We start from the raw sequence: 112157 nt of genomic DNA on the forward strand, positions 1-112157 counted from the left end.
ACCCCAAACAGCATTGGCCGCAGTAAGCAAGTTATTTGCAAATGGTGAAGAACAAGCACTTGAAACTGTTTTAAACCAATTTAAGCATTGTGGTCTTTATTATTGCTCAACCCCTGAATATGAGGGTACTTTAACTGTCATTGCTTTTTTTAAACAAGAAGCATCGGTTAAAAAGATAGCGTCTTATGTTCAAGGTGAAAATCCATTTGCACTCGATATTGCCAGAAATCCACATTACTATATAGGATTTAATCCTGCTTTATTGGCGGCCTTATCGTCAGCCGTTAATGATAAAGAGCTTTATTGGCGCAGTGAGCTTCCTAGGTTTTCTGTTCGTGAGGATGTACATCCTGCTGATTTATCTATATATAAATTGCGAATTTTTAAAACTTTAAAAAATCTCGATTGATTTTTTGAATAATATCTAAGAAAAATAGGTTTGGTTAAGAAACAAATTTTATACCTAATCTTCATCCATGTTATAAAAACCATTAACGATAATGACGCCAATATTATGGGTTGGTTGGTAATTTTGGGCGCGCATTTCAAACTGCGTTGGGCTTATTTTCTTTACATTTTCACCGCAAAAGGTGACCAAAGCATCGGGTGACCCTTTATCAACAACCAAGCGGAAATCACCAATTGTACCACCTGCCCAATTTGCACCTGTGGTTAAGATATAACCAAGCGTATTGTAGTAAGCAAACCGATATTGTTCTTGTTTTCGTTGCAAGGCTTTTTTAAAGCCACCGTCAGGGCAATATAGCTCTTTATCATCAATAGCCATGGTATAAGCGTCTAGCGGGGAGTAAAAACCACTACCACCTACTATAGGAGAATAGGTGTGACGCACATGGATTTTTTTTCCTTTGGGGAAAGTTTGCTGCCAATAATAGGTGATATGATAATCATCACCTGAATAGCCATAATTTTCATCGCTTTGGATAACGCGCTTATCTTCTTTGACAGCAATCTCTTTACCTTCAACCCAAACCCTAAAATTTACTTCACGCCCATTAGGATTGGCATCAGGAATACTATTATTACCTATATCCATGTCCATTTCAACGGGCAATTCTGGAGTAGGAAAGGCGACAAGAGTGGTAATGTCGCGGTTAGTAAGATTTTCAAAAATATAATTTACTTCAATTTTACTTTGTGAAATATAAAGATCCTCAGACACCATGGCAATATCTTGCCGCTTCAAAAGCACAAGCCCACCGCCAATTGCTTCAGCGGAACTATCATTGGCGAAACTATATGAGGGACTGGCAATAAAAATAGTAAAAAACGACACCAGCAAACCTAAAATTGCCGAGAAACTTCGCTTGTCGTTAACCACCATTTTCATCTTTCCCCACTTTTAAATTCAATCAGTAAAGCATTTAAAAACCGCGCCACCAAGAAAGAGCATTTAACCCTTAAAGATAAATACTCTTTTTTAAATGTTAATCAAATTGTGGAGCGGCAACACCAACAGATAGGCAAGCAGCTTTAAGGGTATTGGCCATAAGCATGGCAATGGTCATCGGCCCTACTCCGCCTGGAACTGGCGTGATAGCACCTGCGACTTGGCTCGCACTATCAAACTCGACATCGCCGACTATGCGGGTTTTGCCTTCGCCTTTTTCCGGTGCATCAATGCGGTTAATGCCAACGTCAATCACTGTCGCACCCGGCTTAATCCAATCACCTTTAATAAGCTCTGGTCTGCCAACGGCAGCTACCACAATATCGCCGCTACGAACAACGTCTTGCAGGTCATGAGTGCGGCTATGGGCAATAGTAGTTGTAGCATTGGCAGCAAGTAATAGGCTAGCCATTGGTTTACCAACAATATTGGAGCGGCCGACAATCACCGCATCAAGATTAGAAAGATCATTGCCAAGGACGCGGCGGATCATAATCATTGCGCCTGCGGGTGTGCATGGTACGAAAGTATCATCAATTGCACCAATGGCCAATTTACCCGCATTGACATAATGAAAGCCATCAACATCTTTGCGTGGTGAAATAGTTTCGATTACTTTTTCAGCTGAAATATGGTTTGGCAGCGGTAATTGCACCAAAATACCATGAATGGCTGGATCGCCATTTAAATTAGTGATTAAACGCAATAGGTCTTTTTCGTTAATATCGCTATCAAGTTTGTGGGTTACCGATTTGAAGCCACATTCTTCTGCCTTGCGACTTTTTGAGGAAACATAGATTTCACTTGCTGGATCTTCCCCGACAATAACCACAGCAAGACCGGGACGGATATTATGGCTTGCCATTAATTGCCCAGTTTCATGTTTGATCTGTTCAATAATTTGTGCTGCCAACAGTTTTCCATCAATAATATCGGCCATCCGTAAAGCTCCAATTGTGTGTTTACTTAATGCCTATCACCACCATGAAGTTTCCCCTTCACTCAAGCAGCAATAGCCTGTTTTATTTGTGCAAATTGTTATAATCGTATTATAGGTCACTTTTCAAACTATAACTCTTATAAACCTATATAGAAATTGCTAGCAAAGTTAAACGATGATGGTACTCTTTTAAAAGAATTAATTTACCACAAATAAGGTTAGGACCTTGCTTTTATAAAATCTGTGACAAAATGGGCGCATTTTGGTTTTTATAAAAACAGTGTTTGAACTATTTCGGCTTCAAGCCTATGGTCGCTTTTAAGCATGATGCAAAATATCAAGATTTCTGTTTTAAAACAGGATCAAATAGAAAGATGATGAGATGAGCAATAATATTGTGTTGGTTGGTTGTGGTAATATGGGGCGTGCCATGGTTGAGGGCTGGCTTCATAAAAAAGTCGCTAAGCCCGACCAGATTCATGTTGTTGAACCAAATGAAGAGTTGCGCCAACGCGCTCAAGAGCTTGGCGTTCATGTTTATGACGATGCGCAGGGCATTGGCGAAAATGTCGCTGTTGATTATGTATTGTTTGCCGTAAAACCGCAGGTGTTTGACAAGATTGCCCCAGCCTATCAAAAATTTGCAAATAAAGCTGCCTTTGTCAGCATTATGGCTGGTGTAAAAATTGCAAAATTTACCGAGCTACTTGGTGAAAAAACAGCTGTAGTGCGCACAATGCCGAATACACCTGCCGCAATTGGTGAAGGCATGTTGGTCTATTGCATCAACGACCATGTTAATGCTGGCCAAGAAGAGTTTGTTCGCGCGCTTTTACATGCAAATGGTGAAGTTGCTAAGGTTGAAGAAGATCAAATGGATGCCGTCACCGGTCTTTCTGGTTCTGGTCCCGCTTATGTTTTCCATATGATTGAGTGTTTAGCGCGCGCTGGTATGGAGGTTGGTCTTGATGAAGATACCGCTTTGTTGCTTGCTCGCCAAACCGTAAAAGGCGCAGGTATTTTGGCCGCCAGTTCGCCTGAAATGCCATCGCTCTTGCGTGAGCGCGTCACCAGTCCTAATGGTACAACAGCTGCAGGTCTTGCCGTTTTAATGGGTGATAAGCGCATGGAAAATATGATTGTTGAATGCGTAAAAGCTGCTTGTGAACGCTCGAAAGAGCTTGGCAACTAAAATTTCATTGAAAGAAATAACAAGGGTGCATTGGAAACAAATGCACCCAATTTTGCAGATGCTTATTTGAAAGCTATATGGCAATAATAAAATTGAGCCGGTACTTTATTTCATATTAACAATTTACCATTTAATACGAATACAAAGCTTAAGGAGCATTCTATGACATCATCTGGTTTTGATAAGTCTAAAATGCCGCAGGGTGATGAAATTTTACCCGGTCGGTCTCATGCAATCGCCACTGCAGACAAGCATTTCGTTAATGGTGAGCCACTTAAAGGCGAATGGCAATCGCCGTTAAAAAGCATTTATCTTGGTATGGGGTGTTTTTGGGGCGCCGAGCGGCTGTTTTGGTCCTTGCCAGGAGTGATCGTGACAAGTGTTGGCTATGCAGGAGGCACAACGCCTAATCCCACTTATGAGGAAGTATGCTCCGGCCGCACAGGACACACTGAGGTGGTCGAGGTTGTTTATGATGAAAGCAAAATTGACCTTAAACAGATTTTAAAACTGTTTTGGGAAGAACATGATCCGACCCAATTTATGCGTCAAGGCAATGATATGGGTAATAATTATCGCTCTGCCATTTATGTAAATGATGATGATCAGCTTGCTATTGTTGAACAAAGTGCCAAAGATTATGGCAACGCCCTTCATCAACGTGGCTTAGGTGATATTGTTACCGAAATAAAAATGCATATTCCTTACTATTATGCCGAAGCTTATCATCAGCAATATCTTGCTAAAAACCCCAATGGTTATTGTGGTTTACAAGGCACGGGCGTATCTTGCCCTATTGGTCTTGGCGTCAAAGCTTAAAATGACTTAGTTACGCCCTTTATTGTGCCACAAAATTATAATAATTCTATTATAATTAGTTGTTCTTTAAGCACTTTGTAATGGCGATTTTAGCTATATATATTGACAATTTGGTTATTGCTTCTTATCTGTCAAGAAATTTCTATATTCTGTTTATATAGTAATTTCTTGAAAAATCGGGGTTGATGGCTTTATCCATCAAAGGCAAAGATTTGATTTAGTTTTTTTTAATGTTTCACGTGAAATAGCTATAATTGCTTTTTTAGTGAAATTATTAAAAGCTTAAGATTATTCAAGTCATTATTTGGTTTTTAAAGCAGGTTTTATAATGACATGCACTTTTGTGAGTTGCATTATAGTTGTTGCACTTATAAAAGCTGTTTAGGTTTAAAAGTGGTTTACTTGGATTAATACTTAATCCAAGTGGTTTTATTTAAGAATGGAAAGGACCAGTAATGGTCAGTTTAGGTGGTTTGGCTCGCAGACTTTTTGGCTCAGCGCATGAGCGCCGTGTTAAAAGTTTGCGCCCGCGTGTTGCGCAAATTAATGCGCTTGAACAGCAGGTTTCTGCCCTTAGTGATGACGAGTTGCGTGCAAAGACTGCCGAATTCAAACAACGTCTTGCTGATGGCGCCACACTGGACAGTTTGTTGAATGAAGCTTTTGCAACCATACGTGAAGCATCAAAACGTGTCATGGGTATGCGCCCTTTTGATGTGCAGCTTATAGGCGGCATGGTTTTGCATGAACGTGGTATTGCTGAAATGCGTACCGGTGAAGGTAAAACCCTAACGGCTACCTTGCCAATTTATCTTAATGCCCTTGAAGGTAAGGGTGTTCATGTTGTTACGGTGAATGATTATCTTGCTAGCCGCGATGCGCAAACCATGCGCCCACTTTTTGGCTTTTTAGGGCTAACCACTGGCGTTATCGTTCATGATCTTGACAATGATCAACGCCGTGCTGCTTATAATTGCGATATTACCTATGCCACCAATAATGAACTTGGCTTTGATTATCTGCGCGATAATATGGCTTTTGAGCGCGGCCAGATGGTTCAACGCGAACATAATTACGCGATTGTTGATGAGGTCGATTCTATTTTGATCGATGAGGCGCGTACGCCGCTTATTATTTCAGGACCGCTTGAAGATCGCTCTGATTTTTATACCCTTATTGACAAGTTTATTTTGCCGTTGGTGCCAGAAGATTATGAAATTGATGAAAAGCAAAAGACATCAACTTTCACCGAAGAAGGTACGGAAAAGCTAGAAAAGCTTTTGGCAGAAGCTGGTTATTTAAAAGCTGAAGGGCTTTATGACATTGAAAATGTCACCATTGTCCATCACCTTAATAATGCTTTGAAAGCCCATAAACTCTTCCAACGCGATAAAGACTACATCGTCCGCAATGATGAAATTGTCATTATTGATGAGTTTACTGGGCGTATGATGCCGGGTCGGCGTTATTCTGAAGGCTTGCATCAGGCTTTGGAAGCCAAAGAAAACGTCAAGATTCAGCCCGAAAACCAAACGCTTGCATCTATCACGTTCCAAAATTACTTCCGCATGTATAAAAAACTTGCTGGTATGACTGGTACGGGTGCAACGGAAGCTGAAGAATTTGCCAGCACCTATGGGCTTGATGTTATTGAAATTCCAACCAATGTTCCGGTTATCCGTATTGATGAAGATGATGTTATTTATCGCTCCATCGAGGATAAAACCAAGGCGATTGTTAAAGATATTCGCGAGGCGCATGCCAAGCATCAGCCAGTACTTGTTGGTACCACCTCGATTGAAAAATCGGAGCATCTTGCCGACCGTCTTCGCAAGGAAGGTATTACTGATCTAAAAGTGCTCAATGCTCGTTACCATGAGCAGGAAGCCTATATTGTTGCACAAGCAGGTGTACCAGGTGCGATCACTATTGCGACCAATATGGCAGGTCGCGGTACTGATATTCAGCTTGGCGGTAATGCCGATATGCGTATTAGCCAGGAATTGGCTGATATTCCTGAAGGACCAGAGCGCGATGAAATGGCAAAAGCCATTCGTGAAGATATTGCGCGCTTGAAGGAAGTTGCGCTAAAAGCTGGTGGTCTTTATGTTCTTGCAACCGAGCGTCATGAAAGCCGCCGTATTGATAACCAGTTGCGTGGTCGTTCTGGACGTCAGGGTGACCCTGGTCGTTCTAAGTTCTTCCTTTCAACCGAAGACGATCTTTTACGCATTTTCGGTTCTTCCAAACTTGGCGCTTTGGTGCAAAAATTTGGCTTTGAAGAAGGCGAACCAATTACCCATCCTTGGATGAATAAGGCGCTTGAAAAGGCGCAAAAAAAGGTTGAAGCTCGTAACTTCGAAATTCGTAAGAACCTGCTTAAATATGACGATGTGATGAATGACCAACGAAAAGTGGTCTTTGAGCAGCGTAATGAAGTATTAGACTCAACCGATCTTCATGAACTCATCGCTGAAATGCGTGAGGAAGTGATTGATAATATGGTTGATCATTATATTCCTGCAGGTACTTATTCTGAACAGTGGAAGCCGGCGGAACTTGCTGAAGATCTGCGCCAGACCTTGCATCTTGACTTACCAATTGAAGATTGGTCCCATGAAGAAGGTATTGGTGAAGAGCAAATCCTTGAGCGGGTTCGCGAAGCACTTGAGGCACGCGTAAAAGAACGTGACGAGCGTTTTGGTCCTGAGCTTATGCAATATTTCCAAAAAGCCATGTTGCTCGAAACAATTGATACTTTATGGCGCGAACATTTGGGCAATCTTGATCATCTTCGATCAGCTGTTGGTTTCCGTGGCTATGCGCAGCGTGATCCGCTTAATGAATATAAGACAGAATCCTTTGAGCTGTTCCAAAACATGCTAATTAATTTGCGCCGCGATGTGGTGTCGAAATTAATGCGCTTTGAAATTATTCAAGAAGCCCCTTCCCCACAATTGCCGCCGATGACTGAAAATCATCCTGAAGCTGACGAATTTGGTTCTTTTGAAGAAGCGGCGCTTGCGATACCTTTTGAAGAAGAAAGGATCGTTGATCCTGCTGATCGTGACGCAAATGATCCTGAAACTTGGGGCAAAGTTGGTCGTAATGAGCAATGTCCTTGCGGCTCTGGCAAGAAGTATAAGCATTGTCACGGCGTACTTCGCGCATAAAATATTTGCTTCGCATTGGTGACGCATATTATTATAAGTGAAGCTTTTTATATTGGAAAACATATCCATTTTTTGCAATGGATATGTTTTTTTATTTATATAATTGATCGCAGGTTTATAATAAAATAAATATATTGGCAAAGTGTAAGGCAAACTTTAATTTAGCATGGGAAAACGGTAAGCAGGTGATGACAAAGGCAGCTATGGATCAAAAATCACGCTATGAAATGGCATTGCGCGAAGCTGGTTTACGCATCACGCGTCAAAGGCGCATCATCCTTGATTTCCTATTAAGCACCGATGATCATCCTAATGCCTTTGAAATTTTTAATAAAATCAATGCTATTGATAATACAATTTCGCTATCCACCATCTATCGCACCATGAAGGTTTTGGAAGAATGCGGTGCTATCCATCGTCTTAGTTTTGAAGGTGGCCCATCACGTTTTGAGCAAGCAGGAGGTCAGCATCACGATCACCTTATTGATATTGACAGCAATGAGATTATCGAATTTCGCTCTGACTTAATTGAAAAATTGCAAGAGGAAATTGCTCGTGAACTTGGCTATGATATTATTCATCATCGTTTTGAACTTTATGGTCGCAAACGCAAATAATTTTAAAAAAATCATTTGCTGAAATGAACAATATTTTTAGTTATTATGAGGTTGACTTATAAGCTCTTAAATCGCGGGTTTTACTGGCCTTACGTACAATGAAGTCAAATAAAGTCAACGTTTTTTTATTTACCTCCCTCCCAATCATATTGAATATGATTGTAAAGATATTTTAGTGTTTAAAACAAGATGTGTTTGAAACCCTAACACAATGCAATAGACTTAATTGTTTCATTATGAGACTTGTTTATTATCTTGCTTGGCATATTTACCACATTTATAAATTTTTTGCTAAAATGCTGTTGAATGTAAAATGTCTTATTGCATTTTATCCTCAGAACGTTAAAACGCCTTTATTGGAATTATATTAAAAACAGTCATCAACAGCCATAGGACTATGCGATGGAATATGCGGTTTTGCATGTTGCGTGATATAGGGTTTGCTATACTAGCACTTTATTTGTAACATGTATGGTAAATGACTAATTTCACTCTTCATCACCTGAAAATAAGTTTTACCAAAATCGTTTTTACCATTAATTGGAAATAGGCATTATTTTTCGCAGTCGTTAGAAGAATAATGTAAAAAAATGGCATTACTTTTTAAAAAAAGCTCTTTAGGCAAAGCAACAGTGCCAGAGGATGGACAAATGAAACTTTTCTGCGGAAATGCAAATCCACGTTTAGCTGCGGATATTGCGAAATACCTCAATATCCCTTTAGGTTCTGCGACAGTGCGCCGTTTTGCCGATCAAGAAGTTTTCGTAGAAATTCATGAAAATGTTCGTGGTAAAGACGTATTTGTTTTGCAATCCACGTCTTACCCCGCAAATGACCATTTAATGGAACTGTTGATCATGATTGATGCGTTACGCCGGTCTTCAGCTCGGCGGATCACCGCAGTTATTCCTTATTTTGGCTATGCTCGCCAAGATAGAAAGCCTGGGCCGCGCACGCCTATTTCTGCAAAATTGGTTGCTAATCTCATTACTGAAGCAGGTGCGCACCGCGTTTTGACGTTGGATCTCCATGCGGGCCAAATTCAAGGCTTTTTTGATATTCCAACCGATAATCTTTATGCGGTTCCTGTTATAGCTCGTGATGTTAAAGCCAATTATACAACCGACAATGTAATGGTCGTATCGCCTGATGTTGGCGGTGTTGTACGCGCCCGTTCTCTTGCTAAACGCATTGATGCCCAGCTTGCTATTGTTGATAAACGCCGCGAACGTCCAGGCGAATCAGAAGTGATGAATGTTATTGGTGATGTTGCGGGTAAAAACTGCTTGATGCTTGATGATATTGTCGATTCTGGTGGTACACTTTGTAATGCAGCAGAGGCCTTGTTACAAAAAGGTGCAACTAGCGTTACTGCCTATATTACCCATGGTGTGCTTTCAAGTGGCGCAGCAGCTCGTATTGGTGCATCTAAGTTGAAAGAATTGGTGATTACTGATTCTATTCAGCCCACCACTGCTATTGAACAAACCGGCAATATTCGCGTCATTTCTATTGCTAGCCTATTGGGCGAAGCTATTTCACGCACCGCGGCCGAACAATCGGTTTCCAGTCTGTTTGACTAATATTATTTATATTCCCCGTTTTTTTGCATCTGCAACGGGGAATTTTACAAAAACAGCTTGAATTAAAAAATTCACATTTAGCTATCAAATTGCACTGGCATTTATAATGTCGAGCATCATAATCATGATTAAACCGCAATATCCATGATGGTTATTGCGGTTTTAACTTGTTTAAGCTTGTCCGTTTCACTTAACTTCAATAATCTTTCAGCCTTATTGGTCATTGCGCGGCGAACCATCGCCAAAGCCATTTCTACTATAATCACCAAAAGCACTAACTAATATGCCTTGAGCAGAAGAATGAGAGCGTGTTGTATAATGATTTTCAGGAGAGCCATCACCAAAGACAGTTCGCGCGCCATTATCGAAGGACAGATTGTTTTGGCTATGATCAGTTGTAGCGATATGCGCAACATAGTTATTTTCTAACGATCCATCGCTAAAGAATATACGGCCGTTTTAAGCAAATGATGCAGAGGTTGTTGCTAAAATTGTTACTAATGTGAAAATTGATAATTTCATGATAATAATCCTTGATTTTGATTTAAAATATTTTTTTCTTATAGCTAAGAATTTAGCCAATATATTTTAGATCAGAAGACAGATTAATATCGACATATTGTATCAATTTCGTTGGCAGTCCTCATTGGCAGATTATTGGTATCATGACTAAATTGTCTTTTTTCTTCTATGCCGTGCTTTAATTGTATAGCTCAAGCAAAAACCGCTGACGGACGAGCCATACAGCGGTTTTTCAAAGAGGCAAAAATTATGCTTTTAGAGCGTAAAGCTATTAGTTAAGTGGTGAGCCATCGCCAAAACCATTTCTTCCTTCATCATTGAATGAAAAATTTGATGGGGTGTTGGACCGGTTCTGGATATTGATTGTGTAGCCGTTTTCAGGCGAGCCATCTCCAAACGCATCACGTCCATTAAAGCTGGCTGGCAAATTGCTTTTATTATTGATATTTGCCGATGCACCTTGTCCAGAAATATAAGAATTTTCAGGTGAACCATCACCAAAAAAACTGCGATTATTCTCTGCCAATGCCACAGAGCTTGTTGCCAAAATTACGACTAATGTCAAAGCTGATAATTTCATGGTGCTATTCCTTATTTGTTGTTTTAATTTAATTTTTCTTTATCTGTCATAAGGAATATATCGGAAAGACTTAATGGGGAAGCCTATTAAAATACAACGGATTGTTTCTGTTTCATGAACATTAAGTGACATTTTAAAGAATGTTTGATGGCTATCAAAAATAGGTTATGACGTTTAAAGCTTATTAAAAATGGCATCCATGAATGTGATTGCCAAGGTAAAGTGCTCAAAACAACTATTTGCAACTTAATAGCCAAAAATGATTGCCCATCTAAAGATTATAGCCGCCGTCAACGGGTATTATAGCGCCTGTTGTAAAGGATGATTGCTCACTTGCAAGCCAAAGGGCAGCATTGGCAACGTCTTGAGGGTTAGATAGGCGGCCAAGTGGAATTGAGTTGATCAATTCCTGACGTTTTTTTTCGGCAAGGCTACCATAGAAAACGTCAAAAGTTGCGGTATCCGACTGGGCTGGACATACGCAATTGACACGAATATTGTCGTGTGCGAGCTCAAGTGCTAAAGCACGTGTTGCGCTCATTACCCAGCCCTTTGCGGCACCAAACCAGCTGAAGCCAGATTGTGGTCGTTCTGCCATGGTGGCACCTAGTGTAATGATGGAGCCGCCGCCATTTTCTTTCATATGCGGGACAAGAGCTTTTACAGCATAATAAAGGGATTTAATATTGACAGCGAGTATAAGATCAAAAGTAGGCTCGTCAACATCTGTTACATCGGCTTGCGGATGGGCAAAGCCGGCATTGGCAATGAAAATATCAATTTTTTTGAAATGCTGCAGCGCCTTTGTAACCATATGATCTATATCACCTTCACGGGTTACATCAGCTTGAACTGCAATGGCGGTATTTTCTTGCGTTTTGCCAATATCAGTCACAATATGCTTGGCGATAGTATCTGCTTTTTTCAAATTAATATCGGCAAGTACCACATTGGCACCCGCTAGCGCTAATTTTTGGGCTATTGCGGCACCAAAGCCGGCCCCTGCCCCAGTAATTAATGCCGTTTTGCCTTTTAACGATAATTGGTTGTTGATATCATAATCTTTTGACAAAGTTTTCCCCTTATAAAAGGTTGGAAACGCCAACCTATCCCATGCAAATTATGGTAAGAGTTTGCCGTAAATTGGTTAACGGAAAATGATATCCGTCAAAATAAGATGGACATTTAAATTAGTTTTAGGATATCGAATAATAATTGTATATCGCGTTAAACAGTTAGATAAACTATTTTCTTTATGGAGCAATGTGATTAATATACCAATAATTGCGAAGCAGTCATGTCATATAGTTTGACTTGTTTTTCTGCTTGTGTGTTACGGATTACGTTGAATAAATATACAAAAAAACCGCATTAAATATATGAACCTTTTTAACCATAAGGGGTTTATAGAATAAATATAGGATTTTCTATTTGTAATAAATAGAGCCACTTCAACAACTGGTTAACCAATCAGGATAAGGTATTCTTCATGGCCCATGATAGTATTTCAATTCCTCCGTTTGATTGTATTGTATTTGGCGGCGCTGGCGATCTTGCTGAGCGTAAACTAATTCCCGCACTTTATCACCGCCAACTTGTTGGCCAGTTATCAGAACCTGTGCGTATTATCGGTGCCTCGCGTAGCCCGATGAGCGATGAGGAATACCGGCAATTTGCGGCTATTGCCCTTCATAAGCATGTTGCAAAAGATGATATTAATGACGAAGAGATTGAAAAGTTTTTAAAACGCCTTTCCTATGTAGCCGTTGATGCAACGAGCGATAAAGGTTGGGGCGATTTGAAGAAAAAAATCGAGGAAGCACCGGTTGATGTCCGCGCCTTTTATTTGGCGGTTGGCCCTGCTCTATTTGGTGATATTGCAGTACGGCTTGGACAAAATGGCCTTGTTACCAAGGATACGCGCATCATTGTTGAAAAGCCAATTGGTAAAAATCTTGAAACAGCGCGCGAGCTTAATGATGCAATCGGTCAAGTTTTCCAAGAAAACCAAATTTTCAGAATAGATCATTATCTTGGCAAGGAAACCGTACAAAATTTGATGGCTTTGCGCTTTGCCAATGCACTTTATGAACCATTATGGAATTCTAACCATATTGACCATGTGCAAATCACCGTTGCGGAATCGGTCGGGCTTGAGGGACGGGCAGGCTATTATGATAAAGCTGGCGCTTTGCGTGATATGGTACAAAACCACATGCTACAATTATTATGCCTTGTTGCGATGGAGCCCCCCTTTATCAATAGTGCCGATGCTGTGCGCGATGAAAAGCTAAAGGTTTTGCGGGCACTACGTACAGTCAATGCCAATAATGTGCAAACAGCTACGGTGCGTGGTCAATATATGGCTGGTGCATCGGAAAGCGGACGTGCGGCGTCTTATTTTGAGGATCTTGGCAGTGATAAAAGCAATACCGAGACTTTCGTTGCTTTGCGGGTCGATATTGATAATTGGCGCTGGGCAGGCACACCTTTTTATTTGCGCACCGGCAAGCGCATGACCAAGCGGGTGTCTGAAATTGTTGTTACTTTTAAGCCTATTCCCTATTCTATTTTTGGCGAAGATGCAGGCCCTGTGATGGCTAATCGTTTGGTTATACGATTGCAGCCTGATGAAGGTGTCAAGCAATTTATGATGTTGAAAGACCCCGGCCCGGGCGGTATGCGTTTAAGACAAATTCCGCTTGATATGAGCTTTGCCAACTCCTTTGCAGGGCGTAATCCTGATGCCTATGAGCGGCTGTTGATGGATGTTATGCGCGGCAACCAAACTTTATTCATGCGCCGCGATGAAGTTGAAGCGGCATGGAAATGGGTTGACCCAATTCTTGATGGATGGAATGAAACAAAACAACCTGCCCAAGGTTATACAGCAGGTACGTGGGGGCCGTCTGGCTCGATCGCTTTGATCGAGCGCGATGGTCGCACGTGGAATGATATGGATTGAGGCCCTTTTTATGATTGCATTACATATAGATCGCCATACTTTTGATCGACCAGAAGATCTTGCCCGTTCGCTTGCCGACCGTGTTGCAACCGAGCTTAGTTTGGCGATTAATGAACGCAACCAAGCAACTCTTGCTGTTTCTGGCGGAGAAACACCAAAGTTGTTTTTCAACTATTTATCACAGATTGATATTGCTTGGGATAAGGTTACCATAACCTTGGTTGATGAGCGTTTTGTAGCGCCTGATCATCTTCGTTCCAATGAACGGCTTGTGCGCCAACATTTATTGAAAAATTATGCAGAAAGAGCGCGTTTTATCGGGCTTTATATGCGCTCAACTACCGCAGAACTGGCTGCTTTTTCTGCGGCAAGCCGCATTAATAATATTCCTCGCCCTTTTGATGTGGTTATTCTAGGCATGGGGCTTGATGGCCATACCGCGTCATTTTTCCCAGGCGGCGACCGCTTAAAGCAAGCAATCGATCCACAATCGCGCGCCCTCGTTGTGCCAATTCACGCAAGAGGGGCGGAAGAACCGCGCCTTACACTTACTTTACCGCTATTGATCGAGGCACATTTTATTGCCCTTCATATTGAGGGTGAAGCAAAGCTCGAAAAATTTGAACAAGCTTTAGAACTTGGTGAAGCAGCTGAAATACCAGTACGTGCAGTATTGCGCAATGCGGCAACGCCAGTGCAGCTTTTCTGGTCGCCATCGACAGAAAAGGGCGAGCGCAATCCCTATCTTGCTGCGGAAAGCTATTTTGAAATGATTGAAGTGCGTGAGCAAATCGGTGAAAGTGAAGTACAACTAGATATTGAGGACTTCCTTCCAGAATTGCCATTAGGCAATAGAGAAGACAATCAGCCACAATAAATCGCTTGAATAAAGATAAGCCGTTTTTTAAGGTGTAAAACGGCTTATCCTACATACTTAAATTAAAGGCTTTTTGTCGGTATAGTCCGCTCATTATTAGATATCGGCGCTGCCTGCTGCAATTTATTCTTTCTATAGGCCATAATAAAAGTGGCTAGGGTCAGGACTTGTTTATTGAAATGGAACAGGAAAATTTTATCGATAATTTTGTCGTTCCAAGTAAAAATTTTATATTTCTTGCGTTTAAGACCTATCTTCTCCACATATTGCATATGGTCGCTATAATTATTTTTCAATTTTATCAAAGTCTTATGATCAAAAAATGCTACTAGGTTTTACCCCTTGGACAAGAGCAACATTTTATCCAATTTATGATGATGTTTCATAAAATCGGTTAGGGGAGTAGATTTATTCTAAAAATCTATGAAAGCTCGCTGCTGTGTAAATTGTAATCATTACATAGTGAAAAAAAACGTGTTGGATGATTTGGTAAATTTTAAAAATATTTCCATATTCTGTTTGTAATTATTGTAAGAACCAAATGCTAAAGTTGCTGATTGCATCTCATTGTTAGGCACGTTAGTTTTTGTAGGCTTACAATAATTATATTATTGATTTTTAATATTTTTATAAGGGATAAAATCGATTGCCAAAATTGAAATTTGCAAATAATTCAGAATGGACAGGATAGAAGGTTCTATACAGAATTGGTTAAGCTAATTGGGCGTTTATGAAATATTATTCTTTGAATTGATAGGTTTTACAGCTATTATAACGAAGGCACTCCATGCGCTTTATTTTAGATTATAAAACAAACACAAGGGAGAGCGTAAGTTGGTTGAACGCAATTTTTTTACATCTTCACCATGTTGCAATGGCTATGTTTTTAATTGCAGTATTTGGTTTGCTGATAATGGTACTGATTAGTTAATAAGTGTTTTCTTAAAAAAATATAAACAATATGTTAGGTGTTTTTTCATTTTAAACTAAATGGAAAATACTTCAGAATATGTCTTTTGAGCACCGCAAATGGATAGGCGCTTGTAAAGGTTAAAAATACGGTCTTAATCGCCTTTTTGGGCATAAGGATAGTGATTTATGGTAAAAAACATTGTATCGGGCAATTGGTTTCATTTCGGACAAGATAATTGGCAAAGCCAAAAATTAGCAGCCCGCCCTATCCGTGCGGTTTATAAATCTGCTAGTCAATTGCGCGAGCTTGCCAATGAAATGGCAGGACATGAGCCTATTTCCTTGCCTGAATATGATCCTTTTGTGTTCGGTGGCCGCCTATCAGAAGATTCCAAAATCATTCTTTATGTCTTTCGCGCAACCGATGCAGCAGCACGTAATAATGAAACGGTAACACCGGCAGCGCAATGGCTGCTTGATAATCATTACACCATTGATAAAGCTATCCAGCAAACGCGGCGCGATTTTCCGCGCGGCTTTTTAAAGCAATTGCCAGCCTATGGTAATAATGACAAGATTGCCCGTATTTTCGCAATGGCTTGGCTTTATGTTGCCCATACCGATAGTAACTTTTCTCTAGAAACCTTGACTGAAATGGTCGAGGGCTATCAAGAAAAAGAGCCATTACGTATTGGTGAATTATGGGCTTTGCCATCAGCTATCCGCTTTTTACTCATCGATAATGCTCGCCGTCTTTGCTTGCGTATCGAAAAAGCCCGCCAAATGCGTTTTAACGCTAATGAAGTGGCCGACAAAATTATTGCCATGGGTGAGGAAGACGATGTCAACGAACTTTTTGCTGGTTATCGCGAATTTTTGGGGGACACAAGTTTTGCCGCCCATTTGCTTAACCGTTTACGTGGCGCATCGGTAGATTGTAGCCGAGCCTTAACCTTGATTGATGACGAGTTAAGCAGACAAAATATTGACAGTGAAACAATCATGGCCAATGAGCATAGTCGCCAAGCAACCGGCGGCGTGACCATGGGCAACGTCATAAAGTCTTTGAAAGCGATTGATGACGTTGATTGGACGTCATGGTTTGAAAGCGTCAGCCATGTTGACTTTTTGCTGCGTAATAATAGTGATTTTTCACAAGTTGATTTTCATTCGCGTAATAATTACCGGAAAATTATTGAAAAGCTTGCTCGTCGCTCGCCCAATGATGAATTGACTGTTACCCGTAAGGCCTTAGAACTTGCCGATGAAACACGCAGCGAAGAAAATCTTAAAGCAAATCCTGCTATCCGCTCGCTTGCTTGGTTTTTAGTCGGTGAGGGGCGTCGTGGTCTTGAAAAAAAATGCGATTATCAGCCAACATTTTCTGATAAATTCATGCGTTTTTTCAAGGGACTTGGCATTTGGAATATTGCTGTTCCAGTTACCGTCCTTACTCTTGTTTTGTTGGCAATTGTCTATTGCTGTTTGCATCTTTTGGGGCTACCGCAAAGCTTTGCACTGCTATTTACTGCTTTTGCCATTTTTCCATCGATGGATATTGCTTCTGCCCTTTATAATTTGCTCATTTCATGGACGGTGGAGCCCCACCGCCTTATCGGTTACGAATATAAGGATGGCATTCCTGAAGATGCCCGCACATTGGTAGTGGTGCCAACCATGATCAATTCGCGCGATAGTGTTGATGAGCAGGTGCGTAATCTTGAAGTGCATTATCTAAATAATCCCAATGGCGCAATTGGCTTTGTATTGTTAAGCGACTGGCCCGATGCCAAAGAAGAAGAAACTAAGGAAGATCTTGATCTTCTGGATTATGCTCGCGATGCCATCGCCAAATTAAACCACCATTATTTTGGTGATAATGTACCGCAATTCTTCATTTTGCACCGCCGCCGCTTATATAATAAAAGCGAAGGCTGCTTTATGGGCTGGGAGCGTAAGCGCGGTAAGTTGCACGAGCTTAATCTTTTATTACGCGGCGATCAAGATACATCATTTTTTCCCATCGACCCCAATTTACCGCGCAATGTGCGTTATATCATGACACTTGATTCCGATACGCGTTTAACGCCGGATTCAGTTACATTGATGGTGGGTAAATTATCTCATCCAATCAATCGTCCCGTTCATGATCCAAAAACCAATAATGTTATTTCCGGTTATGGTATTTTGCAGCCACGGGTAACACCATCGCTCACCACCGGTGAAGAAGCATCGTTCTTGCAACGTGTATTTTCGCTAAATCGCGGTATTGACCCTTATGTCTTTGCGGTTTCTGATACTTATCAGGATTTGCTAGGCGAGGGTAGTTTTACCGGTAAGGGGCTTTATGATATTGATGCCTTTGAACGCGCCATGGATGGCCGCATTGATGAAAATGCCGTTCTAAGCCATGACTTGCTTGAAGGTGGCTATGCACGTGCGGCTCTCGTTACCGATGTTGAAGTAATTGAAGACTATCCAACCGCCTATCAAGTTGACGCTGCCCGTCATCACCGTTGGGTGCGTGGCGATTGGCAACTCTTGCCTTATTTGTTTAAAAATCGTGGTATTAGCCTTATCACCCGCTGGAAAATGCAGGACAATTTGCGCAGGTCACTAACACCGCTTTTATGGTGTGCTGCCTCGATTGCTGGTTGGTGTTTAATGCCGTTATCAACGGCACTTTTATGGCAGGCATTTTTGCTTATTGGCATGTTTATTGCGCCAACCTTGGGTGTATTGCGCGGCATAATCTCGATTAATCGTGATTATTCAATGCGCGGCCATTTACAGGCGGTATTAACCAGCATTTCATCAAATACCGCAGAGGCTACTTTGCGGGTTACCTTTATTGCTCACACCGCTTATTATATGGTGGACGCAATAATTCGCACCCTTTATCGGCTTGGCATTTCTCATCATAATTTATTGGAATGGCGTTCATCGGCTGCAACAAAATCGGGGCCTAATAATTTAATCTCTTATATTGGTCTTATGTGGCCAGCAAGTATTATTGGTCTTTTTGCCATTGCCTTGCCAATTTTATTAACCGCACCTGCCGCATTACTTGCCCTTCCTTTTGGTCTTGTTTGGTTTTTTTCACCCTTTATCGCTTGGATTGTTAGCCGCTCGGCTGCAGTACAAGATTCGCTTGAACTTCATGCCAGCGATAAAGCAGAACTTCGCCGTATTGCACGGCGCACTTGGCTGTATTATGAAACATTTGCCGATGAGGAAAATAACTTCCTTCCTCCTGATAATTTTCAAGAAGAACCAGAACCAATTGTTGCCAAGCGCACATCGCCCACCAATATTGGTGTTTATTTGCTAGCAATTGTTTCAGCCCGTGATTTTGGTTGGATTAGTTTTAGTGATACTTTGCGCCGTCTAGAGCTTTCGCTTGAAACCCTTGGCAAGCTAGAAAAATATCAAGGCCATCTTTATAATTGGTATGAAACCGATAGTTTGCGTCCATTATTGCCGCTTTATGTTTCAACTGTCGATTCGGGCAATCTTGCCGGCCATTTGGTCACCCTATCATCAGCCTTGCGTTCTTGGGCGGAAGCGCCTGCCGTTTATGTACAAAGCGATTTTGCCGGTCTTAATGATGTCAATGATATTATTGAGGAAGCCTTGGCGGAAATTCCAAATGATCGGCGTGTTTTACGCCCCTTACGCGCGCGTATTTTTGACCGGACACAAAACTTCCGCCGTGCTGTTTTCCAATTATTGAATGAGCCGGAAACCGCAACCTTCCGTATTCATGATATCAGCCTAATGGCAAGTGATATTGCAAAATTGGTACGCGAACTTGACAGCGAATTGCATAGCAGCCGCTCTGCGCAAGCTTTGGCTTGGGCCGAACGTTTGTTAGACACTTGCGCCGCCCATGAACAGGATATAACCGGCGACCATGATAGCGATTTCTTGCGGGCACACTTAATCCGTCTTGCCGAGCAAGCGCGTCAATATGCCTTTGATATGAAATTTGATTTCCTTGAACGCAAGGAACGCCGTTTATTATCCATTGGCTACCGCGTTCAAGAAAACGAGCTTGATGAAAGCTGCTATGATTTGTTAGCTTCAGAAGCACGGCTTTCAAGCCTATTTGCGATTGCTAAGGGCGATCTTAAGGTTGAGCATTGGTTCCGTCTTGGTCGTTTGCTTGTACCTGTTGGCTGGAAAGGCGCTTTGTTATCTTGGTCTGGCTCAATGTTTGAGTATTTGATGCCACCTTTGGTGATGCGTGAGCCGCTTGGCTCGCTGCTTGACCAGACCAACCGACTTGTTGTGCGTGAGCAAATTCGCTATGCGCGTGAACGCTCATTACCTTGGGGCATATCGGAAGCGGCATTTAATGCGCGCGACCAGCAGATGAATTATCAATATGGTCCCTTTGGTGTACCAAGTCTTGGCCTTAAACGCGGCCTATCGCGTAATGCGGTTATTGCCCCTTATGCAAGCCTATTAGCTGCGCAATATAGCCCAAGTGAAGCAGTTAGCAATTTGCGTAATTTGCGCCAAATTGGTGCTTTGGGACAATATGGCTTTTATGATGCGGTTGATTTTACCCCAGCGCGTGTACCTGAGGGTAAGCATTGTGCAATAGTGCATAATTATTATGCCCACCATCACGGCATGTCTATTCTTGCTATATCCAATGTCATTTTTGATGGCATTATGCGCGAGCGTTTTCATTCTGATCCGGTAATTGAAGCAACTGAGCTTTTATTGCAAGAAAAAGCACCGCGTGAAATTCCCGTTGTCCATGCCAAAACTGCAAATCCCATGCGCTCCGATGCAGGCGGCTTTGAAGATGCACCAATGCGCATTATCAATGATCCATTGGCGGCAGCGCGTGAAACCTTATTATTATCTAACGGCAGCTATAATGTCATGCTCACTTCAAAGGGCGCAGGCTATAGCCGTTGGAATGATATAATGGTGACCCGTTTTGAGGCCGATAGCGCCCAAGACCAACAAGGAACTTTCTTATTCTTGCGCGATGTGTCAACTGGCCGGTGGTGGTCGGCAACCAGTGAGCCAACCCGTGTCAGCGAGGAAGATTGTCTTTGTGTATTCACCGCTGAAAAAGCGGAATATCACAAAACCGTTGATGGCATAAAATCAACCGTTGAAGTGATTGTTGCTTCTGAGGGCGATGGTGAGGGACGGCGAATTGAGCTTATCAATACCACGGGCAAAGATCGCATTATCGAGATTACCTCTTATGGCGAACTTGTTTTAACCACCGCAGATACTGACGCAGCCCATCCAGTTTTCTCGCGCATGTTTGTGGAAACAGAAATTGCGGATGACGGCGCAACTATATTTGCCCATCGCCGTAAGCGTAGCCCCAATGATCGCGATATTTATGTAAGCCATTTTGTTACCGATGCGGCAGGTGCTATCCGTGAGGCGGAAGCTGAAACAGATCGCGCTGCCTTTATCGGCCGTGGTAGAACCGTCTGGCGACCAACTATTTTTGATCGTGATAAGACATTTGTTGGTTCATCAGGCTGTGTGCTTGACCCCATTGCTGCTATTCGCTGCAAGGTTCGCGTGCCCGCCCACAAAAAAATTGACCTCGTCTTTTGGACACTTGTTGCCGATAATCGTGAAAAGCTAGAAAATAACATTGCTTATTATCGCCAACCAAATGCCTTCCCGCGTGAATTTGCAGTGGCTTGGACGCGTTCGCAAGTGACTTTATATCAGGTTGGCATTACACCAAAGCAAGCGCTTGATTATCAAAAATATGCTGGCTATCTCATCTATCCTGAGCGGCCTTGGCTGCCATCAGAGCGCATTGCAACCGGTCTTGGTAAGCAATCTGACCTTTGGCCAATGTCAATATCGGGTGACTATCCAATTTTCGTTTTACGCATTAGCAATGAAACCGATATTGGCATTTTACAAAATTTGCTACGCGCCCATGAATTTTGGCGCACACGCGGCTTGATTGTTGATTGCGTTGTTTTAAATGAGCGTGCTTTTTCCTATGCTCAAGACACACAGCGCGCTATTGATTGGATGTGTGAAGGGTACCGTAATCGCTCCAATGATAGTAATGGAAAGCCTCATATCTTTACCATTCGCCGCGACCAAATTAGTGATGCAAGTTTTGATACTTTACTTAGCAGCGCTCGCATTGTTCTTCATGCCGCTAATGGTACCTTGGCAGAACAGTTAAAGCGCATGGAAAGCATTGCCAATGATCCAATCAATGGCAAGCTTTCAAATGGTGTTGGTAATGACAAAGCATTAGGTAAATCTACGCCACATAATAGCCTCATCATTGCTAATGCTAGCGATGAAACAAGTTTGATTGATAAAGAAGCCAATATAAAACCAAAGGCAACAGCTATCGGCCTTATCAGTAAGGTTGATGATCGGCGCTTTGCCAATGGCAAGGATTTGCAATTCTGGAATAATTATGGTGGCTTTGATAGTGATGGTAGCTATGTCACGCGTCTTATTGGTGCCAATACCACGCCTCATCCTTGGATCAATGTCATTAGCAATGAGCATTTTGGCATGCATGTTTCAAGCGAAGGCGCAAGTTTCACTTGGGCTGGTAATAGCCGCGATTATCAATTAACGCGCTGGGCGAATGACCCAGTTTCAAATCGCCCCGGTGAAGCGCTCTATATTGTTGATCGTGATAGTTTGCGCAGTTTCTCACCAGTATCTGCGGTGGAACGCGATCATAATGTGGTTTATGAAGCGCGTCACGGGCAGGGCTATTCGCAATTCTCGTCAACCCATGACAAGGTGGATTATCAGTTAACCCATATTGTTGACCCGGTTAATCCGGTAAAATTGTCAAGATTGACGATTAAAAACAACTCGACCACGAAAAGGCGCCTACGTCTTTATCATTATACCGAATGGGTTTTGGGATCAGTACGCGCTAAAAATGCTCCTTACATTGTACCAACTCATGATAAGGCGCGCGGTGCTTTATTCGTCCGCAATCCTTATCAAACTGAAAAAGCTGATTTTGTAAGCTTTGTTGCCGCTTCAATTAAGCCAAGCAGTGTTAGCGCAGACCGTAACGAGTTTATTGGTCCATTGGGAGTGATTGAGCATCCGCAAGCTATCCGCGATGCAAAAGACCTTTCTAATCGTGTTGAAGCTGGACTTGATCCTTGTAGCGCATTTGCAGTTGATATTGAAATCGCTGCCGGTGAAACAACAGAGGTTATTTTTTATCTTGGCAATGGCAATAATATTGATCAGGCTAGAGTTGTTTTGGATGAAGCAAAAAAATCAAATTTTGCCGATCTATTGGCCAAGCAAAAACAATTTTGGCGCGATTTTACCGCACCTTTACAGGTAAAAACGCCAGATCCATCTTTTGATATGATGGTCAATCACTGGTTGCCTTATCAAGCCTATGCTTGCCGCATTATGGCGCGTGCTGCTTTTTATCAAGCAAGTGGTGCCTTTGGTTTCCGCGATCAACTGCAGGATACTTTATCCATGCTGTTGCTCGAGCCTAACCTTGCTAGTGAGCAATTAATCAATGCCGCATCACGCCAGTTTAAAGAAGGTGATGTTCAGCATTGGTGGTTGCCGCAATCTGGATCAGGTGTACGCACGCTTATTTCAGATGACGTAGTATGGCTTGGCTATGGCGTGTCGCTTTATGTTAAAGTTACAGGCAATAACGATATTTTAGACCAGAAGATCGCCTTTATCGAAGGAGAATTATTAAACAAAGGCCAGCATGATTCCTACTTCACGCCAGAGCGCTCAGGGTTAAGTGTTTCGCTCTATGATCATTGCGCTTTGGCGCTTGATTTAGCGATAAAACGTACCGGCGAAAATGGTTTGCCACTCATGCTAGGTGGCGACTGGAATGACGGTATGAATCTCGTTGGCATTGAAGGCAAGGGCGAAAGCGTTTGGCTTGGCTGGTTCCTTTGTGCCACTTTGCAACAATTCATTCCCCTTGCCAAAGCACGCGGCGATGAAGCCCATGTTAATGCTTGGAATGGTCATCTTGAACAATTAACCAAGGCCTTGCATGATAATGCGTGGGACGGCGAATGGTATCGCCGCGGTTTTTATGATGATGGCGCACCGCTTGGTTCGCATTTGAGCGATGAATGTAAAATTGACACCATTGCCCAGTCATGGAGTGTCTTGTCAGGTGTTGCCGCACCAGATCGCCAAGAACAAGCTATGGCATCTATGCTTGAGCATCTGCTCGATGAAGAGGGCGGCCTTATCCGTCTATTCTGGCCACCTTTTGATAAAACAGTACAAGAACCGGGCTATATTAAAGGCTATCCACCGGGCGTTCGCGAAAATGGTGGCCAGTATACTCATGGCGCTTTATGGAGCATTTTGGCATTGGCAAAAATGGGTAAAGCCGATGACGCCTATAAGGTATTTTCCATGGTCAATCCCATTAGCCATGGCCAAAAGCCTGAAATCTATAAGGTTGAGCCTTATGCTATAGCGGCTGATATTTATTCAGTTGAGCCAAGGCGCGGGCAGGGTGGTTGGACGTGGTATACGGGCTCAGCGGGTTGGTTCTATCGCGCCGCAACCGAGGCCATTTTGGGTATTCGTAAAGAGGCCGACCGGCTTTATATTAATCCATCTATTCCAAGTGATTGGAAACAGTTCAAGATTGATTATAAAAATGGTGATGCTATTTACCACATAACCGTTACGCCAAAGGGTAGCGAGTTGAAGATCTGTATAGATGAGAAGGATATAATAGCCAATGAGGGCATTAAGCTTGAAGAAAATGGCGAGTTTAATGTAACTGTTTCAATTCCTAAATTATAGGTTCTTGCCTTACAGTAAGTGCTTTTATTTTGGCCAAAATAAAAAAAAGCCCTTTGCCTGTAATAACAGTCAAAGGGCTTTTTTTGGCGTCGACTTTTTTAGCAAAAATCTGCCATTTTTAATTTAAAGTATTTTATGGGAAACCTTTATAAAAAGGTGCGTTTTTAAAATAGATGCATGGCTTAGCGCAAAAATAGCCCGCTTTCTACTGAGTTATTACGTTTTTTAATGCTAACCAATTGCATTTGTTTTGCAAAATTTCACGATTCTGTTAATCGCTTCCTTCGCTCGTGAGTTGAAAACATCAAGGCAAGGCTCAAATATAGCTTACCGGCTTTGCTTAAATATTGGAGTTGACTCTAGTTAACCTAAATTATCTAAGGTTAGCCTCTTAATTATTATTGACTATCTTCACTTTTGGCATACCAAAGGGCTTTAGGGCCAATTTTTTCAAGCAAAGCCATGTGGGCGGCTTTTTCTTCATCAGTTAATAGGGGCGCTAAAAATTTTGGCCGCGGTGGGAGAGTAATAACATTTTGGTCTTTATTGTTTTTGCCTGAATTGCTGCTTTTATTGTTAGCAGCAAGCCCCAACGCACCCTGTTTACCGCCGATAAGTTCAATGTAGACATCGGCCAAAATTTCAGAATCGAGCAATGCGCCATGCAATGTGCGGTGACTGTTTTCAATGCCATAACGCTTACAAAGCGCATCCAACGAATTTGGCCCCATTGGGTGTTTACGCCGCGCCAAGGCAAGCGTATCAATAATACGGTCAACACTAATTGGTAATTGGCCAATACGATCCAATTCAGCATTAATAAAACCAAGATCGAACATCGCATTATGGGCTACCAATTTAGCGCCATCGCAAAAGGCCAAGAATTCATCAACAATATCACCAAATTTTGGCTTATCTGCCAGCATTTCATTAGAAATGCCATGCACTGCCAAAGCATCTGGATGAACAGCTTTACCTTGCGGATTAATATAAACATGGAACGTGCGTCCGGTCAAAAATCGGTTTTCCATTTCAACGCAACCAATTTCAATCACCCTGTCGCTGGTTTTATCAAGACCGGTGGTTTCCGTATCAAATATAATCTCACGCATTTTTTGTATTTTCCGTTAGGGTCTTTATAATATTTTGTACCGCTTGTTCTGCTGCAATTAAACCTTGGCTGGTATCAATGATAAAATCAGCGCGCACGCGTTTTTCACTATCAGGCATTTGCCGTTTTAAAATGGCGGCAAATTTTTCCTCACTCATATTTTCACGGGCAAGAACACGGGTTCTTTGTATATCATAAGGCGCACTAACTACAGCAATTTTATCCACACGGCTTTCACCACCTGTTTCAAAAAGCAATGGAATATCAAGCACAACCAGTTTTTCGCAATTATCTTGATGAAATTTTATAAAATCTTGCTCTTTTTTGCGCACTAGCGGATGGATAATCGCTTCAAGTTTTTTCAAATTATCGCTATTGCCAAGCACGTAAGATGATAGATTTTGCCGCGAAACCTCACCATTGATCACTGTATTGGGGAAAGCCGCTTCAATAAGGCTTAAAGCAGGTTCTTCAAGGTAAAGCTCATGCACTGCCTCATCGGAACTATAAACCGCAATGCCATATTTTTTAAAAAATGCGGCGGTTGTGCTTTTTCCCATGCCGATAGACCCAGTTAACCCCAAAATAATCATGCAATTACCTGTCTTTTTCACCCATTGATTGCAAGATGCTTGCCCGCAATTCCGGTGTGACGCTTGGCTTCACACCAAACCAGCGCTCAAATCCGGGAATTGCTTGATGCAATAACATACCAATACCATCAACCGTTTTAAGTCCTTCTTGCGCAGCCGCCTTTAAAAAAGGTGTGTTAAGTGGGGTATAAACAATATCATTAATAATAACATCACGGCGCGCTTGTTTAAAGTCGATGGGCATCACATTTGCATCTTGTTGATGATTTTCAAGTCCCAAGGAGGTGGTATTGACGATGAGATCAGCCGCTTGCACATGATCATTCATATCCTGCCACTCGATCACATCGACATCATTGTTAAAATGCACCATTAAATTTTCAGCCCGCGATTTTGTACGATTACTCAACATAATCTTTTTAAATCCGCGTTCTCGTAAAGCATGGATAATTGCGCGGCTCGCACCGCCAGCGCCAATCACCAATGCGCAGTCTCCCGCCCAATCATCAACAAAATCATCAAGATTTTTGGCAAAGCCATAGGAATCGCTATTTGATCCCCAAAGCACATCGCCTTCAAACCATAAGGTATTAGCGGCTCCAATTTCATTGGCTAAATCATCACGCCGATCCACCAAATCATGAGCCATTTCCTTATGGGGAATGGTAACATTACCGCCGTTAAAACCGCTTTGCTTTAAGTTTTTAATAAAATTTTTGAAATTATCGGGCGCAACTTCAATCGGATCATAGCTGCCTTCGATTTCATGGGATTTAAGCCAATGGCGATGAATTTGCGGCGAGCGCGAATGTTTAATTGGATAGCCGGTGACAAAAGCCTTAGAAAGTTCACGCATTAATAATCCCCAATTGGCGTAATTTATTTAATAATGGAATAAGTGGCATGCCAATAATGGTAAAATAATCGCCATCAATCTTATCAAAGAGTTGAATGCCTTCCCCCTCAATTTGATAAGCGCCCACGCTTGCCAACACTTGATTGCCCACCCGTTCAAGATAATGGCCGATAAAGCTTGGCTCTAAAATACGCACATGCATATTGGCCGTTTCAACACTACTCCAAATCGTTTCTTGGTTTTTAACCAAAGCAACACCACAATGCAGGTAGTGAACCTTTCCCGACATGGCCATTAACCGCCGCCGTGCTTCTTCCATATTTTTTGGTTTATGAACCACATTGCCATCAAGTTCCAAAGTTTGGTCGCAGCCAATGACAAGCGCATTAGGAAAGCGTTTTGATACATCATAGGCTTTGGCAAGGCTTAAAGTTTCAGCCAATTTTATCGGACTAACGGCATCCAATTCACCCTCAATTGCGCGTTCATCAATGTGCGCGCCCTCAATCGCAACGGAAAGACCGGCATTTTTTAAAAGTCCTGCGCGAAAAGGGCTAAGGGATGCTAAAATAAGATCATCTGTCATGAAAAACCAACAAGGAATTAAAACAATAGGCTAACTTGGCCAACAAGCTTAATCTTTAACGATTATGATCTTTTAAAACAATTAAAATATTACAATCGGACTTTTAAAATTACCAAATTTTATAAAAATAGTTCCAAGGTCAAAATCTATGAAATATCATAATATAAAGGTAGCTAACTAATGTTGATATTTTTAAACAATAACAGTCCTGAAGATAGGCTGTATAAAAATCTCACAGTTATACGCGATCGAAAAATGGATTTTGATCCTTGGGTATTTTTAAGTGATGAAGAGATTATAAAAACAAGTGCTGGCATTAATAGCTACTATCCGTATCGAAACATATTGTGTTTTGCCCATCGCCAAGGCTCTGATGATTATGCTTGTCTTATCACCAAAGGCCAATTAACTGGTAAATTTATATTCATTCACTAGTTTGCATCGCCCGGATGGGAAACTGGAAAAGACTGCGAACTTGATAGTTTTGGTGATGTGCTTGAAGCAATTATCAGTGATATGATTGACAATAACATATTATAAAAAGCCTATTGTTAAAATACCTTCAATATATAGGCCGCCACTTTAAATAATGTTGAGATACAATTTTGCTGCCAAGGAAAAGATTTGAAATTTAGAGCACTTTTGCCGCCTTGGTAAAAATGCTCTCGAATATTCTAGCCTTGTGTTTAAACCCTAATTTTCCTCGTTTTTAGGTCCCTTATTCATTTGGCCTAAGGAAATATAACCAGACCAGATATTTTTACGCCGATTAGGTTCAAAGTGAGAAAAATGGCGATGTAAAGCATTGAGCACCATGCGTGTAGCGCCAAGTAAATGTGGCAATTCCCTATCATCGATAAGGATATATTGAATTGCCGCATAAAGATTTTCATTGCCATTATCAAATTGTGCTTCCTGAATTGCTTTCAAAGTCGCACTATAGCGTCTTCGTGCCCGTAAAACCCAGGCCGAATATTCTTCCATATTTTCACTGCCGAGCTGAATGCCGGTTGCTTCATAATAGGCGCCGGGTGATAAAAGAGATCGGCGATAATCATTACGAATTTCTAAAAATCGTAATGCTGCTTGATATTGATCGGCACTGATACCGCCTGCACGATCAAATAGCGATAGCCGTCCAATATAGCTTTGAGAACGGGGATCACTTGCCTGCGCAATTGTTAGTTTATGGGCTTTGGCTCGCGCTTCAATAGCCAATTTTTGGATAGGCTCTTTGGCACGGCTAACCCGACCATTGGCTTCACGTAATTTGCCTTTCAATTTAGGGCGACCGCGTTTTCTAATGCTGATTGAAAAATTGCTATTCATAAAAATTCCTCACATTTTTAATAATTGTTCTTGTTTTGTTCTTTTGACGATTATGAAGAAGTGATGATTTTGTCTCTTTCAAAAATCTTGAATAATTGGAAATGGAATAGAAGAGGTGGTTTGGTTAAAAATGATGAAATTATTTGGTAATCACTTGGCTTAATACATCTTTATCCAGCTAATTTTGTGCAATTGGTTTGTTTCAAAATCCAAGTGCCAGATTATAGAAATTATCATTCGTTTTTTCCATCTATTTTTGCAAAAAATCAAATGCACCCAACATATAATCATCATTGATGATTGCTTGAATATACGGTAAATTTACCGTTAAAATCAAGGTAAATTTATTGGATATTTTAACTACTGGTGGATAATTATCTTAAACCATTAAAATAAAAACAATATTATTTTTTAATGATAAATTGATTTTATCAGTATTTATGACAAGATATTAAAAATATATCGATTCGATTTTGTAAGGGATATATACCTGTGATCCAGAACAAAGACAGCCAAAACAATAAAAATAATTTTGACAGTTTGGCCGGCCGTATAAAACAGCGGCTTGAAAAGCTGGGCAAGAGTGAGCGCAAGGCCTCGCTAGAGGCGGGGTTGAGCGATTCCTTTTTGCGTAATATTCGTGAAGGGAAATCGTTGTCTCCGCGTATTGATACACTCGAAAAAATAGCCGTTGTTTTGCAGACAACTGCACAATGGCTTATGAACGGTGAAGGAAATGCGGAATTTTTGCACCAAAATGCCCATTTAGACCCATCATCGGGCATATATAACGATAATGGCAATGATCTGGCAGAGTCAGCCAATGGTATGATTGTTAAGGGGTTAAAATTTGGCACTCGGCGGCTGCCGGTTTTTGGCCAGGCCGTTGGTGGTGTTGATGGGGATTTTCCAATGAATGGTACGGTCTTATTTGATGTTCTATGTCCACCACAATTGGAAGATGTTGAAGATGCTTACGCGATCATGATTTCAGGCGATTCTATGTATCCACGCTATGAAGATGGTGAACTTGCTTTTATTGATCCAAACCGCCGTGTTAAAAAAGGTGATTATGTTGTTGCGCAAGTTATAATCAAAAATGACACCACGCCCCATGCTTTCATCAAAAAATTTCTGCGCCACAATGCACAAGAATTGGTTTTAGAGCAGTTTAATCCAATGAAAGAATTATCCTTTCCCCATGCAAATGTTGTATCGGTACATTTTATTGCTTTGGCTGGCGTGATTTCTTAAAGGAATTCACGCCAAATATTATTAATAGGCCCTGCCCCTAATGAATTTAGGGCTGTAAAGTGTCATGTGAAGTGAAAATTTTTTACTCTCACTTTGGAAGATATAAACCTACTCAGATTATTTACGCCAATTTAATATGCGTATAATGATAAATATTGGCACCACCACCGCTGCACCAACAAAAATAACATTGAGCAATTGGCTGGCAGATGAAAAGCCAGTACGCCATAAATGGGCAATCATATCCCATAGCCGTTCAAAAACATTAAATGGTGTCCAGCCAAAGAAGTTAAGCAAAGCACCAATAATAAGAGAAAATATTAGTAATTTGATAAAAACTCTGCCTGGTGAGTCACCCAAAAATGATTGCAACCATTTTGTCATATAAATTTCCGATCAATTACTTTTATTGGCATTTGAGAGCTGATTATTATCAGCCATTTCATCATTCATGATAATATAGGAGGTTTCAAGGCGCTTGTTAATAATCTATTATAGGTAAATTACAATTTCTTTCTTCTTTTTGGACTTTATATCCAATAGGGTATGTCGAGCATTTTTGTCGCAATAGGTAAGCTATGCAAGTCATCCATTTTATCTTATATTAAGGGCAGGGCTGAAAGTCGTTTGCTAAATGAATGAGGTGGAGTGAGCACAATTTAATGCTTGAAACCATTAATTTATAGTGATTGAATGAGCTAGGGTCAGGACCTATTAATTTGAACGAAATGGTATGAGTAAATTTTTGTGAGAAGAAGGAGAAGAGCCGCAGGAAATATAAATATTTTCAAGGGGCTTCGACAAAGTTATCGCGAAAATTTACCATATCCTGAAAGGACACAAAAACAGCTGTAATCTACTGCGTCGTAAAGCTTAACTGGGTATACCACCCACTTTTCGCTTTCCTCCTTGTATATTTTTGCTGTTTATTGTGCCATTTTATTTAAATTAACAGGTCCTGACCCTCGGCAGAATAAAATCGCTTTAAAGTATTTTATGTTCAAGGAGAGGCTATAATGAAATTATATCGCTTTTTAACCGGACCTGATGATGCTAGTTTTTGCCATAAGGTGACGGCTGCGTTAAATAATGGTTGGATGCTTTATGGCAGCCCCACTTATGCTCCTAATCCTGAAAATGGCGTTATGCAATGCGGTCAAGCAGTGATTAAGGAAGTTGATGGTATTCAATATACTGAAAACATGAAGCTTAGCCAATATTAAAATATTATGTAATAAAAGTGGTGGCGTACAAAATTTATTAAAAATTGTTTTGTTTTTGCATGAAATAACGCGAAACTATAAAATTAGAGCATTTTTACCAAGTTGGTTAAAGTGCTCTAATAATGATATTAATTGTAATGCTTATTTTATTGGACGCCGTACAAGACGCTATTCGCGTTTCATTTTACCTGCAATAGCAGCATTAATAATAGTAAGAGCTGCTTTTTGCGTAAAACGGATAGGATACATGTGGGCAAGTGGGTGATTAACCGACATTTGCTCAAGCATTAATTTTTCTTTGCGTTTTATCTTTGCTGTTCCCACAAGATTGGTCAATTTACTTGGTACGCTAGCCAAACGGCGTAATTTTAGCAAGGCTTTGGCAAGCCCTGTCGAGCCGCCTTTAATGCCAAGGTGGTTAGCAAGGTCGGTTAGTCGTGGGTCAAGCACCTCAAGATTATAGGTGAGGACATGGGGGAGAAGAAGCCCTGCAGCCTTGCCGTAACCCACGCCATAGATAAAACTTAAACAGCGCGCTAATGCAGCTGTTGCCCCTTGTCTTTGGGTGCCTGCAAGGCCTGCCATGACCGCCGCACTTAATAAATGGGCATGGATTTCGTGGTTTGTTGGATTATTGATTAATTGCGGCAATTGCGCAAATATAGTTTTGGTGGCCTCTAGGGATAGATTGTCAGCCAAGGGGTCAAAGCCACCTACACACCAAGCTTCAATGGCGTGGACAAGAATAGCAAGAGCAGAATCGACCAATAATGCCTTATTTTGTTTACAAGCAAGTCTTGTGTCAAAAAGAACGAGTTTGGGTAATTCTATTTTATGCAAAGTAACTGAGGGATATTTTTCACCGGTTTGGTATGAAAATCCATAAGGCAAAAATTCAGTTGTATTGCCAGCAGTTAGAGGAACCGCCATGACGGGTATTTTTAAGTTATTGGCCGCAAGCCGCGCAAAAGCTATGATACGGCTAGCACCAAGAGCGACAACGCAATCAAATTCGCCTTTCATGATAATTTCATCGGCAAAACTAATGCTTTGATCACTAACGTAACCAATGTCTTCTGAAAAACTACCAAATGAATAATTGCTGCGGTCAAGCCGGCGCAATAGATTTTTAACAATTGCCGAATTGGCAGTTTGCTTATCACAAATTATGATAGGGCTTTTTAAATTATAATGTTCAAGCTGCGCTTCAATTTCGCTAAAACGGCCTTCACCTAATAATATGCGAGTGGGAATATTCCACTCAGCCTTGGCAACACTATCATTCATCATAATAATCAATCTCTTTAAATCATTTTTCACCAAGAACAAAAGCTGGTTGCATTTATATCGGTCTATAATCTTTATATGGGGCAGCGAAATGAAATTGCTATAAAGTATTTATTGCTAATTAAGTAAAGTCTTATTTTAAGGAACGGATGAAACCAGCTCATTTTGTCCTTCAAATCGTTCCGCGTATTTTAACAATACGCTAAAATATTGGTTAGATTTTTTAAATTCATTCGAACAACATATAGATTTTATCAATCTATGCAAAAGAAATTGCAAAGATTGATATATTTATCGCGTTAAATAGCTATTTAAGGCATAGCAATGCTCAGTGCGGCGGCTTTAGGCCAATTGATTGTTTAGAGCGATTTTGTTAAAATGAAAGGCGTCTTTCATTTAAATACACATAATAAAAGACAAGGGTCAGCGCCAATTAACTTCAAGATATGGAAAATTTTCTTATACCATTAGCTTCAAATTAACGAGCTCTGACCCAATGAGATTTTTTATTAAAAACCGATCATATTTTTAGTTGTGCATATTTTTATCAAAAACTTTAATTTTAAGAGTATTAGCTATTATAGCTTCTGGTAACACGGTCAATAACGCGTCTTCCCATCAAGCTTGCAGCAAGGTCCATCATTAAGGTTGCGGTTTTGCCCCGCTCGTCAAGAAACGGGTTAAGTTCAACAAGATCAAGGCTAGAAACCAGCTTGCTATCGCTTAAAAGTTCCATAATCAAATGGGCTTCACGAAAGGTTGCCCCGCCAGGTACGGTTGTGCCAACGGCAGGTGCAATCGAAGGATCGAGAAAGTCCACGTCAAGGCTGACATGCAAAATACCCTTGGCTTGTTCAACCCGCTCCAAAAAGCGGCGCAATAAAACACCGACACCCAGCTCATCAATATTGCGCATGTCGCAAATGGTAATTGGTGTTTTATTAAGCGCGGTACGTTCAGCGCCATCAACACTACGAATGCCAAAAAGACAGATATTTTTAAGCGGAACTGGATTGGCAAGGGGAGGGAAATAACCTTCAAAACCTGCTTGACCACTGAGGTAGGCAACAGGTGTGCCATGTAAATTGCCACTTTTGGTACTATCAAGTGTATGAAAATCAGTATGGGCATCAAGCCATAAAACAAAAAGCGGTTTGCCGATTTGTTGTGCATAGCGTTGCATGCCGGCGACAGTACCAGCCGATAAAGCGTGATCGCCCCCCATAAAAATTGGAAACCCTTGGGAGCGCTCTTGATAGGCGCGCTCAGTAATAGCCTCAATCCAATCATGGACCTGTGGTAAATGATAGATTTCTTTATTTGGGTGGTGGAGTTTTGACTTAGAGGCAGGGGTTATATTGCCAGTATCAATTACATTATGCCCCAAATCTTCTAAGGCCTTTACGATGCCAGCTGCACGATAAGCACTTGGCCCCATATCGCAGCCCAAACGCCGTGATCCATCTTGCATGCCAATACCTACGAGGCGAATATCCATATTTTTTCCACTCTTTGTTAAAAAAATGCAAACTATAAACGAGTTATGGCATTTTTATGTGATATGATAATGACAACAATAACTGACGTTATCATTGTGTTTTTCGTTAGATTTTGTCTATTTAACTTGATGCTAATTAAAACTAGCTAAATATTCGTGTTCTAATAAGGTAATTAGATCACTTGCTGGTAAGAAACGGGCAAATGGTGCTCCTTGGCCAGCCCAATAACCGCCAATATCAAAATTTTGTTCCTTTGCCATAATGGACATGATCTGTTTTGTCGCATCATAGGCAAAAGGATAGTCGGCAATAATATTGGTATCAAGGCTCATGCCCCAGCCAACAAAATCATTCATAAGGCTACGAGCCGGCCGGCCAGAAATGACCTGCGTCATCGTTGTGTTATAGGCTGCATCAGACTTTAATAATTGCCGATAATGCTCATTTGCTGCGCTTTCTTTGCAGCCAATAAAGGCAGTGCCAAGTTGCACAGCACTTGCACCAATTTTTTTATAAGCGGCAATATCTGCCCCAGTCATGATACCGCCAGCCGCAATGATTGGAAGATTAAACCGGTTGACAAGAAGATTGGTCAAAACATGGGTAGAAAGCCGACTATCAAACTGGTCGATGTCGAACATACCGCGATGGCCACCTGCTTCATTGCCTTGTGCAATAATCGCATCAAAGCCGCTCTTGGCAATTTGTTCGGCCTCGATAAGGTTGGTTGCGCTGGCAATTAAAGTCGCGCCGGTTTTGCGAAATAGCGCAAGGATATTTTCATCAGGAATGCCAAAATGAAAGCTAATGATCTTAGGTTGTAAATCGCAAATAGCCTCAGCAAAAGACATATCATACTTTATCGAGCCATAAACCGCTTCAAGGGGCTTATCTAATTGGCAGTTTCCGTTAAATAATTTTTCATTTAATACTTGTCGCCAATGGCTTTCTTTTTGGCGATCTTTTTGTTCATCAAGCGAAGTTGCAGGCTCATGGCAAAAAAAGTTAATATTAAAGGCGGCATCGGTTAAGGTTTTGGTTTTCTCAATCATTAAAACCGCGTCATCTAGCTTTAAATTGCCAATACCAAGCGAGCCAATGGCACCAGCATTACTTACAGCGGCAGCTAATTGCGGGGTTGATACGCCAGCCATCGGCGCTTGAATAAGACTAGAGCGAAAATGATTATTATCTGTTGTTTGTTTAAACATAGCCTCCCCTTTCTCCATCATTATTTTTATTCTTATAAGAAAAATAAATTCATCATGCAAATTTAACGGCTGAAAATTGCTGCAATTTTTCGTTATATTAAATTTAGTTCGAGGGTAGGTGCATTTATTGTTGAGGCAATATCGTGATCTAATTTTTTATTTTGTTGTATTGTTTTCCGCAAAAATTGACTCAAATTTTGCAGGAAAAGATTTTAAAAAATGTGTAATCCTTTTCCAAAAAATTGAAATAAAAATTTGCTTTTCATCATTTGGCTTTCATGTAAAGCTGTGTAATATCGAGTTAAAATTTCAATTATATTGAGGCTCATTTATTTGAGCCGGTATAATGAGACAGCTATCGCAGGATTTTTTGATAAGAGGCAGATAAATGGTTAAACTCAACAAGATTTATACCCGTACTGGCGATGATGGTACGACTGGGCTTGTTGATGGCTCGCGCCTACGAAAATCCAATCCCCGTATTGAAGCTTACGGCACAATTGATGAAGCAAATGCCACAATAGGCATAGCGCGGCTTTATATTGAACAAGGCAGCATGCTTGATGTTATACTTTTGCGTATTCAAAATGATTTTTTTGATTTAGGCGCCGATCTTGCTACTCCTTTGCGTGATGATAATTTACAAGAAAGTCATGATTTACGTATTGTTGCCGCACAAGTCAGCCGTATTGAGCAAGAAATTGATGTTTTGAACCAAGCATTAGAGCCATTACGTTCTTTTATTTTGCCGGCTGGCAGCTATGCAAGTGCCTATCTGCATCTTGCCCGCACAATTACTCGCCGTGCGGAGCGTGCTATGGTAGGCTTGCAAGAAGTGGAGGCAATCAATCTTGCCGCCTTGCATTATGTTAACCGCGTTTCCGATTTGCTCTTTGTTGCGGCGCGCTATGCTAATAATGATAAGGGGGGGGATGTTCTTTGGGTGCCCGGTGAAAACCGCTAAATTTGATTGAGCTAGTACTCTTCATATAGGTGAATTTTTTGGAAGATCACACATGAAACGAGGTTCAATGCAAGAGACATCCTATATTTGGTATATTGGGGATTTATATCTTATTCTCCCAATGACAATGGCATTGATTATACCAATCAGGTTGGTGGCCGATTAAAGGACGAAATGAGCAGCGAAGGCTATTTATTGCCATTACCTATTTTTGATAATCAATCGCTAAAACACGAATTATTATCGCTGTTTGAACAAAGCTATGATGGTGGTTATTTAAATGACTATAAGGATATTTATCAACGGTTAAACCTGTTGCTAAGGCTCTTTGCTTTAGACGATAGTATTGCACTAGACGAGGAAAAATTACATGTTTCATGCAATCAATGGATTCATATTCTGATTAAAAAACCGCTTGCCTATGATAATCAATTAGATTGCGGTGACGTGTTTCACCATAAGGGTGAATCCTATCCAATAAAAGCTATTTTAACATGGAGCCTTTTATATTTAAGCGACATTGCCCCGATAAATCATCAGGTCGATATTGACTACTTAAAATCTGATATGAAAATTTATCAATCCTTAGAAGCACGTGGCTGCGATACGACAAGTTGGAAAGACGGGGTGCGAGGGCAGCAAACAAAACAAATCGGCAAATTATGCCGAAAACAAATGGATTATATGCAAATGAAACTGCAAAACATTCAAACCTATCGCAACAATATATCAGAATTAATTTCTTTGGCTCAACATAATTTACCTGATGATAAAGATTTGCCGGCTTTGTATAACATTTTGAAGTAACTGCCTCTAGTCAAATAAAACGTATATTAATTAAGAACGCTAAAATCACCGTCATTTTGCAATAGATAATTGAAGCTTTTTTAAATAGCTATTGATTGTTATAAATTTTGTTTGGGAAAGATGAAAAATACTTATTGCAATTTATAAATGCCAAGTTAGTCTTGATTTATCTAAAAATCTAAGCGGGGGTTTATGGTTTCTATTGAAAAAATTGAGCAAATAGCACCGGATCAAGCCTCGCTTGCCGCGGCCTCAAAACTGCGTAAAGCCTCCAAATGGCCAACTCTTGCCTGTGATGATGGCGGATTGGTATGGGGCGAGTGTCAGGGGTCTGGTTCCACGCCTTATCGCACTGTATTTTGCGAAAGTGATATGGGGTATAAGTGCAATTGTCCAAGCCGTAAATTTCCGTGTAAACACAGTCTGGCAATCATGTGGATGCGGGCGGAAACCCCAACGCAATTTGTAGAGGCCGAACGCCCCGACTGGGTAAGCGATTGGCTATCGCGCCGGCGTGGCCCATCAACCGCTGCAAAAGCTGGCAGTGACAAAGCCGATGATAAGCCAAAGCCAAAACTTTCTGCTGATCTTGCCAGTTTGGATATTGAAAAGCCATTAGATCCTGAAGATGCTGCAAAGGCTGCCAAACGCTCGGCTGATGCGCGCGAGCGTAGCCGAAAACAGCGTGAAAAATTGGTGGGCGATGGTTTAGACGCGCTTGATATTTGGCTTAATGACCAAATATCGCGGGGGCTTAATGGTTTTGATGTGCGCGCAATTAGTGATTGCCGTATATTGGCAGCCCGCCTTGTTGATGCCAAAGCTGGCGGCCTTGCAAGTCGGGTTGACCAATTATCCAGTGCAATTTTTGGCCTAAATGAAGCATTGCGCGCTGATTTTGCTTTAAAGCAGTTGGGCGTGCTGCATATTATTGCCATGGCCTATCGCAATCGTGAAGCATTGCCACCACTACTCTATAGTGATCTTTTGGAAACCATTGGCTGGAATGTTGAAAAAGAAGCTTTACTGCAAGATGCGCAAGCTTTGCGCATTAAAGCCGATTGGCAAGTGGTTGGTGCAAGCAGTGTTGTGCAGCCCGATAAATTGCGCCGTAATGAAATATGGTTGATTGGCAAAGATAGCAATGATCAATGGCAAAAGGCAGTCTTATTAGACTTTTTTCCGTTAAGCGTTGGCTCAGTCGGTTTGGCTTTTGCGGTTGGAGATTGTTTTTCAGCCGAGCTCGTGTTTTACCCTTCGCCCGTGCCAAGGCGCGCATTAATTGCAGAACAAAGCAGCGCAACCCAAACGCGGGCAAGTTTAACCGCCAGTGGACAAGATTTACAACAAAGCTTTAACGATTACCAACAGGCGTTAACTTTGAAGCCATGGCTCACCCAAGATTTGCTGATGGCTGATAATGTGCATCTTTACCAAAAAAATGATGGGCTTTATGTGGTGGGTGAAAAAATTTGTTTACCTGTTCATAAAGATAGTATTGATGAAATGCGCTTGCTTGGCGGTGTTGGTGCTTTCACGCTATTTGCGCTTTGGGATGGCACATGGCTGCGCGCACTATCAGCGCAAACGACTATCGGGCTTTGGAGGGCATGATTAAATGACGGATTTTTCCCCCCACCTTTTAGCGCAATCCTTTATGTTAGGCACAGCAAGGCGGCCGGTAAAAGACAATGATCTGCCGCTATTGGTTGACAAAACAGCAAATATGGACACACGCCAATTGGCAGCTTTTGCCCTTGCTACACAGGCTTTGCGCTTTGAGCCGCCAAGCTTGATTGATGACTTACAAGGCTTTGAACCATTAGCGCAAACATGGCCTTTTATGTCGACGCAAAGCCGCCGCGCTTTATTATCTTTTCTTGACAAAAATTCTGCAGATAGCAAACTTGCAGAAGCAGCTGCGATGCTGATTGATTATTTTCAGATTAGCCCTCACCCTTTTGATTTTTTAAAACTATCAAATTTTGCAAAATCTCACGCTGCTATGCTGGGTCCTAATTACCAAAAACTTTGCGGCGTTGAAGACGGCGGTAAAATTGACGAAATCCATTCTGAAGACGATTGGCAAACTGCCTCACCTTCAGCAAAAGTAAGGTATTTTTCTAAATTACGCTGGCGTGATCCTAAGGCTGGACTAGAGTTTTTAGAAAAATATTTTTCTTCTCAACCTGCAAATATTCGCTACAGTTTGTTAGGGCACATGAGTGCTTATCTTAGTGAAATTGACCGACCATTTTTAGAGGGACTGTCTACAGATCGATCTGTTCATGTGAGACAAGAAGCTGAAAAGCTAATTAAAGATTTACACATGACAACTTTGCTTAATGACAGAAATAACCAGCTTATCAAATCGATTGCAGTTGAAAAAAAAGGTTTTATAAAACGCCGTAGGACTTTAGCACTTGATTCAGCAACAGCACAGAAAATGAAGATAGCAAACAATGGGACTCCGTATGGGGTTATTCAAGACTTTCGCCATATTTCACTAAATGCGTTGATCGAAGCTTTGGATTTTGAGAGCGTTGAAAGTCTATTTGAAGCGGCCAAAGATGATGAAGCGCTTATTATTGGTTTTGCCGTTAGTGCTTTTGTCCATCAAGAATTTACTGCATTAAAAAATAGCGCCCATCTTTTGCCTGCTGATTTATGGCAGCATTTTTTATGCTTTCCAAGTTATAATATAGCTATCGAAAGCGATGATGAAATCGAATTTTATATTGAAAATTTATTTCATCCTGAAAAAATGACATCACCTCTATTACCTGATCACTTAAGCCATCTCTACACAATTATAAAAAAACCTTTACCAGTTGAAAAATTTGAGGCCTTAGACCAATCGGGACTGCTAGACCAATATATCAAAGATACATTAGAGCTAGAAGAAGAAGAAAGAAAAGTTTCTTTTCAACGTATGATGCATGCTTTTGCAGCATTAACTCCACCTCAATCCTTATCAATTTTAAAAAAATATATTGACAAATGTCCTTATGAATATGTGGACAATGTTCAATATTATACCAAATTTGCGACAGCCATAGCAAAGGATGCAGCCCAATGAGTGAGCAATTAAGAAAGAATGCCGAAAATCTTTATGCCCATGAGCTTGAAGCTTTACGCAAGGATGATGACCGTTCGCGTCCACCAGGTTGGCTTATGTCACCCAATGCTGTCGTTGATTATTTAATGGGCGGCACAACCAAGGACGGCACAGAAATTTCACCCAAATATATTGGTAATCGCCGTTTGATGGAAACCGCCGTTGCAACTCTTGCTACCGATCGCGCTTTGCTGCTGCTTGGCATGCCCGGCACGGCAAAAAGTTGGGTATCGGAGCATTTAGCGGCAGCAATTTCAGGTTCATCAGAGCGTTTGGTGCAATGCACAGCCGGAACCGATGAAAATCAGCTTCGTTATAGCTGGAATTATGCCATGCTTTTGGCCCATGGCCCATCGCAAGAAGCCTTGGTGCGCACGCCGGTTTTACGTGCGATGACGGAAGGAACCTTGGTACGCCTTGAAGAGCTAACCCGTATGGGATCAGATGTTCAAGATACACTTATCACTTTACTTTCAGAAAAAACACTGCCTGTTCCTGAACTTGATTTTGCTTTTTCAGCTAAGCAAGGTTTTAATGTTATCGCCACCGCTAATAATCGCGATAAAGGCGTTAATGAATTATCATCAGCATTAAAGCGCCGTTTCAATGTGGTGGTTTTACCCGCCCCTGCCACGATTGAAGAAGAAACCGCTATTGTCACCAAACGAGTTGGCGAAATTGGTGGCGGCTTAAAACTGCCAGAAATTGAACCTGCGGCGGAAGAAATCAGCCGTATTGTTACAATTTTCCGCGAATTGCGTGAAGGCCAAACCCTTAATGGCAAGCTAAAACTTAAAACTGTTAGCGGTTCACTTTCTACAGCTGAGGCTATTTCGGTTGGCATATCGGCTTGGGCACAAGCAGGACATTTTGGCTCTGGCCGTGTTGATGCGGTGAGCCTTGCTGGTAATCTTGTCGGCGCTATTGTTAAAGACCCCGGTGCCGATAGTGTAGCGCTTCAAGAATATATGGAAAATGTCGTGCGCACACGGAAAAATTGGGATGATCTTTATACCGCTTTGCGCGATGTCGCATAATTTTGCGAGCCATTTTTTAAAAAAGCTCACAAAACCAAAGAATAAAAAGCATCTATGCTTTGTGAGTTTTGAAATCTTGAAATGAACGAAGTATAACTAGGTTGGATTATATGGATAAGCGCGTTCATCTTTTTGGTATTAGACACCATGGGCCAGGGTCTGCGGCAAGCCTTTTGCATGCGCTTAATACCCTTGATCCGGTCGTGGTGTTGATTGAAGGGCCACCAGAGGCCAATAATCTTATCCATTTTGCCAATTATAAAGGCATGACACCGCCATTGGCATTGCTCATTTATGATGCCGAAAATCCTGCGCAATCCGTATTTTACCCCTTCGCCGCCTATTCACCTGAATGGCAAGCCATGCGCTGGGCGCTTGACCACGGTAAAGAAGTTCGTTTCATTGATTTGCCGGTTGGCATGTCTTTTGCCCTTTATGAAAAATATAAGCAAAAAGCTACTGATAAAGCTGCAAAAGAAGATGAAAGCGAAGATAAAAATAACCAACATGGTGATGAGAATGGTGATGAAGCCCAAAATGCCGAACTTCTCACCTCCCCAACCATAAGCGATGACAAACGAGAGATTAATGATCCATTAGAATTGCTAGCCAAGCTTGCTGGTTATGATGATGGTGAAAGTTGGTGGAATGCTCTTATTGAAGAGCGCGGTGCGGCTAGTGATGTTTTTCCTGCCATTACCCAAGCAATGAGCGCGTTACGCAATGAAATCGGCTTTTCGTTAGAGCGTAGTCCAATGGCAGTTGAGCGCGAGCAGATGCGTGAAGCCCATATGCGGCTTGAAATTGCCAAAGCGATCAAAGAAAATAATGGCGAAATTGCCGTTATTTGCGGTGCATGGCACGTGCCGGCTTTGGCTGAAAAACATGCTCAATCCGCTGATAGAGATTGTTTAAAAGGTTTAAAGCCAATAAAAACTGCAGCAACATGGGCACCGTGGAGCGAAACACGATTAGCAACTGGTTCTGGCTATGGCGCAGGTGTTGCCGCACCCGGTTGGTATGGTCATTTATGGTCAAAATATAAGGGCGATCAAAATGTCGATGCGGCAGAGCTTGCCTCCCATTGGCAAGCACAAGTTGGGCGTTTATTACGCGACCAAGGTTTTTCTGGCGCAACGGCATCGGTGATTGAAGCGGCAAGGCTTGCCCTAACCCTTGCCACGTTACATGGCCGCAGCATTCCTGATATTGATGATATGCGTGATGCTAGCCTTGCCGCTCTTTGCCAAGGCGAAGCTGCTGCATTCCACCTCATTGATAAAAAGCTATTTGTTGGTGAAAAAATTGGTAGCCTTGATGACAGCGTGCCGCAATTACCATTGATGGAAGATTTGCAACGCTGGCAAAAAAAGACAAGACTAAAGCCTGAAGCTTTAGATAGCGATATATCGGTTGATTTGCGCAGTGAGGCGGGGCTTATTAAATCAACTTTGTTGCATCGCCTTAATCTTATTGAAGTGCCGTGGGGTCAGTTAACTGCAAGCTCCGCCGGACGCGGTACATTTCGCGAGCAATGGCGGTTGCGTTGGCAGCCAGAATTATCAGTCGCTCTTGCTGAAGCCATGGTCTATGGCGTAACCATTGAAATGGCATCAGCCAATGCTGCTATTGCCAAAGCACGCGCTAGCCAAGCGATTGGCGAACTTGCAAAAATTGTTGAGGGCTGCTTACTTGCCGATTTGCCTCAAGCGGCGGAGATTATTATTGCTCGCTTACAAGAAGTTGCAGTTGTTGATAGCGATATTGGCAGTTTGATGAAGGCTATACCACCGCTTGTTTCTGTATTGCGTTACGGCACAGCACGGCGCATTCCTGAAAATGAATTGCGTAAATTGGTCGAAACACTGCTAAATGAAATCCACGTTAATCTTGAAATGGCGGTTCGCAATTTAAACGAGGATGAAGCAAGCGCACTTGCCGATATTATCGCTGATCTTGATCCAGCAATCAGCCAATTTGACAATAAAACTATTTTAGAAAATTGGGTTTTCACCTTAACAAAAATCATTAGCCACGACATGACAAGCCCTGCCATTGCTGGTCGGGTTTTACGGCTTTTGCATGAACGCGGAGCCTTGGAGCAAACAGTCGTTGCAACGCATTTTTCTCGCCATTTAACCCCGCCGATTGCACCACAAGATGCAGGGCTTTTTCTGGAAAGTTTTCTATCGGGGTCGCCTGAAATTTTGTTGCAAGATACCCATCTTATTGCGCTGGTCAATGAATGGCTGCTGCAAATTGACGAGTCGATCTTTATCGAATTACTACCGATTATTCGCCGCGGCTTTAGTGATTTTGATGCCATTGCTCGCCGTCGTTTAACCGCACTTGTTAAAACAGCAGCTGTGCAAAGTTCAACGCCAGAAAATTTTGCCCAACAAGGGCAAAATGTGTCAAAGGATGATAACGCAGCTTCCAATGTGACAGAAGCGTTTTATGCGGCTCTTCCCTTATTGGAAACCATTCTTGGTCTGCAAAAAGACACGATAGCCCGCAATAATAAGGGAGAAAGCCAATGACCTTGAGCGACCAACAAAGACGCTGGCAATTGGCCTTAGGTAGCGATGACGAAAATCGTGATTTATTAAGCAAGAGCGATCAAAGACTGGATTTAGCCCTAAGCGCTCTTTACGGCAATGGCGAAACAACAAAAAAAGGCAAAGGCGGCCTTGGTGGTTCGATGCCGCGCGTTGCCAATTGGCTTGGTGATGTACGCGAATTTTTTCCAACGCCAGTGGTGCAACTGATCCAGCGTGATGCCTTTAAACGGCTTAATCTAACCGCTATGATGCTAGAGCCAGAATTCTTAACCACTTTGGAAGCCGATGTGCATCTTGTCGCCGACCTTATCTCCCTGCGCGGTGTTATTCCCGATAAAACCAAAGATACCGCACGGCAAGTGGTTAAAAAAGTGGTCGATGAATTGATGAAACAGCTTGAGCAAAAGACTACCGAAACCATTCGCGGGGCAGTGCAACGCGGCGCAAGGACACGGCGTCCGCGCTTTGCCGATATTGATTGGCCACGTACCATTAATGCTAATCTTCGCCATTGGCAAAAAGACTTTAACACAATTGTACCGGAAACTTTAATTGGCTTTCGCCGTCAGTCACGCAAATTGGCGGATCTTGACAATGTCATCTTATGCGTTGATCAATCTGGTTCAATGGCAAGCTCGGTGGTGTATGCATCTATCTTTGCCGCCGTCATGGCAAGCTTGCCGGTTATTCGCACCCAACTTGTCTGTTTTGATACAGCTATCCTTGATTTAACCGAGCAATTGCAAGATCCGGTTGAAGTGCTCTTTGGTGTGCAATTGGGCGGCGGCACCGATATTAATATGGCGCTTGGCTATTGTGCGGATCTTATTGAACAACCGGCAAAAACCCATCTTGTACTCATTACCGACCTTTATGAAGGCGGCAACGCCCAACAAATGCTCGCGCGTGCAGCAGAGCTCAAACGCTCTGGCGTTAATCTTATTGTGCTGCTGGCATTATCAGATGATGGCAAGCCATCTTATGACCATCAACATGCCCAAAGCCTTGCCGCGATGGATTGTCCAGTCTTTGCCTGTACGCCGGACCGTTTTCCCTCATTAATGGCCGCAGCCTTGCAAAGACAGGACTTAAACCAATGGGCTGAAGCCAACGATATTGCACCACTTATTGACCAAAGCGCGCATTAAAATCCTTTAATACTATTATATGATTAAACGATTGCGCAAAAAATTATTGGGAAATTTAATTGAGGCTGTATTGATGTAATTATAGCCATATTAGTTGCACGAATATATTGGCTCAGTAATAACGCCTAAAATTTGACCATCTATCATCACGGTAAATGATAAAAGGATGGTGTATGGTTTTCAAATAGGTAATCCTATTGAAAAATATTATCTTCATTCAAACAAATTGAAAATTCTCTGGCATTATGGAGCAAATGGTATAGGCTAAAATGCGTGTCTAACAAATTTGTTGGCATCCATTTTACATGAAGCTTATCAAGGCTAATTTTAAATAGCTGCAAAGGTTGGATTGCATAAATAAAATTAATTAAAATTAACAAAAAAGGGAAAACCATGAGTAAAGAAATATTTGTTTCATTTGGTATAGATGTTGATGCTGTGGCTGGGTGGCTTGGCTCCTATGGTGGCGAGGATTCTCCCGATGATATTTCACGAGGCTTATTTGCCGGTGAAGTTGGTTCAATGCGATTATTAAAGCTGTTTGAAAAATATAATATCAAAACGACGTGGTTTATTCCTGGACATTCTGCAGAAACATTTCCCGAGCAGATGAAAGCCGTTGCTAATGCTGGCCATGAAATTGGCTTACATGGATATAGTCATGAAAATCCAATTGCAATGACAGCGCAGCAAGAAGAAGCAATTTTAGATAAGACAATAGAAATATTGACTAATTTATCGGGAAAAAGGCCAACGGGATATGTTGCGCCATGGTGGGAATTTAGCAATATTACCAATGAATTATTGTTAAAAAAAGGCATTAAATACGACCATAGTCTCATGCATGATGATTATACGCCTTATTATGTGCGCGTTGGTGATTCATGGACTAAAATCGATTATAGCCAACATCCAGATAGTTGGATGAAGCCACTTATTCGCGGTGAAGAAACCGATTTAATCGAAATTCCTGCCAATTGGTATCTTGATGATCTTCCGCCTATGATGTTTATCAAAAAATCACCGAATAGTCATGGTTTTGTAAATCCACGCGATATTGAGCAAATGTGGAAAGACCAATTTGACTGGGTCTATCGTGAAATGGATTATGCCGTTTTTCCAATTACGATCCATCCCGATGTTTCTGGACGAGCGCAAGTGCTTCTTATGCTTGAGCGTTTGATAGAGCACTTCAAGCAGCATGAAGGGGTAAAATTTGTCACTATGAATGAAATAGCAACAGATTTCGCCAATCGTCGTCCCCGCAAAAAATAATAATATATAATTGGGGAACAATCAGAAATTTGGGAGCAGAATTGAATGGACAACATTAAAAATGATGGTGACCAGTGGCAACCGACGCCAATTAGCCAAAAAGATATTAATTATGCGTCAATTATAACATTCTTTGCTTGGGTATTTGCAGTCTACGACTTTATCTTGTTTGGTATGCTGTTGCCGGTCATGGGACAAGACTTTGGTTGGGACGAAGCAAAACAGACAGAGATGGCAACATTGATTGCAATTGGCGGTACGGTAGTCGCATTTGTCATTGGTCCAATTGTTGATCGTATTGGACGGCGAAAAGGAATTATATTTACCGTTGTTGGGACTGGTATAGCCTCGGCTTTGACTTCACTCGGTATTAGTTTTGGTAAAATGGGGCTAATATTGGTGCGCTCGGTTGCAGGCCTTGGCTATGCTGAACAGGGAATTAATGCTGCTTATCTTACTGAAATATATGCAAAATCAAAAGATTTAACTTTTCAAAAACGCAAAGGTTTTATCTATTCTCTCGTTCAAAGTGGTTGGCCTGTTGGCGCATTAACGGCAGCAGGTTTAACCGCAATATTATTGCCCTATATCGGCTGGCAAGGCTGTTTCATTTTTGCGGCTATTCCTTGCTTTATTGTCGCATTCTTTGCACGAAAATTAAAAGAAAGCCCACAATTTGAAATCATGAAAAAGATTTCAGAATTGAAAAAGGCAGGTAAAAATGATGAAATTAAAGCGCTTGCCGAGCGTTTTAACATTGCAGCACCATCTCATCAACAAACCAGCATAAAGGTTGCTTTTCAAGGCAAGGCATTGCGCTCGACATTGGTTCTAAGCTTTGCCGTTTTATTAAATTGGGCAGCTATTCAGGTCTTTAGTGTTTTGGGAACATCGGTCATTGTCAATATCCATAAACTATCTTTTGAAAATTCTCTTTTAATATTGGTTCTATCAAATTTGGTTGGTTTTGCTGGCTATTTGGTTCATGGTATGTTGGGTGATCGCATTGGGCGGCGTAACACAATTGCAATTGGTTGGATTTTGGGCGGCTTTGCATTTAGCGCGATGATTTTCCTGTCGAGCAATCTTACTGTTGTCATTACATTGTATAGTGTTGGCTTGTTCTTTTTAACTGGCCCTTATGCAGCTTTGATGTTTTTCATGGGTGAATCATTTCCAACCCAAATCCGCGCAACCGGCGGTGCAATCATTCTTGCTATGGGGCCGCTAGGCGCAATTTTGGCCGGTATTGGTATTACATTTGTTTTAAAATCTGGTGGTGAATGGGCATCCGCCGCTTTCTGGTTTGGGGCGCTTCCTTGTTTCTTATCGGGATTAATGATTTTTGCAACACCGCATATCAAGCCTGAAAATATGCAATAAAGGGGGATGATCATGGAAAGAGAAACACCCGTTGCCTTAATTACTGGTGCTGCAAGTGGTATTGGTCAGGCTTTGGCTGTAGCATATGCACAAAACAATATTCGCGTTATTGGGGGATATTATGAAAAAGACCCCCATGACCCTGTTGTAACGCAACAATTGGTAGAAAAGCAAGGTGGTCAATGCCTTATGTTACCCTTAGATGTTGGCGATGCACAATCGGTTGAAAATGCCACTCAACAGGCTATTAGCCATTTTGGGCGGTTAGATTATGCAATCGCCAATGCCGGTCTATTAAGGCAATCATCTTTATTAGAAATGACCGATAGCGCATGGGACGAGATGATTAATATTGATCTTACCGGCGTAATGCGAACATTTCGTGCTGCTGCGCGACATATGGTGGATGGCGGCGCTATGGTAGCAATATCTTCCATCGCTGGTGGTGTTTATGGTTGGCAAGATCATGTTCATTATGCGGGGGCAAAATCAGGCGTTCCGGGTTTGGTTCGCTCCATCGCGGTAGAGCTTGCGCCGCGGCGTATTCGTTGTAATACGATTATTCCCGGTTTAATTGAAACGCCGCAATCGCTTGATGCTAAAAATTCACTTGGTCCTGAAGGTTTGAAAGCTGCCGGCAAGATTATTCCATTAGGCAGAGTTGGAAAGCCTGATGAAGTTGCGGAAGTTATTCAGTTTTTAACCAGCACCAAAGCGAGCTATATTACCGGACAAACGATTATTGTCGATGGCGGACTAACCATTCGTTGGCCCGATTAATCGCAATAAATTTGATTAATGGCAATAAACCAGATCAATGAGAATAAAAATGCCATCTTAAAAATTTAAGCTGGCATTTAAAGGCGAAACTTACAAATAGGTGTAACTTATGAAACCTTTAAATGAGTGTCGTGTTGTTGTTACCGGCGCGGGTAGCGGCATCGGTTCTGCTATTGCAATTGAATTTGCCAAACAAAATTCAAAATTATTAATAAGTGATATTAACGAGCAAGCAAACGCTAAAACTCTAGCCGAATGCAAGAAATACACCAAGCATGTTATTTCATTTACGGCGGATATTGGCACTGTTGCTGGTTGCCATCAACTCATTGATAGTTGTGTTCGTCATTATGATGGCATCGACGTGCTTGTTAATAATGCTGGTCTGTTGACCCAAGCGCCTGTATTAGATCTCACCCTTGACATGTGGGATCAAATGTTACGGATTGATTTAACCAGCGTTTTTTTAACATCTCAACGCGCACTACCCCATATGATAAAACAAAAATGGGGCAGAATTATTAATATAGCTTCGCAGCTTGGTATTAAAGGAGGAGTTGAGTTGGCACATTATGCGGCAGCAAAAGCCGGTGTTATTGGCTTTACAAAGTCATTAGCCCAAGAAGTTGCAAGGCATAATGTTTTGGTGAATGCCATTGCCCCAGGGCCAATTTCGACGGCGTTGGTCGATGGTATTAGTGAAAAATGGAAAACTGAAAAAGCTAAAGAATTACCATTGCAGCGTTTTGGCCAAGCTGAAGAAGTGGCTCCAACAGCTATTTTATTAGCCTCAGATCCTGGGGGTAATCTTTTCGTTGGGCAAACACTTGGCCCCAATAGCGGCGATGTTATGCCCTAAGGAGTTGTTATGTGCGGTTTATGCGGTTTAATTGGCGAAAAGCAGGAATGGAGTGATCAAGTTAAGTCTGATCTACCACTGCGGCAAAATAGATTGAAAAAAATAAAGTTGATTAATAAAATCCTTCATTATCGACGTTTAACCGTTTCAGATTTTCATGGTGTTAGCTATTTGCTACAGACCCCAACCGGTAAATCTGCCATTGTTAGTGGGCTTGATAATTTATGGGACGAATGTAAAAATATAAGCGGTCATTCTATTGATGTATTAAACCCTGATTTATTATCCTTTATTGAGGACAATAAATGATCCCAATCCATATTATAACCGGCTTTTTAGGCAGTGGTAAAACCAGTTTTATCAAACAATTGCTTAAAAATGGTTCGCAAGAAAATACCCTTGTTTTAATCAACGAGTTTGGCAGCATCGGTATTGATGATATTATGGTTCAAAATATTTCAGAAAATACCTATCTTATGCCTAATGGCTGTATTTGTTGTGCAGTCTTATCTGATTTAAAAATGACACTGTTTAATGTCCTTAATAAGCGAAATAATAAAGAAATACCCTATTTTGATAAGATATTAATAGAAACCACAGGGCTTGCTAATCCTGCGTCTTTATTGGCCACCATATTGAATGACGTTCATTTAAAGGGCAGTTTTTCAATGAATGGCTTAACCACTATTGTGGATGCTGAACATGCTAGATTGCAATATGATTTACACCCAGAATGGCTGACGCAGGTGGTGGCATCGCACCAAATTTTTATAAGTAAAGTTGATAGGGTCGAACATCAAGAGCTCATCTTTGTACAAAAATTGATAGAGGCCTTAAATCCTGATGCTAATCTTATTTTGAAAGACAACATGGAAACGATGAAACAGTTGTTTTTGCGAGATGAAAACTTGAAATGTGATTATCAAAAGGCTCTCATATTTAATAAAGATGAAAATAAAATTCACAATCAAGCTGTAAGTTTTACTATCACCCATGATAAGCCGATAAATTGGCTCATCTTTGGATTATGGCTTAATCTATTATTGAAAAAACATGGTGAGAATATTTTACGCGTAAAAGGCATTTTAAATCTTGAAGATTCAAAAAATCCAATATTGATCCATGGGGTTCAACATTGCTTATACCCACCAGAACATTTAGAATGTTGGCCGTGGGATGACCAATTTTCAAGATTGGTTTTTATTGTTAGAAATATAGAGCGTGAAAATATAGTGCGGTCCTTTAAGGCTTTCACATCATTGACTTAAGCTTGTTCATTCAAACGAAATGGCTTCTCATCTGAAGCAACATTCAAGGATTATAGGCGTTAAAAAATGCTTTAATATCACTAATTGATTGGTCGCTTGCCAATAATGCCCATAGCAATAGTCGTGCTTGGCGTGGGTTTAGCCATTTTGCTAATATTACCCCCTTAGCGGCAAGATCAATCTCGGAGCCACAAAACCCATAGGTTTTAGCTGCTGTGGAGCCGCTATAGGTTCTACTTGCTAGAATAATTAGTTTTTTATCCATGTAACGCGTAATGATTGCCATTTCATCTTGTGAAACATGGCCGGCGCCAAACCCAGCAATCACTATGCCGTGGTAATGATTTTGCTCAAGCATCATTTCTAACACGTCAACATCACCATCAAGCAGGCATTCATAAAAGCCAATTTTTACGCTTTTTTTAAGCAGCTGTGCATCTAATTTAGGTAGATCTTTTAAGGACGAGAAGAAGATAGGGCGGTCTTCAACAACATATCCTAGCGATCCACCAATGCTGGATATAAAAGTTGCAACATCAAGTGTATGGGATTTACGTATAAAGCGTGCTGCATGAATAGTGTTGTTTAGTACAACAAGTACCCCACGACCAATAGTATCAGGACTTGCTGCCGTTATAACTGACGATAAAATATTGGCTGGCCCATCAGCGCCGGCAGCATTGGGTGTGCGCATGGCTCCTGTTACGATTAATGGCTTATCATGTTTCCAAAAAAGATCGAGCAAAAAGGCAGTTTCTTCAAGGGTGTCGGTTCCTTGGGTTAAAACAATGCCATCTGCGCCATTTAAAATTTGTTGCTCAGCCCAATGTAAAACATCCATGATATGTTGGATTTTTAATGACGGACTAGGAAGCTGTAATAAGGTTTCAGCTTGTATATGTGCAAATTGCTTTAAATCAGGAACCGCATTTACTAATAATTCGGCCGTGAGCTTTGGAACAACACCGCCATGTTGCTCGTCCTTGACCATTGCAATAGTACCACCAAGACTACCTATTGAAATAAATGCCATCTTAATCATCCTGTAATTTATCTATGTATTCTTATCGGTCAAAATATGCCCAAGCCACTGATTTAAAGCAACGACAATAAGGAAGTTGAAACCTTAAATCGTCAGTTTTAAGTGCTTCTTAGTCTTAGCAAAAATATCCCTTTTGTTGAAGCCTTAAAAGGATTATGTCAAATTATCGCCTCGTTAGCCGATTGGTAAGTTTTGCCAAGAGAGATTAACCTGCAAAAAGCCGATCATCTTTGAAAGTCTTGCAAAAAAAACGCGTGGCAGCATTTTTATCTCTCGATGCTTTCGTCAAAAAATCAATGGAAACGCCGTGTTTATCAATTGCTCGATAGAGATATTTCTCCAAATCTAACCGCTAAATCAGTATTAGGCCCTTTAACCTTGATTGTGGTGTTATCAATGGAAGTGTAAAAATGGGCGAGAACTGCAATATTGCCGAATTATTTAAATTGGCTTTAAAATCATTCCTTGACCAATTGGTTTTTAAAGGCTGAAATAAATTAGTCTCTAATCTTTTAAGTCATGTCTCCCTAAAATAGGTAAACCCAAGGGGGTAGATAAGTCTCAAGGTTTTATATTTTTTACGTTTACGCAGATTACAAATGATATTTGCGACAGGGCCCTTTAAACCCTAAACTTTTGTCTAAATTTATTGTCATTTGCGGTGTGATTTTAAAAAAATATGCCGCGGGTGAGGGCGGTAATTTAAATTATTTTGCCATAAAACCAACGATTACTATTGTTACAAATGAAATATAAATTATTTAAATTTAAACAGGTCTAAGAAAACAACTCAATTAAAGTGATAATCATTGCTTTTTATTGGTTTTTTTTGTAGCGCTGGTTTAAAGAATTTAAAATAGTATTAGCGATTATCCAACTAAAATTGCAACTGCATCAAACCAATGGGGCGAGCCAAGGGACCGTGTCAAAAGGTGGTGATGAAGTGCGGAGATTGACATGAAGTTGAAGCGGCCATCCTTTACGGCAAATTCCATTGCATTGGGTGTTATTTTGATGATTTTGGGGCAATTTATGTTTGCCGCCAATGACACAATGGGTAAAATTTTGGTGCAAGGCTTTGCCGTGGGACAATTGATTGTTTTTAGATCAATTGGCGCATTTATTATTTTAACTCCAATGCTAAGCCAAAAGAAGCCGCAAGATATTATAAAGCCGCCTCGTCCCTATTTACTCGCTTTAAGGGGGCTATGCTCGGTTGGTGATGCCGTATTCTTTTATTCTGCACTGATTTATTTGCCATTAACCGATGTAATGACCTTTTATATGGCTGTGCCAATTTATGTTGCAGTCTTTTCGCATTTTTTCCTTGGTGAAAGAATTGCTTGGCGGCGGTGGCTTGCCATTTGTATTGGCTTTGTCGGGGTTGTCATTGCTATGCGTCCATCGACCAATATGATTTCACTCCCATCAGCCTTTGCCTTGTTTAGCAGTTTTTGCTTTACTTTCGTGCTGATTTTAGGGCGCTCATTACGTTCAACCAGTGATACAATATCGGTTGCTTGGCAAAATAGTATTGCACTGGTGATTGGTTTGTTTATGATTGTTGGCCATTGGCAAACTCCAGATTTTTCCCAATCCATTTCGCTTTTATTGCTAGGTATTGTTGCTTGCATCGCGCATTTGCTCATTTCACGCTCGCTTAAAATGGCACCAGCCTCGGTACTTGCGCCTTTGCAATATACCATGCTGCTTTGGGGGATTATCTTCGATATTGTTATCTTTAAACATTATCCTGATGCGATGATTTTGCTTGGCGCTGGAATTATTGTTCTTGCTGGTCTTTTCATCTTCCACCGCAAAAAAGTGGTTACCGATCATATTCCAAAGTCCGACGTGCCTAATATTACGCACTAGATCATTTTTAACGAAATGCTTGTCTAGTATTTTAATTTTCACATGGAGCTGATAAACTTATAAAAGCTTGGAAAACTTTGAAAGGGTAAAACTTGGTTTGCCCTTTTTAGGATAAATGCCTATATGACCCTTTGATAGAAAAATTCTAGAGATAGAATAATTATAGATTTTCGCTTTTGAAGAAGTGGTGGAAACGCAAATGACAGATGTAACAGCGATCAAAACGCCTTATTATCTTATTGATAAGTCCAAACTTGTCCGCAATATGGAGCTTATTGCCAAATTGCGTGAAAAGTCTGGTGCAAAAGCGCTTCTTGCATTGAAATGTTTTGCCACTTGGTCGGTGTTTGATTTTATGCGCGATTATATGGATGGCACCACATCCTCTTCGCTTTATGAGTTAAAGCTTGGTCGCGAAAAATTTGGTAAAGAAACCCATGCCTATTCGGTTGCTTGGGCTGATCATGAAATTGATGAAGCGATTTCTTATGCCGATAAAATGATTTTTAATTCCATCAGCCAACTTAACCGTTTTGGTGAGCAATCATCCTCTATTAAACGTGGTTTGCGTTTAAATCCACAAATGAGTTCATCAAGTTTTGATTTGGCCGATCCTGCGCGCCCTTTTAGTCGCCTTGGCGAATGGGATGCCAAAAAAATTGAAACCGTGCTTGATCAAATTAGCGGCTTTATGATTCACAATAATTGTGAAAATGGCGATTTTGCGCTTTTTGACCGTATGCTTAGTGAAATTGAACAGCGTTTTGGTTCGCTATTTAATCATGTTGATTGGATCAGTCTTGGCGGCGGTATTCACTTTACTGGTGAGGGCTATCCAATTGATGCGCTAGCAGATCGCTTGAAGCGGTTTTCCGACACGCATAATGTTACGGTCTTTCTTGAGCCGGGCGAGGCGTCGATTACTCGCTCAACTACATTAGAAGTTACAGTATTAGATGTGCTCAATAATGGTAAGGATTTGGCTATTGTCGATTCGTCGATTGAAGCGCATATGCTAGATTTGCTAATCTATCGCGAAAATGCTAAAATTTTGCCAAATAGCGGCCCTCATGAAATCATGGTTTGCGGCAAATCTTGTCTTGCTGGCGATATTTTTGGCACCTATCAATTTCCTGAAAAGCTAAAAATTGGCGATCGTCTATCGGTGCAAGATGCTGCCGGCTATACAATGGTTAAGAAAAATTGGTTTAATGGTGTTAATATGCCAGCAATTGCCATTAAGGAATTGGATGGCAGTGTTCGTGTACAACGCGAATTTGATTATAATGATTATATGAACAGTCTTTCTTGACATGAAATTGTAACATAAATGCCATAAGCGAAAATGTGAGATAATATCACGTAAATGGCTTAATAATGTTGATGAAACCGCTTATCAAGGCAACAGTGTTAATCGCAATCTTGCTAAGTGGGACGCGTTATATTAGAAGGGTTTTTAAACATGCGCTATGCGTTTTTTAAAGCCCTTAAACCTCACTGAAATATTGATTGGCATGGTGCCAGAACGGATATTTCATAACCATTGATAGCAAGCTATAAGGAGATAAACCGGGAATGAAAAAGAATGTCCTGATTATTGGCGCCGGCGGGGTGGCACAGGTTGTTGCCCATAAATGTGCTCAAAATAACGATATTCTTGGCGATCTTCATATTGCATCACGTAGAATTGCAAAATGTGAGATCATCATTGCTTCGGTCAAAGAAAAAAATTCCATGAAAGTTGATGGAGTTTTCAAAGCCCATAGCCTTGATGCCATGAATGTTGCGGCAACCGTTGAGCTGATTAAAAATAACAATATTGAAATTGTTATCAATGTTGGTTCTGCTTTTTTGAATATGTCGGTGCTTTCCGCCTGTGTTGAGGCAAAGGTTGCATATATTGATACAGCGATCCATGAAGACCAGTTGAAGATTTGCGAAACTCCACCTTGGTATGGCAATTATGAATGGCCACGCCGTGAGGAATGTGAAAAAGCTGGTGTTACCGCAATTCTTGGTGCAGGGTTTGATCCTGGTGTTGTTAATGCCTATGCTGCTTTAGCGCGTGACAATTATTTCGACACGATGGAATCGATTGATATTATTGATATTAATGCGGGAAGTCACGGGCGCTGGTTTGCTACAAATTTTGATCCTGAAATCAACTTCCGTGAATTTACTGGTCAAGTTTGGTCTTGGCAGGATAATAATTGGACATCGAATGAGATGTTTGAAGTGCGCAAGGATTGGGATTTACCAGTTGTTGGCACTAGCACAACCTATATGACTGGACATGATGAAATTCATTCCTTGTCTAAAAATCTTGATGTGCCAAATATTCGCTTCTGGATGGGCTTTGGTGAGCGTTATATCACTGTATTTAATGTTTTAAAAAATCTTGGTCTGTTATCTGAACAGCCAGTTAAAACAGCTGAAGGCTTGGAAGTTGTGCCGCTTAAAGTGGTTAAAGCTGTCTTGCCTGATCCATCATCACTTGCACCTGATTATACCGGTAAAACTTGCATTGGTGACCTTGTTAAGGGTAAAAAGGACGGTAAAGAGCGCGAAGTTTTCATCTATAATGTTGCCGATCACCGCGAAGCTTATGATGAAACTGGCGCGCAGGGTATTTCTTACACTGCTGGTGTTCCAGCCGCAGCTGCTGCATTATTGGTTGCAACCGGCGAATGGGACGTAAAAACCATGGCCAATATTGAAGAATTAGCGCCGCAGCCTTTCTTAGCATTGCTTGATAAAATGGGGCTGCCAACCCGCATTAAAGAAGGCGAAAATGATAAGCCATTAGAGCTTTAAATTTTTGCTTTTCAAAAATTGGAAATTATCAATAAACCCTGTTAGATTATCGTCTAACAGGGTTTTTTTTAAGGTTGGGGCAAAATGCAGGAAAATTGGCATTATGATTATAAGCATATAAAATCCGTTTGCTGCCACCTTATTTCCGAACCCGATGATTATTATGGGTGTGTCTTTACTGGCAATAGTGAAGATTTTATGTTGCTATGTGGCGAATGCTCATCAAAGCCCCAAAAAGACATTGAAAGCGCATTGCGTGACCCTAGCGATGAGACGTTGGCAATTATTTTTCGTGAAGGCTATTTTGATGAATTTTATCATAGCCCTGCGACTTTCGAGAAAGAGCAAAAACCTTATAACTTTGCCGCTATTCAGCTTTATCAATTTCCTTTCGAGATTGCAGCAATAAGCCCGTTTGGAAAAGATGAGTGGTTGGTGGTTTCCACGAATAGTCAAATTTATAAATTTAACCAATGTGACGATAGTCATGTTTTTCTCAGTAATTTTTCATTGCCTTTTGAGGAAGATGAAAATTTTATAGGGCATCATTTGGCAGTAAAATTGCATGTAAGCGATGATAGGCATTTTTGTGCTATTGTCCATGATTATGGGCGCTATGGCCAGCTTATTGATTTAAAGAATAATAAGACTATTTGCGATCTTGAAAGCGATCGCTATTATTGTTCAACTGTTCCTTTTAGTGTTTGCTTTTTTACCTATAATGAAAAAAACTATCTTATAAAGCGTCGTGACTGGAACCACCTTGATATTTTAGATGCAACTACCGGAGAGTGTTTAACTCAACGTCATTTTGAAAAGACTACTTATAATGATCCTGAATATTTTCATGGGGGGCTTTATTTGTCGCCCGATCAAGCTACAATTTTAGATGATGGTTGGGTTTGGCACCCAAGAGGTTGGCCGTCGCTATTTTCCGCTAAAACATGGCTGACGCAAAATATAAAAGAAAGTGACGAAAAATGTGCTAAGCAAAAGGTCTTAGCACGCGATGATTGGGATTGTGGTGCCTGCTGGTTAGATGAAAATAACTTTATTTTAGGCACAAAGACCAATAATAAAGCTAATCCCTATGCTTTTGTTTATGATATCAAGAATGGTACAATTACAGTTGTGCGCGGACCAAAGGGTCTGTTTTATAAAGCTAACCAAGGCTTAATATCCGTAGATGAAACAGGGCTTAGTCTTTGGGATATGACGAACTGGCAAAGATTGGGCTTTTTACCAAATTTCATGCCGCAAGCTTTTAATGATCAAAGCAATATAGCTGCATTTTTTGATGGCAATAGATTAAGTCTATTGAAACTCTAAACGCTTTTCATGTTGCAAAATGCAACAAGGCCAGATTAAAATATCCGGCCTTGCAAATTAATTATAGAAATTGTGATATTTTATTTGCTTAGTCAGCAACTGCAATCATTACATCCGATGACTTAACAACTGCTGCAGCTTCCATGCCAACGGTCAATTGTAGATCGTCGACAGATTCATTGGTGATTGATGCTGTTACAATTGTACCATCTACATCAAGGCGAACATGGGCAGTGGTTGCGCCTTTTTTAATTTCAACGATTTTACCTTTAAGAACATTACGTGCACTAATTTTCATTTTACTATCCTTTTTGTAAAATATGCGTGTCAACCATTTTTAATAATAATGAATAAACACAAATCCAATAATCAAGATTTTTCTTATTTTAGGGATATATATAAGACCTCATAAAAAAGACAAGGATTTATTTAAAAATAAATAAAGACAATTTGTCTCATTATCTGTGCGTTATAACGATTTATACTATAACGAAGTAAAGAAATACTTTGTTGTTATAAACTCATCCTTTATAGCGTAATGCATCAACTAAGAGGCGAAAGGCCATAGAGTGTTGGCGCTTGCTTGGATAATAAAGATAATAGCCTTGCCAAGGGGGAAACCAGTCTTCTAAAACGGGGATTAATTCGCCTTTATCAATCGCCTCTTGTGCTATATCTAATGGCAGATGGCCAAGCCCAAAACCTTTTTTGGCAGCTTCTAAAATATGGTAGCTTCCGTTAAAGATTAATTGACCTTCAACACGTACAGCAAGTTCATGGCCGTCTTTTTCAAATTCCCATGCATAAATTCCGCCGGTGGAAACAAAGCGCATATTGATGCAATTATGTTGAATAAGATCTTGCGGTGACTTTGGCTTATCGTGCTCTGCAAAATAGCTTGGAGCGCCGACGACAGTAAATTTAATATCGGGGCCGATGCGCACTGATATCATGCCATTTTGTAATTGTTCGCCAAGGCGAGTGCCGGCATCATAACGCTCACTGACAATATCGGTAAGGCGATAATCATCAATAAGTTCAATCTTGATATCAGGATATTGACGGCAAAATTTTTGCAGCTTTGGCCAGAGAATTGTATTAATGGCATAATCAGTGGTAGAAATACGGATAGAACCGCTTGGCTTATCGCGAAAATTCCCCAAAAGATTAATCTCGTCATGAATATCATCAATGCGGGTGCCTAGGGTAGAGAGAAGATGCGCGCCGACGTCGGTCAAGGTAACGCTGCGTGTGGTGCGGGTAAGGAGGCGCACGCCCAAACGTTCTTCAAGCCCTCTTATTGTATGGCTTAATGCTGATTGTGATACCCCAAGTTGAGCCGCGGCACGAGTAAAATTTTTTTCCCGTGCAACCACAACAAAGGTTGCCAGATCATTGAGGTTTTCCCGTGCCATTGCAGTCTTTCTATAAGGATGAATTAGCCAAGCTTATAAAGCTCTGGTCGTCTTTGATCAAGGCAGGGCAATTTTTCGCGGGTGGTTTTGACCTTTTCAAGATCAATATTTGCAAAAATAAGCCCTTCATCTTCGCCGCAACTCGCTAATATAGTGCCCATGGGATTATATATAACACTGCGGCCACTGTAAATATTGCCTACCTGATCGGCAACACACATATAAACGGTGTTTTCAAGGGCGCGCGCCTTGGATATAGATAGTAGATGTTCTTCCTTCATCGGGCCAGAAACCCAAGCGGTGGGTACGATAAGAATATCAGCGCCTTTTAAGGCAAGGGTGCGAGAAATTTCGGGAAAGCGCAATTCATAACACACAAGCAAACCAATGGTGCCAAAGCGCGTTTTGACCGGTTCAAAACCATTGTCGCCAGCAATAATATTGGCTGATTCTTGATAGGAAAACGCATCATAAAGATGGGTTTTGCGATAGCTATGGATAAGCTCGCCATTATCATTTAAAAAAATAATGGTATTATAGGCGCGAATATTATCACTGCTGGATTTTTCAAAAATGCCGCAAATAATGTGGATGCCGCTTTCTTTGGCAGCTTTTGCCAAGGTACTGACAAAAGGTCCATCAAGTGGTTCTGCCATATCGGCATAAACAATACCAGATTTTGGTCCAAGCAAAGCCATATAGACTTCTGGGAAAACAATAAGATCGGCTTTTTGTGCTTTTGCTTGTTTTATATAAAGCAAGGCCTTATCAAGATTTTCCTGTTTGTTTCGACTAGCAGAAAGTTGAGCAAGAGCGATTTTCATGAGCTATCCCGTTTAAAAACTTAATATCCTGTCTAAGGCTGAGACTAAACCGCCTAATGATTTATGACAAGCAGTTCTCATAAGTATTTATAATTGGCGCCTTGGCCAGATTTTGGCACCTTATTTTTGTCTTGTGGTTTAAGGATTGTAGCTCTGACATCTCTATGTCACGGATATTTGAGTGGCACCCTTGATTGGCCTTTGATCTATTACCATATAGTTATGAAGTGACAGTGCCAATAAAGGGCTGTCTTACTCGGTCGCTTGAACTTTGAGGACTGCAAATGACACGTATAGCATCTTTTTCAAATCCACTTTTATTAGGATTTGATACTGTTGAAAAAGCTTTGGAAAGGGTGGCAAAATCTGGTGATGGTTACCCACCTTACAATATCCAACGGCTTAATGATTTGGAAGATGAAACCGGCGAAGTGAGGTTGCGAATTACTTTGGCTGTTGCAGGTTTTTCGCCTGATGAGCTTGATGTGTCTGTTGAAGATAGTCAGCTTATTATTCGTGGCAAGCAATTGGATGATAGTGAGCATGAATATCTCCATCGTGGTATTGCTTCACGGCAATTTCAACGGGTTTTTGTACTAGCCGATGGCATGATGGTTATTGGAGCAGAATTGAAAAATGGTCTTTTGGCCATTGATCTTAACCGCCCACAACCGGAAAAGCAGGTGCGACGAATAACCATTTCAACAAGTGATGAGTAATATTGACGTTATTAAGCGTTAAATAATGATATCTCGGCTCTATGGAGGGATGCCATGACAAATACCAAAATGACTAATACAAAAACAACTAAAAAGCCTATTTTTACCTCAGCCGAATTTGCGCAGCTTGGTGCTGGGCGCATTGCTTATGTCAAAAAGGTCAATACCGACGAATTGGCAAAGAATTTCCCCGGCCTTCCCGAAATGACCCCTAATATTGAAGTTTGGGGGCTGTTTGGCGCAAGTGGTGAGCCAATAGTGCTTTCTGATGCTAAGGGGCAAGCTTTAGCTGGTGCCAATGAACATGAATTGGAAACAGTTACCTTACATTAATAATTTGCATAGTTTTTAAATTCTGTGGGTAATTAGACGTTATAATTTTATCAAAGCCAGCTTTTAATGAGACTTTTTCATTAAAAGCTGGCTTCATTTTATTAAAAAATTTAATTAAATAAGACGTTATTTGCCGGTCTTATTTTGTAGCCTCTTCCATGAATGTTGCAAAATGGTCTAAATTTATATTATAGCAGCCTGCAATTGCTCTCTTTTTAAGGCTTTATCAGGCGTTATAAGTCATATAATATTAAAATAATTTGAGCATTGTTAGTTAAATAGGATGAATGATGAAGCGCATTGAGTTATTAATTGAAGCAATTATTTTAGCCTCGCGCTGGTTGCTAGTTGTTTTTTATGTAGGGCTTGCCTTTGCCCTTGCGGTTTACGCGCTTTCTTTTGCTAAGGATTTGTTTTTATTTGTCCAACATGTGTTTACGTTGAATGAAAAAGCAACAATTTTAGAAATGCTTGGTCTTATTGATGCAGCGCTAATTGCTAGCCTAGTGGTGATGGTGATTATTTCTGGTTATGAAAATTTTGTTAGCCGTTTTGATGAAGGCGAAAATGATGTGCATTGGCTTGGCACTATTGATGCTGGCTCGTTAAAGGTTAAAGTTGCCTCAACAATTATTGCAATTTCTTCTATTCATTTGTTGCAAATATTTCTCAACTTGCCTTATGACTTCAATAAGGACCATGTTAAATGGTACACAATTTTGCATCTTACTTTTATTGTTTCCGCGCTTTTCCTTGCCTATATTGATAAGCTCACCGCCAAAAAAGACAAAAAGTAAACCACTATTTTTCAAAACGGCGTAATGCTTTTTATTAATTTTAGTTTGAAAATAATAAAGCCCATTGCAATAAAACTGCAATGGGCTTTAATTTTTAATGAAGACTAATTAGTTAGCACAATGTCATATGCAAGAAATCAGCCTTTTAACGGCAGTTTTATGCAATCGATGCTTTAATCCAATCAGCAAGGCGGCTTTTAGGAGCTGCTCCAACCATATTTGATGTCACTTCACCATCCTTGAACATCAACAATGTTGGGATCGAACGAACACCAAATTGGGTTGCAAGTTCAGGATTTTCATCAATATTGATCTTGGCAATACGTACCTTGCCTTCCAATTCTTGTGAAATTTCATCAAGAGCTGGGGCAATCATTTTGCATGGTTGACACCATTCAGCCCAAAAATCCACAACAACTGGTTGATTTGACTTTAATACGTCACTTTCGAAATTTGTTGTATCCACGGTTACAGTTGTCATGTTGAAATCCTTATATAGGCCTTGATCTTTCGGAAAGGTTTAAATCAGTTCGACTTTATAAAAAAGAGCGAACGGATTTAATTTTATATTTTCATGCATTTTTGCACGGTTAAATGCATATTTAAGTCAATGCATCTAACATTGCTATAGCTTATTAATTATCATGGCTGACCTTAGGTCTTACGTCAAGAACAAGCTTGTCGCAGTGCTAAGCGAAATAGGACATTTAAAAACCTAAATTTCCTGTATGGTTATAGTATAGCATGGATTTTTATTTTCTATTAGAATTATTTTTTAATTTTAATCCTAGCTCAAGCAAATTATCGTATAATTTACGCGTCTTGACCAAACAAATTTTTGTTTATCTGTGATAGAGGCAAAACCGTTCTATTAACTGGTAAATTTAACGCCAAAGCCGTTGCTAAATGAAAAGATGCTTAAAACAGAATTTCCCGTTATATTTAGTCATTTCAATATTTGGAATCCATACAAATAGAAAACTCAAACTTTGCCATATTTTGCCGATAAATTGCCCCTAAACTATTTTAAATATGCGCAAAGTGAGATTCTTATGCTTTACGTCATACACCAACTGGTTTAGGCATTGCTTGAAGCTGTGATCAAATCTAACCTAGACTTTACGCTTTTAAAATATTTATGATCTACCATCACTTTAGGAAATTAACCACGTGACATTAGCAATAACCTTTAACTATCAAACCCTAAATTATTTAAAGGGGGCGTAATGCACATTTCTGAGGATGATCGCGTCATAAAACCGACAACTAAAAAAAGCAAAAAGTCCAAAAATAGTAGCGGACAATCATCTTCCTCTAAACGACGCAAGTCAAAAAAACAACGAAGTTTTTTTGGTAGGCTTTTTTATTGGAGCTTTGTTTTAGGGCTATGGGGCATTATTTTTCTTGGCGCCTATATTACCTATGTCTGGCTAAGCATGCCGCAATTATCAACTTGGACGATTCCCAACCGCCCACCCAATGTGCGTATTGTTGCGCGTGGTGGAGAGTTGATTGCCAATCGTGGTACAACCGGTGGTGAAGCGGTCACGTTAAAAAATATGAGCCCTTGGATTGGCAAGGCGGTTGTCGCTATCGAAGATCGGCGTTTTAATTCCCATTACGGTGTTGATCCAGTGGGGATTGCGCGCGCGGTTTATACTAATGTTACCAATGGTCGTGGTAAGCAAGGTGGTTCAACCCTTACGCAGCAATTGGCAAAAAATCTGTTTTTATCATCCGAACGCACGCTTGATCGTAAAGTAAGGGAAGCACTTATTGCCTTGTGGCTTGAGAAAAAGCTTAATAAAGATCAAATTCTTGAGCTTTACCTCAACCGTGTTTATCTTGGCTCTGGTGCTTTTGGTGTTGAGGCTGCCTCACGGCGTTATTTCAATAAATCGGCTAAAGACGTCACTTTGCTGGAAGCCGCAACCCTTGCGGGTCTCTTAAAAGCCCCATCCAGCCTATCACCGGCGCGTAATCCCGAAGCTGCTTATGCACGTGCTAAGTTGGTACTTGCAGCCATGCGCCAAGAAGACATGATCAATGACACACAATTGCAAATTGCCCTTGCTGAACCCATGGTAAAGGCTGCATCCTATTGGTCGGGCGGCGAAAATTATGCGGCTGATTATGTGGTTAGCCAATTGCCATTTTTAATTGGCGAGGCTGACCGCGATATTATCGTGGAAACCACTCTTGACTATGGTTTTGAAAAGGCAGCTGAAAAGGCAATTAATACGCAATTATCAACATCTGGTAAAAAGAATAATGTTTCGCAAGCAGCGCTTGTCTCTATTGATAAAAGCGGTGCAATCCGCGCATTGATTGGCGGCGCCAATTATGCTGACAGCCAATTTAACCGCGCGACCGATGCTCGTCGTCAACCAGGATCAACTTTCAAACCCTTTGTATATTTGGCAGCACTTGAGCAAGGGCGCACGCCAAATTCCGTTCGTAATGATGCACCCGTAAAAATTGGCAAATGGACACCGCGCAATGCCGGCGGCAAATATATGGGGCAAGTTACACTGACCACGGCGCTTTCCCACTCGTTAAATTCGGTTGCCGCGCAATTGATTATGGAAGTTGGCACTGATGCAGTTATTGAAACAGCTCATCGTCTCGGCGTCCATTCTGGCCTCAATGATAACGCATCAATTGCCCTTGGAACGTCAGAAGTTAGCCTTATTGAAATGACTGGTGCTTTTGTACCACTAAGCAATGGTGGTTATAAGCCACAAATTCATATTATTCGCCGCATTACCGACACGAAGGGTAAAGTGCTTTATGATATTGGTGAATTAAGTGGCAGTCGCGTTATTGATCCACAAATTGTTGGCATGATGAATGCCATGCTTGAACAAACCATTTTAACTGGAACTGCAAAACGAGCTAATATTGGTAGACCTGCAGCGGGCAAAACCGGTACCAGTCAAAATTCACGTGATGCATGGTTTATTGGCTATACAGCTGATTATGTTACGGGTGTTTGGTTTGGCAATGATGATGGCAAGCCAATGAAGGGTGTAAGCGGCGGCGGGCTTCCAGTTAATGTGTGGAAAGATTATATGGGAGCTGCTGAAAAAAATATGCCTATACGCGATCTTTTGGCTAGCTATCAAATCGAAAACGCAATTCCTGGCGGCAATGATCTCTTGCCTGATGATGATAATACCCCATCACCTTATAATGAAAATGGCTATCATTATGGTGATAGTGATGATAATTTTCCACCACCGCCACCAGCTGTTAATCCACAAGCTAACCAGAATGTTGAAATTAAGAATAAAAGCTTGATGGAAATATTAAGAACTGAATAGATTATTAAAAATGCGTGTTGGTTAAGTTTATCAGCGATCAATTAAACCAACACGCATTTAACCATAATAATTTTCAACAACAGAACTAGAAGCATTGAAGAATAATGCAATTGATTGAATCTAATGATTTTAAACAAAGGTATACATCTTTAATTTAGTTTAAGAAATTGTTGCATGACCGCCTTTAAACCAGCTTCAGGTGCAGTTAAAACCGTTGAATGATTTATGTGTTTTGCGGCCTTCATCATTGACGATTGCACAAGTACAATATTTTGATAATCGTCTTTTAATGCTTCATTCGCGACTTTGGCAATTAATGCATTATATTCTTGCAATTGACTCGCTTTAAACAAATCCCAAGCGCCTTCGATTAAAATAATATCAAAACTATTTTCTTTGCCAAAATCTTGCGCATCAAATATTTGCTGGGTTGGTTTAATCGTTGTTTTAACACTACAAAATGCAGCTATTTTGCCTCGAAGCTTCGCCGCTTCACGGGCCAATTCTTCATCTGACCTAAAAAATATGTTTTGAGATTGTTCTTTTGCTAAAGTAACCGCAGCGCCAAGGGAAGAACAGGTTAGTAAAATAGCATCGGCATTTTTAGCTGCCACTCGCATTGCATCAGCGGTTGCTACTAAAGTGTTTGGAATATCGCAATTTTGCTCGATACGCTCGAGTAAATCAGGGCGAATAATGTGGCTTATTTCTAGGTTATAATCTGCAGCATCATCTAGTTTGCAAAGATTTAAAGCTGCTTCATCATAAAGCGCCACATTGCTTTTAGCCGTATGAAAACAACAAATTTTAACCATTTCCCCCTCCGTTCGTTGATATTAATATAAAAGAACATAAAAAAACTGGCGCATTTAACGCCAGTTTTGATCTATCCTAATATGAGCTTTTACACGTTAAACTTAGCGTGAAAGGCTAATTGGCGAACCTGACGAGGTTTGGCCACTAAAATGGGTACCATCTTGTGATGTAAGTGTTGCAACGCTTGCACCTGATGCATCAAAGAATTCAAGTTTTGAACCACTAATATTCCAAGAATTAACGCTTGAAATTGCTGAAGGGCAATTTAAAGGTGCAGAGCGGTAGCCTTGGCCAAATTTGGTCATTGGCGTTACAACTTTACAGGTCAGGCCACCAACATTGGCATTCCAAACACCTGCAATACTGGCTGCAGCAAGGTTAATACCAGTTGCTTCACTACCAAGGCTTGCAACTTGATTTTGACCATCCATGCCTGGCGCAGTTGGATAGTCGCCTGTTGGGGCTGGCAATTCAGACTGCGAAATTGATGCTGAAGGGCCAGTGCCTGTTGCTGGTGGGAATGGGCGCACATCAGCATTTTGATAATTGCCACTGCCCATACGGTCTGCCATACAGCCTGTAGTTACCAGTGCAGCCAAAGCTAACGCAACCAATGAAATTTTATTCAACGCCATGACATGCTCCATCATCCGAATCGGTCAATTTTGTTAACCATAAAAGGTTTTTTTGCTAATATTCGGTTTTCACTTATAAATGCAATGAAATTAAGCTTTTTTTTTAACAATGCGGCTTAATAGCAACACATTATAGTGCTTTTTAATAATTCTACTCAAGTTCAACTGGTATTTTTATTGTCTTTACGCCATATAAGGCACATCAATCAGATTTCATGTGATAATCTAAAATAAATCTGCCGGAATTATTAAAATGCCAGAATCTTTACTCAAGTCTGAAATGACAGCTATGCAAAAGCAAAGAGCAATGACACAACTTACCAAAATGAACGGTCTTGGTAATAAGATTCTTGTCGCTGACATGCGCGACCAAAATGTGCATATTGTTGCGGCTGCGGCGATAGAACTTGCCAGCCATGATGAAACTTCCTTTGATCAAATTATGGCAATTTATAATAGCCGCATTTCAACAACTGATTATTATATTGAAATTTGGAATAGTGATGGTTCAAAGGCCAAGGCTTGCGGCAATGGCACACGCTGCGTGGTTGAATGGCTCTACAATCAAAATGGGCAGAGCCATTTTATCCTTGAAACTGATGGTGGTATTGTGGAAGCAAGCCGCCTTGAAAATGGTCTTGTTTCGGTTAATATGGGTAAGGCGCGTTTAAACTGGCAGGATATTCCAACGCAACATGCGATCGATGATACCAACCATGTGGCAGTTGGTACTGGCCCCTTGCAGGATGCCTCGCTTGTTTCTATGGGTAATCCCCATGCGATTTATATTGTTGATAAGGATGTTTGGGATTATCCCTTGGGGGATTTAGGACCAATTATCGAGCATGATGCGTTATTTCCAGAACGGATTAATATTTCCATTGTCGAAATCACCTCGCCAACATCGTTTAATATGCGCACTTTTGAGCGCGGTGCGGGCCTAACCCTTGCTTGCGGTACTGGGGCTTGTGCAGCGGCTGTTGCAGCTAATCGTCGTGGGCTTATTGGTAAGCGCGCTGTGGCAACATTACCGGGTGGTGATTTAGAATTATTTTGGCAAGATGACGGCAATGTCCTGATGACTGGGCCAACCCAATACGAGTTTTCTGGATATTTTGATCCATTGTCGGGTCAATTTATCAAGAATGAAGCAAATTTGAAGATTGAAAGAGTTAATGCCTGATGGCGACTGAAATTGTTACCTTTGGTTGTAGGCTGAATGCTTATGAATCTGAAGTCATGCGCAAAGAAAGCGCAGCGGCTGGTCTTGACACGCTTGAGGGCGGCGCAATTATTTTTAATACATGCGCTGTAACCAGTGAAGCGGTACGCCAAGCCCGCCAAGCTATTCGTAAAGCACGGCGTGAAAATCCTGATGCACGTATTATCGTCACCGGCTGCGCTGCCCAAACCCTTGCCCCCGAATTTGCAGCCATGGGCGAAGTCGATTTGGTTTTAGGTAATGAAGAAAAATTGCATTCTCATTCTTATCGCCAATTGCCTGAATTTGGTGTTAATCTTTTTGAAAAAGTCCGCGTTAATGATATTATGGAGGTTAAAGAAAATGCCCCCCATATGGTTGACCTTATTGAAGGGCGCGCTCGTGCTTTTGTGCAAGTGCAAAATGGCTGCGATCATCGTTGCACCTTTTGCATCATTCCTTATGGTCGCGGTCCATCGCGCTCAGTTCCCATGGGGGCCGTGGTTGAGCAGATAAAGCGGCTTAATGGCAATGGCTATCAAGAAGTTGTATTAACGGGAGTTGACCTTACCAGCTACGGCCCAGATCTTCCGGGAAAAGCTGGGCTTGGCAAGTTGGTTGCAGCAATTTTGCGTGGTGTACCAGACCTTGAGCGGTTGCGGTTATCATCGATTGACTCGATTGAGGCGGATGACGAATTATTAGAGCTTTTAGCCTTTGAAAAACGCTTAATGCCACATTTGCATTTATCACTGCAAGCGGGCGATAATATGATTTTAAAGCGCATGAAGCGCCGCCATGCTCGTGAAGATTCAGTGCGTTTTTGCAATGATTTACGCGATAAACGTCCTGAATTTATTTTTGGCGCTGATATTATTGCTGGTTTTCCAACCGAAACGGAAGAGATGTTTGAAAATACCCGTCAGCTTATAGCCGATTGCGGTTTAACCCATACGCATATTTTCCCGTTTTCGCCGCGTGAAGGAACACCTGCCGCCCGTATGCCGCAATTAGAACGTGGTATAGTTAAAGAACGCGCTGCAATTTTACGCAGCGAAGGTGACAAAGCCTATGAAAAGCACTTGCAACAGGCAATTGGTCGCCGCCAACGGGTTTTGGTTGAACGCGATGGCATTGGCCGCAGTGAAGATTATACCTTGACCGAAATAGCAGGTGCGGTGGCTGGCACTATTATAGATTGCGATATTTCCCATGTTGAGGGTGATAAACTGATTGGTCATAGAATTGCGGCTTAACAATCTAACTTTTTTGGATTAGCAAAAACAATATTTTGATATATAGATGAGAAAAAGCCACGCCTGTGGCTTGATGTGTATTTAAGGATTTAAAACAATATGGCTGGTTTTTTCAAAAAGGTTTTTTCTTTTGCCGATAAGACAGATGAAGAAAATGCAGGTCAAGCACCAGCATTAACCCCTTTTGAAGCCCACCAACTGGCATTAAAACAGGCGCAAGAAGAAGCGGAAGCTCAAAAAGCTGCAAGTGAACACGCCACTCACCATGCCAAAGAAGCCTCCCCAAAAGAGGAAACCGAAAGCCAAAGCGATTCATCAAGTCCTAAACCTGATACAACACTTGATGAAACATTTGCTGAAATTGCTCAAGATAGCATTGTACCTGCAACAATTGATACAAGCCTGCTTGTTGATGAAGCTGAGGCAGCAGATGTTGTCACGGCATTTCCGCCACAGGAATTGCCAAAAAAAACGGGGCGCATCAGTGTTGGCGCCGATATTGAAGAAGTTATTGAACCAGAAGTTGTGGTGGTAGAAGAACCCGTTGCGGTAAAACGCTCATGGTTTGAGCGTTTGCGCAATGGTTTGTCGCGCTCATCACGTCAGCTCGGCGATTCAATTGGTGCTATTTTTACCAAACGCAAACTTGATGAAGAAACATTGCAAGATCTTGAAGATGTGTTGATTGCCTCCGATCTCGGGCTTGAAACGGCAATGCGGGTTACCGATTCCCTTGCTTCTGGCCGCTATGGTAAAGATATTTCTACCGATGAAGTGCGTGTGATTATGCGCGATGAGATTGAAAAAGTTTTGGCGCCTGTTGCCAAACCTTTAGAGCTTGATCTTTCGCATAAACCGCATGTTATTTTGGTGGTTGGCGTCAATGGCACAGGTAAAACCACCACCATTGGTAAATTGGCAGCAAAATTATCGCGTGGTGGCTTAAAAGTAATGTTGGCCGCAGGCGATACTTTTCGCGCAGCAGCAATTGAGCAATTGCATATTTGGGGCAAGCGCACCAATTCACCGGTTGTCGCAACTAAGCTTGGCGCTGATGCTGCAAGCCTTGCTTTTGAAGCCTATGAAAAGGCAAGGGAAGCGGGCAGTGATGTATTAATCATTGATACAGCAGGGCGTTTACAAAATAAAACCGAATTAATGGATGAACTTGCCAAAATTGTGCGCGTTTTAGGCAAGCATGATGCTGACGCGCCGCATACGGTTTTGCAAACCCTTGATGCGACCACTGGACAAAATGCCCTTAATCAAGTCGAGATTTTCCGCAATGTTGCAGGGGTCAATGGTTTGGTGATGACAAAGCTTGATGGAACAGCGCGCGGCGGTATTTTGGTGGCTATTGCAGCAAAGCACAAATTACCTGTTTACTTTATTGGCGTTGGTGAGGATATTGATGATCTTGAACCCTTTAAAGCCAATGAATTTGCCCAAGCGATTGCCGGAAAACATGATTAAGTAAACATGATTAAGCAAGCATAAATCTCACCTGATTGAATTAAATTTAAGTAAAATCCATGACCTTAGAAAGCATGATGAATGACAAAATCAATTTTTGAACCAAATCCAGATGATGCTGCAGCGGTAAAAAAGGCGCAAATGTCGCCAATGGGTAAGTTAATATTGGAAATGGGGCCGTTGGTTTTGTTCTTTTTTGCCAACTATAAAGGGCAATGGCTTATCGACAATATTAGTTTTTTTTCAAGCTTTGATAAGCCAATTTTTCCAGCCACGGCTATTTTTATGGTGGCGATTGTGGTTGCCCTTATCCTATCATGGATTTTAACCCGTACTATTCCGGTTATGCCCTTGGTATCTGGTATATTCGTGGTGTTTTTTGGCGCCTTAACTCTTTGGTTGCATAATGATATTTTCATTAAAATGAAGCCAACAATTATCAATACTTTATTTGGTATTATCTTATTTGGTGGGCTATTATTTGGTCGCTCGCTGCTTGGCTATGTCTTTGATTCAGCTTTTCGCCTAGATGCTGAAGGTTGGCGCAAGCTTACTTTTCGCTGGGCATGCTTTTTCATTTTCTTAGCGGTTTTAAATGAAGTTATCTGGCGTAATTTCAGCGATGATTTTTGGGCAAATTTCAAGGTTTGGGGTACAATGCCCATCACCATCATCTTTTTAATTCTGCAAACACCGCTTTTAGCTCGCCATTCGCTTGATCTTAAAGATAACCAAGATAAGTCTTAAGATTATCATATCAAAACGCATCAATAATTAATGAAATTTTGGAGAAGAAAATGGGCGCTTGGAGTGTAAAGCCTTGGGGAAATGACGAAGCGGCAGATTGGTTTGCAAATTTTTGGCAAGATAAGGATTTTTCGCCAATTATTACGCTGATTGAAAATTTTGATCCAGCCAATGAGGATTATTGCGCGTTTCGCGCTGCTTGTTATTTGCTTGAAACATTGGGTCGTCCCTATGTTTGGCCAAGCAATAAGCTTGATGATTTGCGCCCGCTTTTAACCAAAGCTATCGAAATTTTAGAAAATATGGTCAGTCCGCCTGATGAAAACTGGTTTTTTCTTGAGGAATGGGACAATGATCCAGAAATGATTGAAGCGCTTGAGCAACAAATTGCCGCTTTAACCAAAAATCTCAATCAACTGGCCTAAAGCTTTATTCAATAATGCAATTTGTAAAAGAGGATTCATAACACAATGATGCAGCCGCTTTAGCGGCTGTTATTTGTTTTTTGGTTAAGTCTTTGCCTATGGTATTTTGTAAGTGAAGATTGCGTTGATTATAATCGAAAGACAGTGCAAGCACGCTCCACATATAAGCTGTTTCTTTGTTTTGTTGAACGCCATTTCCCTCCATAAACATAAGTGCCAAATAATATTGTGATTCTGGCTCGCCCTTTTTAGCCGCAATGCTAAACCATTTTAGTGCTTCACTATAATTTTGCTTCACGCCATGACCGTAGTAATAAAAAAATCCAAGATTAGTTTGTGCCTTTATATAGCCCTGTTTAGCCGACAATTTAAATAAACGCGCTGATTTAGCATAATCTTGTTTAATTCCAGGATGATCGTTAAGATAGATAAGACCCAAATTATATTGAGCAGCCTTTTCCCCCTGATCTGCTGAACGGCCAAACCACTTTACTGCCTGTTCAAAATCGGGTTTATCATTGTTTTCACTGATATAAATCAAACCAAGATTATTCTGTGCAATAGCTAAGCCTTGATCAGCAGCTAATTGAAAAAGATATTTGGCTTTTGAGTAATCTTTATCTACGCCCATGCCGTCCATATAGATTAAACCAAGCTTATTTTGAGCTTCCGGATAATTTTGCGCAACAGCACGCTCGAACCATTCAATCGCTAAGCTATAATTTTGATCGACACCAGTGCCATTTTTATAAGCGACACCCAAATTGGTTTGAGCATCCGCCAGTCCAGCTTGGGCGGCAGTGTTAATCAACGCTACACCTTTTTTGTAATCAAGCTCTACACCTCTACCATACATATAAAGCATACCAAGATTGTTGCGAGAATTTATGTCACCTTGTTCGCTAGCCAATAAATACCATTTGGCAGCTTCCTTATAGTCTTGTTTAACCTCAATTCCTTCTTCATATATTTTGCCCAAACGATATTGCGCATTAACATTGCCCTGCTCTGCAGCACGTTTAAAAAAATCGAGTGCTTTGCTTATATTTTTCTTAACTCCAATGCCGGTTTGATAAAAAACTGCAAGTTTGGTCTGGGCATATGCATCGCCTTGATCAGAGGCTAATTTGTACCATTTTGCGGCTTCAATCGCACTTTGCTCGGCCCCTTGTCCGGCAAAATAAAGATCGCCTAGATTTGTCTGTGCTGCAACATTGCCTTTAGCTGCCGATTGTTTGAAGAGTGATATTGCTTTAACATAATCTTGTTTAACCCCATCACCAGCACTGTAAAGACTACCAAGATTATTTTGAGCATCTGCCAAACCTTGATCTGCAGCTTTTTGAAACCACTTGGCAGCGATTGTATAATCAACAGGCATTGATTTGCCAAAATAATATAAAAGACCAATGGCATATTGGGCATTGGCATTGCCTTGCTCGGCAGATAAAAAATACCGGCGTTTTGCATCTTCAATATCTTTTTGAATACCAAGCCCATTTTCAATCATATAAGCAAGATTAAATTGCGCCATTGAATTATTTTGTTCAACCGCTAATTGAAACCATTTAAGCGCTTCTTTGTAATTTTCGGCAACACCTTCACCTCTTAAATACATCACGCCTAAATTGCTTTGGGCATCATCTAACCCAAGTTCTGCAGCGCGGCGAAACCATTTAACGGCTTCTGTTTTATCTTTAGTGACGCTATCGCCGTTTAAATAATATACGCCCAAATTATGTTGGGCGTAAGGGTCATTAAGATCGGCGCGCAGTCGTAAAGTGATATGATCGCCATAATGGATATAAAGAAAAGCAATGCTAGCAAAAGCAATGATAATAAAACCAATTACAGCAATAATAAAACGTTTCATTAAATCACCATGCAATTAAAACCCAAAGCAAGATCGCCGCATTTTTAATCATTAAATGTTAATTTTAGTCGTTTTTTCACTCTGCTTTAAAGAGGAAGCAACCGCCATCCACATATAAGCTGTTTCATAATGCGGAAGCAAGACGAAACCATTGAACGGCTTAGTGATAATCAAAATACGGGGGGCTTCCCCACTTGAAAAGTAATACAAAGGTGTGTTTCAAAAAGCAAAATAACGAGATATTTTTTCATCGATTAAGGCTCTACAAAATGGAGTTGACCTTATCCGCTTTAAACCTTTTTAGGTAAAAATGGATTGGCTATTTATGCGAAAATTATTTCAACCCTTGCGTTAACTTATTATCGATTGCATCATAAGCTTGTTGGTTTTCTTGTTGCTGAAAAAAATTCATTACGTTTTTTGTTTTTCCATCGATACACATTTTATAAAATTTGGTGGTCTTTGTAGATTTACTGTAAGTATATTCAGCTTTAATTGCTTCATTTCCCTGGTAATCAACTTTAGCCCAATCAAGATGGCTATTAGATTTTATAAAGGCAACGTAATCATCAAAGGTTTTATATTGGTTACAAAAGCCTAAATCATCAATATATTTAAAATTATAGCCGTCACTTATTTCAACGCGCATATTTTTTTGAGCTATTATAGTCTCAGGTCTGTCTAGTGTCTTATGATTTTCAAACTTTTGCGATAAAAAATTAAACAAATCTTCGATACCAACAAGATTTTCTTGGTTGATATGCGCCACATAAAAATTAAAATTTTCATCAATGTCAATATTCATTAACATTTTGTTAGGCTGAGGCCATAGGGCATAAAAATTGTACTCATTTTGAGCAATCTGCTCTGCAACAAATTCATTTTTAGCAAAATCGTAAAAGCCCATATTATTGAGGAGCCGCACAATATTATCACTCTTTGTAGCCTTTCGGCGAATAATCATAATACTTTGCTCTATTTGATCTTCAAAGGAAAATCCATAAACTTCGATTAATCCAAATTTTGTACGTGTAAAAGGATGCCATTTCTCACCAATAGCAAATGTCTTACCGTCGAAAGTGAAACTTTTCTTCTCGATATAATTATTTTTAATGATTTTTATAAGATTGTTACAACTTTCATCATGGCAATCATATCTAAGTTCCGAGTAGGTTAATAAATTTTTATATTGAAAAGTGTTTTCAGCGCATGGTGATAATTTATATAAGTCAATACTTGGCTTGCATAGTAAAAGCTTATCATCACGGTCACTATTATCGTGGTCAAAAATTCTTATCGTACTCAGACCATTTGATAAATAATAAAGATTAGCCCTTTTAGCGTAGGGTATTATTTCAAAGGTCCAATCATCGGGCAGCACTAATTTTTCTATATTGGGGCCAAAAGGCATGGTAATTTCAGTTGCTTTTGATTGGCTACTAAGCGAAAGCAAAACAAATAAAACAACCAATAATCTAATCATATTTTTCCCCAGTATAATTTATTAAATAAATTAAATAAAATTTTTCAAAAAATTTTAATAAATGCCAATTTAAAATTCAATTGGCATTTATTGTATTAAACTAACAAAGGTAATTATAAACCTTTAGAATTATAATGGTTGGTCTTCGTTTTGGCAGATAGATAGAACATAACCATTACAATCTTCAAAATCGGCAGACAAACCACCTGGAACTGGCGAAACACCATTAATAATAGTAATGCCTGCCTGCTCCAAGCCATCGACAATCTTATTAATGCCACCATTGGGTAAGTTAAAAACTGTAACAGGAAAAGTTGAACCTTCAACTTCACCTTCAAAGAAAACCAACTCAACACCGTCATTTTGATTAACAATTAAAAAGGTTTCGTCTTCATCTATAAGGCGGGTGACTTTTAAACCTAAAAGATCTTCATAAAATTTTTGCGTTTCATCAAGATCATTAGCTAAAAATATCAAATTACAAACTTTACTATCTTTCAAAAATTGTGGCTTATCACTCATGATTAATTCCCTCTTAGGTTACATATTACCCTTTTATACAAGATGAGCCTTACAACTATATGTCAAATAAAAAATGCCCCGCAACAACTTATGCAGGGCATTTTTTAATTTAAAAATTCAATCTTAGAACCATTCACCGAATTTGCGGATATAAAATACCTTCATACCTTGTGCAACGCAGCAATAGGCAAACAATGTACCGACAAGCCATGGGAAGTAGCTCCATGGTAATGGAACAAGCCCAACATAATGACCAAGGGGTGAGAATGGAATATAAATACCAATAGCCATAATCACGCTGGTTGTTAATAGAACAGGCAAGGCAGCCGTGCTTTGAATGAACGGAATCTTACGAGTACGCAACATATGCACAACCAAAGTCTGTGATAGCAAGCCTTCAATAAACCAACCAGATTGGAACAATGATTGCATTTCAGCCGAATTGGCGGCAAAGACAAACCACATAAGGGCAAAGGTGGTGATATCGAAGATGGACGATGTTGGCCCAATATAAAGCATGAAACGGCCAATGTTACGGGCGCTCCACTTACGGGGTTTGGCAAGATAATCCTTATCCATTTTATCCCAAGGCAAGGATAATTGTGAAATATCATAAAGCAAGTTTTGCAAGAGCAAGTGAATTGCAAGCATTGGCAAGAACGGAATAAAGGCACTTGCGACAAGAACCGAGAACACATTACCGAAATTGGAACTTGCAGTCATATTAAGATATTTCATAATATTACCAAAGGTTTCACGACCCTTGATAACACCTTCTTCCAAGATCATTAGACTTTTTTCAAGCAGAATAATATCGGCTGTTTCCTTGGCAATATCGGTAGCTGTATCAACCGAAATACCCACATCTGCATCACGCAAGGCTGGCGCATCATTAATGCCATCACCAAGGAAACCCACTGTATGGCCATTGGCTTGCAAGGCTTTAAGAACACGAGACTTTTGCAATGGTGTCAATTTGGCAAATACAGTGCGTTCTTCAACTTTTTCGCGCAATTCATGTTCGCCCATAGCCTCAATCTCGCGACCTAATAAAGGCACACCCGGCTCAAGACCAACTTCACGACAAACCTTGGTGGTCACAATCGCATTGTCACCAGTTAAAACTTTGACGGCAACACCATTTTCGCGCAAGGCAGCAATGGCAGGACGCGCAGTTTCTTTGGGAGGATCAAGGAAAGTTAAAAAGCCTTCAACAATAAGATCGCTTTCAATGCTAGTTTTATAAAGTTCCGCCTTTTCTTCCTCTTTCAAGCGGCGTGTTGCAACGATTAACACGCGGAAGCCATCACGATTATAAAGTTCGGCAATTTCAGTTAATTTTTGTCGTGCCATAGCATCCATGGGACGGGCTTCTTCGCCATCGCGCCAATAGGATGAAATAGAAAGCATTTCTTCAACTGCGCCCTTGGTGACAAGGATATGATCTTTTTTCATATTTTCAAGGACGATAGACAAACGCCGGCGCATGAAATCAAAGGGAATTTCATCAACCTTGCGATATGCGCGCATAGAAGGATCATCTTGGAAGGATTGGCCAGAGTGAACAACCGCCTGATCCATCAAATTGCGCATACCACTTTGGTGGAATGAGTTAAGCCAACCAAGTTCCAAAACGCGATTATCTTTGGCACCAAAATTATTGATATGGTGTTCAAGAATAATTTTGTCCTGTGTCAATGTGCCTGTTTTATCGGTACATAAAACATCCATCGCACCAAAATTTTGAATGGCGTTCAAACGCTTGACCACAACTTTGCGCTTTGCCATGGATACGGCACCCTTGGCAAGGTTGGCCGACACAATCAATGGCAGCATTTCAGGGGTAAGACCAACAGCAACCGCAACAGAGAACAGGAACGCCTCAAGCCAATCGCCCTTTGAAAGACCATTAATGACAAAAACAATCGGTACCATGACCAGCATGAAGCGAATAAGCAGCCAACTAACCGAATTAACGCCGCGATCAAAAGCGGTTTGTGAGCGTGTGCCCACTACCGATTTTGCCAAGGAACCAAAATAGGTTGATGGACCAGTTGCGATAACCAATGCCTTAGCATTACCACTCACCACATTCGTACCCATAAAGCATAAGTTGGGTAGATCAAGAATTTCAGTTTTTTCACTTGCTACTGCATCGGCATGTTTTTCACTGACAGCGCTCAATGTATCATATTTTTCGACCGGTAAAGCTTCACCAGTAAGAACGGCTTGAGACACGAAAAGATCACGTGAATCAATAAGACGCACGTCGCCTGGAATCATGTCACCAGCTGAAAGATAAACAATGTCACCGCTGACCAGTTCTCGCATGGCAATTTCCATACGCTTTGGCTCAGATGAATTATCTGCACGGCGTAAAACCGTTGCGGTTGTGCGCACCATTGCTTTTAAGGCATCTGCCGCTTTACCAGAGCGATATTCTTGCCAAAAGCGCAAAATACCGCTGATCATTACCATGGTAAGAACAATGATAACACCAGTAAGGTCTGTTTCTTCGCCAGCACGCAAGGGCAACCAATAGTCGGTTACAAATTGGATCGCCGCTAGCATAAGCAGAACAAAGATGAATGGATTTTTAAAAGCAATTAAAAGCTGGATAAAGGCAGGTGGCCGTTTATCATGAGCGACTTCATTTGGGCCGTCATTGCTAAAGCGAGCTTGCGCATCTGCCGTTGTCAAGCCATCAAGGCTCGCATGGAGGTTATTTAAGGTGTTTTCAAGGCTATTTTGCGCCTCGCGTGCCGCTTGGGCATTAAAGCCACCATTCTTCCCATTAGCTTTATGCTTAGAAGAATTGGACTTTGGGTCGTTATGTGACAAATTTTTATTGCTTGTCATGGCAAACTCCTGTCGCGCGCCTAAGCGAGCAACATTAAGGAGTTACCTTAAGGCTACTCTAACCACTTTGAGCGCGTTTTTGCATTCTTTAAATTCTTTATATTTCTGCCGACTTCGTCCTATATCGTCGGCGTCTATACTGTCGGGGTCATCCATATGACTATCTCCAGTGAAAAGCCGGGTGTTAGATATATCTGCCATTGGCAAATCCCTAAAACCAAGCTTTTATCTTGTAACTAATTCCAACTTTAAGCATTAGCGCTTTGATTTATGAATTAGTTGATCGATGTTTTTATTATTGTGCCAACAAAACTGTGATGTGTGAAACACATCACCCACTATTGTTGAAAAGAAAGGTTATTTGTTAATTAGAAAGCAAATGCTGCTGCTTAGCCTTGAAGGCCTCCATTATAAAGCCGCATCTTTTGCCTGTTGGAATTTTCACCCCAAGCTAAAACACTGATGCCACAGACTGCAGGCATAAAACAATTATCCATAATCATAGAAATGATATACCTAAGTATATGTTTTCTATGCCTATGCATGGTTGCCTTTCTTTCATGTGACAGGCAAAGTAAACAAATCCAATTTTTATGGGAAAGATGAAAATAATGCCCGACTGCGACAGTAGTTACATATTAAAAATAAGCCGTAAAAGCTTTTAAAGGTCGCAGTAAATGTGCCTTTTAAAGCTTTGGCTAGAAAGGCACTAAAATGACAATGAACACCAATCGCGGTTTTGCCCGCAATTTCTCTGCCAAAAATAATGGCCGTTTCTCAACCAATCCAGCTCAATTTATTGGTATTTACTTAAAAAGAAAATTTGCAGAAGTAGCATTGCAAAATGCAGCTCCTCAGCAGCGTCAAGTAAATGAGCTTAACATGGTTTGCAAATGGGTGCGTGATCCAGCAACTGGCCATATGGAATGCTTTTGGCAAAAAACAAGTTCCGATATGGAGACAAGATATGTTTGAAGCTATGACCCTTGCTGGTTTTGGTCAACAAATATTGGCAGCTTTAGTTGTTTTGCTCTTTGCTGGTGCAACATTTTTGAGAATCTATCTTATTTGCCCTTTGCATGCCAACTTGAGAGAGCTTTTTTCAGATAGTGAGCAAGACCAAGGAGCTTCGAGCGAATATGGTCAATTAAGTACAATTGAAGCAACGCTTGTTAAACAGTAAAGACCGACTTATTGCCTTAAAAGTGATAGGGATATTTGTCAATTTGTCCTCCCATTCCTATTCTATCCCTGCCAGGATTTTTGACCAATGAATAATTGGGTGGAGCTTGCAAATATCCCTATCACCTTTAAGGCATTTTTGGCTCATATTTTTTTGAACATTTTTCATTTAACAAAAATCTCAACCCATATTAGCTGTATTTAGACAAGATATTACTTGGCAACAAATTAAGACTATTTTCATTTTACAAAATGCGATAAAAAGGCATGACGACATTGGCATGAATAGGAATACAAGGCTGAAAATAAAAAATCTGTTCACCAAAGCTGCTCTTGCCCCGCTCCTTGGCATTATTTTTATTCTTGATACTATTTCAAGATTAGAAATTGCTGCGGCGGTTTTTTATATTGTTGTCATATTGATCAGCGCACGTTTTTTGAGTCAGCGCGGCATATGGATATTAAGCGTTATTTGTATTGGGCTCACGGTTTTATCCTTCTTTTTAACCCGTAGCGGCGCGCCAGAAGCAGGTCTTGTTAATTGTGTTATTGCTTTAATGGCTCTTATATTGACTAGCTATTTGGTAACGCGCGCACAAAATGCTGAAGATTTAGCATTTAAGGCAACGCAACAATTAAACCGCGTTGCCCGTATTAAAAGTCTAGGAGAATTAACCGCCTCTATTGCTCATGAAATTAATCAACCGCTTGCCGCCGCCGGATCGAGCGCTGATGCTTGTCGTAATTGGTTGAAAAAAGATCCAGTTGAGGTAGAACGAGCATTAATTGCCTTAGAACGAATAAACCGTGAAATTAGCCGTGCATCTGATGTTATTACCCGCATTCGCTCACTTGCTAAAAATGAAACGCCACATAAACAAGCCTATGATCTCAACGATATTGTTGAAGAGGCTATTGCCCTTGCGAGCCATTTAATTGAGCGCCATCTCATACACCTTGAATGGGAAAAAGATGAGCAGCCTTTGTTAATTAACGCCGATAAGGTGCAAATGTTACAAGTTATTACCAATATTATTTTGAATGCGATTGAAGCCGTCCGGCAAAAAAGACCGGAAGAACGCAATATACTTGTGGTAACCAATTATTATCAACACCGTGTTCAATTATCAGTTATTGATAGCGGTTGTGGGATGAGCGACCAACAAATAACCCAAATATTCGATGCTTTTTGGACGACCAGAGAAGGGGGCACTGGCCTTGGTTTAACCTTGTGCCGTGCTATTGTTGAGGCGCATCGCGGCATTATTACAGTCGAACATAATCCGAAAGGTGGGGCAATCTTTAGCATTTCCCTGCCAGAAAATAAAATTAATCGGAGTGAGCCATGACGGATACAAGAAAACTGGTTTATGTCATTGATGACGATCTTGCTGTGCGCGAAGCACTTGATGATTTATTAGCATCAGTCAATCTAGAAACAGCATCCTTTGCCGATGTGGAAACATTTTTAAGTGCCGAGCATCCCCATTGTCCATCTTGTCTTGTGCTTGATGTAAGAATGCCGGGCCAAAGTGGCATGGATTTTCACGATAAGATGAAAAATTTTGACCTCGATATTCCGGTAATTTTTATTACAGGCCATGGTGATATTGCTATGTCAGTTACCGCTATGAAGCGCGGTGCGGTTGATTTTTTGGAAAAACCGTTTCGCGATCAAGATTTATTAGAAGCAATTAACCGTGCATTGACTGTGAGCGAAGAAAACCTGCGCCATAGAGATAGTCATGTTCAATTGCAACGTCGTTATAGTCTACTAAATAGTGGTGAACGCGCTGTTATGGATTATGTGGTGCAAGGCTTTTTAAACAAGCAAATTGCTGCCGAACTTAATGTGAGTGAAATTACAGTTAAAGTACGACGTGGCAATGTCATGCAAAAAATGAAGGCAAAAACCCTTGCGGATCTTATCCGTTTTGGTCAAGAGCTTCATAAGGTAGGCGCTTAATGGCGATTTTATCGTGGGTGTGCATTTGTCTTTAAACACTTAAATGTAAAATATGCTCGTCATCCAAAATGAAATACCCAAAAACTGCAAATTTTTGAAACAAAAGCTCATGAAAAGCTCATGGGAAATCAGCTTTAGTTAATTGAACGGCTTTTAAAAAGCTATAACTATCGAATGACAGAGCAAAAGACGAATCATTATGGCGTCAAATGCGGCGACAAACATCAAATATGCAGCACTTCATAGCAGTGGCTTCGTTTAAATGTGCTTTAAAACATTTTTAAGAGCAATAAGTTGAACAAAGCGTCAATGTTTAACTCACCTGCAAATAAATAAACAATATCGCAATAATCTACATCAGCTAACACCAATTAAAAAAACTCAATCAAGTTTATGTTGCGAGCTCTATTTGCCTTTGGGTTATATCTAAAGACCATGAACTTTGGTGAAGAGGAAATATTTGATGAGCTTTCGATGACATCAATATTTTAACCTAAGAGGGGCAGCCCCCTAGATTATAAACGGCAATAAAAAAGCCCCGCGCAATGCACGGGGCTTTTCTAATAGAAACAAATTCAGATTAGAACTTGTAAGCTACACCAACGCGAACGTCGTTTGACTTGTAGTCAATCTTTTCTTTGAAGGTCTGGCCAGTTGTATGGGTATAAGTGTTTGTCTTATCACCATAATCAGCATAGCGGTATTCAAGACGTACAAGAACATTATCTGTTACTGCATAGTCAACGCCAGCGCCGATTGTCCAACCGGTCATTGTGTTTGAAGTGCTGTAACCAAGGCTTGAGCCTGGAACTTCAGCAAGGCTTGCTGGGTTTGCACTTGTCAAATAGTTACGACCATTAGTGTCAACTTTAGTGTAAGCAACACCGCCAGCTACGTAAGGCATGAAACGATCCATTGCATAACCTACACGAACGCGAGTAGCACCAGCCCATTTTTGCTTGATGTTGCCTTCGCTGTTGTAGTTATAAGGTGACAATGGGTCAATGCCATAACGTGCAACTGAAGAGTAGCTGTCTTTTACGTCGCCCCATACGAAATCGGTTTCTGCGCCGAGTACGATGTTGTTGCCAACTTCAAAGTTGTAACCAGCATAAAGACCGCCTACGAAACCGTTGCCATCTGGGCTCCAGTTAACACCTTGAGTGTAACCAACTGGCAAGAAGCCAATGTTACGTTCAGATTTAACATTTGAATCTGACCAAGTGCCACCGATCTGACCACCAACATATGCACCAGTCCAGCTAAATGTAGGAACTGTTACAACTGGAGCTGGCTCATAAGGAGCTGGCTGAACGATATCAGCTGCGTTTGCTGCTGTTGCTGCGATAAGGGCTGCAGCTGATGCTGCGATAAGATACTTAATATTCATTTTCATTTCTCCATGCAAAGAACTGCAATTAAGTTCAATATAGTCGCTCTAGCAAAAAAGTCTGTAGTAAAAAAGCCACACCTAGCGAAATGTGCACAAACTTACCGAAAAAAGCGAAAAAGCGAAAATTCTTTAGTAAACAAAATGTTAACTCATCTCGTTTTTGACATAATTGCGCCTTTGTTCGTCCATGTTCGATGCTAAACCATGGCGAATATGCCTTATTTCTAATAAAAGATGGGCGAATCTTTCAAATTTTAAGCAGAATCGAAACGGATTCGGTCAAAAAATAAAATAATTTCTTTTCTTAATTTTTTTATTTTTTGGTTTGCCAGATTGTCGGTCGTTAATTGCGAAAGAACTTTTACGCCTACTCGATAGATTCTGCCCAATGAGGGCAATTGCTGCAAATGGGCGGCTAGGGCAAATCGATTGTGAAATAAGTTACATTAAGGAATTTCCTTAGATGGATGCAAAGTCAATCGCGTGTAAACTTTGCCCATTACGTTTTAACCAAGCCCGACATTTTTTAGATTCGGGGCAAAGCTTTTCACATAGATTCCAAAAATCGCTGCTGTGGTTCATTTCAATGAGGTGAGACACTTCATGCGCAACGAGATAATCAATGACGTTGTGTGGCGCCATCATAATGCGCCATGAAAATGATAATGCCCCATCACTGGTACATGATCCCCAACGACTCGTTGTATCTTTAAAACGAATGGATTTTGGTTTGCGACCAACTTCGCTTGCATATTTTGCCACCAAAGGCGTAATCATCAATTCTGCTTGTTTTATGAGAAAATCTTTCAGCCGTCTTGGTAGATGCTTTTCTGCGCCATAAACCAAAATTTGAGGGTCGGCTTCACTATTCGGCACTAAGCTTGTTGTTCCGCGCCCTTCCAAATGACAAATGCGGTGAGGCTTTCCAAAAATCGGAATCTTGACGCCTGATTTAAGCATCGGTTCTTCAAGGCTCGGTGGTGGTAAATGGCTAAGTTTCGTCTCAAGCCAACCTTTATAGCGGTTTAAAAATTCACCAACTGCCTTTTTGCTGGTACGCGGTGGCACTGTTACCCTTAAGCCTTTGCCACCACTTACAATGCGGAGCGTTAATCTTTTGGCGCGGCTATTGGTTATAACTTTTAAAGGTAAAGTCCTATCCGACAGAACGAAGTTATCGCTATAGGCTTCTTTAATGGTTTTAGGTTTAAAAAACATGCTTTTCATTTACTATGCAAAGAATGTGCATCATATTAAAAGGAATTGGCAATGTACAATTTTAAATTGCTGGCGCACGGTTTTTAAATGAATCAAGCTCAAGCAGTGCAACTGCAGCCAAAACGAAAATAATTGCCAAATAGCTATTTAGTCCAACATTGTGATGATATGCAAATATATCAAGGGCAAGGGCAACAATCGGTGGAACATATACAATACTGGAGGCAAAAACCGCGCCTGATTTTTCAACAATATAATAATATGCGACATAAGCCACACCGGTACTTAATAAGCCAAGGCCAATAATTAAGCCAATCCATGCTTTGGGATCGTTAAAAATTGGGGCAATATTATTCAATGGAATAAACGGTAAAAGGATAATAATTGCAAACCCTAATTGATAAGTGGTTGATGCAATGATGGGAATATTAAGCGGCATCAAAAATTTTTGTGCATAGACAAAGGAAACACCAAGGCTTAATGACGCTAGAATCATATAGCCAATGCCGATCATATCAAAAGCATGGCTTTCAGCGAAGGGATTGCCAAGCAGCGCAATACCGCAAAAACCAATAAAAATAGCAAAGGCGTTGAGCCAAGTAATTTTTTGCTCTTTTAAAAATAATAAGGCACATAAAAAAGTAAAAAGTGGTGCAGTGCCACTTAAAAGACCAGCGGTGCTGACCGGTAGGCGTATCGCCCCTTCGGCATAAGCAAAATAATAAACGACCATCACCAGTAAAGCCATGATGATGAAGTGGTGGCAGTATCGCAGTTGCGAAACATGCAATGCTTTTTTATATAGTGCATAGAAAAAAACAGGGATAAATCCAAAAATAACGCAAAGCAAAGTTATTTGTGCAGCATCAAGATAGGGAGATGCCCATTTTATAAAAACAAAATTTGTTCCCCAAATAACCCCTAAAAAAATAAAGCTTAAAAGCGCTGTCTTATTCATGCCCTTGACCTAATTATTGCGAATATTGGATGATGGGATTAATTTTTTAACCATCCACAATACTGTTATTTTACGATATGCGTTTTTATTAAATATTACGCAAATTCTTTACCTACAATATAAGGATAAATATCGCAAATAGGCTGTTATATTGCAATGTCAAGGCATCCCAAAGAGTTAAAGCTTTAAGCCCATTTGGGATGTCTTTTTATTGGTGTTTGACTTTTAAAGTCTTTGATTAGTCGACAAAAGCACGCTCAACGACATAAGTTGCTGGTGCATTATTAGCACCTTCCACCAAACCAAATGTTTCGCACATCGCCGCGCAATCCTTAAGCATTGCCATTGAGCCGCAAATCATCACGCGGTCTTCTTCTATATTAATTGCTGGCAAGCCAGTATCTTTGAAAAATTGTCCTGAAAGCATGGTATCGGTGATACGGCCCATATGGGGCGACTGTTCACGAGTGGTCATAGGATAAAATTTCAATTGATTAGCAAATTCACCAATGAGTGGATCTTCATTCACTTGTTTAACCAGATCACGGGCATAATCTAGCTCCGCCAATTCACGGGTTGTTTGAATAAGAATCACTTCTTGATATTTTTCATAAGTTTCTGGATCACGGATAAGGCTAGCAAAAGGAGCAACGCCAGTGCCGGTTGATAAAAGATAAAGCCGCTTGCCGGGAATTAACGCATCCAACACCAAAGTACCGGTTGGCTTTTTGCGCATTAATACTGTGTCACCTACTTTAATTTTTTGCAAATGCTCAGTAAGTGGCCCACCTGGAACCTTGATTGAGAAAAACTCAATTTCTTCGTCCCAAAAGGGGCTAGCAATAGAATAGGCGCGAAAAACTGGCTTTTCAGCATTTGGCAAGCCAATCATGATGAATTCGCCAGAGCGGAAGCGAAAACTTTCTGGCCGCGTAATACGAAATTTGAATAAGCGGTCGGTATAATGCTTAACTTCCGTCACCTTTTCAGCAAAAACATTGGCAGGAATAGGAAAAGATGGAGCAGCCTCTTCTTGTAGGGCTTCAGCAACATTACCAAGCGGCGCATTCATGGGATATATCCTTAAAATTTATAAAAAGCCTTGGCTTCATTTAATCTGGCACATAGCCTATCCACCTTATAGAAGATGTATGAGCAGTTGCCAACATTTCCATTTTATAGTGTGATATATAAAGATAAAAAACTTATCCTTCTAGCTCAAATTTAAGCAATCCTATTTCAAAATGCATTTTTTTTGGCTTTTTAACTGTATTTTATGATCTGAAAGTTTAGAAGAATTCTCAGCTAAGTCATGGATTTTACGAATCTTTAAAAGACAGGACTTATCGTAAGGCTTTATAAAAATCAAAATACTGATTTCAATCACCAAATTTATTTTTCATTTATGTGGTGACGTATGAGAAAAAGTGTCTCTTGATTTTATCAATAAAATGCAACAGCATGACAATTTAGCAAAAGCAACGCATCCATTCATTCCAATTAGGGTAGATCTATATCATGGGCGATTTGAAATTTGGTACCAGCGGTTTACGTGGCTTGGTAGAGGAGCTTGATGATGAAATTTGCCAGCGTTATACGATCGCATTTTTAAGTTTTTTACGCCAATGTGAGGTTATCAATAAGGATAGTACATTATTGGTTGGTCGTGACTTGCGCCAAAGCAGCCAACGTATTGCCAATGCCGTGATGGCGGCAGCTATTGCAGAGGGTTATAAAGTTAAGAATTATGGCCGATTACCAACCCCAGCACTAGCATTATCCGCTCTTTATGAGCAAAGCCCCGCAATAATGGTGACAGGTAGCCATATTCCTGAAGATCGCAATGGTTTAAAATTCTATCGCCCAGATGGTGAAATTACCAAGGTTGATGAACAGGGAATTTTAAACTGTTTGCCTGACCATGCCCCCTATGATGACTTTGAAGTTTTACCCTATAGTTCGCTTGCCGCGCTTGATCGCTACCGCCAACGGGCTTTTTCAGTTCTTCCCTTTGCTAGCCTTTCATCAATGCGCATTGGCGTTTATCAACATAGCTCGGTTGCCCGCGATGTCATGGTGGATATTATTGCCGAGCTTGGAGCGGAGGTAATTCCGCTTCACCGTGCAGAATATTTTATCCCTGTTGATACCGAAGCTTTGCGCCAAGAAGACCGTGACATTGCCAAGCAAGCTGTCAAGGATTATGATCTTGATGCGCTTATTTCCACCGATGGCGATGGTGATCGACCATTGCTTGCCGATAGTGACGGTAATTTTTTGCGTGGTGATATTCTTGGTATGCTGACGGCAAAATTTTTAAATGCCGATGCGGTGGTAACTCCGGTCACCTCAACATCACTTGTTGAAACCTCTAACTGGTTTTCCCATGTTTATCGCAGTAAAGTTGGCTCGCCTTATGTTATTGCCGATATGAACGAAGCCGAGCAAGATGGCTCATCAATGATTATAGGTTTTGAGGCTAATGGTGGCGTATTGCTTGGCAGCGATGCCGCTTTAGAAAATGGTGTTCTACCAGCCTTGCCAACCCGCGATGCATTATTACCGATTCTATGTGTTTTAGGCCTAGCGCAAATGAATAATTTGCCGATTAATGCGCTTTGTAAGGGATTACCACTACGCTTTACCGCTAGCAGCCGAGTGCAAGGCATTCCAAGTGAAAAAACCGAAAAATTTCTTATCCTGCTTTCCAATGGTACTGAGCGTATTCGCTTTTTTAAACCCTTTGGTACCATTAAAAGTTGGGACGCAATTGATGGTTTGCGGGTTATTTTACAAAATGGCGAAATTATCCATTTTCGCGCCTCTGGCAATGCGCCGGAACTACGTTGCTATAGTGAAGCGTCAAGTCAGCAGCGTGCCAACCAACTGGTTGCGGAAGGTTTAGAACGCGCTTTGGCAGAATTATCATAAGGATAAAAGTTTTACGTAAATGAAAAAGGCACAGAGTAATCTGTGCCTTTTTATTTTTGCATTTGCTTTGAATAATTATTTTAACAAAGGTGACCAAGCTGGGTCTGATGCGTCATTTGGGGTTGGTAATTGACGTTCATTGCGGCCAGAAACATCGATTGTATAAAGCTTTGCGCCTCTGCCCTGATCTTGACGGAAAAACATGATTACGCGGCCATTTGGCGACCAAGTAGGGCCTTCATTATGGAAGCCACTAGTTAATATACGCTCATCAGTACCATCAGGGCGCATAACACCGATGGAAAATTGCCCCTGCAATTGCTTGGTAAAGGCAATATAATCTCCGCGTGGCGACCAAACTGGGGTTGAATAGCTACCATCACCAAAAGAAATTGGCTTTTGATCGCTACCATCAGCATTCATCACATAAAGTTTTGGCTTTCCAGAACGGTCAGAACCAAAAACAATCTTACTACCATCGGGCGAGTAAGATGCTGATGTATCAATTGCTAAGGTTGATGTAAGGCGCGTTGTCATATGTGAGCGCAAATCCATAACGTAAAGATTGGAACTACCATTATCTTGCAAAAGACTCATGACAACCTTTTGCCCATCGGGTGAAAAACGTGGCGCAATGGTCATATTGCTAAAAGGAACTGGCTCTCTTTGTCCGCTTTCAATTTGTTGCAAATAGACCCTTGGCACATTATCACTGCCATAGGCCATATAGGTAATTTCTTGCTGGGTTGGCGAGAAGCGCGGTGTTAAAACAAGCTCTTGTCCGGTAGATAAATAGCTAACATTAGCACCATCTTGGTCCATAATCGCAAGACGCTTAACACGCTTATTACGTGGACCTGTTTCGTCAATAAATACGATTCGTGTGTCAAAATAGCCGCTTTCACCAGTCATTTTTTCATAAATAATATCAGCGATTTGGTGGGCAATGCGGCGTTTTGAAGCTGTTGTCACAACCGAGGATATAAAATAGCGCCCTTCAAGCTGATCTTGTTTAAATACGTCCCAAAGACGGAAATCAACACGCAATTGACCGTTAGGTTGGGTTACAACGCGCCCTGTAACGAGACCTTGTGCACCAATTTGTTGCCAATCATTATAGCGTGGAATAGCATCAGGATTGGTAATGCGCTCTAAAAATGCCGTTTGATCAAGCGGTTGGAAAAGACCCGAACGCTCAAGATCTGCGGCAATAATTTGGCTAATTTCAGCCCCTGTTTGATCACCCGATAAAAAATCAGTGATTGCGATAGGAATCGGCTTAAACTGATTAGCCGTTACATCCACAACAAGCTGTGCCTGCCCTGGTCTTATCAATGCTGCCAGCGTGCCAAACATTAAACAGATGATAAACAAGGAATGCCGTGTAAGACGAAACATGTTTGATCCGAACCTTTCAAGAAAAATAGTTTTGTCGTTTATATCAATAATATCTTTTTGTTTGTTTAATGGCACAAAATTATTTTGGTTTATTTGGTGCATTTGATTTTTATAACAACCCAAAAGACGAATTATAATAAAAGCATACATAGCCTATAAATGTGGTAAAATGAACCCATTCACTATTAGGATCTTTGGTTCCACTAGCCGTGCCATAGTAACGCGATAGGCTTTATTCAATTTTGCAGCACCTGCTGCATTTCGCCAACTTCTATCATCAATAGCAAGGGGTTCAAAACTTTTGTTAAAATTAAAATGGGATTTATTTTAGCTCTTAAATTATGGAGTGACCTTATTAAAATAAACTCGTGGGCCTAGATACTTTATCATAGGCTCACCACATTTCCATTCATCGCTTACTGGGAAATATCCCATTAAAATGTCTTCATATCCATTGAGTTGTAATTCGACAAAAGAAGAAGGACGATATGATTCATTAATAAGGTCAAGATCTACATCACCAGATGGTTGATAATTTATGCATTCATCTGGTGATGCAAATGATACTGAAAATTCATTATCCCATGCTACAACTCCAATTGAATCTAGAGTGTAAAAAACAATTTCAGAATTGTCTACATTGGGATAAAAAAAGTATAACCTCAGTTTTACTTCCTTAACAGTGGATACTAAAGAGCTGCTTTTGGCAATTCTCTTAATAACTTTATTGGGATAAGGACTATTATAAATTTAACTTTTAAATATATAAAAATTATTTCTAACAAACCACCTAGCACCTTTAATGCACCTGTTTATGATCCCATCAGCAATAGGGTAATTATTGCATTAAGAGGGGATAATATCGAATTATAGTTTTTGATTTGACGATCAAACAGTGTTTGGGACTATTTTCTCTTAATTCTTACTATTGTGTGTATGAGTAAAGCTGCATTAATATTGCCACCAATTATACTGGGAATAGTTGTTGATGCTATGAATAATGCTATAGGCTTTAATGTGGTTGGACTAAATAATTGGCTTTTTCTCTTTGCTTTTGCAGCCTTGATACAAGTATTTTTTATCCCCTCAAAGGCAGTGATACTCACCAATTTTGTACAAAAAGCTGTTCGTAATGCATCGGTTAGTTGGACACATGCTTTGCTCGGCAAGGAATTTGCACTGTTTAATACAACACGACTTGGTCTGCTCATTCAAGGTTTTGAAAGAGATGTAACAGCCCAAGAAAATTTTTGCATTACGTCATCATAACCATTTTGCCACTATTTATACAATTAACTATTATGGTGGTTTTTGGGTAGTGCTAGTTGGGTTTTATATCTTTGCATAACTCATTATATTATAATTTATCGTCGCCAACATATTGATGATGTAGATGATTGTGAGGATAAACCTGTTGGTGAAATGACAATTGAGGTTGAATCGCTTTTGCAAAACAACCAATGTCTGCATATTATGCGGTTGGGCTAACTAGCTTAAGGTTTTTTTCATGCAAAAGGCATATGTTGTCAAACAAGGTAAGATCAATTGGATTAGGCAGTCGTATATCGATTAAATTAGGAAAATTGCGTCCGCTTAATTCAAATTTTCGATCAATTTGGCTGATGAAAATAAGAATAATTTTTTGCTGCATGGCAAATGTTTTTAACAAGGATATTTGTTCGATTAGTGGTGGCTTATCATGCCTTTGGTCTAATAATTGTAAATAATCAATAATCGCAAAAGATCTCGATGGCATTGTTTTTGTAATATTTATAATATAGTTGGCGCAAATATCTTCTGAAGTATCAATGATAAGCTTTTCTAGCCATTGATTTGGCGCAACACCAATTTTTTGTAAACGTTTATGAACGTCCATTTGGTTATATTCGAGAGTGAAAAATACACCTTTATGACCAAATGCGATTGCCTCACGCGCTATTTTTAAACTTAAAAGTGTTTTACCTTGCCTTGGTCGGGCTGCCACTAAAATCAAATCACCATTTTTAAACTTGGTAAATAAATCGCCGAATTTATTACTTTGATAAGCACGCAGCAGCAAGGTCCAGCTTTTATGCCCATTTTCCCTAGCAATGCGGTTCAATGCTTTCACATGGGCGATTTTTTCTAAGCGCACCAATTGTTTGGCTTGGCGTTTTAGTTGATGAAGTGGTATTCTTTGAATGTTGTTCATAAAATTAACAACCTTAAATCGCAAATTTATGATAATCCCTCCTCATATCATCTCGCGATATTAGCTGTTACTTAGATCGTTATACCTACACAAAAAGTGCTTTCCCATCTGGAGGGGGGAGGCTTGGCATAGCCTCAAATCTTCTATCACATTGTTGATAAAAAACCATATAAAAATTCATCATTATTTCAATTAAATAGGATTTTAACTGCAGGGTTCTATTTTTTAATTGAGCCTGTCTTAGATAATGAAAATTGTCGAAGGTTAGACTTTTTTTAAAAAACATGATTTTACCGAGCATATTTTTTACAATTTCTCCCCAAATAATGCGCTACCAAAACGAATGTATTACTAAAATTAATGTGTTAGCGGTGGTACATAATTATCAAGTTCTTTTAACAGTTCTTGCGCATTTTGATGGTTCTGCTCCGCCGCAAGATGCAACCATTTTAATGCTTTTTCTTTATCATAATTTAAGTTTTGCTCATTACTATAGAGTTGCCCTAAATGAAATTGTCCATCGGCATTGCCTTTTTCGGCAGCAAGACGAAACCAGTGCATTGCTTGCTGTAAATCTTGTTTTACATCCTCGCCATCTTGATAAAGTACTCCCAAATTTAACTGTGCGAATAGCTCATCTTGTTCAGCAGCAAGATGGAAAAGGCGTAGAGCTTCTTTCATGTCCTTTTCTACGCCTGTGCCAAACATATATAAAAAGCCAAGGTTAATTTGCGCGCCGGAATTGCCTTGTTCTACTGCGAGTTGATAGAGCTCTGCCGCTTTGGTTACATCTTGTTGAACGCTATAGCCTTGTTCATAGTAAATGCCGAGGTTAAACTGCGCCCAATGATGGCCTTGATCTGCCGCCAATCCATATAATCTTGCCGCTTCATCGATATTTTTTTTAACGCCTTCACCATCAGCGTACATACGGGCTAGGGCATATTGGGCGTTATCAAAGCCTTGATCTGCAGCTAATTTAAAAAAATGTGCCGCCTTTATTCTATCTTGTACAACATCATTGCCAGCCTCATAAATAAGACCTAAATTATATTGTGCCTCCATATTGCCTTGATCTGCTGCCAATTGACAAAGACGCACCGCTTCTTGCTTATCTTGTTTAACACCTTCACCCAATTGATATAGCATTGCTAAATGTAGCTGCGCCCAGTCATGACCGTTTGCGGCAGCAAGGCTATATAGGCGTACAGCTTCTTGCTTATCGGCAATAACATCTTCGCCAGTATCATATTTAGCCGCTAAGCAAAATTGTGCTTCAGCCATGCCCTGTTCAGCGGCAAGTTTAAAATACTCCAGAGCTTGTGGTTTATCTACTGCTACCCCATCACCATCGTATAACATGCGGGCAAGATTATATGTTGCAAGGTTATTGCCAAGTTCACTTGATTTTTTTAAAAGTTTTAATGCCTCTTTTGGGTTTTTAGGAACACCATCACCGGTAAGATGCATGATAGCGAGGCTATTTAGTGCTACCGCATCATTTTTTTCGGCTGCAAGACGGTTAAGCCGTAGGGCTTCAGCAGTGTTTTTTTCTACACCATCGCCATGTTGATACATATTAGCCAAAAAAGCTTGCGCAAAATTTTGTCCTTGCTTAGCGGCCAAACGGTACCAATGAATAGCTTTTTGTTTGTCTTGCTTTAAACCTTCGCCGGTCTGATAGGCTATAGCCAATTTGCATTGAGCATCGGCATCACCTTGTTCAGCTGATAATTTATACCATTTGGCAGCTTCGCTGCTATCTTTTTCAAAGCCCAAACCATTTTCATACATAAAACCAAAATAATATTGTGCGGTTCTATTATTTTGCTTTGCACTTAACCGAAATAGCCTCGCTGCCTCAACATAATCTTGTTCTACCCCTTGGCCATTTTGATACATTATGCCTAGGTTAAGTTGCCCGATACTATCGCCTTGCTCAACCGCCAAACGATAAAGGCGTATGGCTTCACTTTCATTTTGCTCAACACCATCACCATTTGCATACATAAGACCGAGGTTTACTTGGGCAGCTACAATTCCTTGCTCTGCGGCAAGTTTGCACCAATGGGCAGCTTCCTGCATATCTTGCATAACACCATTACCCGACAGATAAAGCATTGCAAGATTGGATTGTGCTTCTCCATTACCTTGCTCGGCAGCGAGACGAAAAAGCCTTGCCGCTTCTTGTTTGTCTTGGGGGATTGCCGTGCCTGATAGATACATGGCAGCCAATTGCACTTGTGCCTTGGCATCGCCTTGCTTGGCTTTTCCTTGTAAATCTGAAACTGAAATTTCATCTTTTGAGTTTTTAAAAAGAAAATTTTTAACAAATTTAAAAATGTTTTTCATTTTATACTCGCTTAAAGGTTTTTAAATTTATGAAGATAAAAATAGGGAAGTAAAATTATGATTTTTTATTTGTATTTTTAAAATATAATAAACGCAATAGGTTTTGATTGGCATAGATTATTTTTTTAACCTTTCTGATGCATCTTCATTACCTTGCGCGGCGGCCTGTTGGTAAAATTCTAAGGCTTTTGCTATGTCTGGGGCGACACCTTTGCCAAGTTCATAAATGGTGCCAAGATTATATTGCGCAATATCATTACCTTGTTCAGCAGCAAGCTTATACCAATGCAGTGCCTGCTGCCGGTCTTGTTGGATGAACTCACCTTGTTCAAATAAAGCGGCTAAGGTTAATTGACCAAACACATCGCCTTGCTTTGCCGCAAGATGAAAATACTTTAAAGCTTCATCCATATCTTTTGAAACGCCTTTTCCTTGATAAAAAAGTGTGCCAAGCAACAATTGGGCCCTTGCATATTGTTGGTCTGCGGCGAGACGGAGTAAGCGAACGGCTTCTTGCAAGTTTTGTTTAACGCCATCCCCATCTTTGTATAATAATGCAAGTAACATTTGTGCATTAGCATTACCTTGATTGGCGGCAAGGCGGTAAAGTCTTATTGCCTCATTAATATCTTGCTTTACATTTTTACCGTTGCAATAGCGTAGCGCAAGATTAATTTGTGATGCTGTGAGACCTTGTTTTGCTGCCAAATGATAATAAGCCATGGCTTTTTCTATGTCTTGTTCTACCCCGTCACCATTTTCATAAATGACTGCAAGATTATGCAACGCTTCGCTATAGCCTTGTTCGGCAGCAAGATGATATAAGCGCAATGCTTCTTTGGTATTTTGCTCTATACCATCGCCGCTTTCATATAATAAGGCTAAATTATTTTGTGCAGCTTCATGGCCTTGTGCCGCGGCTAATTGAACAAGGCGCAAGGCTTCTGCTTTGTTTACTGCACAGCCTTCACCATTGGTTAGCATAACCGCAAGCCTTGCTTGCGCTGGTGCAAAGTTTTGATCGGCAGCTAAGCGGTACCAATGGACTGCTTTGGCAGAATTTTTTTCTAATAATTCACCTAGATCATAAATAACTGCAAGGTTCATTTGTGCAAATATATTACCAGAATTTGCCGATAGACTAAATAAGCGCAGAGCCTCAGTTACATTTTTCTCAACGCCCAATCCTTTCCTATAGGCGTTACCTAACTGATTTTGCCCGTTACTATCACCCTGTTCTGCCGCCAATCGATATAATCTAATCGCTTCAGCAATATTTTGTTGAAGCCCATCGCCTTTTTCGTAGATAAGGCCTAAATTGGCTTGTGCGCCACTGTGTCGTTGTTTTGCTGCAAGACGATACCAAAAAATTGCTTTTTGCATGTCTTGCGGGATGTCATCACCAGCTTGATAAAGATTGGCTAGGGCAAATTGGGCTAGATCAGAACCTTGTTCAGCCGAAAGCGTGTACCATTGGATAGCTTTTCCTATATCCTTTTCAACGCCAGTGCCATTTTCATACATAAAGCCTAAGCAGTATTGGGCATTTTTAAATCCCTGTTCGGCAGCATAATAAAATAGCCTAAAGGCTTCATGGTCATCTTTTTTAATGCCATCGCCTCTTTGATACATGGCACCTAAGTTTATATGGGCAATAGCGCTTTTTTGTTCTATCGCTAATTGGTATAGCCGCACAGCCTCATCATAATTTAGTGGGATGCCGTCGCCAGTTTCATACATTAAGGCAAGATTAACTTGTGCTGGTACAAAATTTTGCTGGGCTGCAAGCCTATACCAATGCAAAGCCAATTGTTTATCTTGCAAAATACCTTGACCATGTTGATAGGCAAGTGCAAGATTAAACTGTGCTTGCGCATTACCTTGTTCGGCGGCAAGGCGATAAAGCCGATTGGCTTCTTGCTTATTGGCAATAACACCATTGCCATGGTAATACATAAAGCCTAATTCTGTCTGTGCGTATTGATCGCCATTTGCAGCTTGTTCTTGCAAATCAGCAATAGAATCGCTTGGCTTTGTATCGGCAAAAAGGCATTTAAATTTTTTAAGCAAAAAATTGAAAATATTTATCATGGTTTTCCCGCTAGGCTTTTAGCTAATAGATCGCGCAATTTCTTTTAAAAATTTAAGTGCATCTTCATCGCCGCTTTCTGCTGCACAATTAATCCATTTTAATCCCTCGGTTTGATTTTTTTCAACGCCGTTGCCATGATAAATCATGCGCCCCAAATTAAATTGGCCATCACTGAGCCCTTGGTTTGCGGCAAGGCGATAAAGGCGGAGGGCTTCTTGATAATCTTGATTTATACCCAAACCCTTTTCATACATTGAACCAAGATTGGCTCGACCGTAGGCACTTTCTTGATCGGCGGCAAGGCGATAAAGGCGGAGAGCTTCTTGGTAATCTTGTTTAACTCCGTCACCATCTTCATAAAGTGAGGCTAAGTTAACTTGAGCATAGGCGTTACCTTGTGCAACGGCTAATTGATAATAATAGGCGGCTTTTTCTTTATCTACGTCAACGCCGTCGCCTATTTCATACATATAAGCGATATTATTTTGTGCATATGCTAAACCTTTCGCCGCAGCGAGTTGGTAAAGGCGCAAGGCTTCTTGCTTATTTTGTTCAAAATATTCGCCGTTACTATATTTTACCGCTAAATTATACTGCGCCTCAGGACTTCCTTGCGCTGCTGCTAATTGGTAATAACGAATAGCCTCAGTTATGTTTCTCTCAAAATCCAAGCCATCATGATACTTTTCTGCTAATGCCAATTGTGCCGAAATATTTCCTTGTTCCGCGGCTTGTTTCAAAAAACGTTCGCATTCACGGTTATCATGTTCAACGCCTAATCCGTGATTATAAAGCCCTGCTAGCATGTATTGGGCTTCATCATCGCCCTGTTCTGCTGCTAAGCGATAAAAATAGGCAGCTTTTTGGTAATCTTGTTCAACGCCTTCTCCATCCTTAAAAAGGTGCGCAAGCGTGCGTTGGGCTTGTAAATGACCTTGTTCTGCGGCCAATTGGTATAACCTAACCGCTTCGCTAATATTTTTTTCAATGCCATAGCCATGTTGATACATGAGGGCTAAATTAATTTGTGCAACTTCATTGCCTTGCTCTGCGGCTAAGTGATAAAGTTGCGCTGCCTCTTCCAAGTAATGGGGAATATTTTGATCTTGCATATATAAAAGTGCTAAATTAACTTGCGCGGTAGCATTACCTTGGTCAACAGCAAGGCGTAACCATTCCATAGCTTGTTGTTTATCTTGAGTTACACCTTTTCCCTTGAGATGAAGATAACCCATATAGGCTTGTGAGGCAGCATCACCTTGTAAAGCTGCTTTGCGGTACCAGTAAGCGGCTTCGGTGATATTTTGAGGGATGCCATCGCCACGCTCATAATTTCCAGCAAGGCATATTTGCGCGTCTAGGCTACCTTGTTTTGCTTGTTCAATTAAATGTGGAAGTATAAATTGTTTAAGAGGAGCTCTTAAAGATTCATCGTTTAATATTTTAAAAAGCTCATCTTTGTCCACGAAAATGCTCCAGCACTAGTAATTTAAGTCTGATCTTATTTTATCGACTATGTATAATTAACCGCTATAATGACTTTTAAGCAATAAATTTTCTTCATTGTTTAAATAATAGATTGAAAAATAAGCGATAGACAGAAGCTATTGTTCTTTTGGTATTTTATGTTCTTTAAAACTTGTGAAAGAATAGAAAAAATATTCAATATTTATGCGTTTAATTATAAATGAATGGAATTATTATGGAAAATTCTAATCGCTTTGAAATAACTGATGGGGTCTTATTAGAAATTACTGAAAGTCCAGTGTTTTCAGACGCAACAATTCACTTTCAGATTGCGCCTACAGGAATATTTGCTTATTTGATAAAATCTCAAAACATCGACATTTGTACTCCATATGATATATTAACAAGCCAAGATATTTTTTGCTTTGATAAAAATGGGGAGTTCTCTTCGGTAAAATGTGCTTCTTCTAATCAAAATAGGAAGACAAAAATATATGACCGCCTTGATTATAAAAAAATAAGATTTGGAAAACTATCTTTATCTGGCACATTGCTGCCTTTTGAGGGAACATCATTTAGATATTTAAATCAAGATGAAAGATATTACCTTTGTTTTTACAAGATTGAAGATTTAAAAAATTCAGAAATTATTTTTTTATCTGATGATTTTGCTTTTATTATCAAAGATAGAAAATATGTTGGGTGGTATTTGAAAAATCCACTAAATTATTTATGTGACGAGCATATTCAACCCAAGCTACCATTTACTGATGTTAACGATGCTGATTATGAGGTATTTAACATTTTTTTAAATGTATTTTCTGACAATCGACTTTATGAATTAGATGAAGATTACGATAAATTAGCAGTTGAGATTTGGACTATTATTTCTAAAGTTGCGCCTAAAATTCAAAACGAACAGCGTCGTCAAATATTTTTAAATGCAGCCAAATATTATTATGATTTGAACGTTTTTGAGTAAAACTTAATTTATTTTGAAAATTTATGATTCAATGAAAATTATTGACTATTAAAGTTTTCACTGCATCTATTGGGAGTTCGTTAATAAATCAGTTTTTAGGAAACTGGAGCGGGCGATGGGATTCGAACCCACGACCCCAACCTTGGCAAGGTTGTGCTCTACCCCTGAGCTACGCCCGCTCATTTAGCGTATCGAAGCATTGCGCTTCGTTTCAAGACTGGCGTTATATGCCGCAATGGTGTTGAGAATGCAATAACAAAATTTGTTTTTTGCAAAAAAAAATGCAACCACTTGTTTTTATAATAAAATTTATCAATCTATATTATTGGATTTTTGTGATAAAATTTCGCCTTGGCAAAGATTTGATTCTTTTTTTTAATATATGAACACTTATATAATAAATTTAGATCCTTTTAGTTTTGCTTTTGAGATGGTATTAAAAAAGACAACCACCAATTTACCGCAGCTTATGAGGCTGATAAATGCTTTTGCTGTTGCTTAACCAAGCATCAAGCCTTAAATCAAAACTACATTTATTAAATCAAAGGATTCTTAGCAAAATGGCGCAACGAAAAGCCCATGAGGTGGATGGTTTTATTCTCAAACCCTCATCAACTTTTCCCATCGTTCTGGTCTATGGGCCAGATAAAGGTCTTGTGTCCGAACGCGCAACACTGTTTGCTAAAAATACTGGCATTGATTTACAAGATCCGTTTTCAACTTTAAAAATTGATGCAAGTGAAATTGATAGCGATCCTGCCCGCCTTGGTGATGAAGCTCGCACCGTGACGCTTTTTGGTGGTCAGCGTTTAATATGGGTACGCAATGCAAGCGCTCAAAAAGGACTTGCCGACGCGGTTAAGTGGTTAATAGCAACACCGCCACAAGGCGCTTACGTCTTAATCGAAGCTGGGGATTTGAAAAAAGGCGTGACTGGCTTACGCGGTATTGTCGAGGCTGGTTCCTGCTCCATGGCACTTCCTTGCTATAGCGATAATCAAAGTGGCATTGATGCGCTGATTGATCAAGTGCTTGATGAATTTTCCATGAAAATATCTATGGACGCGCGTAAATGGCTGCGTGAAAGTCTTGGTGCTGACCGCTTGGCATCACGCGGCGAATTGGAAAAACTCTGCTTTTATGCCAAGGGCCAAGATGAAATCAGCGTAGATGATGTTGCTCATGCGGTAAGCGATGTCAGCGCGCTTTCGCAAGATGAAATTATTGATACTGTGCTTTCTGGCAATATTGATAGTTTTAACCAGCATTTTGATCGGCAGGTTGAAAGCGGCGCAGCCTTATTTCTTGTATTAAGTGCAGCGCAAAGACAATTTCAACAATTAATGCAAATGCGAGCTCATATGGATAATGATAGGGCATCAGCGAGCCAATTGGTAAAATCCGCTCGTCCGCCAATATTCTTCAAACGAGCACAAATTGTAGAGCGCGCATTAAATAGCTGGACGATGCCGCGCATCATTCGCGCTATGGAGCGGCTGCAAAACGCCGTTCTTGAAAGTCGTAAATCGGCGGCACTTAGCGTGCCAATTATCCGTCAAACATTGCTGGCTTTAACGGTTGAGGCTGCCCGTTCATCACAACGTTGATAAAATGATAAGCGAACATTGACGTTTTTAAATGCCCTATAAATTTTACGGTCTTGGTGGATTTTATATTGGCTTTTCTTGAACTCTTATCTTCATCTGCACAATGTGCATTAAAACTTGCGAAGACTTATTTGGGGCTTTTTTTTAAAAGCCAGTTGAATAAGAGTTTGAGCGTTTACTCAACCTTCAAGGTTTAAATTTATATTTTAGATTGGATAATTATAATATATGCCTAGTTAAAGCCAAAAATAAAACTTACGAATATGTGGTATACACCACGTACTCCAAAATTTGGGATGGCGAAGCCTATGTTTATTGGCAAGCGTTCATCCTAAGCATTTTATTATAAAAATTAAATGCGCTTATTATAAATGGACAAAATATGCTTTCAACGATTGATACATTTTTAGCTCAAAGCCTTGCTGGCAGCAGTGAAACTCCAACATTGATCATTTGGTTTGGAATTTTTTGCGCCAAAGGGCTGCTTTATTTTATACCGCTTCATTTATTACTTTTATGGTTTGCAGGGGGGAAGTTTGAAAGACGTGCCGCTTTGACAATTGTCGCAAGTATCATAACTGGCTTATTTATTGGTTATTTAATAAGCCTTGGATTTTATCGAGAACGCCCCTTCGTCGCTGGTATTGTTGAAGCACTTATTCATCATTCGCCGAATGCGTCATTTCCGTCTAACCACGCTACCATTTGTGCGGCTTATTTTTTCAGTCTTTATTTATTACGCTATAAAATGGCGGCAAAATTTGCGCTTGGCTTATTAGTTCTTGTCTGCTGGGGACGTATTTTTGTTGGTGTTCATTATCCTTTTGATATTTTGGCAGGCATTATCGTTGGTGGTCTTAGCGCTTATGGCTGCACCCGCTTTGTTTTGCCTAGAATTCCAACGATTTTAACTGCTTTTCCAACTCAAAAAATGGAAAATAGATAAGCTGCTCTTATAATTTAACAAAGCTGATAAGCCTAAATCTATTAAAATGCATTTATTTTTGTTTTAAAATGCTAGCAATGATTCTTACTAAATAGCCTTGCTTCGGCAGAATATATTATTAGAATCTAATGTTTTAGGTGATGGCGTTTTTAAATCACTTGTAAGTCAGGCGTAATGCCGATAAAATGCGCCAAAAGAAATAAAAAGGTATTTTGACCAATATGGCAAAAAAAACACAGAAATTGTCAGAAAATGATATGACGCTAATCAAGCGCTTGCTTAGTGAAAATTTTCGCAAACATTTTTTTCACTATTTTCTAGCAATTATCTCCATGCTTATCATTGCAGCAACAACTGCCTTTAGCGCTTATATTATGAAGCCAATGGTTGACGGCTTGGTTGTTGACAAAAATAAAAGCCATGTTTTTATGGTGGCAATCTTTATCGCTTGTATTTTTGTTGTGAAAGGTTTTGCAACATTTTTTAATTCGCTTTATCTAGCAAGAGCCGGTAACAGCGTTGTGGCTGAGCAACAAAAGAAGGTCTATGCGCGTATTTTATCGCAAGGGGTTGCGTTTTTTCAAAAAAATGCGCCAGCTGATCTTTTAATGTTGGTAACCAATTTTTCGCAAATGGCGCGCGGTGTCATTGATTTGTTGGTGACGACCTATGTCCGTGATCTTTTCCAAGTTGTTGGTCTTTTAGCTGTGATGCTTTACACAAATTGGCTATTAACTTGCATTTCGCTTCTAATTGGGCCTTTGGCATTTTTGGGTGTGCGTATCCTTACCAAAAAAGTTAAAAAAATTATGGCAAAGGAAATGGCCTCCTTAACCGCCATTATTCAAATTATGCAAGAGACATCTATTGGTATTCGGGTGTTGAAAGCCTTTGCGCTTGAGCCAAAGATGCAAGCGCGTATGAACAGCGCGATTAGTGATGTTGAATCGCGCTCAAATTCCATTGCGTTTTATAGTGCGGCAACCGCACCGGTTATGGAAACCCTTGCCGGTCTTGCTATTGCTGTAGTCATTGCTTTTTCAGGTGTAATGGTGATTGATCATGGGGCAAGCCCTGGTGATTTAATGTCATTTATTACCGCTCTTCTTCTTGCTTATGAGCCAGCCAAACGTATTGCCAATACACGTGTCAAACTTGAGACTTTGATGATTGGTGTTCGCATGCTTTATCAAGTTATGGATCATCCTTTAACCCTCGTTGAATCCAAAAATGCCAAGACTTTAACTGCATCAAAGGGTGAAGTGGCTTTTTCTGATGTTAAATTTGCCTATCCTGAGGGTGATGACGTTCTCCATGGTATTAGTTTAGCAATTCCTGCCGGTAAAATGACCGCTCTCGTTGGCGCTTCAGGATCAGGTAAATCGACGATGATCAATTTAATTATGCGCCTTTATGATCCAACACAAGGGCAAATTTTTATAGATGGTCAAGATATTAAGGAAGTAACCTTTGCCTCATTGCGTGATGCAATGTCCTATGTTGGACAAGACACATTTCTTTTTAAAGGCAGCGTAAAACATAATATTAGCATGGGGCGCCCTGATGCTAGTGACGAGGAAATTATTGCTGCGGCCAAAGACGCAAATGCTCACGAATTTATTATTAAACTTCGTGATGGTTACGATACCGATATTGGTGAAAATGGTGGCAATCTTTCTGGTGGCCAACGCCAACGTATTGCCATTGCGCGCGCCATGCTACGCAATGCGCGCATTCTCATTCTAGATGAGGCAACCAGTGCCCTTGATTCAGAATCTGAAGCATCGGTACAACAAGCCTTGGATCGTCTCACTGATGGTCGAACCACAATCGTTATTGCCCATCGTCTTTCAACCATTGCCAATGCCGATAAGATTGTTGTTATGCAACACGGTAATATCATTGAGCAAGGGACACAAGCCCAATTGCTCGCCAAGGAAAATGGTGTTTATGCACGCCTTCATGAATTGCAATATCGCAATGGTGGGATTGGCAGCAATGAAAGTTTGGAAGATCTTATCAATGAAAATGACGATCTATCAAAAATCGAAGGTTATAGGATAGCAACGGCAAAATCTGCACCAGAGCAACTTAACCAAACTGATATGGAAACGGCTGAAAAGGATGATCTTCAAGATGTGCCAATGGGGACACGCGGTGGTCCGGCAATCCAACGTAGCTAAAATTTCACCATAGGTACAAATTTTATATCTTTATTAAGGGGTATTTTGTTTGAATACGAAATGCCCCTTAATTTATAACCATGATAGGCGCAGGAATTGCATTGGTTTTAACTGCAGCGTGACAAATATCTGCAATTATGCAAGCTTTGCAATCTGGTGTTCGCGCCTTGCACACATAGCGGCCATGTAAAATCAACCAATGATGGGCATTTTTTAAATAGGCTTTTGGAATAATTTTTAATAATTTTTCCTCAACCTCGTCAGGAGTTTTCCCCGGCGCAAGCCCAAGGCGATTACCAATGCGAAAAATATGGGTATCCACCGCCAATGTGGGCTTATCATAAATAATATTTAACACCACATTAGCCGTTTTTCTGCCAACACCAGCAAGGGTAATCAAAGCGTCACGGTTATCCGGCACTTGACTATGAAAATTGGCAATGAGTGATTTTGACAAGGCAATGACATTTTTTGCTTTGCTGCGCCAAAGCCCTATAGTGCGGATATATTCGCCCAACCCCTCCTCACCAAGCTCCACCATTTTTTCAGGTGTATCGGCAACTTTGAATAATTCCTTTGTCGCCTTATTCACCCCAATATCAGTTGCTTGCGCCGATAATGCAACCGCAACAAGTAAAGTAAAGGCATTGGTATAACGCAGCTCACTTTCAGGATTGGGTCGCTGCAATGAAAAGCGATGGAAAATTTCTTCAATTTCCTCTTTGGTATATAAAGTACCAGCAACGCGGCGTGCTTTTTTAATTGCAGTCATTATTGAATCGGTCCAATTGTAATGAGGTGATTTCTTTACTTAGAGCATTTTTAAAAAACTGTGAAGCAATTTCCAAAATCTGCATTGATAGATTTTGCAATCGCTTTACGTCTATAAGATGATATTTAAAGTCGCATTTTTAAATAGCGGCTTGTGGTTTTTCCTAAAACTTTAGCGTATTGGACAACAGGCATTGATTATCATTTGAATTGAAAGAGGATGAATACAGTTTAAAAGCTAAAACTTATCCCCAGCCGATAACGTTCATTGCCAAATTAATGCTTATTTTTGTCATAAAAGGCGAATTTTAAAAAATATTTGCATTTTTATACATTTTTTGAATTTTTGCTATTGCATTCTCAACACCGTTGCGGCATATAACGCCAATCTTGAACGAAGCGCAATGCTTCGATACGCTAAATGAGCGGGCGTAGCTCAGGGGTAGAGCACAACCTTGCCAAGGTTGGGGTCGTGGGTTCGAATCCCATCGCCCGCTCCAATTTTCCCAAAACATATATTGAAACGTAAATTCTTTGTTTGGCAATTTGAATTGTCACGTTTTTTAGTTAAAAAATAAAGCACTTTTATTGTTCAGTATAAAAGTGCTTTGTAGAACTAGCTTAGTAATTATTAGATGAATTACCTATTTGGTTCCAAACATGCGATCGCCCGCATCACCAAGCCCCGGTAAAATATAGCTATTTTCATCAAGACCATTATCGATGGATGCTGTGTAAATATCAACATCGGGGTGTTTTTCTTGCAAAAATTTCAAGCCTTGTTGAACAGCTAAAACGCAAACGAATCGTATTTGGTCGGCGCCACGCTCTTTAAGGCGTGAAATTGCCGCAGCTGCCGAATGCCCTGTCGCAAGCATTGGATCAACCACAATGACCAAGCGTTCACCTAAATCTTCTGGTGCTTTGAAGTAATATTCAATTGGCTCTAATGTAGTATGATCGCGGTAAAGTCCAATATGGGAAACCCGTGCCGATGGAATAAGCGATAACATGCCTTCTAATAGGCCTTCACCCGCACGCAAAATTGAGGCAAGTACAAGTTTTTTTCCATCAAGCACCGGTGCTTCCATTGGCATCATCGGTGTTTCGATGGTTGTTGTGGTCATCGGCAAGTCGCGTGTTACTTCATAGCCCATGAGTAGGGCGACTTCACGCAATAATTGACGAAAATCACCGGTTGACGTTTCCTTTTTGCGCATCATAGTTAGTTTATGGGCAACGAGCGGATGAGAGATAACATGAACTTGTGACACGGTTATTTCCTAATTTTTACAGTTAGTAATTTTAGTTTATATATGATGGGCGTATTTGATTGGGTTTAAAATCAAATGGAAATGACGAAATTTTTTTTCAAGAAGGTATAAATTTTGTCAAAATCTTATATCATGCTTTAACACGTTTTTAAATGACGCAAGGTTTAATAAAAAATATTTCTAAAACAAATTTGGCGTTAAAATCAATGGCTGTTTTCTGCAATTACATTGATAAATAAAATAAGCAATTAAGGTTTAGCGACGCTTATTTTTTATTGGCTTTTATCGAGCATTGCAGTTCAGTGCAGTCTATAGTAGATAGAATAAATAATTTGAATTTGATGAAAAAATGAAGCAGTGCAAAATGGTTTTCCCAAAATGGTTTTTGTTTTTGTTTTGTGTATTCACTAGATAAGATAGGCAGTTTCATCAAGTTTATGGCTTTTAAAGATGTGCCCATTTAAAAGGTTTTGTAAAAGAATTCGTTTTTGGCTTTTTTGGCTAAATAAACACGTTTTTTGAGAGATGATTTTGGGCATGGTGAGAACATATCAAAAGGGTTTTTAAAATGGCAACCGAAGATATCAAGGATAGCAATTCCCGTGTGGGCGCACTTGGTGGCATGGAAAATTCTTTTGGCTTTAAAGCTGTAAAAGAAGAAGAAAAGCAAAATATGGTCAATAGTGTTTTCCATTCTGTTGCCCGTAAATATGATATTATGAATGATGTAATGTCGGTGGGCATGCATCGTTTATGGAAAGATGCCATGGTTGCTTGGCTATCACCGCCTCATCTTGATGGTTGGACAGTGCTTGATGTTGCAGGTGGTACGGGTGATATTTCATTTAAAATTATCGAGGCATCTGGTCGCCATGCCCATGCAACGGTTTTAGATATTAACGGTTCCATGCTAGAAGTTGGCCGTGAGCGGGCCGAGAAAAAGGGGCTGCTTAATCATTGCAATTTTGTTGAAGCCAATGCAGAAAAGCTGCCCTTTGATGACCGTCAATTTGATGCTTATACGATAGCCTTTGGTATCCGCAATGTGCCGCACATTGATAAGGCGCTTTCTGAGGCTTTCCGTGTATTAAAGCCGGGTGGTCGCTTCATGTGTCTTGAATTTTCCGAAGTTGAACTACCAATTCTTGATAAGGTTTATGATCTTTGGTCTTTCCATGGTATTCCACGCGTTGGACAAATGATTGCAGGGGACGCTGATTCCTATCGCTATCTTGTCGAATCTATTCGCAAGTTTCCGCGACAGGATGATTTTGCCGATATGATCCGCACTGCTGGATTTTCTAAGGTTAGTTATCGTAATCTCACTGGTGGTATTGCTGCCATCCACTCAGGCTGGAAAATTTAATGTCAAAATTTCTTGCATCCTTGCGTTTGATGCGGGCTGGTTATGTTCTTGCTCGTGAAGGCGTGTTAAGTGCCCTTCCAGCCGATGGACTAACAGGGTTGCCAGCCCTAGGTCATCGTGTCGCTAAATGGATGTCGCGTGGTAGTGCAAAAAATAGCGAGCGTTCAGAGCGCATTTCTAATGCAATGAATAGGCTTGGCCCTTCTTATGTTAAGCTTGGACAATTTTTAGCAACCCGTCCTGATATTGTTGGCCGTGATGTTGCCGATGATTTATCTTTGCTGCAAGATAAGGTTAAAACCTTTCCACAAGCTGAAGCTATTGCGCAAATTGAAGGTTCGCTTGGCCGCAAGATTGATGATCTTTTTGTTGAATTTGGCGAACCAATTGCCGCCGCATCGATGGCGCAGGTGCATCCGGCATGGATTTTGGATGATAATGGCAACCGTAAAAAAGTGGCTGTTAAAGTCATTCGCCCTGGTATTCGGCGCCGCTTTGCTCAAGATCTTGAAGGATTTTACCTTGTAGCAAGAACGCAAGAGCGTTATGTTGCAGCATCGCGGCGGTTACGCCCGGTTCAAGTGGTTGAAAATCTTGAACAGACAACCCGTCTTGAAATGGATTTGCGCTTAGAGGCTGCGGCTCTTTCGGAACTTGGTGAAAATACTAAAAATGATCCAGGTTTTCGCGTTCCAACCGTTGATTGGGAGCGCACTGGCCGTGATGTTTTGACAATGGAATGGATTGACGGCATTAAAATGTCGGATCGCGATTCCTTGGTTGCAGCTGGTTTTGATCTTGAGGCCTTATCGGTCACTCTGATCCAGTCTTTTTTACGTCATACTTTGCGTGATGGTTTTTTTCATGCCGATATGCACCCGGGCAATTTATTTGTCGATAAGGATGGTATTATTGTTGCGGTTGATCTTGGCATTACCGGTCGACTTGGCAAAAAAGAAAAGCGTTATCTTGCTGAAATTCTTTATGGCTTTATTAAACGCGATTATTACCGCGTTGCTAAAGTGCATTTTGAAGCGGGCTATGTGCCATCGCATCATAGTATCGAAAGTTTTGCGCAAGCTAACCGCGCGATTGGTGAGCCAGTGCATGGCCAATCTGCCGAAACTATTTCGATGGCACGGCTTTTGACGCTGCTTTTTGAAGTAACCGAGCTATTTGACATGGAAACGCGGCCAGAACTTATTCTCTTACAAAAAACTATGGTCGTAGTTGAAGGAGTGGCGCGCACATTAGATCCTCATCTCAATATGTGGAAAGCTGCCGATCCTGTAGTATCTGACTGGATCATGCAAAATTTAGGACCCTTAGGTTTGGTAAAGGATTTGCGTGATAGTGCCATTGCTGTCACCGATCTCGTGCGCAAAACGCCAGAACTTACCAAGCGTTTTGATGAAATCACCGCCGGCATGGCACATATGTCAAAACATGGCATTGTTCTTGATGAAGCAACATTAAAGCGTCTTGCTCGCTATCAATCCCGTAGCGGACGATTCATGCGTTATGCCATTTATATTATTGCCGCTTGTATTCTTTATATCACCTTAAGAATGATATTTTAGCCTCTATTTCAATAGTGGCTTTGGTTGCATAAGTCATAGACAACGACATAAGGCATGTATTCAATGGATTTAAACGATAAAAAGATATTATTGATTATTGGCGGTAGTATTGCCGCGTATAAATCCCTTGATCTTATCCGCCGCTTGCGAGAAAATGGTGCAACTGTCACGGTTGTCATGACAAAGGCCGCGCAAGAAATAATTACACCACTTGCGGCTGGTGCTTTGAGCGCCAATCACGTTTACACCGATCTTTTTTCGCGGCTTGATGAGCAAGATGTCGGCCATATCCGCCTTGCTCGCAATCATGATCTTATTATTGTTGCACCTTGCACTGCAAGCCGCATGGCAAAAATGGCAATAGGCATTGGTGATGATCTTGCCGGTGCGATAATTTTAGCGCGAAACTGCCCAATCTTATGCGCACCTGCCATGAATCCAATGATGTGGAAAAATCTAGCAACCAAGCGAAATCTTAAAACTCTTCAAGATGATGGTTTTTTCTTTATTGGCCCTGAAAAGGGCGAGATGGCTGAAGCTTATGAAAATGGTCTTGGCCGCATGAGTGAGCCATTGACTATTGTTGAGGCTGCTAAAAATATTTTATTATATAAAAACAACCGCCCCTTATCTGGCCGTCATATCATTGTGACATCAGGCCCCACCCATGAACCAATTGATCCCGTGCGGTATATTGCCAATCGCTCTTCAGGAAAGCAAGGGCATGCAATAGCCAAGGCTCTTGGTTATTTGGGCGCTAAGGTAACACTCGTTTCTGGTCCTGTTAGTGTTGATGATCCACAAAAAACTCCTTTTTTGGATATTGAAACCATCCATGTAGAAACAGCTCATGAAATGCTACAGCAAGTTGAGATTGCTTTGCCGGCAGATGTAGCTATTTTTGCTGCAGCCGTTGCAGATTGGCGCATGGATAGCCCAAAAAATCAAAAAATGAAAAAGCAGCAAGGGCAAGATAGCCTTACTCTCTCCATGGTGCAAAACCCAGATATTCTTGCAACGATTGCTCATGGTGATAATCGCCCAAAGTTGGTTATTGGTTTTGCCGCAGAAACCAATGATTTGATTAGCTATGCCCAAAAAAAATTAGAAAAAAAGGCTGCTGATTGGATTATCGCCAATGATGTTTCAATGAATGAAAAAGGCGAAAGCATTATGGGGGGCGATGAGAATCATATTCATATTGTGCAAAAGGATAAGGTTGAGGAATGGCCGCTTCTTAATAAGCAGCAGGTGGCCGAAAAATTAGCCGAAAAAATTGCAGATTATTTTGCTTCTCAAAGATGACAGTTTAAAAGCTTTATTCTCTATATTATTCAAATGCATATGTGTAAAATGGGCGGTGATAACCGCCCTTTATTTTGTTGATAGTGCTAAAAATAACTCAAATTCTAACCTATGAATTCGATAAAGGTGCAGATGAAGCTACTTGCGTGCTGCGAGGGCCATTTTTCATTAAAGCATCAATATGATCGCGCTCACGTTTGAAAGCGATAAGATCATCACCGCGAAGAGATTCTTCATCGGGAAGGCGGATACGCATCGGATCGACTTTTGTGCCATTCACAACAATTTCGTAATGGAGATGTGGCCCGGTTGAAAGTCCGGTAGAGCCAACAAAACCGATAACTTGCCCTTGGCGCACATGCATGCCGGGCTTTAACCCTTCTGCAAAGGCACTTTGGTGGGAGTAACTGCTAATATAGCCGTTGGCATGTTGGATTTCTGTGTGGTTACCATAACCACTACTCCAGCCTGCTTTTAAGACAATACCATCACCGGCAGCAACAATCGGTGCTCCTCGTGGAGCTGACCAGTCAACACCTGTATGCATGCGCACATAGCCAAGAATCGGATGGCGTCTTGGGCCAAAGGGCGAGCGAAACACACCATTGGGTACTGGTTTTCTTAATAAGAATTGCTTGGAGTTACGCCCTTCGCGGTCATAATAATCAATTTTCCCGTCTTGGGATTGAAAGCGGTAATAGCGCTTTACGATGTCGCCAAAAGTTGCTGCAACATATAAAATTTCTGGATTTGCATTAGCCAGCGTCTTATCTGGTTTTGGATAAAATACCTCTAAAGAATCAGTGGCTGATATATTCGATTGCATATCAACATCATTTGCTAGCATACGTACTAATTGACGTGCGCTATCCTCACCCATATTGTAAGATAGAGCAGCTTGTACAACAGCATCATAGACCGAAGGTAGCTTATCTGTGGCAACACGAATGATCGGCATATCACCATCAAGAGCAGAAATTAAAAGCTCTGTCGTTTCAGGTTCTGCGCAGCGTATAAAATTATTATTATCGTCAAGCGCGATGCTCATAACATGTTTTTTGTCATTATAAATACTAGCGCGTACTATAGAGCGTTTTCCGGTTTTATCGGTTTCAACTCCAAGTCGTAAAATGCTACCGGCGGGTAAATCATCTCTTTTGGTCATCGCGTTAAGAGCGTCGGCGATGCGATCGGCATCCTCGCCTATAAAGTTTGCGCGATTTAAGATATCAATTATCTTTTCATCACGGATAAAGGGTAAAATATCCTCAGAATAGTTTTCAATAGCTTGGCGATTATTCGATCCCATTGCGATAGAGACGTTTTCTTGGAAAATTCTAACGTCAAGCGCATCAGAAAAGCTGACCGATCGGCTTAAACTCTTGACTTGGGCTGGATCAATATAATGCAATGCGGCAACCTGTGCGACACCAGTACCCAATGAACTAGCCGCAACTTTTACCGTGTGCTCCACTTCCTCGGTGCTTAATTGGTCAATAACGTCTGAAAACTGCGCATCGAGGGGGAAGTCGCGCATGGGGAGTTTTTCCTCCGGTGCGGCTGGCACAGCATAGGATATTGATGCAGTATTGGTCGCTGCAATCGGCGCAACATCTTCAAAAAGGTTTAACGCATTAAATTTGGGGTAGTTGTAAGTTTGGTCATGTTCTTCAGCAAGCGGCATATTAACAAGTTCAAATGCTTGAGCTTTTACAATTTCCTTGCCGCCTACTTTTTGCACCATAGACAATTCAAAGCTACGATTGTCATCAAGTGGAGTTTTAGGCTTGATTGGTATAAGGCGATCACCTTTGACACCACCTGATTTTGCAATGACCCGTTTTGGAATTTCATTGCGGCCAAGTAGTTCGGGTGGGGTAGCTAATTGTTCGTGCCCATCAAGAGCCGCAAATAAAGCGACCCCCATTAAACTAAAAGAAGTAAGACCAGTTAAAAGTGTTCCAACAAGCCATCGTGCGGATATCTGACGCCGATCAGGGCGCCGGTTACCATTAGCGATTATGGCCGGTTCATTACCAGGATCAACTTTTATATTCTTGTGCTTACCCATCCGCTTTAAATCAGTTCCATTTTTGAATTAACCATTAAATGCGAGTTACAAGTGCAAATCTAGCACTACCTCAAAGTCGGTATAGTTTATGCCACTTAATAATTTATAAAGCCGCATTACTGTTTTATCGTTATATAAAGTGCACTCTTATATATTGTGCGTGTGATTTCCGGTCGTCTTCTGAAGATAAAAATCTTAAATAACTTAAAACCATTTATCCTGCTATTGATAATAGGCAATTTAGGTCTAAATATCCGCTGATCAGATCTATTTAGCCCTATAATGGAATCAATCGCAATAAGATTCAACGTTTTTAATTCGAGAATCCGGTTTGTTTATGGCAGGTCATCGGAGTGAGTAACTTTTCATAAAATATTTATTGTTATATATCAATCACTTGTGTATTAATGTTACGATTTTATGAAAAAGGTTTATGGGTGGTGTTGACTCTTTGGCAGGTGTGGTATTATAAGTCGGTCCAACGAGAGCAGGGCTCTGCTAGCGACGAGGTTTTGTCGCTGTAAGGTAGGGATTTTGTTTTACGATATTGACTGAATATGACGTGCTAGAGTTTTTACGGGTTACGGCTTTTATTAATGATAGACATTATGGTTTGGT

General features: G+C 40.6%; 87 protein-coding genes, 2 tRNA genes and 2 pseudogenes (1 of these 91 cut by a window edge). 52 read left to right on the forward strand and 39 right to left on the reverse strand.

Annotated features, from left to right (window positions below; translation table 11 throughout):
- A protein-coding gene (locus tag H3299_RS13630) for a hypothetical protein (RefSeq protein ID WP_182418174.1) crosses the window boundary here: on the forward strand, nt 1-409 show its 3' end. It extends 722 nt beyond the left edge of the window; only the last 409 of its 1131 coding nucleotides appear in the window; the start codon falls outside the window, past its left edge; the stop codon is at nt 407-409.
- 54 nt (nt 410-463) lie between these two features.
- On the opposite strand, the gene H3299_RS13635 is transcribed toward H3299_RS13630, so the two are convergent.
- Entirely contained in the window at nt 464-1345 is an 882-nt protein-coding gene (locus H3299_RS13635; RefSeq protein WP_182418175.1) for a DUF4424 family protein, read from the reverse strand.
- 103 nt (nt 1346-1448) lie between these two features.
- Nucleotides 1449-2351, reverse strand: coding sequence for a bifunctional methylenetetrahydrofolate dehydrogenase/methenyltetrahydrofolate cyclohydrolase (locus H3299_RS13640; protein WP_182418176.1), 903 nt, complete (start codon nt 2349-2351; stop codon nt 1449-1451).
- A 382-nt stretch (nt 2352-2733) separates the two neighbouring features.
- Here H3299_RS13640 and proC point away from each other — a divergent pair, with 382 nt between their 5' ends.
- The 5 genes from proC to H3299_RS13665 all read left to right on the forward strand — a co-directional run bounded on the left by proC (nt 2734) and on the right by H3299_RS13665 (nt 9735).
- Nucleotides 2734-3543 carry a pyrroline-5-carboxylate reductase gene (gene proC, locus H3299_RS13645; RefSeq protein ID WP_182418177.1) on the forward strand — a complete coding sequence of 270 codons (810 nt, stop codon included), beginning with the start codon at nt 2734-2736 and terminating at the stop codon, nt 3541-3543.
- 162 nt (nt 3544-3705) lie between these two features.
- Nucleotides 3706-4362, forward strand: coding sequence for a peptide-methionine (S)-S-oxide reductase MsrA (gene msrA / locus H3299_RS13650; RefSeq protein ID WP_182418178.1), 657 nt, complete (start codon nt 3706-3708; stop codon nt 4360-4362).
- A 455-nt stretch (nt 4363-4817) separates the two neighbouring features.
- Complete coding sequence (secA, locus tag H3299_RS13655) at nt 4818-7535, forward strand: preprotein translocase subunit SecA (protein WP_182418179.1); 2718 nt, start codon at nt 4818-4820, stop codon at nt 7533-7535.
- 203 nt (nt 7536-7738) lie between these two features.
- Nucleotides 7739-8152 (forward strand): Fur family transcriptional regulator, encoded by a 414-nt coding sequence (locus H3299_RS13660; RefSeq protein ID WP_182419781.1) that lies wholly within the window; start codon nt 7739-7741, stop codon nt 8150-8152.
- A gap of 650 nt (nt 8153-8802) precedes the next feature.
- On the forward strand, nt 8803-9735 hold the full coding sequence (locus H3299_RS13665; RefSeq protein WP_182418180.1) for a ribose-phosphate pyrophosphokinase: 933 nt from the start codon (nt 8803-8805) through the stop codon (nt 9733-9735).
- Nucleotides 9736-9863: 128 nt separating this feature from the next.
- Here H3299_RS13665 and H3299_RS13670 read toward each other — a convergent pair whose 3' ends face one another.
- The 3 genes from H3299_RS13670 to H3299_RS13680 form a co-directional block, all read right to left on the reverse strand.
- Nucleotides 9864-10010: a hypothetical protein gene (locus H3299_RS13670; protein ID WP_182418181.1), complete on the reverse strand. Its 147-nt coding sequence runs from the start codon at nt 10008-10010 to the stop codon at nt 9864-9866.
- Nucleotides 10011-10528: 518 nt separating this feature from the next.
- Nucleotides 10529-10837, reverse strand: a complete 309-nt coding sequence (locus tag H3299_RS13675; RefSeq protein WP_182418182.1) for a hypothetical protein — start codon at nt 10835-10837, stop codon at nt 10529-10531.
- A 271-nt stretch (nt 10838-11108) separates the two neighbouring features.
- Nucleotides 11109-11909 carry a glucose 1-dehydrogenase gene (locus H3299_RS13680; RefSeq protein ID WP_246708084.1) on the reverse strand — a complete coding sequence of 267 codons (801 nt, stop codon included), beginning with the start codon at nt 11907-11909 and terminating at the stop codon, nt 11109-11111.
- A gap of 417 nt (nt 11910-12326) precedes the next feature.
- Here H3299_RS13680 and zwf point away from each other — a divergent pair, with 417 nt between their 5' ends.
- The 3 genes from zwf to H3299_RS13695 all read left to right on the forward strand — a co-directional run bounded on the left by zwf (nt 12327) and on the right by H3299_RS13695 (nt 24396).
- Nucleotides 12327-13802 carry a glucose-6-phosphate dehydrogenase gene (gene zwf, locus H3299_RS13685; protein WP_182418183.1) on the forward strand — a complete coding sequence of 492 codons (1476 nt, stop codon included), beginning with the start codon at nt 12327-12329 and terminating at the stop codon, nt 13800-13802.
- A 10-nt stretch (nt 13803-13812) separates the two neighbouring features.
- Nucleotides 13813-14679, forward strand: coding sequence for a 6-phosphogluconolactonase (gene pgl / locus H3299_RS13690; RefSeq protein ID WP_182418184.1), 867 nt, complete (start codon nt 13813-13815; stop codon nt 14677-14679).
- Nucleotides 14680-15777: 1098 nt separating this feature from the next.
- Nucleotides 15778-24396 carry a GH36-type glycosyl hydrolase domain-containing protein gene (locus tag H3299_RS13695; protein ID WP_182418185.1) on the forward strand — a complete coding sequence of 2873 codons (8619 nt, stop codon included), beginning with the start codon at nt 15778-15780 and terminating at the stop codon, nt 24394-24396.
- A gap of 398 nt (nt 24397-24794) precedes the next feature.
- On the opposite strand, the gene dnaQ is transcribed toward H3299_RS13695, so the two are convergent.
- From dnaQ to H3299_RS13715, 4 genes are read right to left on the reverse strand one after another with little or no spacing between them, the layout of a single operon-like run.
- Nucleotides 24795-25508 (reverse strand): DNA polymerase III subunit epsilon, encoded by a 714-nt coding sequence (gene dnaQ / locus H3299_RS13700; protein ID WP_182418186.1) that lies wholly within the window; start codon nt 25506-25508, stop codon nt 24795-24797.
- Nucleotides 25501-26100, reverse strand: coding sequence for a dephospho-CoA kinase (gene coaE, locus H3299_RS13705; RefSeq protein ID WP_182418187.1), 600 nt, complete (start codon nt 26098-26100; stop codon nt 25501-25503). Before coaE ends, dnaQ begins: the two co-directional genes overlap by 8 nt.
- 4 nt (nt 26101-26104) lie before the next feature.
- A complete protein-coding gene (locus tag H3299_RS13710; protein WP_182418188.1) occupies nt 26105-26956 on the reverse strand; it encodes a shikimate dehydrogenase in 852 nt (283 codons plus the stop codon).
- Nucleotides 26949-27542, reverse strand: coding sequence for a Maf-like protein (locus H3299_RS13715; RefSeq protein ID WP_182418189.1), 594 nt, complete (start codon nt 27540-27542; stop codon nt 26949-26951). Before H3299_RS13715 ends, H3299_RS13710 begins: the two co-directional genes overlap by 8 nt.
- Nucleotides 27543-27722: 180 nt before the next feature.
- Between H3299_RS13715 and H3299_RS13720 the strand changes: the two genes are divergently transcribed.
- The gene (locus H3299_RS13720; protein ID WP_182418190.1) at nt 27723-27977 is read left to right on the forward strand and encodes a hypothetical protein; all 255 of its coding nucleotides are present in this window, start codon (nt 27723-27725) and stop codon (nt 27975-27977) included.
- A gap of 258 nt (nt 27978-28235) precedes the next feature.
- Here H3299_RS13720 and H3299_RS13725 read toward each other — a convergent pair whose 3' ends face one another.
- Nucleotides 28236-28871: a hypothetical protein gene (locus tag H3299_RS13725; RefSeq protein ID WP_182418191.1), complete on the reverse strand. Its 636-nt coding sequence runs from the start codon at nt 28869-28871 to the stop codon at nt 28236-28238.
- A gap of 492 nt (nt 28872-29363) precedes the next feature.
- Between H3299_RS13725 and H3299_RS13730 the strand changes: the two genes are divergently transcribed.
- The gene (locus tag H3299_RS13730; protein WP_246708085.1) at nt 29364-30125 is read left to right on the forward strand and encodes a helix-turn-helix transcriptional regulator; all 762 of its coding nucleotides are present in this window, start codon (nt 29364-29366) and stop codon (nt 30123-30125) included.
- A gap of 117 nt (nt 30126-30242) precedes the next feature.
- Here the strand turns inward: H3299_RS13730 and H3299_RS13735 are convergent, their stop codons facing one another.
- Entirely contained in the window at nt 30243-30509 is a 267-nt protein-coding gene (locus H3299_RS13735; protein WP_182418192.1) for a DUF6460 domain-containing protein, read from the reverse strand.
- 632 nt (nt 30510-31141) lie between these two features.
- Between H3299_RS13735 and H3299_RS13740 the strand changes: the two genes are divergently transcribed.
- Entirely contained in the window at nt 31142-31348 is a 207-nt protein-coding gene (locus H3299_RS13740; RefSeq protein WP_182418193.1) for a DUF1737 domain-containing protein, read from the forward strand.
- Between the two features lie 168 nt (nt 31349-31516).
- Here the strand turns inward: H3299_RS13740 and H3299_RS13745 are convergent, their stop codons facing one another.
- The 3 genes from H3299_RS13745 to H3299_RS13755 all read right to left on the reverse strand — a co-directional run bounded on the left by H3299_RS13745 (nt 31517) and on the right by H3299_RS13755 (nt 35345).
- Nucleotides 31517-32638, reverse strand: coding sequence for an iron-containing alcohol dehydrogenase (locus H3299_RS13745; protein WP_182418194.1), 1122 nt, complete (start codon nt 32636-32638; stop codon nt 31517-31519).
- Nucleotides 32639-33206: 568 nt separating this feature from the next.
- Nucleotides 33207-34133, reverse strand: a complete 927-nt coding sequence (gene rocF, locus H3299_RS13750) for an arginase (protein WP_182418195.1) — start codon at nt 34131-34133, stop codon at nt 33207-33209.
- A gap of 132 nt (nt 34134-34265) precedes the next feature.
- A complete protein-coding gene (locus tag H3299_RS13755; protein ID WP_182418196.1) occupies nt 34266-35345 on the reverse strand; it encodes a nitronate monooxygenase family protein in 1080 nt (359 codons plus the stop codon).
- A 388-nt stretch (nt 35346-35733) separates the two neighbouring features.
- Here H3299_RS13755 and H3299_RS13760 point away from each other — a divergent pair, with 388 nt between their 5' ends.
- From H3299_RS13760 to H3299_RS13820, 13 genes are all read left to right on the forward strand, one after another.
- Entirely contained in the window at nt 35734-36309 is a 576-nt protein-coding gene (locus H3299_RS13760; RefSeq protein ID WP_182418197.1) for a cob(I)yrinic acid a,c-diamide adenosyltransferase, read from the forward strand.
- 87 nt (nt 36310-36396) lie between these two features.
- Complete coding sequence (locus H3299_RS13765) at nt 36397-37116, forward strand: DUF6210 family protein (protein WP_182418198.1); 720 nt, start codon at nt 36397-36399, stop codon at nt 37114-37116.
- A 192-nt stretch (nt 37117-37308) separates the two neighbouring features.
- A complete protein-coding gene (locus H3299_RS13770; RefSeq protein WP_182418199.1) occupies nt 37309-38730 on the forward strand; it encodes an SWIM zinc finger family protein in 1422 nt (473 codons plus the stop codon).
- A 178-nt stretch (nt 38731-38908) separates the two neighbouring features.
- Entirely contained in the window at nt 38909-40195 is a 1287-nt protein-coding gene (locus H3299_RS13775; protein WP_182418200.1) for a DUF5691 domain-containing protein, read from the forward strand.
- Nucleotides 40192-41271 (forward strand): AAA family ATPase, encoded by a 1080-nt coding sequence (locus H3299_RS13780; RefSeq protein WP_182418201.1) that lies wholly within the window; start codon nt 40192-40194, stop codon nt 41269-41271. The genes H3299_RS13775 and H3299_RS13780 overlap by 4 nt, the downstream gene beginning before the upstream one ends.
- A 110-nt stretch (nt 41272-41381) precedes the next feature.
- Nucleotides 41382-43811 (forward strand): DUF5682 family protein, encoded by a 2430-nt coding sequence (locus tag H3299_RS13785; RefSeq protein WP_182418202.1) that lies wholly within the window; start codon nt 41382-41384, stop codon nt 43809-43811.
- Nucleotides 43808-44980: a VWA domain-containing protein gene (locus H3299_RS13790; RefSeq protein WP_182418203.1), complete on the forward strand. Its 1173-nt coding sequence runs from the start codon at nt 43808-43810 to the stop codon at nt 44978-44980. The genes H3299_RS13785 and H3299_RS13790 overlap by 4 nt, the downstream gene beginning before the upstream one ends.
- Nucleotides 44981-45373: 393 nt before the next feature.
- A complete protein-coding gene (locus tag H3299_RS13795; RefSeq protein ID WP_182418204.1) occupies nt 45374-46255 on the forward strand; it encodes a polysaccharide deacetylase in 882 nt (293 codons plus the stop codon).
- A gap of 45 nt (nt 46256-46300) precedes the next feature.
- Nucleotides 46301-47638: an MFS transporter gene (locus H3299_RS13800; RefSeq protein WP_182418205.1), complete on the forward strand. Its 1338-nt coding sequence runs from the start codon at nt 46301-46303 to the stop codon at nt 47636-47638.
- A 12-nt stretch (nt 47639-47650) separates the two neighbouring features.
- Nucleotides 47651-48418, forward strand: coding sequence for an SDR family NAD(P)-dependent oxidoreductase (locus H3299_RS13805; RefSeq protein ID WP_182418206.1), 768 nt, complete (start codon nt 47651-47653; stop codon nt 48416-48418).
- 109 nt (nt 48419-48527) lie between these two features.
- Nucleotides 48528-49277, forward strand: coding sequence for an SDR family NAD(P)-dependent oxidoreductase (locus tag H3299_RS13810; RefSeq protein ID WP_182418207.1), 750 nt, complete (start codon nt 48528-48530; stop codon nt 49275-49277).
- 9 nt (nt 49278-49286) lie between these two features.
- A complete protein-coding gene (locus H3299_RS13815; protein ID WP_182418208.1) occupies nt 49287-49586 on the forward strand; it encodes a hypothetical protein in 300 nt (99 codons plus the stop codon).
- Complete coding sequence (locus tag H3299_RS13820) at nt 49583-50545, forward strand: GTP-binding protein (protein ID WP_182418209.1); 963 nt, start codon at nt 49583-49585, stop codon at nt 50543-50545. Before H3299_RS13815 ends, H3299_RS13820 begins: the two co-directional genes overlap by 4 nt.
- A gap of 43 nt (nt 50546-50588) precedes the next feature.
- Here the strand turns inward: H3299_RS13820 and H3299_RS13825 are convergent, their stop codons facing one another.
- A complete protein-coding gene (locus tag H3299_RS13825; RefSeq protein ID WP_182418210.1) occupies nt 50589-51578 on the reverse strand; it encodes an asparaginase in 990 nt (329 codons plus the stop codon).
- Between the two features lie 220 nt (nt 51579-51798).
- Nucleotides 51799-51924 (reverse strand): annotated as a pseudogene (locus H3299_RS13830) (DDE-type integrase/transposase/recombinase); the annotation flags it as partial.
- 626 nt (nt 51925-52550) lie between these two features.
- On the opposite strand from H3299_RS13830, the gene H3299_RS13835 reads away from it, so the two are divergent.
- From H3299_RS13835 to H3299_RS13850, 4 genes are all read left to right on the forward strand, one after another.
- Nucleotides 52551-53462: a DMT family transporter gene (locus H3299_RS13835; protein ID WP_371739851.1), complete on the forward strand. Its 912-nt coding sequence runs from the start codon at nt 52551-52553 to the stop codon at nt 53460-53462.
- Between the two features lie 199 nt (nt 53463-53661).
- The gene (gene nspC / locus H3299_RS13840; RefSeq protein ID WP_182418213.1) at nt 53662-54774 is read left to right on the forward strand and encodes a carboxynorspermidine decarboxylase; all 1113 of its coding nucleotides are present in this window, start codon (nt 53662-53664) and stop codon (nt 54772-54774) included.
- Nucleotides 54775-55037: 263 nt separating this feature from the next.
- Complete coding sequence (locus H3299_RS13845) at nt 55038-56276, forward strand: saccharopine dehydrogenase family protein (RefSeq protein ID WP_182418214.1); 1239 nt, start codon at nt 55038-55040, stop codon at nt 56274-56276.
- An 84-nt stretch (nt 56277-56360) separates the two neighbouring features.
- The gene (locus H3299_RS13850) at nt 56361-57605 is read left to right on the forward strand and encodes a hypothetical protein (RefSeq protein WP_182418215.1); all 1245 of its coding nucleotides are present in this window, start codon (nt 56361-56363) and stop codon (nt 57603-57605) included.
- Nucleotides 57606-57693: 88 nt separating this feature from the next.
- Here H3299_RS13850 and H3299_RS13855 read toward each other — a convergent pair whose 3' ends face one another.
- From H3299_RS13855 to H3299_RS13865, 3 genes are all read right to left on the reverse strand, one after another.
- A complete protein-coding gene (locus H3299_RS13855) occupies nt 57694-57903 on the reverse strand; it encodes a molybdopterin-binding protein (RefSeq protein WP_182418216.1) in 210 nt (69 codons plus the stop codon).
- Nucleotides 57904-58126: 223 nt separating this feature from the next.
- A complete protein-coding gene (locus H3299_RS13860) occupies nt 58127-59020 on the reverse strand; it encodes a LysR family transcriptional regulator (RefSeq protein WP_182418217.1) in 894 nt (297 codons plus the stop codon).
- 23 nt (nt 59021-59043) lie between these two features.
- Entirely contained in the window at nt 59044-59844 is an 801-nt protein-coding gene (locus H3299_RS13865; RefSeq protein WP_182418218.1) for a carbon-nitrogen hydrolase family protein, read from the reverse strand.
- Between the two features lie 284 nt (nt 59845-60128).
- Here H3299_RS13865 and H3299_RS13870 point away from each other — a divergent pair, with 284 nt between their 5' ends.
- The 3 genes from H3299_RS13870 to H3299_RS13880 all read left to right on the forward strand — a co-directional run bounded on the left by H3299_RS13870 (nt 60129) and on the right by H3299_RS13880 (nt 61693).
- Nucleotides 60129-60563, forward strand: coding sequence for an Hsp20 family protein (locus tag H3299_RS13870; RefSeq protein WP_182418219.1), 435 nt, complete (start codon nt 60129-60131; stop codon nt 60561-60563).
- 54 nt (nt 60564-60617) lie between these two features.
- Nucleotides 60618-60896, forward strand: coding sequence for a DUF1150 family protein (locus H3299_RS13875; RefSeq protein ID WP_246708086.1), 279 nt, complete (start codon nt 60618-60620; stop codon nt 60894-60896).
- Nucleotides 60897-61186: 290 nt separating this feature from the next.
- Nucleotides 61187-61693 carry a TIGR00645 family protein gene (locus H3299_RS13880; protein WP_182419785.1) on the forward strand — a complete coding sequence of 169 codons (507 nt, stop codon included), beginning with the start codon at nt 61187-61189 and terminating at the stop codon, nt 61691-61693.
- Nucleotides 61694-61850: 157 nt separating this feature from the next.
- Here H3299_RS13880 and trxA read toward each other — a convergent pair whose 3' ends face one another.
- The gene (gene trxA, locus H3299_RS13885) at nt 61851-62174 is read right to left on the reverse strand and encodes a thioredoxin (protein WP_182418220.1); all 324 of its coding nucleotides are present in this window, start codon (nt 62172-62174) and stop codon (nt 61851-61853) included.
- A gap of 745 nt (nt 62175-62919) precedes the next feature.
- On the opposite strand from trxA, the gene H3299_RS13890 reads away from it, so the two are divergent.
- Nucleotides 62920-65016, forward strand: coding sequence for a transglycosylase domain-containing protein (locus H3299_RS13890; RefSeq protein WP_182418221.1), 2097 nt, complete (start codon nt 62920-62922; stop codon nt 65014-65016).
- Between the two features lie 149 nt (nt 65017-65165).
- On the opposite strand, the gene H3299_RS13895 is transcribed toward H3299_RS13890, so the two are convergent.
- Nucleotides 65166-65831, reverse strand: a complete 666-nt coding sequence (locus H3299_RS13895) for a hypothetical protein (RefSeq protein WP_182418222.1) — start codon at nt 65829-65831, stop codon at nt 65166-65168.
- Nucleotides 65832-65933: 102 nt separating this feature from the next.
- Nucleotides 65934-66467 carry an AprI/Inh family metalloprotease inhibitor gene (locus H3299_RS13900; RefSeq protein ID WP_182418223.1) on the reverse strand — a complete coding sequence of 178 codons (534 nt, stop codon included), beginning with the start codon at nt 66465-66467 and terminating at the stop codon, nt 65934-65936.
- 307 nt (nt 66468-66774) lie between these two features.
- Here H3299_RS13900 and dapF point away from each other — a divergent pair, with 307 nt between their 5' ends.
- From dapF to H3299_RS13925, 5 genes and pseudogenes are all read left to right on the forward strand, one after another.
- Nucleotides 66775-67650, forward strand: a complete 876-nt coding sequence (dapF, locus tag H3299_RS13905; RefSeq protein WP_182419786.1) for a diaminopimelate epimerase — start codon at nt 66775-66777, stop codon at nt 67648-67650.
- On the forward strand, nt 67650-68924 hold the full coding sequence (gene mtaB, locus H3299_RS13910) for a tRNA (N(6)-L-threonylcarbamoyladenosine(37)-C(2))-methylthiotransferase MtaB (protein WP_182418224.1): 1275 nt from the start codon (nt 67650-67652) through the stop codon (nt 68922-68924). Before dapF ends, mtaB begins: the two co-directional genes overlap by 1 nt.
- A 552-nt stretch (nt 68925-69476) precedes the next feature.
- Nucleotides 69477-70397 (forward strand): annotated as a pseudogene (ftsY, locus tag H3299_RS13915) (signal recognition particle-docking protein FtsY); the annotation flags it as partial.
- A 141-nt stretch (nt 70398-70538) separates the two neighbouring features.
- A complete protein-coding gene (locus tag H3299_RS13920; RefSeq protein ID WP_371739852.1) occupies nt 70539-71144 on the forward strand; it encodes a septation protein A in 606 nt (201 codons plus the stop codon).
- Nucleotides 71145-71194: 50 nt separating this feature from the next.
- Nucleotides 71195-71569, forward strand: coding sequence for a DUF4259 domain-containing protein (locus tag H3299_RS13925; protein WP_182418227.1), 375 nt, complete (start codon nt 71195-71197; stop codon nt 71567-71569).
- 4 nt (nt 71570-71573) lie between these two features.
- Here H3299_RS13925 and H3299_RS13930 read toward each other — a convergent pair whose 3' ends face one another.
- The 4 genes from H3299_RS13930 to mgtA form a co-directional block, all read right to left on the reverse strand.
- On the reverse strand, nt 71574-73442 hold the full coding sequence (locus tag H3299_RS13930) for an SEL1-like repeat protein (RefSeq protein ID WP_182418228.1): 1869 nt from the start codon (nt 73440-73442) through the stop codon (nt 71574-71576).
- A 334-nt stretch (nt 73443-73776) separates the two neighbouring features.
- Entirely contained in the window at nt 73777-74925 is a 1149-nt protein-coding gene (locus tag H3299_RS13935) for a hypothetical protein (RefSeq protein WP_182418229.1), read from the reverse strand.
- Between the two features lie 129 nt (nt 74926-75054).
- Complete coding sequence (locus tag H3299_RS13940) at nt 75055-75447, reverse strand: VOC family protein (protein WP_182418230.1); 393 nt, start codon at nt 75445-75447, stop codon at nt 75055-75057.
- A gap of 123 nt (nt 75448-75570) precedes the next feature.
- On the reverse strand, nt 75571-78306 hold the full coding sequence (mgtA, locus tag H3299_RS13945; protein ID WP_182418231.1) for a magnesium-translocating P-type ATPase: 2736 nt from the start codon (nt 78304-78306) through the stop codon (nt 75571-75573).
- A 714-nt stretch (nt 78307-79020) separates the two neighbouring features.
- Here mgtA and H3299_RS13950 point away from each other — a divergent pair.
- From H3299_RS13950 to H3299_RS13965, 4 genes are all read left to right on the forward strand, one after another.
- Nucleotides 79021-79281 (forward strand): hypothetical protein, encoded by a 261-nt coding sequence (locus tag H3299_RS13950; RefSeq protein ID WP_182418232.1) that lies wholly within the window; start codon nt 79021-79023, stop codon nt 79279-79281.
- The gene (locus H3299_RS13955; RefSeq protein WP_182418233.1) at nt 79274-79489 is read left to right on the forward strand and encodes a hypothetical protein; all 216 of its coding nucleotides are present in this window, start codon (nt 79274-79276) and stop codon (nt 79487-79489) included. Before H3299_RS13950 ends, H3299_RS13955 begins: the two co-directional genes overlap by 8 nt.
- Nucleotides 79490-79769: 280 nt before the next feature.
- Nucleotides 79770-80837, forward strand: a complete 1068-nt coding sequence (locus H3299_RS13960) for a sensor histidine kinase (RefSeq protein WP_182418234.1) — start codon at nt 79770-79772, stop codon at nt 80835-80837.
- Entirely contained in the window at nt 80834-81454 is a 621-nt protein-coding gene (locus H3299_RS13965) for a response regulator transcription factor (RefSeq protein ID WP_182418235.1), read from the forward strand. Before H3299_RS13960 ends, H3299_RS13965 begins: the two co-directional genes overlap by 4 nt.
- A 580-nt stretch (nt 81455-82034) precedes the next feature.
- Here the strand turns inward: H3299_RS13965 and H3299_RS13970 are convergent.
- From H3299_RS13970 to H3299_RS13985, 4 genes are all read right to left on the reverse strand, one after another.
- Nucleotides 82035-82844: an outer membrane protein gene (locus tag H3299_RS13970; RefSeq protein WP_182418236.1), complete on the reverse strand. Its 810-nt coding sequence runs from the start codon at nt 82842-82844 to the stop codon at nt 82035-82037.
- Between the two features lie 462 nt (nt 82845-83306).
- Nucleotides 83307-84065 (reverse strand): M48 family metallopeptidase, encoded by a 759-nt coding sequence (locus H3299_RS13975; RefSeq protein ID WP_246708087.1) that lies wholly within the window; start codon nt 84063-84065, stop codon nt 83307-83309.
- 61 nt (nt 84066-84126) lie between these two features.
- On the reverse strand, nt 84127-85023 hold the full coding sequence (locus H3299_RS13980; protein ID WP_182418238.1) for a DMT family transporter: 897 nt from the start codon (nt 85021-85023) through the stop codon (nt 84127-84129).
- 238 nt (nt 85024-85261) lie between these two features.
- Complete coding sequence (locus H3299_RS13985; protein ID WP_182418239.1) at nt 85262-86095, reverse strand: ferredoxin--NADP reductase; 834 nt, start codon at nt 86093-86095, stop codon at nt 85262-85264.
- A 446-nt stretch (nt 86096-86541) separates the two neighbouring features.
- Here H3299_RS13985 and H3299_RS13990 point away from each other — a divergent pair, with 446 nt between their 5' ends.
- Nucleotides 86542-87954 (forward strand): phosphomannomutase, encoded by a 1413-nt coding sequence (locus H3299_RS13990; protein WP_182418240.1) that lies wholly within the window; start codon nt 86542-86544, stop codon nt 87952-87954.
- Between the two features lie 75 nt (nt 87955-88029).
- Here H3299_RS13990 and tolB read toward each other — a convergent pair whose 3' ends face one another.
- Nucleotides 88030-89352, reverse strand: coding sequence for a Tol-Pal system beta propeller repeat protein TolB (tolB, locus tag H3299_RS13995; protein ID WP_182418241.1), 1323 nt, complete (start codon nt 89350-89352; stop codon nt 88030-88032).
- A gap of 936 nt (nt 89353-90288) precedes the next feature.
- On the opposite strand from tolB, the gene H3299_RS14000 reads away from it, so the two are divergent.
- Nucleotides 90289-90621 (forward strand): hypothetical protein, encoded by a 333-nt coding sequence (locus tag H3299_RS14000; protein WP_182418242.1) that lies wholly within the window; start codon nt 90289-90291, stop codon nt 90619-90621.
- Between the two features lie 202 nt (nt 90622-90823).
- On the opposite strand, the gene H3299_RS14005 is transcribed toward H3299_RS14000, so the two are convergent.
- The 4 genes from H3299_RS14005 to H3299_RS14020 form a co-directional block, all read right to left on the reverse strand.
- Entirely contained in the window at nt 90824-91543 is a 720-nt protein-coding gene (locus tag H3299_RS14005) for a DNA helicase (RefSeq protein ID WP_182418243.1), read from the reverse strand.
- 357 nt (nt 91544-91900) lie between these two features.
- Nucleotides 91901-93895, reverse strand: coding sequence for an SEL1-like repeat protein (locus H3299_RS14010; RefSeq protein ID WP_182418244.1), 1995 nt, complete (start codon nt 93893-93895; stop codon nt 91901-91903).
- A gap of 117 nt (nt 93896-94012) precedes the next feature.
- A complete protein-coding gene (locus H3299_RS14015; protein ID WP_182418245.1) occupies nt 94013-95986 on the reverse strand; it encodes an SEL1-like repeat protein in 1974 nt (657 codons plus the stop codon).
- Nucleotides 95987-96004: 18 nt separating this feature from the next.
- Nucleotides 96005-97453, reverse strand: a complete 1449-nt coding sequence (locus H3299_RS14020) for an SEL1-like repeat protein (RefSeq protein WP_182418246.1) — start codon at nt 97451-97453, stop codon at nt 96005-96007.
- Nucleotides 97454-97689: 236 nt separating this feature from the next.
- Here H3299_RS14020 and H3299_RS14025 point away from each other — a divergent pair, with 236 nt between their 5' ends.
- Entirely contained in the window at nt 97690-98436 is a 747-nt protein-coding gene (locus H3299_RS14025; RefSeq protein ID WP_182418247.1) for a hypothetical protein, read from the forward strand.
- Nucleotides 98437-98540: 104 nt separating this feature from the next.
- Here H3299_RS14025 and H3299_RS14030 read toward each other — a convergent pair.
- Nucleotides 98541-98615: transfer RNA gene (locus H3299_RS14030), tRNA-Gly, on the reverse strand.
- A gap of 381 nt (nt 98616-98996) precedes the next feature.
- Here H3299_RS14030 and holA point away from each other — a divergent pair.
- From holA to H3299_RS14045, 3 genes are all read left to right on the forward strand, one after another.
- Nucleotides 98997-100043 carry a DNA polymerase III subunit delta gene (gene holA, locus H3299_RS14035; RefSeq protein WP_182418248.1) on the forward strand — a complete coding sequence of 349 codons (1047 nt, stop codon included), beginning with the start codon at nt 98997-98999 and terminating at the stop codon, nt 100041-100043.
- Nucleotides 100044-100425: 382 nt separating this feature from the next.
- Entirely contained in the window at nt 100426-100989 is a 564-nt protein-coding gene (locus H3299_RS14040; protein ID WP_182418249.1) for an undecaprenyl-diphosphatase, read from the forward strand.
- A 221-nt stretch (nt 100990-101210) separates the two neighbouring features.
- Nucleotides 101211-103172: an ABC transporter ATP-binding protein gene (locus H3299_RS14045; RefSeq protein WP_182418250.1), complete on the forward strand. Its 1962-nt coding sequence runs from the start codon at nt 101211-101213 to the stop codon at nt 103170-103172.
- A 67-nt stretch (nt 103173-103239) separates the two neighbouring features.
- Here the strand turns inward: H3299_RS14045 and nth are convergent, their stop codons facing one another.
- Nucleotides 103240-103944, reverse strand: coding sequence for an endonuclease III (nth, locus tag H3299_RS14050; RefSeq protein ID WP_182418251.1), 705 nt, complete (start codon nt 103942-103944; stop codon nt 103240-103242).
- A gap of 424 nt (nt 103945-104368) precedes the next feature.
- Between nth and H3299_RS14055 the strand changes: the two genes are divergently transcribed.
- Nucleotides 104369-104443, forward strand: a tRNA-Gly gene (locus tag H3299_RS14055).
- A gap of 144 nt (nt 104444-104587) precedes the next feature.
- On the opposite strand, the gene upp is transcribed toward H3299_RS14055, so the two are convergent.
- On the reverse strand, nt 104588-105217 hold the full coding sequence (gene upp / locus H3299_RS14060) for a uracil phosphoribosyltransferase (protein WP_182418252.1): 630 nt from the start codon (nt 105215-105217) through the stop codon (nt 104588-104590).
- 568 nt (nt 105218-105785) lie between these two features.
- Here upp and ubiE point away from each other — a divergent pair.
- From ubiE to coaBC, 3 genes are all read left to right on the forward strand, one after another.
- Nucleotides 105786-106583, forward strand: a complete 798-nt coding sequence (gene ubiE, locus H3299_RS14065) for a bifunctional demethylmenaquinone methyltransferase/2-methoxy-6-polyprenyl-1,4-benzoquinol methylase UbiE (RefSeq protein ID WP_182418253.1) — start codon at nt 105786-105788, stop codon at nt 106581-106583.
- Nucleotides 106583-108163, forward strand: coding sequence for a 2-polyprenylphenol 6-hydroxylase (gene ubiB, locus H3299_RS14070; RefSeq protein ID WP_182418254.1), 1581 nt, complete (start codon nt 106583-106585; stop codon nt 108161-108163). Before ubiE ends, ubiB begins: the two co-directional genes overlap by 1 nt.
- A 63-nt stretch (nt 108164-108226) precedes the next feature.
- Nucleotides 108227-109468, forward strand: coding sequence for a bifunctional phosphopantothenoylcysteine decarboxylase/phosphopantothenate--cysteine ligase CoaBC (gene coaBC, locus H3299_RS14075; protein WP_182418255.1), 1242 nt, complete (start codon nt 108227-108229; stop codon nt 109466-109468).
- Nucleotides 109469-109577: 109 nt separating this feature from the next.
- On the opposite strand, the gene H3299_RS14080 is transcribed toward coaBC, so the two are convergent.
- Nucleotides 109578-111539, reverse strand: a complete 1962-nt coding sequence (locus H3299_RS14080; RefSeq protein WP_182418256.1) for a M23 family metallopeptidase — start codon at nt 111537-111539, stop codon at nt 109578-109580.
- Nucleotides 111540-112157 lie beyond the last annotated feature (618 nt).

This window comes from Bartonella sp. HY038, assembly GCF_014117425.1.
Taxonomy (GTDB): Bacteria; Pseudomonadota; Alphaproteobacteria; order Rhizobiales; family Rhizobiaceae; genus HY038.

Coding starts and splice junctions, on each gene's coding strand:
- H3299_RS13635 (WP_182418175.1), bottom strand. CDS start 1,345: ATGGTGGTTAACGACAAGCGAAGTTTCTCGGCAATTTTAGGTTTGCTG.
- H3299_RS13640 (WP_182418176.1), bottom strand. CDS start 2,351: ATGGCCGATATTATTGATGGAAAACTGTTGGCAGCACAAATTATTGAA.
- proC (WP_182418177.1), top strand. CDS start 2,734: ATGAGCAATAATATTGTGTTGGTTGGTTGTGGTAATATGGGGCGTGCC.
- msrA (WP_182418178.1), top strand. CDS start 3,706: ATGACATCATCTGGTTTTGATAAGTCTAAAATGCCGCAGGGTGATGAA.
- secA (WP_182418179.1), top strand. CDS start 4,818: ATGGTCAGTTTAGGTGGTTTGGCTCGCAGACTTTTTGGCTCAGCGCAT.
- H3299_RS13660 (WP_182419781.1), top strand. CDS start 7,739: ATGGATCAAAAATCACGCTATGAAATGGCATTGCGCGAAGCTGGTTTA.
- H3299_RS13665 (WP_182418180.1), top strand. CDS start 8,803: ATGAAACTTTTCTGCGGAAATGCAAATCCACGTTTAGCTGCGGATATT.
- H3299_RS13675 (WP_182418182.1), bottom strand. CDS start 10,837: ATGAAATTATCAGCTTTGACATTAGTCGTAATTTTGGCAACAAGCTCT.
- zwf (WP_182418183.1), top strand. CDS start 12,327: ATGGCCCATGATAGTATTTCAATTCCTCCGTTTGATTGTATTGTATTT.
- pgl (WP_182418184.1), top strand. CDS start 13,813: ATGATTGCATTACATATAGATCGCCATACTTTTGATCGACCAGAAGAT.
- H3299_RS13695 (WP_182418185.1), top strand. CDS start 15,778: ATGGTAAAAAACATTGTATCGGGCAATTGGTTTCATTTCGGACAAGAT.
- dnaQ (WP_182418186.1), bottom strand. CDS start 25,508: ATGCGTGAGATTATATTTGATACGGAAACCACCGGTCTTGATAAAACC.
- coaE (WP_182418187.1), bottom strand. CDS start 26,100: ATGATTATTTTGGGGTTAACTGGGTCTATCGGCATGGGAAAAAGCACA.
- H3299_RS13710 (WP_182418188.1), bottom strand. CDS start 26,956: ATGCGTGAACTTTCTAAGGCTTTTGTCACCGGCTATCCAATTAAACAT.
- H3299_RS13715 (WP_182418189.1), bottom strand. CDS start 27,542: ATGACAGATGATCTTATTTTAGCATCCCTTAGCCCTTTTCGCGCAGGA.
- H3299_RS13720 (WP_182418190.1), top strand. CDS start 27,723: ATGTTGATATTTTTAAACAATAACAGTCCTGAAGATAGGCTGTATAAA.
- H3299_RS13725 (WP_182418191.1), bottom strand. CDS start 28,871: ATGAATAGCAATTTTTCAATCAGCATTAGAAAACGCGGTCGCCCTAAA.
- H3299_RS13735 (WP_182418192.1), bottom strand. CDS start 30,509: ATGACAAAATGGTTGCAATCATTTTTGGGTGACTCACCAGGCAGAGTT.
- H3299_RS13740 (WP_182418193.1), top strand. CDS start 31,142: ATGAAATTATATCGCTTTTTAACCGGACCTGATGATGCTAGTTTTTGC.
- H3299_RS13745 (WP_182418194.1), bottom strand. CDS start 32,638: ATGATGAATGATAGTGTTGCCAAGGCTGAGTGGAATATTCCCACTCGC.
- rocF (WP_182418195.1), bottom strand. CDS start 34,133: ATGGATATTCGCCTCGTAGGTATTGGCATGCAAGATGGATCACGGCGT.
- H3299_RS13755 (WP_182418196.1), bottom strand. CDS start 35,345: ATGTTTAAACAAACAACAGATAATAATCATTTTCGCTCTAGTCTTATT.
- H3299_RS13760 (WP_182418197.1), top strand. CDS start 35,734: ATGGTTAAACTCAACAAGATTTATACCCGTACTGGCGATGATGGTACG.
- H3299_RS13770 (WP_182418199.1), top strand. CDS start 37,309: ATGGTTTCTATTGAAAAAATTGAGCAAATAGCACCGGATCAAGCCTCG.
- H3299_RS13780 (WP_182418201.1), top strand. CDS start 40,192: ATGAGTGAGCAATTAAGAAAGAATGCCGAAAATCTTTATGCCCATGAG.
- H3299_RS13785 (WP_182418202.1), top strand. CDS start 41,382: ATGGATAAGCGCGTTCATCTTTTTGGTATTAGACACCATGGGCCAGGG.
- H3299_RS13790 (WP_182418203.1), top strand. CDS start 43,808: ATGACCTTGAGCGACCAACAAAGACGCTGGCAATTGGCCTTAGGTAGC.
- H3299_RS13795 (WP_182418204.1), top strand. CDS start 45,374: ATGAGTAAAGAAATATTTGTTTCATTTGGTATAGATGTTGATGCTGTG.
- H3299_RS13800 (WP_182418205.1), top strand. CDS start 46,301: ATGGACAACATTAAAAATGATGGTGACCAGTGGCAACCGACGCCAATT.
- H3299_RS13805 (WP_182418206.1), top strand. CDS start 47,651: ATGGAAAGAGAAACACCCGTTGCCTTAATTACTGGTGCTGCAAGTGGT.
- H3299_RS13810 (WP_182418207.1), top strand. CDS start 48,528: ATGAAACCTTTAAATGAGTGTCGTGTTGTTGTTACCGGCGCGGGTAGC.
- H3299_RS13815 (WP_182418208.1), top strand. CDS start 49,287: ATGTGCGGTTTATGCGGTTTAATTGGCGAAAAGCAGGAATGGAGTGAT.
- H3299_RS13820 (WP_182418209.1), top strand. CDS start 49,583: ATGATCCCAATCCATATTATAACCGGCTTTTTAGGCAGTGGTAAAACC.
- H3299_RS13825 (WP_182418210.1), bottom strand. CDS start 51,578: ATGGCATTTATTTCAATAGGTAGTCTTGGTGGTACTATTGCAATGGTC.
- nspC (WP_182418213.1), top strand. CDS start 53,662: ATGACAGATGTAACAGCGATCAAAACGCCTTATTATCTTATTGATAAG.
- H3299_RS13845 (WP_182418214.1), top strand. CDS start 55,038: ATGAAAAAGAATGTCCTGATTATTGGCGCCGGCGGGGTGGCACAGGTT.
- H3299_RS13850 (WP_182418215.1), top strand. CDS start 56,361: ATGCAGGAAAATTGGCATTATGATTATAAGCATATAAAATCCGTTTGC.
- H3299_RS13855 (WP_182418216.1), bottom strand. CDS start 57,903: ATGAAAATTAGTGCACGTAATGTTCTTAAAGGTAAAATCGTTGAAATT.
- H3299_RS13860 (WP_182418217.1), bottom strand. CDS start 59,020: ATGGCACGGGAAAACCTCAATGATCTGGCAACCTTTGTTGTGGTTGCA.
- H3299_RS13865 (WP_182418218.1), bottom strand. CDS start 59,844: ATGAAAATCGCTCTTGCTCAACTTTCTGCTAGTCGAAACAAACAGGAA.
- H3299_RS13870 (WP_182418219.1), top strand. CDS start 60,129: ATGACACGTATAGCATCTTTTTCAAATCCACTTTTATTAGGATTTGAT.
- H3299_RS13875 (WP_246708086.1), top strand. CDS start 60,618: ATGACAAATACCAAAATGACTAATACAAAAACAACTAAAAAGCCTATT.
- H3299_RS13880 (WP_182419785.1), top strand. CDS start 61,187: ATGAAGCGCATTGAGTTATTAATTGAAGCAATTATTTTAGCCTCGCGC.
- trxA (WP_182418220.1), bottom strand. CDS start 62,174: ATGACAACTGTAACCGTGGATACAACAAATTTCGAAAGTGACGTATTA.
- H3299_RS13890 (WP_182418221.1), top strand. CDS start 62,920: ATGCACATTTCTGAGGATGATCGCGTCATAAAACCGACAACTAAAAAA.
- H3299_RS13895 (WP_182418222.1), bottom strand. CDS start 65,831: ATGGTTAAAATTTGTTGTTTTCATACGGCTAAAAGCAATGTGGCGCTT.
- H3299_RS13900 (WP_182418223.1), bottom strand. CDS start 66,467: ATGGCGTTGAATAAAATTTCATTGGTTGCGTTAGCTTTGGCTGCACTG.
- dapF (WP_182419786.1), top strand. CDS start 66,775: ATGACACAACTTACCAAAATGAACGGTCTTGGTAATAAGATTCTTGTC.
- mtaB (WP_182418224.1), top strand. CDS start 67,650: ATGGCGACTGAAATTGTTACCTTTGGTTGTAGGCTGAATGCTTATGAA.
- H3299_RS13920 (WP_371739852.1), top strand. CDS start 70,539: ATGTCGCCAATGGGTAAGTTAATATTGGAAATGGGGCCGTTGGTTTTG.
- H3299_RS13925 (WP_182418227.1), top strand. CDS start 71,195: ATGGGCGCTTGGAGTGTAAAGCCTTGGGGAAATGACGAAGCGGCAGAT.
- H3299_RS13930 (WP_182418228.1), bottom strand. CDS start 73,442: ATGAAACGTTTTATTATTGCTGTAATTGGTTTTATTATCATTGCTTTT.
- H3299_RS13935 (WP_182418229.1), bottom strand. CDS start 74,925: ATGATTAGATTATTGGTTGTTTTATTTGTTTTGCTTTCGCTTAGTAGC.
- H3299_RS13940 (WP_182418230.1), bottom strand. CDS start 75,447: ATGAGTGATAAGCCACAATTTTTGAAAGATAGTAAAGTTTGTAATTTG.
- mgtA (WP_182418231.1), bottom strand. CDS start 78,306: ATGACAAGCAATAAAAATTTGTCACATAACGACCCAAAGTCCAATTCT.
- H3299_RS13950 (WP_182418232.1), top strand. CDS start 79,021: ATGACAATGAACACCAATCGCGGTTTTGCCCGCAATTTCTCTGCCAAA.
- H3299_RS13955 (WP_182418233.1), top strand. CDS start 79,274: ATGTTTGAAGCTATGACCCTTGCTGGTTTTGGTCAACAAATATTGGCA.
- H3299_RS13960 (WP_182418234.1), top strand. CDS start 79,770: ATGAATAGGAATACAAGGCTGAAAATAAAAAATCTGTTCACCAAAGCT.
- H3299_RS13965 (WP_182418235.1), top strand. CDS start 80,834: ATGACGGATACAAGAAAACTGGTTTATGTCATTGATGACGATCTTGCT.
- H3299_RS13970 (WP_182418236.1), bottom strand. CDS start 82,844: ATGAATATTAAGTATCTTATCGCAGCATCAGCTGCAGCCCTTATCGCA.
- H3299_RS13975 (WP_246708087.1), bottom strand. CDS start 84,065: ATGTTTTTTAAACCTAAAACCATTAAAGAAGCCTATAGCGATAACTTC.
- H3299_RS13980 (WP_182418238.1), bottom strand. CDS start 85,023: ATGAATAAGACAGCGCTTTTAAGCTTTATTTTTTTAGGGGTTATTTGG.
- H3299_RS13985 (WP_182418239.1), bottom strand. CDS start 86,095: ATGAATGCGCCGCTTGGTAATGTTGCTGAAGCCCTACAAGAAGAGGCT.
- H3299_RS13990 (WP_182418240.1), top strand. CDS start 86,542: ATGGGCGATTTGAAATTTGGTACCAGCGGTTTACGTGGCTTGGTAGAG.
- tolB (WP_182418241.1), bottom strand. CDS start 89,352: ATGTTTCGTCTTACACGGCATTCCTTGTTTATCATCTGTTTAATGTTT.
- H3299_RS14000 (WP_182418242.1), top strand. CDS start 90,289: ATGAGTAAAGCTGCATTAATATTGCCACCAATTATACTGGGAATAGTT.
- H3299_RS14005 (WP_182418243.1), bottom strand. CDS start 91,543: ATGAACAACATTCAAAGAATACCACTTCATCAACTAAAACGCCAAGCC.
- H3299_RS14010 (WP_182418244.1), bottom strand. CDS start 93,895: ATGAAAAACATTTTTAAATTTGTTAAAAATTTTCTTTTTAAAAACTCA.
- H3299_RS14015 (WP_182418245.1), bottom strand. CDS start 95,986: ATGATAAATATTTTCAATTTTTTGCTTAAAAAATTTAAATGCCTTTTT.
- H3299_RS14025 (WP_182418247.1), top strand. CDS start 97,690: ATGGAAAATTCTAATCGCTTTGAAATAACTGATGGGGTCTTATTAGAA.
- holA (WP_182418248.1), top strand. CDS start 98,997: ATGGCGCAACGAAAAGCCCATGAGGTGGATGGTTTTATTCTCAAACCC.
- H3299_RS14040 (WP_182418249.1), top strand. CDS start 100,426: ATGCTTTCAACGATTGATACATTTTTAGCTCAAAGCCTTGCTGGCAGC.
- H3299_RS14045 (WP_182418250.1), top strand. CDS start 101,211: ATGGCAAAAAAAACACAGAAATTGTCAGAAAATGATATGACGCTAATC.
- nth (WP_182418251.1), bottom strand. CDS start 103,944: ATGACTGCAATTAAAAAAGCACGCCGCGTTGCTGGTACTTTATATACC.
- ubiE (WP_182418253.1), top strand. CDS start 105,786: ATGGCAACCGAAGATATCAAGGATAGCAATTCCCGTGTGGGCGCACTT.
- ubiB (WP_182418254.1), top strand. CDS start 106,583: ATGTCAAAATTTCTTGCATCCTTGCGTTTGATGCGGGCTGGTTATGTT.
- coaBC (WP_182418255.1), top strand. CDS start 108,227: ATGGATTTAAACGATAAAAAGATATTATTGATTATTGGCGGTAGTATT.
- H3299_RS14080 (WP_182418256.1), bottom strand. CDS start 111,539: ATGGGTAAGCACAAGAATATAAAAGTTGATCCTGGTAATGAACCGGCC.